This window comes from Bradyrhizobium tropiciagri (genome assembly GCF_001189845.1).
Classification (GTDB): domain Bacteria; phylum Pseudomonadota; class Alphaproteobacteria; order Rhizobiales; family Xanthobacteraceae; genus Bradyrhizobium; species Bradyrhizobium tropiciagri.
The window spans coordinates 1-115,343 of the sequence record NZ_LFLZ01000007.1; the positions used below are offsets into that span (position 1 = coordinate 1).

Consider the following 115,343-nt stretch of genomic DNA (forward strand, 5'->3'; position numbering starts at 1 on the left):
GCAGCACCACGGCCGCCGCCAAAGCCACCACCGCCGCCGACGTGGCCACCGCCACCGCCGCCGCCACCGCGGGCACCACCGCCACCGCCCATCGCGCCCATCTGCGCGGCTGACTGGGCGAACGAAACGGTCGGCGCCACAGCCAACGGCAGCGCAAGCGCCAGCGCCGCGGCGGTGCTCAAAACCTTCATATTGATCATTTTGGACTCCATCAAAACGGACAATGTCTAACCTTTTCTGCGGTTGGACGTTCCCGCTCGCGACATTGATTGTCCGTCATCTTTGTTTGGCCGGGGGCGCATGTATGGCAGGTGAACAAAACTCTCCGTGACCGCGTCATTTGGTCGCCAAACGGGCTCGTGATCGGGGCCCATGCCGGGAGTGCCGGGCTACCTTGGCGGCGGCTGGACATTTGCGGATTCAGGTGGCATCAGAGCCGGACAGCCTCGAACCCGTGACCGGCCACGCATGAAACAATTCCTGCTGAAATTCTTCACCTGGTGGAACGGCCAGACCTTTGGCACGCAATTGTGGACCTCGCGATTCGGCGAGCTGGTCGGCGAGGACGAGCAGGGCAACCGCTACTACCGCACCAAGGGCGGCGAGATCGACCCGACACTGCACTTCGAGCGCCGCTGGGTGGTTTATAACGGCTATGCCGAAGCCTCGCGGATCCCGGCCGGCTGGCACGGCTGGCTGCACCACACGGTCGACGTGCCCCCGACCGACGAGAAATACGTCGCCCGGGAGTGGGAAAAGCCGCATCTGCCGAACATGACCGGCACTGCCCAGGCTTACCGTCCGTCCGGCTCGACGCTGGCAAGCGGCCGCCGCCCGAAGGCGACCGGCGACTACCACGCCTGGACCCCCGGAAGCTGACCTTCGCGCGTCGCTGTCTTGAGCGTGCGCGCGCGTAACAACGCGCGTGCAGCGCACGCACGCCTGTGGACAACGGTAACAGCGGGGACAGGTCGGCCGTCGCCGATGCTGCCCGCTTGCGTTGCGGACGTCTTCGCGGCTCAATGAAGCCATCTTACGGAGATGGGAAACCATCGCGTCGGTTCGGGCTCCAGATCGCGACTGTCCCGATGAGCAGCGGCCTCCGAGTTGGATGCGGCCGGGAGATAGGCCCCCGGTACAGATGTCCTGAAATCGCCCGCAAATGTGAGGCTACCGTGAGACAGGAAGGGCCGCTCGGGAAACCGGGCGGCCTTTTTCTGATGCAAGGCAGGCGAGGCGTCGGGGCGCTACCTTGCCTGGGCCTTGCCCTGGGCCAGCGGCCTCGCAACCTCGCGAACGCAATCGGCAAACACCTGCGCCACCGGGCTCAGCATGCGGCCCTTCAGGGTGAAGATCGCCGTCGGCAGATGCCATCGCGGCAATGCCACGGGCAGCGCCTTGAGCAGGCCGCCCCGGGGCCGAACCGCAGCGCCGAGCCCGGAACGAGTGTGAGATAGCCACCGGTGGCGAGCAGGCTGATGCGCAGGTGGAGCGAGTTGCTGAAGATCGTTGCGGTGGGGACCGGCAGCTTCGCGATACGGAATGCTTCGACGAAAGGCGAGCCGGCTTCCGCTTCCAGCGTCGACAGGATCCACGGTGCGTCGACGAGGTCTGAAAGCGACAGCTTGCGGCGGCGCGACCAGGAGCTTTGTGGGCCGGCGACGACGGCCAGCGGCTCGTAGAACAGCGGCTGCATGTCGATGTCGGAGTCCGGGGTCTCGGTCAGCAGCCGCGAGATCACGATCTCGCATCGACGCTCCCGCAGCAGGTTGAACTGATGCTGCGCGGTGCCTTGCTCCAGCCTGACGCGCAGACGCGGCAGACGCTTCGACAGCCGCTCGATCGCTGCCGGCACGAGGCCGGCGGCCCACACTTCGGTGCAGGCGATGCGCAACTCGCCCGCCTTGGGATCGGCAAGATACGCGATCTCCTCGACGCTCTGTCGAAGTTCGTCGAACACCGCGGTGCCGCGCCTGAGCAGCGCCTTGCCGAACAGGGTCGGCGCGATGCCGCGCGCCGTGCGGTCGAGCAGCGTCACGCCGAGCATGTGCTCGAGATTGGCGATCGTGCGCGAGATCACCGGCCGCGAGATCGCCAGACGCTCGGCGGCCTTCGCCATGCTGCGCTCTTCGACCACCGTCATGAAGACGTGGAGGTCGCGAGGCTTGAGAAAACGCCCAACCCTATCAGCCCAGCGCATATGACGTACCTAAACGGCTACCGGCCTGTCGAATAATCGACCTTGTGGATACTCCTGTTCTGGCGCTGACTCCAGCTCCGGCTGAACTGTCGGCCTGGACCCGAGATGCAGGAGACGTCGATGAGGGGCATTCGCGTCGCGGTCGCGGCGCTTGTACTGGCGATGAGCGCGACGGCCGGCGGTGCGGCCGAGGTCACGGTTCTCAGCACGCCGACCATGAAAGGTGTCTTCAACGAGCTTGCGCCCGCGTTCGCACGCGCGACCGGCCATACGCTTGTCTTCACGTTCGAGGGCGTGCCGGTGCTCAAGCGGCAGATCGAGGCGGGCGAGAAGTTCGACGCCGCCGTCTTGCTGCCGGCGGCGGTCGATGATCTTGCGCGGCTCGGCAAGATAGCCGCGGGCTCTCGATCGGACGTCGCCCGCACGGCTGCTGGCGTCGCGATCCGCATGGGTGCACCGATGCCCAAGGTCGCCTCCAGCGAGGACCTGAAGCGAACGCTGCTGGCGGCGAGATCAATCTCCTATTCAAGCGAGAGCGTGAGCGGCAGCTATTTCCTTCATCTGCTCGATCGCCTCGGGATCGCGGCCGACGTGAAGCCGAAGCTCCTGGCCGTAGCAGGACGGAGCCCGGTGGAGGCCGTCGCGCGCGGCGAGGCGGAGCTGACGGTGATCACCGTGCCGAACATCATCGGCGTCGAGGGCGTCGCTCTCGCGGGCGTTCTTCCGGACGAATTGCAGAACTACACCACCTTCAGTGTCGGCATCAGCGCCAATGCCAGCGAGCCGAAGGCCGTCGCGCAATTGATCGCATTCCTGCACTCGCCGGCGGCCGCCGCTGCGATACGGAGCAAGGGACTGGAGCCGATTGCTCCCTGAAGCCCTGTCTTGGGCAACGGTGACAACGGCTGCAATCGTCGGGTGCGATCACGACGGCCCGCTTTGGGCGAGCCGCGCCGCCGCGCGGCCCATCAATTCGCCGCGGCGCGCGTGCGCCGGTCCCATCCGCTCCTTCATGAAGGCGAGGATCTCGGCCGGCGCGGTGTCGGGCGATCCGGCATTGAACGGCGGGGCCGGGTTGTATTCGAGCCTGAGCTGGATCGCTTCCGCGGTCTTGCGATCGACGAGCTCGGACACCAGCGTCAGCGCGAAGTCGATGCCGGCGGTGACGCCGCCTCCGGTGAAGCGATTGCGGTCGACGCAGACGCGGGTCTTGGTCGGGATGGCGCCGAAGCCGGCAAGGAAGTCGATCGCGCTCCAATGCGTGGTGGCGCGAAAGCCCTTGAGCAAGCCCGCTGCGCCGAGCACCAGCGAGCCCGTGCAGACCGACGTGACGTATTTCGCGCCCGCTGCCTGCTTGCGAAGGAAGCCGAGCATCTCCTCGTCACCGACCATGTCGTCGGTGCCGAAGCCGCCAGGCACGCAGATCACGTCGAGCTGCGGGCAATCGGCAAAGGTCGTGGTCGGCGTCAGCACCATCACGGAGTCGCTCGGAACCGGCTCGATCCGCTTCCAGATCAGATGCACCTTGGCGCCGGGCACCGACGAGAACACCTGCAGCGGACCGGTCAGGTCGAGCTGGGTCACCTTCGGGAAGACGAGCAATCCAATCTGCAGGGGTTCGGACATGGGGGCCTCCAAATAGCGCTTGACGGAACCAGGATGCCATGATGGCCTCCTGTCAAGAATGGCGTATTTCCCTCGTTTTCGGACGAGGCGCTTCCGCAAAGGATTTGGCGATGATCGGCATCCTGATCTTTCCCGACTTCCAGCTGCTCGACGCGGCCGGCCCGATCGCAGCGTTCGAGATCGCGGCGCGCTTCGCCAACAACCCGCCCGGTATAAAGACCATTGCGGTGAAGGCCGGACCGGTGCGCTCGTCGTCCGGCGTCGAGATGCTGGCGCGCGGCCTCAAGCCGTCGGCGGCGATCACGACGCTGATCATCGCGGGCGGCAACGGCGTGCGGACGCCTGCGAGCTGTCCCACCACGCTGTCCTTCGTGCGGCGGATGGCGGGCCGCGGCGTCCGCGTCGCCAGCGTCTGCTCCGGCGCCTACGTGCTGGCCGAGGCGGGCCTGCTCGACGGCCGCCGCGCGACCACGCATTGGCAGCGCACGCCGCATTTCGTGAAGAGCTACCCGAAGATCAAGCTCGAGCCGGACCAGATCTTCGTCCGCGACGGCAATATCTGGAGCTCGGCCGGCATCACCGCCGGCATCGATCTCGCGCTCGCCATGATCACCGAGGACTATGGCGACGAGGTTGCGCAGAACACCGCGCGGCAGCTCGTGCTGTATCACCGCCGCAGCGGCGGGCAGTCGCAGTTCTCCTCGCTCCTGGAATTGAAGACGCCGAACGGAAGGTTCGGCCCGCTGCTCGCCTGGGCGCGGGAAAATCTCGACGCGCCGCTGACCGTCGAGGATCTCGCCGACAAGGCCGGGATGAGCTCGCGGCATTTCACGCGCGCCTTCATCGCCGAGACCGGCACCACGCCGTCGAAAGCAGTCGAGCGGCTGAGGATCGAGGTGGCGCGGCAGCGCGTGCAGTCGTCGGGCGAGGCGATCGAGCGCGTCGCCGAGATCACCGGCTTCCGCGATCCCGAGCGGATGCGGCGCGCCTTCATCCGCGCCTTCGGCCAGCCGCCGCAATCGCTGCGCCGGGCCGCGCGGGTGGGGTAGGGCGTCGACTGCGGAAGCTCCGGCGACTTGTTGGATCGAAGGTCATTCCGGCGGCGAAGCGTACACCGCTGCCGGTGACGGCACCTTGAGTGGGACAAGATCGTTGTCCGATTGCACGCGATGCATGCCGTCTTGCGCTGATGAACCTCGCGCCGGTTCCCGTGACCCACGTTAAGTGGGCATTGGGGACCCGAGGAGGTTCTGAATGACAAAGCATCGAACGATTACCGGGTTCGTGGCCGTCGCCCTGCTGGCTGTCACCGCAACCGCCGCGACGGTCAAGTCGCACTTGCCCCGGACCGAGACCGTTGTCGCCTCCGGTGCGGACACGTTGCCGGCCAAGGATTTCAGCGATCGCTGGTCTCCGATATCCGCGTTGGCTCCGGCCGCGGACACAGCTGAGCGTGCACCTGACGCGCAGTAAGCCGGTCATGGATGGAGGCTCGGCTCCTTCGGGCTCGCGACAATACAAAGGCCCCGCCGAAGCGGGGCCGAGGTATTGGACGACATGATGTTGAGCGACCTGATCTCGAATAATCTAGTTTTGTATAGAACTAACGGTTCGGCCGCGCCGAATAGCGCAGTCATTCACCAATACAGGATCAGCCCACGATCGCAGAGATCAACGGATGAGCTGACCGTGAAACGCGCTTCAACCAAGAATCACTAGCTCAATGTATCGGTCGCGATTTTCTTCTTGAGTGCTTCGCAGGTGTCCCTGACCTCCATGGTCATCAACGAGACGGCTTCGATCTTCAGGAAGAAGCGCTTGCCCTGATCGCGGTAACCAGCGGCGAACTCCTTGATTTCGGCGATCATGTCATGAACGCCTGCGACCATGACCTCGCAGTTCTTGGCGGCCATTTGCAATTCCGATCCAAGCGCCTCGATCTCCTTCACCGCCGCTTCATATTCGCGCACGACCGCCTCGGCCGACAGCTTGCCGACTTCGTTGACCCCGTTGCGGTGCTCGACATAGTCCGGCATCGGTGAGAGAGGTCGGACGTTGCTGCGTGGCCGATGCGAGGTCGCCGTGTGGATCTCATCCCCTAACTGCTCCGATGGGGCGCGGGCGAGGACTTCTGCACTAACACTCATGCGAAATCTCCATAAGATGTTACGGCGAATGGAGTTTAGCAATGTCAACGGATTTGTCTCGCTTTTCCACAGTTTTGAAGCAATCGCGCTATTGTGCGCTGCAGCGTGGAAAATTCCGTAATTGCGTCAATGCGGTGCGTCGGGATGCCAGCCGAGCAGGGCAAGCATCACGAAGAAGCCGACCACATAGGCCACCGTGATCGGCCAGCCCTGGGTGATCCAGCGGACCACCGACTTGGCTTCCGGATACATGTTGGACACCGCGACGCCCGCAGACGAGCCGAACCAGACCATCGATCCGCCAAATCCGACCGCGTAGGCGAGAAAGCCCCAATCGTAGCCGCCTTGCTTCAGCGCCAGCGCGGTCAGCGGGATGTTGTCGAACACCGCCGAGACGAAGCCGAGCCCGAGCGCGGTCTGCCAGGATGCGGCCGGCAGCTTCTCCACCGGCATCATCGATGCCGCCGTCACCAGCGCGAGCAGGAACACGGTGCCCTTGAGCGTCTCGGGCATGACAGACCAGTCCGGCCGCCGCAGCAGCGCCGTGACGAGGATCGCGGCCCAGACCGCGAGCCCGAGCACCGGCAGCGCGTCAAGCAGCGCGGGGAATTTCAGATTGGCCGTGACGTTGGCGGTCAGCGCGGCGAGCAGGATCACCGCGACGATTGCGACCCGTGCCCAGTCGATGTCGAGGCCGGACGGGGCCTTCTTCACGATCGGTGAGAAGCGATGTTGCTGCAGCGAGGCCGGCACCGCGAACACCAGCATCGCAACGATGGCGGCGACATAGGCGTCGACGACGGTGAGCGGACTGACGCCGTCGATCCACATCATCGTCGTGGTGGTGTCGCCGACGACACTGCCGGCGCCGCCGGCATTCGATGCGGCGACGATGGCCGCGAGATAGCCGATATGGACGCGGCCGCGGAATACGTAACGCGCCACGGTCCCGCCGATCAGGGCGGCTGCGATGTTGTCGAGGAAGGCCGACAGCACGAACACGATCACCAGCAGGATCAGTCCGCCCTTCCAGTCATCGGGCAGCAGCGCCGGCATCTCGTCGGGAATCCGGCTCTCCTCGAAATGCCGCGACAGCAGCGCAAATCCCATCAACAGCAGGAACAGGTTCGCGAGCGTGACCCACTCATGCTCCATGTGGTGTACGAGACCGGGCAGGCCCGCGCCGAATTTCGCAAAGCCGGCGAAGAGCAGCTTGTAGGCGACGATCGCGGCAAGACCCGTCAACGCCACGGCGAGCGTATGGTGATGGAAGATCGCGACGCCGAGCAGCGTCAGCGCGAACAGGATGAAGTCGAACGGGATGCCGTAGACGAGGATGGGCGTGAGCAAGATGATCCTCGCAGGCTGGAGTGCTCGGCGGTCTGAAGCGCGTCCGGCCGCACTATCGCGCGGCGCGGAGAACTGCAAGGCGCGCTAACGCCGCAAGCTGCCTGCACCACGCGCTCCCGACCCTCGACCACGGGACGACGCCGCAAACGTCGTCCGTGATCGGATCGCTCAGCCCAGCGACTTCAGCCAAGTCCCTTCAACCACGTGCTGATCTCGGTCACCGCGACATTGGCCTGATTGAGCAGCTTGCCCATGGTGAAGAAGCCGTGGAACTGGCCGGGGAAATGCCGGTAGGTCACGGGCACGCCGGCGTCTTTCAGGAATTTCGCATACTCGTCGCCTTCGTCGCGCAAGGGATCGGCGCCGGCGGTCAGCACATAGGCCGGCGGCAATCCGGCAAAGCTTTTCGCGCGGGCGGGCGAAGCGCGCCAGTCGGTGCTGTCGGCGCCGCCGAGATAATGGTTTGCGAACCAGCCGATCACCGAATGCGTCAGCAGGATGCTGGTCTCGGGCTCGCGGTGCGAGGCATGCTTCCGCGAGAAATCTGTGCCGGGATAGATCAAGAGCTGGGCGGCGAGCTTCGGTCCGCCGTCGCGGGCGGTGAGCGCAACCACGGCCGCCAGATTGCCGCCGGCGCTGTCGCCGCCGACGATCAGCCGCGTCGCGTCGATGCCGAGATCCTTTGCGTTGGCCGCGACCCATCGGGTCGCGGTCACGGCGTCGTCGACCGCGGCAGGGAAGCGATGCTCGGGCGCAAGGCGGTAATCGATCGAGATCACGACCAGCTCGCCCTCATGGGCGAGCTTCTGGCACACCACCTCATGGGTATCGAGATCGCCGATCACCCAGCCGCCGCCGTGGAAGAACACCAGGCACGGCGCGAGCCCGTTCGTCTTGCGCAGCGTCTTCGGCGTGTAGATGCGCGCCGGGATGCTGCCGTGCGGCGCCGGGATCGCCAGCGCCTTGCTCGATTCAAGCGCGGGCGGCTCGGGATTGGAGACGATGCGGGCGGCGCGATAATATTCGCGGGCTTCCGGCGCGGTCAGCGTCTCGTAGGCGGGACGGCCGGCCTCCTGGAAGGCCTTGTAGACGGCGGCGGCATCGGGATCGAGAACGACGGGCATGGACGATAAACCTCTTTGTGATGCTGAACTGAAATATCAGGCGGCGGTGCGGCCGCCGTCGACGGTGTAGGCGGAGCCGGAGACGTAGCTCGCCTCGTCGGAGGCGAGGAACGCGACGATCGAGGCCACCTCGCTTGCAAGCCCGAGCCTGCGCGCCGGGATGCGGTCGACGATCTTCTCGACCGGCGGCGGCGCGTTGCCGCCGGAGCGGCCCTGCAGGATCGTGCTCAGCATCCGGCTCTCGATCATGCCGGGGCAGACGCAATTGACGCGCACGCCGGTGCCGGTGCATTCCCAGGCCGCGCTCTTGGTCAGTCCGATCACCGCATGCTTGCTGGCGCTGTAGACCGCGATCATCGGCGATCCCATCAGGCCCGCGATCGAGGCGGTGTTGATGATGCTGCCCTTGTTCTGCTTCAGCATGACAGGCAGCACATGCTTCATGCCGAGGAAGACGCCGACGACATTGACGTCGAGCACGCGGCGAAAGCTCTCCAGCGAATATTCCGGGATCGGCCTGATGTCGCCCTCGATGCCGGCGTTGTTGTAGAAGGCGTCGATGGTGCCGAAGCGGTCCACCGCGGCGCGGACGTAGTCCTTGACCTCGTCCTCATCGGTGACGTCGGCGGTGATCGACAGGGCCTCGGCCGAGGCGGGGAGGTCCTTGATGGCGGCGGCAAGATCGGCCCCCTTGCGGTCGACTGCGACAATCCGCGCACCGCGTTCGGCGAGCAGCTGGAGCGTGGCGGTTCCGATGACGCCGGCAGCCCCGGTGACGACGGCGACCCGGCCGTCGAGCCTGATGCGATCGGGCATGTTGGGTTTCCTCTGGCTGGTCCGGTTCGATCCGGATTTTCCTCGTTTTCACGCGTTGCCGCGCGCCTTCAGCGTGAGGACTATCACACGTGTTCCCAAGAGTAGCCAGTGAGTAGCCAGTGGGTGGCCAGAGGGCCGGGGAGAGGTGGCCGGGTGCCCTTTCCCCGCCGTATTCGGCGTGTTAACCGGTGGCCTGCGAGCGGCCGATATCAAGGTAGACTGTCGCGAGCCCGATTCGCCCTTTAAAGCCGCGCGAGATGCTTCGAACCGTTGCCCTGACTGGCTTTGCGGCCCTGATTGCCGCCTCAACCATCTCGCTTGCGCCGCCCGCGCGCGCGCAGATCGGAACGATTTTCTCCGATCCCGCGCCGCGTCCGCCCGGCTCGATCCCGCGTGGCCAGGTGGCGCCGCCCGGCGACGACGACGAGGAAGTGCCGGAATTGCCGCGCGGCCGCCTGTTGCCGACGCAGCCGCGGGCGTTGCCGCCCGGCCAGGCGGTGCCGCCGCCCGGCAGCGTGCAGTCGCAGCCCCTGGCGCCGCCACCGGGCGCGACGGTCGCTCCGCCCGGCGTCGCCGTGCAGCCGCCGCAGCCCGGCGGTCCCGCCGTTGCCAACACGCCGCCCGGCGCCAACCCGCTGCCGCCGGGGCAGCGTCCGAAGGGCGCGCCGCAGGGTGCACCCCAGGGCGCCCCGCAGCAGACGCCTGCGACATTGCAGCCGGGTGACGAGGTCGTGCAGGAGCCGCCCTCGACCAAGATCACCAACAAGAAGGCGAGCTTCTCCGGCCTCGACAAGATCACCGGCCGCATCATCAATTTCGACGAGGACATCGGCGAGACCGTGCAGTTCGGTGCGCTGCGGGTGAAGACCGATGCCTGCTACACCAGGCCGTCGACGGAAGCCGCCAACACCGACGCCTTTGTCGAGGTCGACGAGATCACCTTGCAGGGCGAGGTGAAGCGGATCTTCTCCGGCTGGATGTTCGCGGCGAGCCCCGGCCTGCACGGCGTCGAGCATCCGATCTACGACATCTGGCTGACCGACTGCAAAGGGCCGGACCAGACCATCGTGACCGCCGCGCCCGATCCGCCGAAGGCGCCGACGCCGCCTCCGCCGCCGGCCCAGAAGCGCGCGCCGCCGAAGCAGGCCGCACCGCGTCCGCCGCCGCAGCCGCTGCCGCAATACCAGCAGCAGCCGCCACCTCCGCCGCCCCAGCAGCAGCGGCCGGGCGGGTTGTTCGGCGGCTTGTTTGGAAACTGATCGCCACTGCGTAGCCCGGATGGAGCGTTAGCGAAATCCGGGTTACCTATCCGCGGATGGCTTGTCGCGGATTGCGCGGAGCCTGTCATCGGGCGCGCGTTCGCGCGACACGTTGGCTTCATCCGGGCTACTTCATCACCACGTTCAATTGCGCTTGGCGATGATCGCGAGCGCATCAGCGCCCCTAATCGGCTGCGTGGCGTCGAGCTTGCGGAATTCCGCCGGCGCGCCCGCGATCGCCTTGTCGAGCAGCGCGCGATAGCGGCGGCGCGAAATCTCGACCGCGCCGAACGTCTTCAGATGCTCGGTCACATATTGCGTGTCGAGCAGTTCGAACCCGCCGGCGATCAACCGCGCCACCAGATGCACCAGCGCGACCTTCGATGCGTCGCGCACGGTGTGAAACATGCTCTCACCGAAGAAGGCGCGGCCGAGGCTGACGCCATAGAGGCCGCCGACCAGATTGTCGTCTTGCCAGACCTCGACGCTGTGGCAATGGCCTGACGTGTACAGCCCGACATAGAGATCGCGGATGCGCTTGTTGATCCAGGTGTCGTCGCGGCCGGGCTGCGGCGCGGCGCAGCCGGCGATCACGGCCTTGAAGGCGGTATCGACGGTGACGGTGAACGCATCCGAACGCACGGTGCGGGCGAGGCGGGAGGCGATGCGGAAGCCGTCGAACGGAATCACGCCGCGCAATTCCGGCTCGACCCAGAACAGGGTCGGATCGTCGGCGCTCTCCGCCATCGGGAAGATGCCGCAGGCATAGGCGCGCAGCAGCACCTCGGGTGTGATCTCGGAGGAGGCGGAGTCGCGTGACGTCATGCCGCAGAGGATAGCAAAGCGCGGGCGAACTTGCGATGGGGCCTGCCATGAGGCCTGCCTTGGGGCCTGCCTTGGGGTCGCGACGTGTTGACGAAACGCGCCGGTTCCTCCACAAGCCGCGCCATTCGGCCGCAGTTTCCCGAGCGGACTGTGCGGCCGTGCTACATTGCCACAAAAAGACGGCGCCACCGCCCGGGGACTTGGCGGCTTGCGCGCCTGACAATCCACACAGGTGAGGGGGACGCTGCATGAAATTGTCTTGGCGGACATTTGCGCCGTTGCTGGTCTGGCTGGTGATCTATCTGGTGCCGGTGCCGTCGGGGCTGAACGCCAATCAGTGGCACTATTTTGCGGTGTTCGCCGCCGTCATCACCGGGCTGATCCTCGAATCGATGCCGGTCGGCGCGGTCGGCCTGATCGGTCTGACGGTCGCCGGCGTCGGCGGCTATGTCGAGCCCGATCCGAACAAGTCGCTGCGCTGGATGCTCGCAGGCTTTTCCGAGAGCACGGTGTGGCTGATCGTCGGCGCCTTCGTGTTCTCGATCGGCTACCGCAAGAGCGGGCTCGGCCGCCGGCTGGCGCTGCTGCTGGTGCGCGGGCTCGGCCGCCGCACCATCGGGCTCGGCTATGCGGTGGCGTTCTCCGACCTCGTGCTGGCGCCGGCGACGCCGTCCAACACTGCACGCTCGGGCGGCACCATCTATCCGATCGTCAGCAACATCCCGCGCATCTATGGCTCGGAGCCCGGTCCGACCGCGGGCAAGATCGGTACCTTCGTGATGTGGACCGCGTTCGCGACCACGGCCGTGACCAGCTCGCTGTTTCTGACCGCGCTGGCGCCGAACGCCGCCGCGCTGTCGATCGCCAAGAAGCTCGTCAATATCGAGGTTGGCTGGTCGCAATGGTTCATCGGCATCGCGCCGCTCGGTATCCTCTTGCTGCTGCTGGTGCCGTTGCTGAGCTATGTCGTCTGCCGGCCGGAGATCAAGGAAAGCCCGGAGATCGTGACCTGGAGCGAGGGCGAGCTCGCCAAGATGGGGCCGCCGTCGCGGCACGAATGGATCATGGCGGTGCTGGTGCTGCTCGCGATGTTCCTGTGGATCTGCGGCTCCAATCCCAATATCAGCGTGCCGCTGCTCGGCTCGAACTTCATCAACGCGACCACGGTGGTGTTCGTCGTAATCTCGCTGATGCTTCTCACCGGCGTGATCGCATTCGAGGACATCGTCGCGGAGAAGAGCGCCTGGGAGGTATTCTTCTATTTCACCTCGCTGCTCACGCTGTCGTCAGGCCTCAACGAGATCGGCTTCATCAAATGGGTGGCCGAGGGCTATGCCAAGCCGCTCGCCGGCACCTCGCCGCTTGTCGGGATGATCCTGCTCGTCACCTTCTTTTTCTGGATCCACTATTTCTTCTCGAGCATCACCTCGCATACCGCCGCCGTGCTGCCGGTGGTGCTCGCGGTCGGCTCCAGCATTCCCGGCCTGTCGGTGCAGACCCTGATGCTGCTGTGCGTCTATTCGCTCGGGCTGATGGGCGTGATCTCGCCCTATGCCACGGGACCGGCGCCGATGTATTACGGCAGCGGCTATATCGGCAAAGGCGACTTCTGGAAGTTCGGGCTGATCTTCGGCGTGATCTACTTTGCCGGATTGTTGCTGATCGTGTTGCCGTGGTTACAGTCGGTCGGGTAAAATAGCCACAATCCAGCGTGAAACAGCGCTCGACCGGGAAGGAGGGGCCATCCTTTCCGATTCTTAACGCGCTTTGTCAGAGGGAAGCGTTCAAAATGCTTCCTCGAATGTGGCGCGCGCGGATTTCAGGGGACACATAGAGCCGCGCGAGCTCGTTCGTGTTTCTTCGTGGGCAAGTTAATGGACCAGCATATCAAAGACCCGTCGATCATCGCACCTGGACCAGTCAGGCGAGCGTCGCGTTGGCCGGGGTTTCTGACGGGATGTGTGGTGCTGGCGATCCTGGCCGGCATCGTCTGGTGGACACGGCAGCAGGCCGCACCGCCGCAGGCCGGTGGCGGACGCAATGCCGGGCCGATGTCGATCGTGCCGGAGACAATCGGCAAGGGCGACATCGGCGTCAGCCTCAACGCCCTCGGCACCGTGACGTCGCTCGCGACCGTGACGATCAGGAGCCAGATCAGCGGCTACCTGATGAAGATCGATTTCAAGGAGGGCGACGAGGTCAAGAAGGGTGACCTGATCGCCGAGATCGATTCGCGTCCCTATGAGGCGACGCTGGCGCAGGCCAAGGGACAGCTCGCCCGCGACGAGGCGCAGCTGAAGGGCGCCCAGGTCGATCTCACCCGCTACCAGAACCTCGCCGCACAGAACGCCGTGCCGCATCAGCAGCTCGACACCCAGGTCGCGCTGGTCGCGCAGTATCAGGGCACGGTGGAAGCCGACCGCGCCTCGGTGAAATCAGCCGAAGTGAACTTGGCGTATTGCCACATCGTCTCGCCGATCAACGGGCGGGTCGGACTGCGCCAGGTCGACCTCGGCAACTACGTGACGCCGGGCGACACCAACGGCCTCGTCGTGATCACGCAGCTCGAGCCGATCAGCGTGCTGTTCACGCTGCCGGAGGACAACCTGCAAACAGTTGCGAAGCGGTTGAAGGAGGGCGCGGTGCTGCCGACGGCGGCCTATGACCGCAGCGGCGCCAACAAGCTCGCCGAGGGATCGCTGCAGACCTTCGACAGCCAGATCGACGCGACCACCGGCACGATCAAGCTGCGCGGCCAGTTCGAGAACGACAAGCGCACGCTGTATCCGAACCAGTTCGTCAACATCCGCCTGCTGCTCGACACCCACAAGGATGCCACCACGATGTCGACCGCCGGCATCCAGCGCGGCGTTCCCGGCACCTTCGTCTATCTCGTCAATGCCGACAGCACGGTCTCGGTGCGGCCGGTCAAGCTCGGCGTCACCGACGGCGACCGCGTCGAGGTGCTGTCGGGGCTTGCGGCCGGCGATCGCATCGTGATCGATGGCGCCGACAAGCTGCGCGAGGGCGCGAAGGTGGTGGTGCGCTCCGCTGCCGACGCCGCGAACCCGGCCGGTGCGGCCAAGGGCGCGGCAAACGGGGCTGCGAAGGGCGATAGCAAGGGAGACACCAAGAGCGGCGCCGATCCCGACAAGGCGGGAGGCGGCCCGCACAAGCGGTCCGAGGACGGGCAGACCAAATGAACCCGTCGCGGCCATTCATCCTGCGGCCGGTGGCGACGACCCTGATGATGATCGCCATCATGCTGTCAGGCATGCTGGCGTTCAGATTCCTGCCCGTCGCGGCGCTGCCGGAGGTCGACTATCCGACCATCCAGGTGCAGACCTTCTATCCCGGCGCCAGCCCCGACGTGATGACGTCGTCGGTGACGGCGCCGCTCGAGGTTCAGTTCGGCCAGATGCCGAACCTGAACCAGATGAGCTCGGTGAGCTCGGCCGGCTCGTCGGTGATCACGCTGCAGTTCGGGCTGTCGATCTCGCTCGACGTCGCCGAGCAGGAGGTGCAGGCCGCGATCAACGCCGCGGGCAATCTGTTGCCGTCGGACCTGCCGGCGCCGCCGATCTATGCCAAGGTCAATCCGGCTGACGCGCCGATCCTCACCCTCGGCCTGACCTCGAAGACGATGCCGCTGACCCAGGTGCAGGACTTCGTCGACACGCGGCTGGCGCAGAAGATCTCGCAGCTACCCGGCGTCGGCCTCGTCAGCATCAGCGGCGGCCAGCGGCCCGCAGTGCGCATCCAGGCCGACATCCGCAAGCTCGCGGCCTATGGCCTCAACATCGACGATCTCCGCACCACGCTCGGCAACGCCAACGTCAATACCCCGAAGGGCAATTTCGATGGCGCGATGCGCGCCTACACCATCAACGCCAACGACCAGATCCGCAATGCCAGCGACTACCGCTCGCTGATCATCGCCTACAAGAACGGCTCGCCGGTCCGCCTCAGCGACGTCGGCAACGTCGTCGACGGCGCGCAGAACGACAAGCTCGGCGCCTGGATGAACGAGACGCCGGCGATCATCCTCAACATCCAGCGCCAGCCCGGCGCCAACGTGATCTCGGTCGTGCAGGGCATCAAGGACCTGCTGCCGCAGCTGCAGGCCACGCTACCGGCGGCGATCGACCTCAACATCCTGACCGACCGCACCGTGACGATCCGGGCCTCGGTCCGCGACGTCGAATACGAGCTGTCGCTCGCCGTGGTCCTGGTCGTGCTCGTGATCTTCGTGTTCCTGCGCTCGACCCGCGCCACGCTGATCCCGAGCCTGTCAGTGCCGCTGTCGCTGGTCGGTACGCTCGGGGCGATGTATCTGTTCGGCTTCAGCCTGAACAATCTGTCGCTGATGGCGCTGACGATCGCGACCGGCTTCGTGGTCGACGACGCCATCGTCGTGATCGAGAACATCTCGCGCTACATCGAGGAGGGCGAATCTCCCCTCGAAGCGGCGCTGCGCGGCTCCGAGCAGATCGGCTTCACCATCATCTCGCTGACGGTGTCGCTGATCGCGGTGCTGATCCCGCTGCTGTTCATGGGCGACGTCGTCGGCCGCCTGTTCCGCGAGTTCGCCATCACACTGTCGGTCACGATCCTGATCTCCGCCGTGGTGTCGCTGACGCTGGTGCCGATGGCCTGCGCAAAGCTGCTGAAGTCGGAGGCCATGGCGCGCGAAAATACCTTCCAGCGGCTCAGCCGGGAAGGCTTCGACTATGTCATCGCGATCTATGCCCGGATGCTCAACTGGGTGCTGGATCGCCAGACGGTCGTTCTGCTGATCGCGCTCGCCACCTTCGGGCTGACGGCGCTGCTCTATGTCGTCATCCCCAAGGGCTTCTTTCCGGTGCAGGACACCGGCGTGATCCAGGCGATCTCGGAGGCGCCGCAATCGGTGTCCTATGCGGCGATGGCCGAGCGGCAGCAGCGGCTCGCCAGCGCGATCCTGAAAGACCCCGATGTCGAGAGCCTGTCGTCCTTCATCGGCGTCGACGGCACCAACACCACGCTCAACAGCGGCCGCATCCTGATCAATTTGAAGCCGCATGAGCAGCGCAAGGCCGGCGTCCTGACGATCATGGATCGGATCAAGGCCAGCACGGCTGATCTGACCGGCATCACGCTCTATATGCAGCCGGTCCAGGACCTCACCATCGAAGGCACGGTCAGCCGCACGCAGTACCAGTTCATCCTGCAGGACGCCGATCCGAACGAGCTTGCGGAATGGACGCCGAAGCTGATCGACAAGCTGAGGGGCTTGCCGCAACTGAGCGACGTCACCAGCGATATCTCCGCGCAGGGGCTGTCAGTGTTCGTGGACATCGACCGCGACCAGGCCGCGCGGTTCGGCATCACGCCGGCGACGATCGACAACGCGCTGTACGATTCCTACGGCCAGCGCATCGTCTCCACGGTGTTCACCAATTCGAACCAGTATCGCGTCATCCTCGAGGCCGATCCGTCGCTGCAAAACTCGCTGGACGCGCTGTCGTCGATCTATTTGCCGTCATCGGTCGGCTCGACCCCGGTGCCGCTGTCGGTCATGGCCAAGATGCGGGTGGAGACCGCGCCGCTGCAAGTCTCGCATCTCGGCCAGTTCCCGTCGGCGACCGTGTCGTTCAATCTCGCGCCCGGCGCCTCGCTCGGCAGTGCAGTCACGGCGATCAAGCAGGCGCAGGCCGACATCAACCAGCCGCTCGGCATGATCACGAGCTTCCAGGGCGCGGCGCTGGCGTTCCAGTCCTCGCTGTCCAACCAGCTGTTCCTGATCCTGGCCGCGATCATCACGGTCTATATCGTGCTCGGCGTGCTCTATGAAAGCTTCATCCACCCGCTGACCATCCTCTCGACGCTGCCGTCGGCCGGCATCGGCGCGCTGCTGGCGTTGATGATGGCCGGGCAGGACCTCACCATCATCGCGATCATCGGCATCATCCTCCTGATCGGCATCGTGAAGAAGAACGCGATCATGATGATCGACTTCGCACTCGATGCCGAGCGCAACGAGGGCAAGCCGCCGCGGGAGGCGATCCACCAGGCCTGCCTGCTGCGATTCCGGCCGATCATCATGACGACGATGGCGGCCGTGCTCGGCGCTCTGCCGCTGATGATCGGCAGCGGTGCGGGCTCCGAGCTGCGGCATCCGCTCGGCGTCTCCATCGTCGGCGGTTTGCTCGTCAGTCAGCTGCTGACGCTGTTCACGACGCCGGTGATCTATCTCTGGTTCGATCGCCTCGCGCTGCGGTTTGCCGGGCGGGCGGACGAGGTCGGCGAGGCGAGCGGGTCGCGTTGAGCCATGGATCCGTCAACGCCCTTCATCCGCCGGCCGGTCGCAACCACGCTGTTGACCTTCGGACTCGCGGCGGCCGGCATTGTCGCGTTCTTCAAATTGCCGGTGTCGCCACTGCCGCAGGTGGATTTTCCGACCATCTCGGTGCAGGCGACGCTGCCCGGCGCCAGCCCGCAGGACGTCGCGACCACGGTCGCCAGCCCGCTTGAACGGCATCTCGGCCAGATCGCCGATGTCACGGAGATGACGTCGTCGAGTTCGGTCGGCTCGACCCGGATCACGCTGCAGTTCGGCCTGAACCGCGACATCAACGGCGCGGCGCGGGACGTGCAGGCCGCGATCAACGCGGCGCGCGCCGATCTTCCGACCAGTCTGCGCAGCAACCCGACCTACCGCAAGGTCAACCCGGCCGACGCGCCGATCCTGATCCTGACGCTGACGTCGGATACGTTGACCCGCGGCGATCTCTACGATGCCGCCTCCACGGTGCTGGCGCAGAAGCTGTCGCAGGTCGAGGGTATCGGCGAGGTGGTGGTGGGCGGCAGCTCGCTGCCGGCCGTGCGCGTCGACCTGATCCCGCAGACGTTCTACAAATACGGCATCGGGCTGGAGGACATTCGCGCGGCGCTGTCGAGCGCCAACGCCCACAGTCCGAAGGGCGGCATCGATGTCGGCGACCAGCGCTACCAGGTCTATGCCAACGACCAGGCCAACAAGGCCGACGACTACAAGTCGCTGATCGTGGCCTACCGCGACGGCGCGCCGGTTCACCTCTCCGATGTCGGCGAGGTGACCGATGGCGTCGAGAATTTGCGCAATGCCGGGCTCGCCAACGGCAAGCCCGCGGTGCTGATCATCCTCTACCGGCAGCCGAACGCCAACATCATCTCGACCGTCGACCTTGTGAAGGGGCTGATGCCTCAATTGCAGGCGTCGGTGTCGCCGGCGATCGATATCGGCCTTGCGGTCGACCGCTCGACCACCATCCGCACCTCGCTGCACGACGTGGAACGCGCGCTGGTTCTGGCGGTGCTGCTGGTCATCATCGTGGTGTTCGCGTTCCTGCGCAATCTGCGCGCCACCTTCATTCCGGTGGTGGCGGTCTCGGTGTCGCTGGTCGCGACCTTCGGGGCGATGTACCTGTTCGGCTACAGCCTCGACAATTTGTCGCTGATGGCGCTGACGGTCGCGACCGGCTTCGTGGTCGACGACGCCATCGTCGTGCTGGAGAACGTCACCCGCTACATCGAGGACGGCCTGAGCCCGCTCGAGGCGGCGCTGAAGGGCGCCAACGAGGTCGGCTTCACCGTGCTGTCGATGAGCATCTCGCTGATCGCGGTGTTCATCCCGATCCTGCTGATGGCCGGCATCGTCGGCCGGCTGTTCCGCGAATTCGCGATGACGATCTCGATCTCGATCCTGATCTCGCTCGCGATCTCGCTGGCGACGACGCCGATGATGTGCGCCGTGCTGCTGAAGCCGGACACCGGCGGCCATGGCCGGCTCTATTGGGCGAGCGAGCGCTTCTTCGAGGCGATGCTGAATTTCTACCGCAGGACGCTGACCGCGGCGCTTCGGCATCCGCTGTCGGTGATGCTGATCCTGGCGGCGGTGTTCGGCCTCAACTTCTATCTCTACGACGTGATCCCGAAGGGCTTCTTCCCGCAGCAGGACACCGGGCGGTTGGTCGGCTCGATCCAGGCCGACCAGAGCGTGTCGTTCCAGCTGATGCAGCAGAAGCTCGCGCAGTTCGTCGGCATCATCAAGCGCGATCCGGCGGTCGAGACCGTGGTCGGCTTCACCGGCGGCGGCCAGACCAATTCCGGCTTCGTGTTCGTCTCGCTGCGTCCGCTCGACCAGCGCAAGATCGGCGCCGACGGCGTGATCGCGCGGCTGCGCCGGGAGATGTCGGTGGTGCCCGGCGCCAGCGTGTTCCTGCAGGCGGTGCAGGACATCAGGGTCGGGGGCAGGGCCTCGAACGCGCAGTATCAGTACACGCTGCAGGGATCGACGCTGGAGGAGCTCAATGACTGGACGCCGAAGATCGCGGCGGCCCTGCAGCCCGATCCGAACCTTGCCGACGTCAACAGCGACCAGCAGAACAAGGGTCTGGAATCCGACCTCGTGATCGACCGCGACGCCGCGGCGCGGCTCGGCATCACGGTGAGCCAGATCGACAACACGCTCTACGACGCGTTCGGCCAGCGTCAGGTGTCGACGATCTATGTCGCGCGCAACCAGTATCACGTCATCATGGAGGTCGCGCCGCGCTACTGGCAGAACCCGCAGACGCTGAAGGACGTCTACATCAGCACCTCGGGTGGATCGGTCGGCGGCTCGCAATCGACCAACGCGGTGGCGGGTACCGTGGTGGCGGCGGGAACCTCGAATGCGGCGAGTTCAGCCAACGCCCAGGCCGCGCGCAACCAGGCCACCAATTCGATCGGCGCGACCGGGAAGGGCGTGGCCTCGACCGGTTCGGCCGTCTCCACCAATAGCGAAACCATGATCCCGCTGTCGGCGGTGGCAGCGTTCAGGCAGGGCGCGACGCCGCTTGCGGTCAACCACCAGGGCCTTTTGGTCGCCAACACCATCTCGTTCAACCTGCCGCCCAACGTGTCGCTGAGCACCGCGGTCGCCAGCATCGAGGCGACCATGAACCGGATCGGCGTCCCCGCCACGATCCGCGGCACCTTCCAGGGTTCGGCGAAGGCGTTCCAGGATTCGCTCAGCAACCAGCCATTCCTGATCCTGGCGGCGATCGTCACGATCTACATCGTGCTCGGCGTGCTCTATGAGAGCTACGTCCATCCGCTGACCATCTTGTCCACACTGCCCTCGGCAGGTGTGGGCGCCTTGCTGGCGCTGATGGCATTCAAGACCGAGTTCAGTATCATGGCGCTGATCGGCGTCATCCTGCTGATCGGTATCGTGAAGAAGAACGCCATCATGATGATCGACTTTGCGCTGGAGGCGGAACGCAAGCGCGGGCTGGAGCCGCTCGAGGCGATCAGGGAGGCCTGCCTGCTGCGCTTCCGTCCCATCATGATGACGACGATGGCCGCGCTGCTCGGCGCGGTGCCGCTCGCGATCGGCATGGGCGACGGCGGCGAGCTGCGGCAGCCGCTCGGCATCGCCATCGTCGGCGGCCTGATCCTGAGCCAGGTCCTGACGCTCTACACGACGCCGGTCATCTACCTCTATCTCGACCGGTTCCGCCTGTGGGCTCAGCGTGTCCGCCACGGCGGCGCGATGCGGATGCCGGCCTCCTCACTTCAACCGGGCGAGTAAATGCCGACAGGTGCAGCGTTGCGAAATCTTGAGAAGTTGCGGAAGCCGGCCCGGTTTCTGCGCGCGGCGGCGCTCAGTGGCCTCAGCCTTGGTCTGTCCGGGTGCATCCCCGGGGTGGAGAAGCCCGAGCTCAGCCTTGAAGTGCCGGCGAGCTATCGCGCCGCCGCCAAGGGCGATGCGGACGCGGCCGTTCCGGCGCTGGCCTGGTGGCGCGGCTTCCGCTCGCCCGAACTGACCGGGCTGATGGAATCCGCGCAGCTCTACAATCTCGATATCGCGGTGGCGATCGCCCAGATCGTGCAGGCCGATGCGCAGGCCGGCGTCTCCGGCGCCGCGCTGCTGCCCTCGATCTCCGGTTCGGCGAATGCCGAGCGTCAAAAGGTGGCGACGGGATCGAATTCGTTGCTCGGCGGCAGCAGCGGGACGTTCTCGCAGTACAGCCTCGGACTGAGCGCGAGCTATATCGTCGATTTCTGGGGCAAGAACCGCGCGACACTGTCGGCGTCGGAGGAGAGCGCGACGGTCGCCCGCTATAATCGCGAGGTGGTCGCGCTGAGCACGATGGCGACGGTTGCCAACACCTATTTCCAGTTGCTGGCGGCGCAGGACCAGATCAAGGTCACCCGGCGCAATCTGGCGGCGGCCGAGCGCATCCTCGCGCTGATCAAGTCGCAATTCGCCGGCGGCACCGCCTCGCAGCTCGACCTGTCGCAGCAGGAGGCGCTGGTCGCGACGCAGCGCGCGGCGATCCCGCCGCTCGAGGTGACGGTTGGGCAGAACATGGCCGCGCTCGCCCTGCTGGTGGCGCGCGCGCCCGCCGATTTCAAGGTGCGCGGCGGCTCCACGACGCAGATCGCGGTGCCGCGCGTGACGCCCGGGATGCCGTCGGAATTGCTCTACCAGCGGCCTGACATTCGTCAGGCCGAGGCGCAGCTCGCATCCTCCAATTTCAGCGTCGATGCGGCGCGCGCGGCGTTCTTCCCGCAGATCCAGCTGACCGGCACCACGGGCTTCCAGAGCGCGGCGCTAGCTTCGCTGTTTGCGCCGGGCGCCTGGTACTACACGCTGGCCGCCGGGCTGACCCAGCCGCTGTTCGACGGCTTCCTGCTGGAGAGCCAGCTCAAGCTCGCCAAGGGCCAGCAATTGCAAAACCTGCAGGCCTATCGCAAGGCGGTGCTGTCGGCCTTCGCCGATGTCGAAAAGGCGCTGATCGCGCTGCAGAAGTATACGCTGCAGGAGCGCCTGCAGTCCGACGTCGTCGCCGCCTCGCGCAAGGCGTTCGAGGTCGCCGAGACGCAACTGCGCGGCGGCACGGTCAACCTCATCACGGTGCTGCAGGCGCAGCAGACGCTGTTCACGGCCGAAAACAATCTGGTCACGGTGCGGCTCAACAAGCTGCTGGCGGCGAGCAGCCTGTTCCAGGCGCTCGGCGGCGGCTGGACGCCGGCCGGCACGCTTGCGGCGGCAGTGCCATGAGGTCGAACATGCAGCGGTTCGTGACGTCATTCGTCGTTACCCTCATCGTCGCGCTGGGCGCTTCGGCCGGCATGGCCCGCGCGCAGCAACGGCCACCCAACAGCGTTCCGCTGGCGTTCGGCATGAGCGCCGATCAGGCCAGCCAGTCGCTCGGCGTTGCCCTGAACTACGTGCGCGGCACGCCGGGCAATGAATTGTTCGTCGCGCTGCCCAATGTCAGGGGCAGCGTGCTGTCACGGCGCAGCGACGGGCTCTATCTGCAATTCGGCAGGGGGCGCCTGATCGCCTGGAAGGGCGACTGGGGGACCAATCCGCCATGAGGATCTCGGCCATGACCGCCAGCAGGGCATTGATCGCCTGCGCCGCCATCGCGCTCAGCACGGCTGCCGCATCGGCCCAGGACTTCGCGCCGCAGCGGCCGCTGCGCTATGGCAGCACCGGCGGCGCGTATTTCGACGGCAGGAATGACGACCGCGATTTCCGCAGCAATGGGTCGTTTCCGGGCAGCTTCGCCGCCGATCCCTTCAGCGCAGGCTTCGGCGCGGCAGGGCTGTTCGGCTCGACGCCATATCACTCGGCGCGGCCGTATCCGTCGCAGGTGATCTTCGGTGCACCGTGCCGCGATTGCCGCCCGCATCATCAGCGGCGGCAGCGCGATCGGCCTGATTGAGCTGCTCGGGAAAGGCCTGCGCCGTTAGCCCTTGCGGAGGAGGTCTTCGATGATGCGCGGCTTCATCCAGCCGGCCTTGTCGATAATCTCCTGGCGCAGGGTGTCCTTTTCCGTCTCATAGTCCTCGCGCGAGATGTCGCGGCCGCCGCTGGCGGTCATGCCGAACGTCTCGAGCAGGGCGTCGTGCCGCGCCTTCCAGCCGATCACATGCTCGGTCATGGTTTGCGTCACCGCCGGGAGAAAGCCCGGATGGCCCGCCAGGCCGCATGTCTCCGTGGTCTGCGGATCTGACGCCAGCATGATCACGTTCCACTCGTCGTAGCCGGTCAGATCCATCTGCGCGTAGAGAAACGAGCCGTGCGGCCCATCCCAGATCTTGTGATCGATGACCAGGAACGGCACCGCGTTGCAGTGGCCGTGCCGCGCCTTCATGTCGCGATTGAAGGCTTCCGTGCGCTCCTGCAGCCGCTGGTTGGCTGCAGCGAATACGGCGAGGCGATTGTCGGCGGTCGGCGCGTTGCCGCGTTCGTCGTCCGGCGCGAAACCCGCATCGCGCAGCATCGATCCGATCCGCGGATCATCCCATTGCCTCTTGTGAAAAGTGGGTGCCGCGCCGTCGGCATCCGGTGCCGGGCGCGAGGCCTCCTTGAGCCCGCCCAAGGTCTCCTGCTTCTTTCCGAACTCCACCCTGCGCCCGAACATCGTGTGCCGTTCCTGACAAGCTGGGGGAAGAGCATGGCAAACAATGCCCAGATTTGTCTTAACCGGTCGGGGCTGCTTATCGCGATCGAACAAAAGGGTGACGCGGCCGTTAAGGCGAATGGGAAAAATCGATCGATCCGGCAGCGGCCGTCTGGTCTAGCTGGCGGCGGCGCTGGTCGATTTCGCCGGCGCTGTGCTGACGCGGGCGAACCGCACCACGAAGCGGGTGCCGTTGTGGTTTGGGTCGCGCTCGACGCTGGCGTCGAGCTTGGCGGCCATCGCCGCGACGATGCGCTGGCCCATGCCGGTGCCGCGCGGATCGGCCTTGTCGGAGAAGCCCACGCCTTCGTCGCTGATCGCTAGCTGCAGATCATTCCCCAGCGGCTTCAGCTCGACATGGATCGGCCCGGCGCCGTCGGGATAGGCGTATTTCACGGCGTTCATCACCAGCTCGTTGACGATGATGCCGATCGCGACCGCGCGGTCGGGATCGATCTCGACCGGGGCGGCCTTGAGCGTCAGCCGCGACATCTTGTTGCCCTCGGCCGAGCGCCTGAGATCCTCGAGCAGCGCTTCGAGATACTGGTTGAGCATCACGGTCTTGAAGTCGTGCGAGGTGTAGAGGCGGCGGTGCACCTGCGCGACTGCGGCGACGCGGCCCATCGCATTGGTAAGCGCCGCCTTGACGTCCTGCTGGCTTGCGGAATTGGCCTGCAGATGCAGCAGCGAGGCGATGATCTGCAGCGAATTGCCGACTCTGTGGTTGACCTCGCGCAGCAGAACCTCGCGCTCGGCCGCGAGCGCGGCATAGCGGTCGCGCGAGGCGTGCACCTCGGCCTCGGCCTCGTCGCGCGCTTTCTGGATCGCCGCCCGCCGCACCGCGCCGTTCACCGCGACCTGGAGCAGGGGGATGAACTCGCCCCTGACGTCCTTGACCAGATAATCCGCCGCGCCGGCCTTCAGCGCGGTGACGGCAATCGCCGAATCCTGCGAGGCGGTGACGAACACCACCGGCGGGGCGTCCGGTATCTTGAGGATCTGCTCCAGCGTCTCGAGCCCGTCGAAGCCGGGCATGTACTGGTCGAGCGCGACGACGTCGATGCCGCCCTGGGCGAGCCGGTCGAGGCCTTCCGGGCCGCTTGCGGCGTGCACGACCTTGTAGCCCGCGCGCGTCAGCCCGCGTTCGACCAGGCGCGCCAGCGCCGCGTCGTCGTCGATATAGAGCAGTGTCGGCGTTGCGCTGGTCATACGGAAGCTGGTGGCACCTGAATCACGGAGAAGAACAGGCCAAGCTGGCGAATGGCGTTGGCAAAGCTTTCGTAGTTCACCGGCTTGGTGATGTAGACGTTGCAACCGAGTTCGTAGCAACGCTTGATCTCCTGGGAGTCGTCGGTCGTGGTCAGCACGACCACCGGCGTCGACTTGATATACTTGTTCTCCTTGACCCGCTTCAGAATGTCGATGCCGGTCATGTCAGGCAGATTGAGATCAAGCAGGATGAGCAGGGCCTGGCCCTTGCGCTCGACCGCGCTGCCATCCTTGCCGAACAGGTAGTTCACGGCTTCTGTACCGTTGGTGAACGGGATGATCTCATTGTTGACACCTGAGCGCCGGATATTCCGCTCAATCAGGCGGGCGTGGCCCTCGTCGTCCTCGATCATGATGATGGTGACTGGATCGCTCATGATACTTTATCCCGGTTCTTGCCTAAGTTCTTGCCTGACCATTTGATAGGCAGCGTGATCGTGAACGTGCTGCCGTTGTGAAGTTCCGATGCTACCGACATGGTGCCACCCAGTCTGCGCACAAGTGCGCGGACGTGGGCAAGCCCGATGCCTTGACCCGGTTTGTCCTGGGTTCCGGCGCGGCGGAATAAATCGAAGATGCGCTGGTGGTCCTTCGGATCGATGCCGCGGCCGTTGTCCGTGACTTCGAAGATCGCAAAGCCCAGCTTGGTGCGGCCCTCGATCGCGATCTCGCCGGGGACGCCGTCCTTGAGGTACTTGAGTGCGTTGTCGATCAGGTTGGAGAAGATCTGTTCCAGCGCGAGGCGGTCGCTGACGATATTCGGCAACGCGCCGACCGTGACGGTCGCATTGGCGTCGGCGGCCTGGTGCGCGACCGTCTTGACGATGCCGTGGGTCAGCTGGCGCAGATCGATCCGCTCCGGCTTGAACTCGCGGCGGCCCTCGCGGGTGAGATTGAGGATCGCACTGATCAGGCGATCCATCTTGGCGATCGACGATTTGATGAAGCCGAGCGATTCGTTGAAGTCGTCGGACAGCTGCTTGTCGGAACCCTCGAGCTCGGGCTCGGCGACGTCCGTCGCATTTTCCGGCATCGCCGGCGCCAACGACGCGGTGCGATTGAGCGTGGCGATGCGCTTGAAGATGTCGCCGCGCAATTCCTCCAGCTCGCTGGTGAAGCCCATGATGTTGACCAGCGGCGAACGCAAATCGTGGCTGACGATGTAGGCGAAGCGCTGGATTTCCTCGTTGGCCTCGCGCAGGTCGGAGGTGCGTTCGTCGACGATGGTTTCGAGATTGACGTTGCTGTCGCGCAGCCTGGCCTCGGCCTCGTCACGCGCCCGCGACGATTGCCGTAGCAGCACCACCGAGAGGGCAGCGAGCGCCAGCACCATGCAGGAGCCGGCGATGGTGACCGAGGAGGCGAGCACCTGAGTCCGGTCCGCGGTCGCGGTGCGCGCCGCCAGCAGGCGATCCTCCTCGGTGCGCATGTCGCGGCCGATTCGGGCGATCGCCTCCAGCGCATCGGTCGATGTGGGCTTGCGCAGAACGTCGACGCTGGTTGCGGTGTCGTTATTCCGGACGCGCTCGATGCTGAGGGCGAACTCGGCCAGCCGCTGCTCGACAGCGGCCTTGAGCCTCGCGGCATTGGCGACCTGCACCGGATTATCGACGGTCATCATCTGGAGATGGCCGAGCGCGGCCGGGAGTCCCGCCGCAGCCGACTGGTACTCGGACAGGTATTGTGGTGCAGACGTCAGCAGATACGCCCTGGTGGCGCTTTCGGCGCGCCTGATGTCGACCAGCAGGCTGGCAACCTGGCTCTCGACCTCGACCGTGTGGACGACCAGGGCGTTGTCCTCGCGCGCCTTGTTGACCAGCAGGACGGACGCCATGCTGACCGAGACCAGCACGAAAAATCCCGCCGACAGCAGCAGGATCTGTAACGTGGATCGGCGTCGTGAAACTTGCGTCACGACGGTCTCTTTGCGGGAGTGGGATTCAATGCGTCCCCGTGGAAAGCCAATAACCCTTTAGTACGTTTGAACCGGGTCCTGGGTTCCACCAAGTTCCAAACTATTTCGGGACGTCGGTTGGCTGACCGGCGAGATACTGCTCCAGCCAGTGGATATGATAGTCGCCCTCGATGATGTCGGGCTCGCGCACCAGCGCGCGGAACAGCGGCAGCGTCGTCTCGATGCCGTCGACCACCATCTCGTCGAGTGCGCGACGTAGCCGCATCAGGCATTCGCCACGGGTCTTGCCGTGCACGATCAGCTTGCCGACCAGCGAGTCGTAATAGGGCGGTATCACGTAGCCTGATAGACCGCGGAATCGATCCGCACGCCGAGGCCGCCGGGCGGATGGAATTGCGTGATCCGTCCCGGCGAGGGCCGGAAGGTCTGCGGGTTTTCCGCATTGATGCGGCACTCGATGGCGTGGCCGATGATCGCGATGTCATTCTGCTTGGCCGGAAGGTCGCCGCCGGCGGCAATCCGGATCTGCTCCAGCACCAGATCGATGTCGGTGATGCTTTCGGTGACGGGATGCTCGACCTGGATGCGGGTGTTCATTTCGATGAAATAGAACTCGCCGTCCTCGTAGAGGAATTCGATGGTGCCGACGCCGAGATACTTCATGTCCCGCATCGCCTTGGCGCAGGTCTCGCCGATCCGGGCGCGAGCGGCGGCCGCGAGCACCGGCGAGGGGCCTTCCTCCCAGACCTTCTGGTGACGGCGCTGCAGCGAGCAGTCGCGCTCGCCGAGATGGATCGCGCCGCCGCGGCCGTCGCCGAGAATCTGGATCTCGATGTGGCGCGGCTTCTGCAGGTATTTCTCGAGATAGACCGAGGCATCGCCGAATGCCGACTTGGCCTCGTTCGCCGCGGTCGACAGCGCGAGCGCAAGATCAGCCTCGGTGTGGGCGACCTTCATGCCGCGGCCGCCGCCGCCGGCCGCCGCCTTGACCAGCACCGGGAAGCCGATCTCCTTGCCGATGGCCAGCGCATCGGCCTCCGAGGTCACCGCGCCGTCCGAGCCGGGCACCACCGGGATGCCGAGCCGCTTGGCGGTCTTCTTGGCTTCGATCTTGTCGCCCATCAGGCGGATGTGCTCGGCCTTCGGTCCGATGAAGCCGAGATTGTGATCGGCGAGGATCTCGGCGAACCGCGCATTCTCCGACAGGAAGCCGTAGCCGGGATGCACGGCGTCGGCGCCGGTGATCTCGCAGGCGGCGAGCAGCGCCGGTATGTTGAGGTAGGAATCCTTTGACGGCGGCGGGCCGATGCACACGCTCTCGTCGGCGAGCCGCACATGCATGGCGTCGGCATCGGCAGTGGAATGCACCGCGACGGTGGAGATGCCGAGCTCCTTGCAGGCGCGCAGCACGCGAAGCGCGATTTCGCCGCGATTGGCTATGAGGATCTTGTCGAACATCGCAGCGCCTGCCGTTGACGGAAGCTATTCAATGATGACGAGCGGCTCGCCGAATTCGACGGGCTGGCCGTCCTCGACGAGGATCTGCGTCACGGTGCCCGCGCGCGGCGACGGGATCTGGTTCATCGTCTTCATCGCCTCGATGATCAGAAGCGTCTGGCCGGTCGTGACCTTGGTGCCGACTTCAATGAACGGCTTGGCGCCCGGCTCGGGCGCCCAATAGGCGGTGCCGACCATCGGCGAGGGAACAGCGCCCGGGTGCTTTGCCAGGTCGGTCGCAGCCGCAACGGCGGCAGCCGGCGCGGCGACAACGGCCGGCGCGGCAACCGCGTGCACGGCAGCGGGCACCGATGCCGCGATGCTGATGTTGCGCGCGACACGGACGCGCAGGCCGGCGCGCTCGATCTCGATCTCGGTAAGGTTGGTCTCAGCAAGCAGCAGCGCGAGTTCGCGGATGAGGACGCTGTCGTCGTTCTTGGACTCGTTCTTGGACTCGCTCTTGGACTTTACGGCTGATTTGTCGTCTGGCTGGCGCGCCATGTTGTTTGATCCGAAATCTCTGTCTGGTGACGGGGAACGTCAGGATTGACGATTAAGTCTTTGCCTTTGCATCGATCTTGGCACCGATTTTGGTGGCAAGGCCGATGATCGCAAGCCGGTAGCCGTCGATGCCGAAGCCGCAAAGTGACGCGAAGGCGGCTTTAGCAGTGAACGAGTGGTCCCGGAAGCTCTCGCGGGCGTGGATGTTGCTGACATGAACCTCGACGGCAGGAATCCTGACCGCAACCAGCGCGTCATGCAGCGCGATCGAGGTATGGGAGTAACCGCCGGCATTGATGATGATGCCGACCGCCTTCTTGGCGTGGGCCTCATGGATGAAGTCGATCAGTTCGCCCTCGCGATTGGACTGCCGGCAGTCCGCGGTCAGGGCGAACTGGCGTGCGGTGTCCACGCACAGCTTCTCGACATCGGCGAGGGTGGCGTGGCCATAGGTCTCCGGCTCGCGCGTCCCCAACAGGTTGAGGTTCGGGCCGTTCAGCACATAGATCGTTCCGGCAGCAGCCATTCCAGAGGTTCCGGCGAAGGGGAAAGTGGGCCGGGTTATAGGTAACAACCGGCCGCAGGGGAAGCCTTTAGGTGAAATCGGAGGGTCTTCAACTGCCTCCCTCGGCCTGTTAGATAGCTGCTGTAACCCACGGAAATTGCTGGTTAACCAAATCTCGTGGAAGGTGCTCCCCGGCTGTGCTCCGGCCAGCCATCCACCGGCGACTGCGGGTTGCGCGGATGCAAAACCCCGCCCCTGGAGGGGCGGGGTTGAGAGTGCGGCGAGGGTCCGTCGTGGCACCCCCGCGTCGAGGCCGGCTTAGCCCTCGATGATGTAGACGATCTCGTGGGTCTCCGGCTGCACGATGATGTAGCGGCCCTTGACCAGGATGAAGTCATAGCCGCGCCACTGCGGATAGATCGTCACGACCCGTTCCGGCAGCGGATAGAAGTGCACGTCAGCCGGCACGCGGGTGCCCACGGCAACGTTGAAGTTTACGTTGGTGGTTTCGGTGACGTGCTCCGACTTGATCGCGGTCGAGATCTCAGTGCGCTTCTCGGCCGGCGGAGCCGCGGTGGCCGACGTCGCCGCATTGCCGGTCGTGGTCTGGGTGCGGCTGGAGTCGTTGGTCTGGGCGCGGTTGGTGTCGGACGGGCTCTTGGTCTGAGCGTTCTGGTTGGTTGTGGCACCGCTCTTGTCGCGGCTCTCGGCGGCGTTGTTGCGCTCGCGGCCCTCACGGCTTTCCGCGTTCATCTTGCCGCTCTTGTCATGCTCCTCGGCCTTCATGTTGCCGCTCTTGTCGCGGCCCTCGGCCTTCATGTCCTTGGAGCCCTCCTTGGAGCCCTTGGTGGACTCGTTCTCGGAGCTCATGCCCTTCGACTTTTGGGTATTGTCCTGCGCACCCTTGGTGGCCGTGCCCGACTTCTCGGACTCCGCACCCTTGGTGCTCGAGGATTCACCCGTCGTCGAATGCTCGGAACCCTTCATGCCGCCCGGTTCGCGCTGCATCGTGCCCGATGACGCGCCACCTGACGGTGCAGAGTGCTGCGTGGTCGCCCCACCGCCGGCGCCGGTTTCCTTGTTGGCGCCGCCTGCGCCCTGTGCATTCGCGAAGCCGGTACCGGCGATCAGGGCCGCAGCAGCGACCGAAATCAGAAAGCGTTTAGACATAGAAATTCCTCCTCGTCTTTTCAGCATTGCCCGCGCCGACAACGGGAGAGGATGTGCGATGTTCCTGTTGATTTGCGGTTCCCCGCGCTTTGTTTCCTGTGTGAATGCGCGATGAACAATCCGCGTTTCAACCGCAGGCCCAGTCGAACTCCATGCTCGCAAGATCGAGCTGGCCGTTGCCGCCGCCGAAATTGAAGCCGCCGAAATGCTCTTCGATCTCGAGATAGGTCGCGCTGTATTTCGGCGTCCATTGATTGGGAAACATCGTGCCGCCGAGATGGTTACGACCGTGCAACCGGTCGAGGCCTCGCGCAGTGCCGACCTCGCTATAGGGCGCGATGTAGTCGCCGAGCTCGCCCTTGTGCAGCAGATGATCGCGCGGCGGTTTGCCGACATTGGGATCGTCGTCGCGCGGCGCGAGCGCGATGCCGTAGGCATGGTGCCCGTTCGCGGGCACGTGGCCGAACAGCCGGTACCAGTATGTCTTCTCCAGCTCGTCGGTGCGACTGGTGCGGCCGACGTTGACGTCGAACGCCGTGCGCGCGGCGCCCTTCAAGAGCCAGCGCGGAGGCGAATTGGTTTCCAGCAACGGATTGCCGGCAAGCTCCGGCGGCTGGCAGAGCGGCCCTGAGAACTCGGCCTCGGTCAGCCAGATCGCCGCGAAATTGTGGTCAATGATGTCCTTCATCCGGAATTCCATCGGATGACGGTGCTGTCGATATGCGAAGTACGGCAGCAGATTCGGATCGGACGGACGCGCGATGGTCTCTGCCGCGAGATATTGCGCGACGGCGTCGATCTCGACGGGTTCGTCATATTGCTGATCGGCGAACATCGCGAGCGCGACATAGGCATCGCCCTTGGCGCGATACTCCGCCGGGACGCGCAGCGTGAAGCAGTGCTGCATCGGAAAGCCGTCATGGGGACTGAGCGGCCATTGTTCGCTGCGAATGCCGGGCGGCAGGCCGTAGCACCAGCCGTGATCATGGTCGGAGCCGCGTTGCGGCGCCGTCTTCAGCAGCGTGAGGTCGTAGCCAAGGGTTGGCGGGGCCAGGGGCATCGCGGGCGGCTTCCATTGTTGGTGTCGGCCCTTGGTTGCGGCCAGCGCGGACGTGGTTCGGTGCTGCAACAAAAAAATCCGGCTGCCTTGCAGCCGGATTTCGCTGAAAGAACGAGCTCTCGAAGGACGATCAGCAGGTCGCCTTGCCGCAGCGGGCAATGCCGATCTTCTCCTTGAGACCTTCGACGCCAACCGCGCCGATCACCACCTGCTTGCCGATCACGTAGCTCGGCGTGCCGTTCATGCCCATGGATTCGGCGAGGCGGAAGTTCTCCTCGATGGTCGCCTTGACCTCGGGGCTCGCCATGTCCTTCTCGATCTTGGTCATGTCGAGACCGACTTCCTTGGCGACCGCAAGGGCGCGCGCCTTGTCGGCGGCGCCGCGGCCGCCCAAGAGCTTCTGGTGAAACTCGAGATACTTCTTGCCGGTCGGATCCTGCATGCGCACGGCGACCGCGACCTGCGCGGCCTCGACCGAGCCCTGGCTCAACACCGGGAATTCCTTCAGCACCACCTTCAGCTTCGGATCCGACTTCATCAGGTCGAGCATGTCGGACATTGCGCGCTTGCAGTAGCCGCAATTGTAATCGAAGAACTCGACGAAGGTGACGTCGCCGTCCTTGTTGCCGACCATGACGCCACGCGGCGAATTGAAGATCGCGTCGGCGTTCTTGGCGACGCTCTGCTCATGCTTCTCGGCCTCGGCGGCGGCCTGCCGCTTGCTGAGCTCGTTCATCGCCTCTTCGAGCACCTCGGGATGCGCGATCAGGTAGTTGCGCACGATGGTCTCGATGTCGCCGCGCTGGGTGTCGTTGAAGCTCTGCGCGGACGCCGTCAGCGGCGCGGCGCAAATGCCGAGCGCGAGCAGGGCAGGGGCAAGAAAACGAAGCGCTGGCATGGACAAAATCCTTGTTCGAGGTGGCCCGAGATACGGCATCGCCGTGGGCCGGTTTCGGTGATCGTTGTATGGAACTACGGTTTATTTCTAGTTGTTTTTCTGACCCGGCATCGGCTTGGCGCTCACAATGTCGTCAGCTTTGACCCAGCCGGGCGTGCCGATCGCGAACCGCGTCTTGGCGCGCGACGCCAGCTCGCGGGCGGTCTTGGCGTCGCCACGGAGATAGGCGGCCTGTGCGGAGGCGAGGTCGGCCTGGGCATAGTCGCCCTTGCGGCCATAGGCCATCGCAAGCTGGGTGTAGCCGAGCGGCGCCTCGGGCTCGCGCGCCACCGCGGCGCGCAGCATGTTGATCGCCTCGTCGGTGGTGGCCTTGTTGTCGGAGGCGACCAGCGCCTGGCCGAGCAGCATCTCGATCAGCGGTGAACTATTGGAGAGCTGCACCGCGCGGCGCAGCGGCGCGATGGCGTCCGCTGGCCGGCCGCCTTCGAGCAGGGCCTGGCCGCGCAGCTCGTAGAAATAGGGATTGTTGGGCTGGACCTGGATCAAGCCGTCGATCTGCGCGATCGCCGAGCGCAAATCGCCGTGCAGGTAGGTGGTGATCGCGCGCGCATAGCGCGCCGGCAGGCTGGTGTTGGACAGCGGATAGCGGCGGTAGACCGTGTCCTGCCGTTCCATGAAGCCCGAGATCTTGGCGCGCATCATGTCGTGACGCAGCTGCAGCGCCGGGTCGTCCTTCTTGTCCCAATAGGGGCTCGAGCGCGCCAGTTCCTCAAGCGCCGAGACGCGATCGACCGGCATCGGATGCGACTGCAGATAGGGGTCTGCGCCGCGCGCGGCGAACAGGCTCTCGTCGGTGAAGCGCTTGAACGTCTCGTACATGCCCCGGGCCGACTGTCCGGTCGCGTTGAGGAACTTGACGCCGGCGCGGTCGGCGTTCTCTTCCTGCTGGCGCTGGTAGGACAATAGCGTGCGCTGAATGACCGATTGCGGCGCCGAGATCGCTGCCGCGCCGGCGCTGGACAGGCCGCCGCCGGCGCCGCGGCCGCCGGCACCCGCGGCGAGCGCGCCGACGCCGAGCAGCATCGCGATGATCATCTGGGTCTGCGCCTGCGCCAATTGCTCGCGCATCTTGGCAAGATGGCCGCCGGCCAGATGGCCCGTCTCATGCGCCAGCACGCCGATGATCTGGTTCGGCGTCTCCGATTGCAGCAGCGCGCCGTAATTGACGAAGATGCGGCGGCCGTCGGCGACGAAGGCGTTGAACGAGCCGTCGTTGATGATCACGATCTGGATGTTCTGCTTCTCCAGACCGGCGGCGCGCAGGATCGGCCTTGTGTATTCGCGCAGCAGCTGCTCGGACTCGGTGTCGCGCAACACCGGCGGGCCGTTCTGCTGGGCCTGCGCAGGGACGACGGGTCCAACGGCGAGCGCAACCGCGGTCAGCAGAGCGGTCAGCCTGAAGGCAGTCAGCTTGATAGTCCTGGTGCGCAGCGTGAGGCGGAAAAGCATGGCGATCTATCGGCGATGACGGACCGCGCCGGTGCAAACGCGGGTTCCGGGGCCGACCGGATCGTGCGCGTGGCGCAGTCTGTTGTTTTTGCAGTTCTTCTTCACGCGAACCGGGTATTCACTTGGGGTATTCACCTGGCCTGAAAGCGGTATAAGGAGCCACCGAATGCGGCCAGTCTGGGGCGGTCGCAGATCACGGGAACCCAAATCCGGCCGCGGCCGTGCAATAGCAGAAATCCATGCTTGAAGCGACAGCGAGAGACCGTGTGAGCAGCCTTTTGACAGCGTCCGGGCGGAGCGATGTTCCGCCGTTCATGGTGATGGACGTGATGGCCGCCGCGGCGCGAATCGAGGCCGCGGGCGGCCATGTCATCCACATGGAGGTGGGGCAGCCCGCCGAGGGCGCGCCGAAGCAGGCGATCGCGGCCGCGCAGGCTGCGCTTGCCGGCGGGCGGATCGACTACACCTCGGCGCTCGGGATTCCCTCGCTGCGCGCGCGCATCGCCTGGCATTACCGCGACACGTATGGCTGCGTGGTCGATGCCGAGCGCATCATCGTCACGACCGGCTCGTCCGGCGGGTTCATCCTGGCGTTCCTTGCGATGTTCGAGCCGGGCGACCGGGTCGCGGTCACCGTGCCGGGCTATCCGCCGTACCGGCACATCCTGACTGCGCTCGGCTGCGAGCCGGTGCTGATCGAGACCTCAGGCGACACCCGCCATGCGCTGACCGGCGAGGCGCTGCTATCAGCCCATCGCAAGGCACCGCTGAAGGGCGTGCTGGTCGGCAGCCCCGCCAACCCGACCGGCACCATGATGTCGCGCGAGGCGCTGTCGAGCCTGATGGCGGCCGCCGACAGCGCGGGCATCCGCTTCATCTCCGACGAGATCTATCACGGCCTCGACTACGCATTCCCCGCGGTGACCGCGGCGGAGCTATCGCCGAACGCGCTCGTGATCAACTCGTTCTCGAAGTACTTCTGCATGACCGGCTGGCGCGTCGGCTGGATGGTGGTGCCCGACGTGCTGGTGCGGCCGATCGAGCGGCTGCAGCAGAACCTGTCGATCTCGGTGCCGACCCTGTCGCAGATCGCCGCCGAAGCGGCCTTCGACGGCCGCGAGGAGATGGAGGCGATCAAGCGCGGCTATCAGGAGAACCGCCGCATCCTGATCGAAGGCCTGCCGAAGGCCGGGCTGACCAAGTTCCTGCCGGCCGACGGCGCATTCTATCTCTATGCCGACGTCTCCGACTTCACCTCCGACAGCTTCGCCTTCGCCAGCGAGATGCTCGAGAAGGCGCAGGTCGCCGCGACCCCGGGCGTCGATTTCGATCCGATCCACGGCCGCGCCTTCATCCGATTTCCTATGCGCGCTCCGCGGCGGAGATGCAGGAAGCAGTTGCGCGGATCGCGCATTGGCTTAAATAGCCCGCAATCTTCAAGAGCCCTCCGCCTTGTCGGCTAGATTGGTTTCGCAAGCGCCAGGCCGTGTTTCGGCGGCGCGGGACGCGACAGATCGCCGCGGATAAACGGCAGGGCCCGCACAGTTCCATTTGACTTGAACGGCCAAGTTGATCTTGGCTATTTCCGCCATTTCTGAGGGGGAGTGACACATGGCAACGGTAACCGTTGCCACGGCTTCACCGGCGCCTGCCGGCAGCAAGCCGTGGTACAAAATTCTCTATGTCCAGGTCCTGATCGCGATCGTGCTCGGCGCGCTGGTTGGCGCGTTCTGGCCGCAGCTTGCCACCAACGACTGGATCAAGGCGCTCGGCGACGGCTTCATCAAATTGATCAAGATGGTGATCGCGCCGATCATCTTCTGCACGGTGGTCTCGGGCATCGCGCATATACAAGATGCCAAGAAGGTCGGCCGCATCGGCGTCAAGGCGCTGGTCTATTTCGAGGTGGTCTCGACCTTCGCGCTGGTGATCGGGTTGCTGATCGGCAATCTGGTGAAGCCGGGTGCGGGCTTCGGCAGCGCGGCGGCCAATGCGCAGGCGGTCGCCAATTATGCCAAGCAGGCGGAGGCGCAGAAGAGCGTCGACTTCGTGCTGCATATCATTCCGGACACCGTGGTCGGCGCCTTCGCGCAGGGCGAGATCCTGCAGGTGCTGCTGTTCTCGGTGCTGTTCGGCTTTGCGATCATGGGGCTGGGCGAGCGCGGCCACACCATCCGCTCGTTCATCGACGATGCCGCGCATGCGGTGTTCGGCGTGATCTCGATCGTGATGCGGGCGGCGCCGATCGGCGCATTCGGCGCGATGGCCTTCACCATCGGCAAGTTCGGCACCGGCGCGATCCTCAACCTCATGGGGTTGATCGCGACGTTCTACCTGACCGCCGCGCTGTTCGTGTTCGTGGTGCTCGGCATCATCGCGCGGATCGCCGGGTTCTCGATCTTCAAGTTCCTGGCCTACATCAAGGACGAGCTCCTGATCGTGCTCGGCACCTCGTCCTCCGAGAGCGCGCTGCCATCATTGATGGAGAAGCTCGAACGGCTCGGCTGCTCGAAATCCGTGGTCGGTCTCGTGGTGCCCACGGGCTACTCGTTCAACCTCGACGGCACCAACATCTACATGACGCTGGCGACGTTGTTCATCGCGCAGGCGCTGGGCTATGACCTCTCGTTCAGCCAGCAGCTCACGATCTTGGTCGTGGCGATGCTGACCTCGAAGGGCGCGTCCGGCATCACCGGCGCGGGCTTCATCACGCTGGCCGCGACGCTTGCGGTGGTCGATCCGCGGCTGGTGCCGGGCATGGCGATCGTGCTCGGCATCGACAAGTTCATGAGCGAGTGCCGCGCGCTGACCAATCTGTGCGGCAACGGCGTCGCCTGCGTGATCGTCGCCTGGTGGGAGGGCGAGCTCGACCGCGATAAGCTCAATGCCAATCTCTCAAGGCAGATCGATCCGACCGACATGGAGACCGCGCTGACGACGGATTGATCCGCGTCCGCGGCTAGAAGCGGTCTAACCGATACGGCGAGGTGTCCACCGAGGATGCCTCGCCGTTCATCGTTTCGGCCAGCACCCGCGCCGTTGCGGGGCCGAGCGTGAAGCCCTGATGGCCGTGACCGAAATTGACCCACAGTCCGCGATGGCGCGGCGCAGGCCCGAGCACCGGCAGCATGTCGGTGGTGCAGGGGCGGGTGCCGAACCACGGCTCGGGCTCGACCCGGCTGCCGATCTCGATCAGCTCGCGCGCGGCAGCTTCCGCGTAACCGAGCTGGATCGGCGTCGCCGGCGCATCGGGACTGGTCAGCTCCGCGCCGGTGGTGATGCGGATACCCTTGGCCATCGGCGCCATCGCGTATCCGTTCGCAGTGTCGACCAAGGGCAGGTCGAGCGAGCGGCCGCCCTGATAGTGCATATGGTAGCCGCGCTTGCGCACCAGCGGAATCCGGTAGCCGAACTTGCGCAGCAATTGTGGCGACCACGGCCCGAGCGTGACGACGACGTTGGCGGCATCGATCCGGCCGCCGGTGGTGTCGACCGACCAGCCGGACGTCGTCTGCGTCAGCGTCCGCGCATCGCCGTGCAGCAGCGTCCCGCCGAGACGCTCGAACAGGCCGGCATAGGCGGACACCAGCCCGCCGGGGTCCGACACGGTCCACGGCCCGAGCCAGTGAATGGCGCCGGGCAGGTCGTCACGCAGCAAGGGCTCCGCCTTGGCGAGCGCCTTGCCGTCAAGCACGCGAAACTGCACGCCGAAGTCACGCTGGTTCTCTTCGGCGACCGCGATCGCCTGCTCGAGCGCAACCGGATCGCGATGCAGCAGGCGATAGCCGGCGCGGCGGATCAGATTGTCGGCATGCGCATCGCGGATCAGCGTGTCGTGCTCCGCGGTGGCGTAGGCGATCAGGCGCGCCCAGGCGAGGGTGGCTTCGCGGTGCCGCTCGGGCGTCGAGTTCCACCAGTAGCGCAGCAGCGGACCGGCGTGCTGCGGCAGCGAGGCCAGGCGATAGCGCACGTCGTTGGTGCGTCCCATCGCGATCCTCGCGAGCGTCGCCGGATCGCGCGGCATCGGATAGGGCCGCACCGCCTCGCTCTGAATGATGCCGGCATTGCCGTAGCTGGTTTCGCGGCCCGGTTCCTTGCGGTCGACGAGCGTCACTGACCAGCCGCGGCGCTGCAGGTGCAGCGCCGTGCTGACGCCCACCATGCCGCCGCCAAGAACGATCGCGCTTTGCATTGCATCCGTCTCCGTCAGGCTCCGTGCGCCTGACGAACGGATTGCCTGTCCAATAAAAACGCCCGGCGTAAACCGGGCGTTTTGACTTGCGCGTTGCGCTAGTTGCCGCCGCCGAAGCGGCGCGACCACCAGCTTGCGGGCCGGCGCCTCGGCCGCAGCGGGCTCCGGCGCAGAAGCTGCAGGTTCAGGGGCGGGGGCAGTTTGCTCCGCCGGGCTCTGGACCAGCGCCGGTGCCTCGGGTTGCGGGCTCGACGCGAAGCTGACCTTTTCGCGCACCGTCGAACGGCGGCGCTGCGCGCGGTCGCTTTCGGCGGCCGTGTCCTCAGCGGCAGGCGCTGCCACGGTTTCCGGCTCCGGCACTGCGATCGCCTCGACGGGTGCGGCCTCGACCGGCTGCCATTCCGCCGGCTGCGCGACCAGTTCGGGCTGCGCGAGCGAGGGCGCCGGCTCCGTGTCATGGCTGTCGAAATCGGCGACCGCATCGCTGGCCTCGGGCGCTGCCGCCGGGCTCAGTTCGTCGGAGATCGATCCGGCAAGACCGTCATCCGGCCCGCCGCTGCCGCGCCGGCGGCGGCCGCCACGGCGTCCACGGCGGCGCGGACGGCGATCGCCGTTGGCGGCCTGGTCGTCGCGGGCTGCGCCCTGCGCTTCGTCGCCCTCATCTTCATCGCCTTCGGCATCCGAGGCGGCTACCGCCTCGGCGCCTTCGGGCAGGACATGCATCAGATCGCCGTCCTCGCGCGGCTGCTGAGCGCCGTCACGCGCCTCGCCACCGCGGCCGCGGCGCCGGCGGCGGCGCTTGCGGCGCTGGCCGTCGCCTTCACCCTCGGCGGCGCCTGATTCCTCGCCGGCCGCCCGGTCGTCGGCGAGCTTCGGTCTCGTCGGTCTCGACCTCGGCCTCGTATTCGAACAGTTCTTCCTCGTCATCGACCTCTTCGGCCTGCGACGGCGCGGCGGCCGCCTGCGCCGCAAGCAGCGCCTTGGCGGCTTCGAGCGTATGCACCTGCTCGCCGCGATCGATGACGTAGGATTGCTGGCCGTGCACCGTGGCGTCGGCGACGACCGACAGCGAGACGCGGAAGGAGTCTTCGAGGTCGCGCAGATGGCCGCGCTTGTGGTTGAGCACGTAGAGCGCGACGTCGGTGCGGGTGCGGACCACGAGATTGTGGGTCGCGCCCTTCATCAGGATTTCCTCGATGCCGCGCAGCAGTTGCAGCGCCACCGACGAGACCGAGCGGACGTGGCCGGACCCGCCGCATTGCGGGCAGGGCTCGGTCGAGTTCTCCAGCATGCTGGCGCGGATGCGCTGGCGCGACATTTCCAGGAGGCCGAAATGCGAGATGCGGCCGACCTGGATCCGCGCACGGTCCTGGCGCAGGCAGTCGGACAGCTTGCGCTCGACCGCACGGTTGTTGCGCTTCTCGTCCATGTCGATGAAGTCGATGACGATCAGGCCCGCGAGATCACGCAGGCGCAGCTGACGCGCGACTTCTTCCGCGGCCTCCAGATTGGTCTTGAGCGCGGTGTCCTCGATATGGTGCTCGCGTGTCGCTCGTCCCGAGTTGACGTCGATCGAGACCAGCGCCTCGGTCTGGTTGATCACGATGTAGCCGCCGGAGCGCAGCTGCACGGTCGGCGAGAACATCGCGTCGAGCTGGCTTTCGACGCCCATGCGCGAGAACAGCGGCTGGCCGTCGCGATACTGCTTCACCGCGCGCACATTGGCCGGCATCAGCATCTTCATGAAGTCGCGCGCTTCGCGGTAGCCGGCTTCGCCCGCCACCTGGATCTCGTCGATCTCCTTGTTGTAGAGGTCGCGCAGCGAACGCTTGATCAGCGAGCCTTCCTCGTAGACCAGGGTCGGCGCCTGCGACTTCAGCGTCAGGTCGCGCACCGTTTCCCACATCCGGATCAGGTACTCGAAGTCGCGCTTGATCTCCGGCTTGCTGCGCGAGGCGCCGGCGGTGCGCAGGATGATCCCCATGCCCTCGGGCACGTCGAGGTCCTGCACCACTTCCTTCAGGCGGGAGCGGTCCTGGGCCGAGGTGATCTTGCGGCTGATGCCGCCGCCACGCGCGGTGTTGGGCATCAGCACGGCGTAGCGGCCGGCGAGCGAGAGATAGGTGGTCAGCGCGGCGCCCTTGTTGCCGCGCTCTTCCTTGACGACCTGCACCAGCATCACCTGCCTGCGCTTGATCACTTCCTGGATCTTGTACTGGCGGCGGGGGCGGAACGGGCGCTCCGGAACCTCCTCGAGCACATCGTCGCCGCCGACGGACTCGACGACATCCTCTTCCTCGCCTTCTTCGCCGTCGTCCTCGTCGTCATCTTCGCCGGCCTCATCGCCAGGTACGGCCTCGGGCGCGGCCACTTCCGCGAACTGGGCGTATTCGGCGACCGCATGCTCATCGGCAGCGGCGTGGATTTCGTCGCCAGCCACATGCGGTGCGTCGTCGGCATGCGCGGCGTTTTCCTCGACCTGCTCCTCATGGGCCCGCTCGGGCTCATGATTGACCTCGGCGGGCTCGAAGGTCTCCGGCGCGGCTGACGCGATAGAGGCTTCGACCACCGCGACGACGGGGTCGGACGGGGCGTCGGCGGCTGGCGCCTCGTTCACGACCGGGTCGTGGTCGTGATCGTGCGCATGATCATGGTCATCATGGTCGTGATCGTGTTCGTCGTGGCCATGTTCATCGTGGCCACGATCGTCGTGGCCATGATCATGATCGTGGTGGTGCTCATGGTCCTCATGATGCGCATGCTCATGCGCCTCATGCTCGTGACCTTCGTGGGCGACCACGCCATGTTCGTGATGCTCGGCGTCGACCGGGTGCTCGTGGGCCTCGATCGCCGGCTGCGCCTGCGCGTCGCCGGCGCCTTCGATCACCTCGCTCTGGACACGGTCGCCGTGGCCGCGGCGGCGGGCATTGCGATGGCGCGACCGGCGGCGGTGGCCGCGGTTCTCATGCTCTTCCTCGGCCTCGCGATGGGCGCGCTCGTCGGCTTCGATCAGCGCCTGACGGTCGGCGACCGGGATCTGATAGTAGTCGGGATGGATTTCGCTGAAGGCCAGGAAGCCGTGCCGGTTGCCGCCATACTCGATGAAGGCAGCCTGCAGCGACGGCTCTACGCGCGTGACCTTGGCGAGGTAAATATTGCCGCGCAGTTGTTTGCGCTGGGCGGTCTCGAAATCAAACTCTTCGACACGATTGCCACGGACCACAACGACCCGGGTCTCTTCCGGGTGGGTGGCATCGATCAACATCTTGTTGGGCATTTTGGAGCTCTTGACGGCGGCGGGCGCGGATCATGGCGCGCGCAAACTGCGCCGCCCGGTGACGCGACGGTCCACCTGATTCGGGGGTGAGGGGAAGGCCAAAACGCGTCTCGCGGCGCAGCGCCGGACGGGAACTCACCGGGATGATGCGACGGGCGACGTTTTCACCTCGCGTCAGCGCGATCATTCGGGGGATCCTGGTCGGCAATACAGTCTGGCGCATTAAGCGTCGGCCCGTCTAAACATGTTGGCGGCGAAATTGACCGCCGTATCTTTTGCTGAAAGCCCCGTCCGGCGCCGAAGCGCCTGCCGGCCATCGCATATCGAGGCCCCAAGGGACCGGATAATCGGTTACGCCGTGTCTCAAACCGTCCCTCTGGCGAGGGAGTGTGTCTGGGACCGGACGCCGCTCGGGCTTGAATCCGCCACTCCGTGTCAGCCGCGCGCGGCGCTGGCTGGGGAGGGACCGGAAAAACACGGCGGGATCTTCGACTTGGAAGGTTCCACCGCTGCACCAAGAGGCTGAACGCGACACAACCGGGAGTACTAGCCGTCAGCACTCCGTACATACGTGGATTGCCCGTCGCGTGCAAGGGAAGCGTCACGCCGCCGCAACACTCGGTTCTTTTCGCCCTGGCGTCATTAGGGTGCGATTAACCGTGTGGTTCTAATGCGGTAAGAAGCAGCTGGGAGGCTTCGAATCGGGTGGAGAACCGCGCAAAACACCTTGTTTTTCTGGGATGCGGGCTGTTGTGCGCTGCAGCATCGGTGTTTGCCGTGGTCAGCGCCCCAAGCGCGGCTGAAGGACCGCAGGCTGGCCAGTCTGCGCCCGCCACAAGCGCCCCGGCCGCCACTTCCTCCGCAGCTGACGCCCCGAATTTCCCGGTCGCGTCCGGCGCCAGGCTCGCCGGCGACGACAAGCAGACCCGATTCATCCTCGATCTCGACCGCAAGATCGAGTTTCGCGCCTTCCCGCTCGCCGACCCGTACCGTGTGGTGGTCGATATCCCGCAGGTCAATTTCCAGCTCGCCGCCGGCACCGGCTCGGCGGCGCGGGGATTGGTGAAGGCGTTCCGCTATGGCCTCGTGATGCCCGGTGGCTCGCGGATCGTGTTCGACATGACCGGCCCGGTGAAGATCGCCAATTCCTATGTGCTCGATGCCGCCAACGGCCAGCCGCCGCGGCTGGTGCTGGATTTCGAGCAGGTCGATCGCACCAGCTTCGTGCAATCGCTCGCGCCCGAGAGCCGGCCGGAATTGAAGCCGGCGATTTCCGAATCGACCACAGCGACCATTCCGGCCGTCAACACCGCGGCGTTGCCGCCGCTTGCGACCACCGACGCGCGTCCGCTGATCGTGATCGATCCCGGTCACGGCGGCATCGACAACGGCACCCAGTCCGGCGAGCAGACGGAGAAGAACCTGGTGCTGGGCTTTGGCCTTGCGCTGCGCGACCGGATCGAGAAGTCGGGCAAATATCGCGTGGTCATGACCCGGTCCGACGACACCTTTATTCCGCTCAACGACCGGGTGAAGATCGCGCGCTCGCAATCCGCGGCGCTGTTTGTCTCGATCCATGCCGATGCTCTGCCGCGCCGCGAGGGCGATGCCCAGGGCGCCACGATCTACACGGTGTCGGACAAGGCCTCCGACGCCGAGGCCGAACGGCTGGCGGAAGCGGAGAACAAGGCCGACGCGATCGCCGGCGTGAACCTGACCGACGAGCCGACCGAGGTCGCCGACATCCTGATCGACCTCGCGCAGCGCGAAACCAAGACCTTCTCCAACCGCTTCGCCCGTCTGCTGATGGACGAGATGAAGACCACGGTGCGGATGCACAAGCATCCGCTCAAATCGGCCGGCTTCCGGGTGCTGAAGGCGCCCGATGTGCCGTCCGTGCTGGTCGAGATCGGCTACGTCTCCAACAAGGGCGACCTCGAGCACCTGGTGTCCGAGAACTGGCGGAATAAGGCCGTCGGATCGATGGTCCAGGCGATCGACACGTTCTTCGCCAAACGGCTGGCAACTGCCGGACCGGCAAAGTGAAATCGGCCGTCTGAAAAGCCCGGGCCGTTGCGCGGAAGCCCTAGTTTGGCCACAGCGGCGACGGTATAGACAATGGACCGCAGGTCCGCAGAATCGACCATATTGTCCGGCGGCTCTTGTTTATTCGCATGCGCAAGACGGCTCGCTGGGCCAGATCTTGTTGTGAGCCTTGATTGGTTGTGAGCCTTGGTTGTGTGAGGCTTCGCACTTTTGGACAGGCGCTTCTGACGACTGAGCGCCGGAGGGTAGGAACGGAACGTCGATAATGCGCCTGCTCGTGCGGTTTTTGGGTTTCCTGTTCGCCGCTGGAACCGTCGTGTTCCTGGTCGGTGTCGCCGCCGTCGCCGGCGCTATCTGGCATTTCTCCAAGGATCTGCCCGACTACTCGCAGCTCCAGGACTATGAGCCTCCGGTGATGACCCGCGTGCACGCCGCCGACGGCGCGCTGCTCGGTGAATATTCCAAGGAGCGCCGGCTCTATCTGCCGATCCAGGCGGTGCCGAAGCTCGTGATCAACGCGTTCCTCGCCGCCGAAGACAAGAACTTCTACGAGCATGGCGGCATCGACTACCAGGGCATGGCGCGCGCTGCGATCCTCTACGCGCAGAACTACGGCTCCAACCGCCGCCCGCAGGGCGCCTCGACCATCACCCAGCAGGTCGCCAAGAACTTCCTGCTGACCAACGAGGTCTCGTTCGCGCGCAAGATCAAGGAAGCCTTGCTGGCGATGCGCATCGAGCGCGCCTATTCCAAGGACCGCATCCTCGAGCTCTATCTCAACGAAATCTATCTTGGGCTCGGCGCCTACGGCATCGCGGCGGCGTCGCTGGTCTACTTCGACAAATCGGTCAACGAGCTGACGATCGCGGAAGCGTCCTATCTCGCCTCGCTGCCGAAGGCGCCGGCAGCGCTGCATCCGGTCCGCAACCGCGACCGTGCCATCGAGCGCCGCAACTACGTGATCGACCGCCTGCTGGAGAACGGCTGGATCAAGCAGGCCGACGCCGACAAGGCGCGCAAGGACCCGCTCAACGTCACCAGCCGCTCGAACGGCGCGCATATCTTCGCCGGCGAGTATTTCGCCGAGGAAGTCCGCCGCGACATTTTCGAGCGCTACGGCGAGAAGAAACTCTACGAGGGCGGCCTCTCGGTCCGCACCACGCTGGATCCCAAGATCCAGGTGATGGCGCGCAAGACCATGGTTGCAGGTCTCGTCAATTACGACGAGGCGCAGGGCTGGCGCGGCGCGCTGCACAAGCTCGACATTTCCGGCGACTGGGGCGTCAAGCTTGCCGACGTCAAATCGCTCTCCGACATCTCGCCGTGGCGGATGGCGGTGGTGCTGGAGACCAGCGATCAGTCGGCGCGGATCGGCTTCCAGCCGGGCCGCGAACTCGGCGGCGCGGTCAGCAAGGAACGGCAGACCGGCATCATCACGATCGATGGCGTGCGCTGGGCCAAGACCAAGGGCAAGGCGCCGACGGCGGTGTCGCAGGTGCTGCAGCCCGGCGACGTGATTTATGCCGATCCGCTGGTGACCAAGGACGGCACTGCGGTCGAGGGCCAGTATCGGCTGCGGCAATTGCCTGAGGTGTCCGGCGCGATGGTGGCGATGGATCCGTGGACCGGCCGCGTGCTCGCGATGGTCGGCGGCTTCTCGTTCGACCAGAGCCAGTTCAACCGCGCGACGCAGGCCTACCGGCAGCCCGGCTCGTCGTTCAAGCCGATCGTGTATTCGTCGGCGCTGGACAATGGCTATACGCCGTCGACCACGGTGATCGACGCGCCGATCGAGATCGATCAGGGGCAGGGCGCCGGCGTGTGGCGTCCGGAGAACTATTCGACCGGCAAGTATTATGGTCCGACCACGCTGCGCAACGCGTTGCAGCGCTCGCTCAACACCGTGACGGTGCGCCTCGCGCAGGACATCGGCATGCCGCTGGTCGGCGAGTATGCAAAACGCTTCGGCGTCTATGATGAGCTGCCGAACTACCTGTCGTATGCGCTGGGTGCCGGTGAAACCACCGTCATGCGCATGGTCACGGCCTATTCGATGTTCGCCAATGGCGGCCGCCGGGTGAAGCCGACCTTGATCGATCGCATCCAGGACCGCTACGGCCATACCATCTTCAAGCACGACACCCGCGAATGCCGCGGCTGCGACGCGCCCGGGGGCTGGAAGAGCCAGCCGGAGCCGCAGCTGGTCGACCGCCGCGAGCAGGTGCTCGATCCGATGACTGCCTACCAGATCACCGAGATGATGGAGGGCGTCGTCCAGCGCGGCACCGCGACCGTGGTGAAGGAGGTCGGCAAGCCGATCGCCGGCAAGACCGGCACCACCAACGACGAGAAGGACGTCTGGTTCGTCGGCTTCTCGCCGGATCTCGCGGTCGGCGTCTACATGGGCTACGACAAGCCGCGCAATCTCGGCCGCACCGCCACCGGTGGTCACGTTGCAGCGCCGATCGCCCGCGACTTCCTCAAGCTTGCGCTCGCCGACAAGCCGCCGACGCCGTTCAAGGTCCCGGCCGGGATCAAGCTGATCCGCGTCGATGCCAAGACCGGCATGCGTGCCGGCCCGGGCGACGGCGGCAACACCATCCTCGAAGCCTTCAAGCCGGGCACCGCCCCGCCGGAGAATTACTCGGTCATCGGGGTCGCCGATGCCGACGGCCGCGGCCCGGCGCCCGGCCCGCAGCCGTCGCAGAGCGGCGGCCAGCCGGATGGCGGCTTCTTCATGCGGCCGGGAACCGGGGGACTGTATTAGAGCGTTTTCGAGCGAAGTGGACACCGGTTCGCGTGAAGAAAACGCGTCAAAACAAAAACCTAGAGCCCCGTTCCGATGCAATCGGGGAAATGGCTCTAGCAGCCCACGAACCCAAATCGCCGGGATAGTGCGGCCAAGCCGATTGCGCTTTGCCGCGCCGGTCGCTACATCCCCCGGAACCTTTTTAGCCAACACCTGAAAGACCATGCGCGCGGAAATCGAACGCCTTGTTGAAGAGATCAAGCAGTCAGTCGGGCTGCTGAGGAGGCATCTTTGACGTCGAACAATCGACGGCACGCCTCGCTGAGCTGAACAAGCTCGCAGAAGATTCCAATCTCTGGAACGATCCCCAGAAGGCCCAGCGGCTGATGCAGGAGCGCACCTCATTGGAGGACGCGCTCTCTGGAATCGGCAAGGTCGAGCGCGAGCTCGAGGATCAGGTCGGCATGATCGAGCTCGGCGAGGCCGAGAATGATGCCGGCGTGGTTACTGAGGCCGAGAAGGCGCTCAAGGACCTCAAGAAGGAGGTCGCCCGGCGCGAGCTGGAAGCGCTGCTCTCGGGCGAGGCCGACAAGTTCGATTCCTATCTCGAAGTCCACGCCGCGCCGGCGGCACCGAAAGCCAGGACTGGGCGCAGATGCTGCTGCGCATGTACACGCGCTGGGCGGAGAAGCACGGCTTCAAGATCGAGTTTCTCGAAGAGTCCCAGGGTGAAGAGGCCGGCATCAAGTCCGCCACAATTCAGATCTCCGGCCACAATGCCTACGGCTGGCTGAAGACCGAGGCCGGCGTGCATCGCCTGGTGCGCATCTCGCCGTTCGACTCTAATGCGCGACGGCACACCTCGTTTTCGTCGGTGCAGATTTTCCCTGTGATCGACGACAGCATCAAGATCGAGATCAAGGAGTCCGACGTCCGCACCGATACGATGCGGTCGGGCGGCGCCGGCGGTCAGCACGTCAACAAGACCGAGTCGGCGGTGCGCCTGACGCACATTCCGACCGGCATCGCGGTGGTCTGCCAGGCGGGCCGCTCCCAGCACAAGAACCGGGCGCAGGCCTGGGACATGCTGCGCGCGCGGCTGTACGAGATCGAACTGAAGAAGCGCGAAGAGCAGGCGGCTGCCGACCAGGCCGCCAAGACCGATATCGGCTGGGGTCACCAGATCCGCTCATATGTCTTGCAGCCCTACCAGATGGTGAAGGACCTGCGCACCGGTGTGCAGACCTCCGACACCTCGGGCGTGCTCGACGGCGACCTCGATGAATTCATGGCGGCGACCTTGGCGCAGCGTGCGTTCGGCACCGGGCCCGGCTCCGTCGAGGATGTGGATTAGCCCATGCCGCGCGTCGCTTTCATCGGATTGGGACGCATGGGCCACGGGATGGCCGGCCGCTACCTCGACGCCGGCTTCACGGTCACGGTGTGGAACCGGAGCAAGGCCAAGGCCGCGGACCTGATCGCCCGCGGCGCGCAATGGGCGACCTCGCCGGAAGATGCCGCGATCGATGCCGATGCGGTCGTGACCATGGTCGCCGACGATGCGGCGTCGCGCGATGTCTGGCTGACCAAGGATGGCGCTGCGGCTACGATGAAGGCCGGCACGCTCGCGATCGAGTGCTCTACGGTCTCCTACCAGCACACGCTCGATATGGCGCGCGAGCTGCAGAGCCGCGGCCTGATCTACATCGATTGTCCCGTCACCGGGCTTCCCGAAGCGGCGGCCGCAGGCAAGCTGACGCTGCTGGTGGGCGCTGACAGCGCCGACCTCGACAAGGCGCGGCCGTTCCTAACGCCGATCGGCAGCACTATCCGCCATTTCGGCGCGGTCGGCACCGGCACCGTGTTCAAGCTGATCAACAATTTGATCGGCGCGGTGCAGATCGCGAGCCTCGCCGAGGGCGTCGCGATCGCCGAGCAGGCCGGTCTCGACATGCAGTTGGTGGCGGAGGCGCTGGGAACCGGCGCGATCGCCAGCCCGCAGGTGATCCGCCACTCGAGGCGGATGATCGACCGCAATTTCTCCGGCGCGTCGTTCACGGCGGCGCTGCGCCACAAGGATGCCGAATATGCCGTGCGGCTGGCCGAGACGCTGCTGCCCGGCGTGCCCGTGAGCAGCGCCGCGCTCGCCGCCTACGACAAGGCCAGGGCTCATGCCCCCGACGGCGACGAAGGTCAGATGATCGAGATCGTCTCGCGGCCGAAATAGGCGGGGCAGCCATTCACGGAAATCGGGTGGGAATATTCGCGGCGCCGCACTAGTCACCTGTGGCAGCGCTGACGAGAGCCCGATATGTCTTCCGCCGACAACAGGATCGATCGCCGCGACTGGGGCCTGCTTGGCCTGCTGTCGGTGCTCTGGGGCGGCTCGTTCTTCTTTAACGGCGTGATCCTGCGCGAATTGCCGCCGCTGACCCTGGTGTTGCTGCGCGTGGTGCTCGGCACGATCATCCTGCTGCCGCTGCTGCGCGCCGCGAAGATCGAATGGCCGCGCGGCGTCGCCGCCTGGGCGCCGTTCTTCGCGATGGGGCTGTTCAACAACGTGCTGCCGTTTTCGCTGATCGTGTTCGGGCAGACCTATATTCCGAGCGGGCTGGCTTCGATCCTCAACGCGATGACGCCGCTGTTCGCGGTGATCATCATGGCAGCGGCCGGCGAGGAGAGGTTGCAGGCGCGCCGTGTCGCGGGCGTGATGGTCGGGCTGATCGGGGTCGCGATCCTGCATGGCGATGCGCTCGGCTTCGAGAGCCGCCAGGGCATCGGCATCCTGCTGTGCCTCGCCGGCGCCTTCAGCTACGGCATCGCGGCGCTGGTCGGGCGGCGGCTGCCGCAGCGCGTGCCGCCGCTCGGCACGGCGACATTCCAGATGATGACATCGGCCTTGATGATGGCGCCGATCGCCGCCGTGGCCGATCAGCCCTGGCTGCTGCCGATGCCGCATCCGACCACGTGGCTCGCCGTGCTCGGGCTCGCGGCGCTGTCGACGGCGCTGGCCTACATCGTGTTCTTTCAGATCCTGCAGCGCTCCGGCGCGACCAATGTGATGCTGGTGACGCTGCTGATTCCGGTCACCGCGATGCTGCTCGGCTACCTCGTCCTCGGCGAGCCGATCGCGCTGCGCGAGGTGATCGGCGCGCTCGTGATATCAAGCGCGCTGCTGCTGATCGACGGGCGCGTGCTGGGCTGGTTCAGCCGCGCGCCTGCTTCCATGCCGCGTACCATCCGCTGAACCGTCCGCTGTCGCGCTCGCCGCCGTGCCAGGCGGCATAGGCGGTGCCGTCATCGGCGACCAGCACCACGGCATCGAGCCCCTTGGAGCGGCGCAGCGTGTCCATCGCCTGCATTGGGGTCTGCGCGATCGGGCCTGCGACGTTGAACGACGTGTTGACCGACATCTCGACGCCGATATGGCGGCCGAGCGCCTTCAGATAGGCGTAGGTGAGGGGATCGTCCGCCTCGCGTACGATCTGGATGCGGCCGGTGCCGTCGGCGTGCACCACGGCCGGAATCCTGGCACGCGCTTCCGGCTTCGAATGCGCCGTGAGCACCATGTAGTTGTAGGCGTTGTAGTCGCCGTCGGATGCGCCGTCTTCCAGCTCGAAATAGTCGCGTGCCGCCTCAAGCGTCGCCATCGGTGCCAGCGGCCGGATCGCCTCGCGGTACTTGACGCGTTCGTTGAGCCGCTCGCGCACCGCGGGGTCGCAGGGGTTGGCGAGGATCGAGCGATGGCCAAGCGCGCGCGGACCGGTCTCCGCCGCACCCTGGTAGATCGCGATCACGCCGCCTTGCGCCACCATGCTGGCCATCAGATCGGCCACCGCATCGCGCCCCCCTGACGTTGCGACATTGCCGATCGCGGTCGAGGCGATGTCGTCGACGTTGAGCGCCGTGGTGATGTCGGCGTTCGAGGGCGGCAGGCCGCAATAGAATGCGTGCGACAGCGCCGCGCCGCGCGGAGCGCCCGCCATATGGGCGAACAGCCAGGCCGCACCGATCGGCACGCCGGGATCGCCGGGCACCGGCGGCACCCACATATGCAGCCGCGTCTTGCGCTGCTGCGCGCGTTCGAACCACGCCTCGTCGAAATGCTCGAGCAGCCGCATATTGCCGAGCGCGTTCAGCGCCACGCCGCCGGTCAGCACCAGGCGGTCGGTGCCGGTGACGCGCAGCAGATGATCGATGACATGGATCATCGCGTCCTCGAACACCAGTTGCGTCGCGGCGGCCTTGTCGACGCGATCCTTGGTGTCGGGACGGTGATTGATGTGTTCGACGCGCAGCACGGCGTCGGGATTCCAGAGCTGGTCGGGCCGCAGCGGCGGGCCGAGAATGTCGATCAGCGGCTGCTTGTACGGATTGTCGGCGGGGTCGGCATACCAATTGGCCATCGCGCGATTGAGCTGCACGCTGCCATCCGGGCCGAGATGCAGCACCGCTTTGAGCCGCTGATAATAGGGATTGGTGGCGCGGTTCATGTCGCCCCAGGCGGCGGCGCCCATGTAACGGCCCTCGCTGGAGAGCCATGTCCAGCCGCCCTGGCTCGACGAGATCACGGTGTAGAAGGCACCGAGCGAATCGAACAGGCTGTCGTTGCAATAGAGCTGCTTCATCTCGCCATTTTCGGCGACGTAGAGCGAGATCGAGCCGACATCGCCGGTGCCGTCGAGCACCGCGATTGCGACGCGCTCGCGCAGATCGGCGAACGGCGAGGCGGTGAACGAGTACCAGGCGTGATTGTCGTGATGCGGCATGCAGATCAGCGGCAGCTGCTCGCCGAGCCCATACATCCTGCCGAGCCTGCGCGAGATGCGCCGCACCTGGTCCATCTGCCGCAGGTTGATCGCGGGCGCGATCGGCGCGCGCAGCAATTTGATGCTGGCCGGCGCTTCCTCGAGCGAGGTGCGGATCAGCATCGCCAGCAGTGCCGGATAGTCCCATGTCGTGACGAAGGCCGCGATGTCGCCGATGTCGCGGCCCATCCGCTGCAGCACCTTGCGCATGTCCTCGAGCGCGTGTTGCGGAAACTCGTTGGTATGTTTGTTTCCGGAAAAGCGCTCTTCCTCGTTGTTGACGATCAGGCGCGGGCCGTCCTTCTGGGTGACCTCGACCAGCGCGACGCCGGTGTTGTGCGTGCCGGGGCAGGCGAGGCCCGCGATATAGACGGTCTCGCCGCGCTGCAGCCTTGCGCGGATCGCGGCGATCGTGGCTTGCGCGAACGCGCCATTGGACTTGTGCAAGCCACGACCAGCCAGCGCACGTTCGCTGAGGCGGCGGGTGATTTCATAGCCCGCCGCCGCAATACGCGGATGCCGCGGACCGGTACGAATGTCCGGTTTACGCAATCAGAACGCCTCGACTCGTGATCCCCAGATCGACCTTCAATCATAAATAGCACCAGGCAACAATGCCGTTTCGCCCAACGGAAAAACCCGGCGCTTGCCAGCACATGCGTCTCTTGCGAGACTTGCGTCAAAACCACGACAAAAATCGGGAGAAAACGATGCCGGCTCGTTCTGGATATATTGGCGCAATCGTGGCGTTCGCAAGTGTCGCACTGCTCGCGACCTCGGCCCACGCCCAGAAGAAATACGATCCCGGCGCGACCGATAGCGAAATCAAGATCGGCAACATCATGCCGTATAGCGGCCCGGCGTCGTCCTATGGCGTGATCGGCAAGACCGAGGCCGCGTTCTTCAAGATGATCAACGAACAGGGCGGCATCAATGGCCGCAAGATCAACTTCATCAGCTACGACGATGCCTATTCGCCGCCCAAAGCAATCGAACAGGCGCGCAAGCTGGTCGAGAGCGACGAGGTGCTGCTGATCTTCCAGGCGCTCGGTACGCCGTCGAATTCGGCAATCATGAAATACATGAATGCCAAGAAGGTGCCGCAATTGTTCGTCGCCTCCGGCGGCACCAAGTTCGGCGACCCCAAGAACTTTCCCTGGACGATGGGCTTTCAGCCCAACTACCAGAGCGAGGGGCGAATCTATGCGAAACACATTCGCGACAAGTTTCCAAACAGCAAGATCGCGGTGTTCTGGCAAAACGACGACGCCGGCAAGGATCAGTTCAAGGGCTTGAAGGACGGGCTCGGCGACAAGGCGAACATGATCATCGCCGACAAGTCCTACGAGGTCTCCGATCCCTCGATCGATTCGCAGATCGTCGCGCTGCACGATTCCGGTGCCGACATCTTCTTCTCCTGGGCGGCGCCGAAGGGATCGGCGCAGGCGATCCGCAAGGTCGGCGAGCTCGGCTGGAAGCCGAAATTCTTTCTCGCCAACACCGCGACCTCGGTCGCCTCGGTCTTGAAGCCGGCGGGGCTCGAATATTCCAAGGACATCATCTCGACGGCCTATCTGAAGGACCCGACCGATCCGACCTGGGACAAGGATCCCGCGGTGCTGAGCTGGCGCGGCTTCATGGACAAGTATTATCCGGACGGCGACAAGGGCAATGCCAACAACCTCTATGGCTATGTGCAGGCCGAGGCCATGGTGCAGGTGCTGAAGCAGTGCGGTGACAATCTGACGCGCGAGAATGTGATGAAGCAGGCCGCCAATTTGAAGAACTTCCATTCCGACCTGATGCTGCCGGGCGTCATGGTCAATACCTCGCCGGACGATTACTTCCCGATCGAGCAGATGCAATTGATGCGGTTCAACGGCGAAGCGTGGGAGCTGTTCGGCGACGTCATCACCGGCGAGGTCGGGCATGAGGCGACGCGGTAGGGCCCGCGCTCAAGCCAACACACCGCCGTCGTCCCTGCGAAAGCGAAAGCAGGGACCCATAACCACAGACGCGTGTTGTTGAAGCGGGCTGGGGCTCCAGCGCGATGCAACAACAACCATTAGTGGTTATGGGTCCCGGGTCGCGCTTCGCTTGCCCGCGAATTTGTTGCACGGGCCGAGCGCCATGCCGCCGGCGACGCCGACGCCGATCACGTACATCCAGCCTTCGTGAAAATCGGACAAATGCGAGTTGAGCAGCGAGCTCGTAAAGATCGCGGCCCGCGAACAGCCTGGTATGGCTGGTCCACATCGCGCAGAGCAGCAGGATGCCGAGGAGCCCCCACTGGATCGCGACATTGAAGGTCTGGTTGTGCGGATTGTTGATCACCTCGGCCTGCAGGCCGGTCTGTCCTATCGCATCCAGCGTGAACATGTGCCTGATCGAGCCAGTGCCGTGCCCGAGCCATGGCGAGGCAGCGATGAACTTCATCGATTTCCGCCAATACGTCAGGCGCTACGCGGTGGAGGCGATGCCTGAGGTATCCTGCGCGCGATACTCGATGCCGATGTCGGCAATACGTTGCCGCAGATAAGGCGACGTGGTCCAGACCAGCAGGCTCGTCAGCGCAGCGGCGGCGAACAGCAGCCGCGTGGCGCGGCGGGACAAGTGCAGCGGTCCGTATCGATGGCGGCAGTGCCAGGGCCCTCTTGAACCCGCGCCCGCCAGGCGCGTCGGAGTGACCTTGTTTCCCAAAAGTGGGAAAATATCACACGTCAGGCGGAGTGGGATTGTGTCCCACGCAGTGGACGGCTAAAAGTTAGACATGAATGCCAAGGCCCCGAAGTGGAAGGTGGGATCGTCCGCGCCGATCGCCGCAGCGAAGCTGCATGCACCGCTGGCGCGGATGCTGCGCCCGCTGGTGCGGCTTTGTATCCGCGGCGGCATGACATTCCCGGCGCTGACCCAATTGCTGCGCGAGCTCTATGTCAACGTCGCCGAGCACGAGTTCGCGCTCGAGGGCAAGGAGCAGACTGACAGCCGCGTCAGCCTCCTGACCGGCATCCACCGCAAGGAGGTGGCGCGGCTGCGCGGCGCGGGCGCGCCGGTCAATGCGGTGCCGGCGACGCTGTCGCGCACCAGCGCGATCATCGCGCGCTGGCTGGCCGCCCCCGAGTTCACCGACGCGAAGGGCGATCCGTTGCCGCTGCGGCGCGCCGCCGATGGCGGCGCGCCGTCGTTCGAGACGCTGGTCGAATCGATCACCAAGGACGTGCGGCCGCGCGCGGTGCTGGACGAATGGCTCGACCGCAAGCTCGTCACCATCAATGACCGCGACGAGATCATGCTGGTCGAGCAGGCCTTCGTCCCGCATGGCGACGACGACCGCAAATGGCACTATCTCGGCCGCAATTTGCACGACCATGTCGCGGCCGCCGAGATGAATGTGTCGTCGGCGACACCGCGCTTCCTCGAACGTGCGGTGCATTACGATGGACTGTCGGCCAAGCTTGCCAAGCGGCTCGAAGGCCGCTCGTGCGAGCTCGCGATGGAGGCGCTGAAGGTCGCCAACCGCGAGGCCAACCGCGCCTTGGCCAAGGACAAGGGCGGCGATTACCGCTGGAATTTCGGCATCTACATCTATCGCGAGGGCCCCAACGGTCCTGTCGATGACGATTCCGACGAAGGCGGTGCGGCATGAGCAGCCCCAGGCGGGCGCGGTGCGCCTGGTGGCGGCGGCCCGGGTGGCAGTCCGAGTGGCGGCCCTAGCGGGGGACCGTCCCGCGTGCTAGGCGGCGGCCCGTCAAGTAGTAGCGGCCCTGCGCCCGATTCTCTGAGTGGAGGAACGACCAGCCCCGGTCCGGGCGGCTTCGGCTCGTCCGGCGGACCGTTCGGTCCCGGCCGCGGATTCGGTGGCGGCGGGCCGGGCGGTGCATGGGCGGCGGTGGCGGTCGTCGCTGAGCCACAAACGAGATCGGCGCAAGCGAGACCGCTTGCGCCGATGTTCAGATCGATCGTTGTGAGGTGAGGCTTAACCTGCGCTGAGGCGGACGCCGGCGCGGAGGAATTTCTGCGGATCGACCGCTTCGCCGTCGATGCGGGTCTCATAGTGCAGATGCGGACCGGTGGAGCGGCCGGTCGAGCCGACGGCGCCGATCACTTGGCCGATCTTGACGTATTCGCCGACCTTGACGCCGATCTCCGAGAGATGGCCGTAGCGGGTCGACAGCCCATTGCCGTGATCGACCTCGACCATGCGGCCATAGCCGCCGGCCCAGCCCGCCGACACCACCTTGCCGTTGGCAGTGACGCGCACCGGATCGCCCTGCGCGGCGCGGAAGTCGAGGCCGGTGTGCATCGCCGGCCGGCCGAGGAAGGGATCACTGCGAACGCCGAAGCCGCTGGTGAATTCGACCTCGCCCACGACAGGTTTGCGGTAGGGCACCAGCGCCAGCGTCTGGTTCAAGCGCTGCATCTGCGCGCGGTTGATGTTGATGCGGTAGAGCTGGCGCTCGAAGGCGCCGGCGTCGGGCGTGAGCTTCACCGGCACATAGGGGCCGCCCATGCCGGAGCGCGGCACGGCTGCTTCGAGCTGCGACATGTTGAGGCCGAGATCGCTTATCACGCCGCGCATCCGGCGCACCCGCGATTCGATGCCGTCCTCGACCGAGGAGAGTGCGGCGACCTGGCGGCGCTCGACCTGATCGAGCGAGGTCTGCAGACGGACCAGGACATTGTCGACGCCCTGGGCCTTGGCGAACTGGTTCGGCTGCGCCTTGGCGATCAGCGGTGCGCGCGATTCCAGCCGCGCCTCGCGGTCCGGCGGCGCCACGAAGATCACGGTGTCGCTGATCGGGGAGGGCTTTGGCGTGCCGGAGGACGGCGCCGCCTCAGCGCGGCCCTGCGGCTTGATCGAACCGGTTGAGGTGGCATCGGGCATCGCGCCGAGGGCGGTGGCGCGCGATTCCAGCGTCGACTGCCGCTTCAGGATCTGGTCGAGCTTCTGGTCGAACTGCTCCTGGTCGAGCAACTGGCGGCTGGTGGTGCGGTCGACCTTGGCGCGCAGCTCGGAGATGCGGTCCTCATAGGCGTATTGCATCTCGGCCTGGCGCGCGATCAGCCGGGTCAGGACGTCGTCGCGGAACGCGAAGTAGGTCGCGGTCGCCGCCGACCACATGCCGAGCAGAACTACGGTGCCGACCGCGATCCAGAACACGACCGGCCCGAACCGGACCTGCTTGCCGGCATGGACCAGCGTATAGCCCTCGCCGGAGGCCGCCACCGCCGGTGCGGCGTGATGGGCAGCCGGGCGGCGCGCCGGTGCCCGGCCATGGTCCTGGTGATGATGGTGTTTCTGGTGATGACCGGACCGGCTCGACATCGGTACTCCCGCGGCCGGTCGGACCAAGCTCCGTACGGCTAATTTGCGGGGCCGATTTGAGCCCGCCATGGTTAATTTTCAGGAAACGGAACCCCCTCCGGTCAGAGCGTCCGGGCGGCCTCCAATACCGCTTCGGCATGGCCATCGACCTTCACATGGCGCCAGATCCGGGCGACTTTTCCACCGGAATCGACCAGAACCGTGGTACGAATAATTCCCATGAAGGTCCTGCCATACATGGATTTTTCGCCCCAGGCGCCATACGCCTCCAGCATTTGATGGGCGCCGTCCGAGACCAGCGGCACGGACAGCTGGTGTTTGTTTCGAAATGACTCCTGCGCCTTAACCGTATCGGCTGATATGCCGACCACCTCGGTGCCGGCAGCAGTGAACTCGCCCTTCAGCCGGGTGAAGTCGATCGCCTCCCTGGTGCAGCCGGGGGTGTCGGCGCGGGGATAGAAGAACAGCACCAGCTTCTTGCCGGCGAAATCCTTCAGCGACACGCTGCCCCCGCCGTCGCGCGGCAGGTCGAAGCCGGGTGCCGACGCGCCTTCGGCAAGTGTGACGGCGGACGACTTGGTCGCGGTCTTGGTCACGGTCGCGGCCGGCTCCCGCTTTAACGGTTTCGATGCAGCCTTGTGCGAGGCTGTGCCCTGAACTCCCGCTGCGGGTTTGGCCTTTGCTGTTTTGGCCGCAGGCTTTTTCGCAACCGTTGTGCGGGTTTTCGCCGCGGACTTCCCAGTGCTTGCGCTTGCGGCGCGCGCAACCTTTGTTGCGACCCGCTTTCCGGTTGTGTTGGAGGATTTCTTGCGCGTTTTCTTGGACATACGCCTTCCTTTCGTCGCTTTCCGAAGCTCAACCATTGGGGTATTGCGGGTCTTATTCGCGGCGGCCGGATTCGCATCGGCCGCTGGGCAAGTTTGATGGCCACGGAGTATGGTGACAAGGAATTCGACGCGTAACCCGTCCGCTTGCTGAATTGGCTTTTGATTGGTTGGTTTGGTCCGTTCTTTTGGTCCGATCTTGGGGCCATCGGCGAGTAACACGATTAGGCGAGGATAGGCGGCGATGCCGGCACGGGAGCGCTCGATACGAATCGACGGGCGTCCCGATGGCGGCGAGCAGCTTCGCCGTCAGCACCGAGAGGCAATGGCAAGGAAAACGTCGCCGCAGGGTCCAAATCCGCGCGCCGGGGCTGACTTCTCGCAATGGGAAGACGACGCCGCGTGGGACGAGCAGGATGAGGCGGCGGGCAACCGTGCGCGGCAATTGCTGTCGCGTTCCAACACCAACCTGCATCGCTTCACCGATTTCTGTTCCGGCATGCAGCGCTGGCTGCATGGCGAGCGCTGGATCCGTCGCATCGGATTGGTCCTCGTGGTGCTGGTCGTTCTGTTCGCGACCTGCTTCGGCGCATTGTGGTGGCGGCTCGGTGCAGGCCCGATCAATCTCGATCTGGCGACGCCGTGGCTGGCCGCGGCGATCGAAGAGAATATCGGCCACGGCAACACGGTCGAGGTCGGCGGAACCCAGATCGAGCGCGCCGGCCGGGTCAGGATCGCAGTGCGCATCCGCGACATCATCGTCCGCGACCGCGACCATGCGGTGGTTGCCAGCGCGCCGAAAGCCGAAGTGCGGTTGTCCGGAACGGCGCTGCTGATGGGACAGCTGCGGGCGGAGAGCCTCAATCTGGTCGATGCCGAACTGTCGGTGCGCATCACGCCCGACGGCAATGTGACCGTATCCGCCGGCGACACCGCAAAACCGCTGGCGACCGGCGTTGCGTCCAAGCGTGAAGCCGGCCTGCCGCCGACATTCCCGCGTCCGGCGCCCGCAGCGCCGCCGCCGGTGGCCGCGCCGCCGGTTGCGTCCGAGCCCTCGGCGGCCGCACCCGATTCGGCCCAGAGCGGGCTACTTGCCGGGCTCGACTGGCTCGACAGCCTCAGCATGACCGGCCTCGACGGTCAGAACCTCAACGAGATCGGCCTGAAGAACGGCAATCTCGTCGTCGACGACCAGCAGCGCGGCAACAAATGGAGCTTCGAGAATATCAGCCTGAGCCTGCGGCGCCCGAGCGGCGGCGGCGTGGCGCTCAGCTTCGGCGAGGAGGGCGCAAAGCCTGGTCGGTGCGCGTCCTGGTCGGCCCGCAGCAGAACGGCGTGCGCTCGGTCGACATCAAGGCCGACAAGGTGTCCACGCGGAACATCCTGCTCGCGATGCGGACCAAGGATCTCACCTACACCGCCGACCTTCCGCTGTCGGGCGAGATGAAGGGCGAGCTCGGCCGCGACGGCCTGCCGACCTATTTCCGCGGCAAGATCAATGTCGGCGCCGGCAACATCATCGACACCGACACGCCCGACTACCCGATGCCGATCGATTCGGCCGAGATGAGCGTCGAATGGGATTCGGGGCGGCGCGTGCTGCTGGCGCCGATCAAGATCGTCTCGGGCGCCAACCGCATCACGCTGCTCGGGCATCTTGAGCCGCCGAACGATAATGTCACCGACTGGCAGGCTGGACTGTCCGGCGGCACCATCGTGCTCGCCGGCGCCGACAAGAACGAACCGCCGCTGATCTTCAATCGCATCAACGTCGGTTTCCGGTTCGACACCGAGAAGAAGCGGTTGCTGCTGACCCAGGCCGACATCTCCAATGGCGAGATCGGCGTCGCCGGCACCGGCAGCGTCGACTATTCCGGCGAGCCGCGGCTGCAGCTCGGTTTTGCGGGCACGCCGATGTCGGCCTCCGCCCTGAAGCGGATGTGGCCGATCATCATCGTGCCGGAGGTGCGCGAATGGGTGCTCGAGCGGATCGACCGTGGCACGCTCCAGCGCATCGATGTCGGCGTCAATTCGCCGGTGCATAATCTGTCGCGCAAGGGCCCGCCGATCCCGGATGACGGTCTCTCGGTCAACATCGTCGCCTCGGGCGTCACGGTGCGCCCGGTCGATCAGATGCCGGCCGTGCATGATGCGGACCTGAAGGCCAGGGTGACCGGCCGCACCGCGACCGTGACCATCAACCAGGGCATCGCCGACACGCCGGCGGGCCGCAAGATCACGCTGTCGGATTTCACCTTCGAGGTGCCGGACATGGCGCCGAAGCCGTCGCCGTCGAAGGTCAAGTTCCGGGTCGACTGTCCCGTGCCGGCCGCCGCCGAAATCCTCGCGTCCGACCGGCTCAGCGATCTCTCCGGTCCGCCGATCGATCCCAACGCCAGCAAGGGCAATGTCACCGCGACGATCAATCTCGGCATGCCGGTGAAGGGCGAATTGACCAAGGCCGATACGATGTACTCGGTCGCCGCCGACATCACCGGCGTTGCCGTCGACAAACTGGTGATGAACCAGAAGCTCGAGGCCAACACGCTGAAGCTGATTGCTAGCAACGCCGGCTTCCAGGTCAAGGGTGACGTCAAGATCAACGGGCAGGCGGCCTCGCTCGACTATCGCAAGCCGACCGACGGCGATGCCGACGTCAAGCTGCAGGCAACGCTTGACGATGCGAGCCGCGCGCGCCTCGGACTCGATCTCGGTCCTGCCGTGTCGGGTGCGATCCCGATCAAGCTGAACGGTAAGATCGGCAGCGGCGACAATCCCACCACCAAGATGGGCGTCGAGGCCGACCTGACCCAGCTCAAGCTCGACAACATCCTGCCCGGTTGGGTCAAGACGCAGGGCAGGGCCGGCAAGGCGACCTTCAACGTGGTGCCGAAGGGACAATCGACGCGGTTCGAGGACATCTCGATCGAAGGCGCCGGCGTTTCGATCAAGGGCGCGCTCGAGGTCGATCAGAACGGCGATCTCATGAATGCGAACTTCCCGACCTATGCGCCGTCGGAAGGTGACAAGACATCGCTGCGCGCCGATCGCGGTCCGGACGGCGTCATCAAGGTGACGATGCGCGGCGACGTGTTCGATGGCCGCGGATTCCTGAAATCGGCGATCTCCGGCCGCGACAGCGATCCCAAGAGCAAGACCAAGACCACCGATTTCGATGTCGATCTGAAGCTCGGTGCGGTGGCCGGCTTCAACGGCGAGGCGCTGCGCAGCGTCGATGCCAAGATCTCGCGCCGCAACGGGTTCTTCAAGGCGTTCACGCTGAGCGGCAAGGTCGGCCGCGATACGCCCGTTGCTGTCGATATGCGCGGACGCCAGCAGGGCCGCGAGGTGATCTATTTGCAGACCGGCGACGCCGGCGCGTTCCTGCGCTTCATCGACACGTATTCGAAGGTGGTCGGCGGCCAGCTCACGCTCGCGATGGAGCCGCCGATCCCCGAACCGGGGCCCAGGGAAGGTCTCATCAACATCACCGGCTTCTCGGTGAAGGGCGAAACCCAACTCGACCGCGCCGTTGCCGGCGGGCCGGTCAGCACCCAAAACGGTATCGGGTTCGACGCGCTGCGCGCCGAGTTCACCCGCCAGAGCGGCCAGCTGTCGATCCGCAACGGCGTGGTCAAGGGACCGAGCATCGGCGCGACCATCGAAGGCAGCATCGATTATATCGGCAACCAGGTGCGGATGAACGGCACCTTCATTCCGATGTACGGGTTGAACAACATGTTCGGCCAGATCCCGTTCTTCGGGATTTTCCTCGGCGCCGGCAGCAATGAAGGCCTGATCGGCGTGACCTATGAAGTGGTGGGAACACCGAGCGCGCCGGTGCTGCGCGTCAACCCGATCTCGGCGCTGGCGCCCGGCCTGACGCGCAAGATCTTCGAGTTCAAGCAATACGGCCCGAACGACCTGCCGACGACGAACAATTAAGGTCGCGGTCCCGGCGGAGGCGGCAGCGCTCCGATCTGGTGAAGCAGCGCAAACCGGTCGGGCACGCCCCAGTGTTCGACCAGCTTGCCGTCGGCAAATCGACAGATGTCGATGACATCGATGGCGACCGGTTTTCCCGAACGAGGATCAACGCCGGTTGCCTTGCTCCGCGCCCACACCGTATCGCCGGCTTCCACGATTGCCTCGATCGAGAGCTTCAAGTCCCTGATGCTGCGCCGCGCATCCTCGATCTGCGCTTTCAGGATCTGCGGGCCTGGAATATCGGTTTTCGACAGATACTCATGTTCGATCAGCGTCTCGGCGCAGATTTCGTCCGCGACCGTGAGGTCGCCCTGGGAAAAGCCGCGCTCGACGATGGCTTTGAAGCGCTCAAGGTTGGTCGGCATGTTCATTGCTCCAGCTCTCGGGCCGGCGACGGCGATGCCAAGCGCAACGCCGCCGAGTTCGCGCCGCGTCATTCTCGCTGTCATGCTGGCCTCCCGCGAAAGGCGGACCTTGCGGGACGCGTGATCGAAAGCGCTTGTAAATTTTGGTCATCAGCCGGGGAAAAAGACGTTGTCCCAATCACCGGTGAGGCTGCTTGGCGGCAAGCCGGCGAAAGCGTGGCATTCGCGGATGAAATGGGCCTGATCGAAATAGCCGAGTTCGTGGACAATGTCGGTCCAGGAGCGGTTCGGCGCATCGCGGCGGGCGACCAGCGCCCGGTCGAAGCGGATCGTTCGCGCAAACAGTTTGGGCGTCATTCCGACCTGCGCCGCAAAACGACGCTGGAACTGGCTGGTGCTGAGGTCGGAATATGCAACGAGGTCCTCGATCCGCGTGCGTCCCTGGACGCTGATCATCCGGCGTGACGCGGCGGCGATTGCGCAGTCTGGGCCGCGCTTCTCCAGCATAGCCTCGGCCCAGCGTTCGGCCGCGGCGACGCGCAGGTCGAAATCAGGCGCCATGCGTACGGCATCGCCAAGCGACGTGGCGGATTTGCCGAGCACGTCGCAGGCTGCCGGGTCCTGATTGACCAGGGTGGTCATGTCGATCCCGACCAAGCGGTTCAAGCCGGTCGGTTGAAACAGGATGTTGAAGACATGCACCGAGCCCGACAGGCAAACATGCGCGCGGCGATAGGTTTGCGGTCCGACCACGCCCACGTCCGGCGTCGTGCAGGCCTCGCCGCCGTCGATGCGCACGCGATATGGCTCAGCTAGGTGGATATCCAGGATTTGATGCGGCCGTGCGGCGACCGGCCAGGCCAGCACGGCGCTCCCCAATTCGACGCGCCTTTCCTCGAACGAGCGCAGGACACCGCGAAGTTTCGGATGGGGTAACGCCCGTTTGATATCCATTGAGGACCTCGGCGGGTGGAAGCCTAGATCGAGCCGACACCCGCGACAATATCCGTCTCATCGGCACCCGGCGCAATTTGCTGCGTGCGCCCAGAACGGTGGACCTGCGCTCATCCGCAAATCTGCTTCCAAGGCAGGCGGAGATTGGGAGCCGTCATCGTCAGCTTTTGACCTTCCAGATGTCTCTGGTTCGGGAACTTGCAAGGCGGGTTTCTGTCCACAACCATCGGAGGCGGGCGCCCCAAGCCGTCCGCTGTCTGGATGACGTTCGCGCAGGAACCTTGCTCCATCTGGGATGTTGGAGAGCAATTCAACAACTCAGGAGGAGCTCTCATGAGGACACTGTTAATGGCTGGTGTGCTGGCGGTTGCTGGTTTCGCTATGGCGACGCCGATCTCCATTGCACCCGCATCAGCTCAGGTTGCCGTCGATACGCCGCTCGGCGGCGTAAGAGTGGGTCCGGAGCACCGTTACGATCGAGACTATGATCGACGCGCTTATCGCGCGTACGATTATGATCGCGGATATCGCGGATGCCGCACCGTCACGGTCGAGCGTGACGACGGTTCGGTCCGCAGGATCCGTCGTTGCGACTAATAGTACCGGACTAGAGGATCGGCTCTCGCAACCAAGCAATTGGCAGCCGTCCACTCAAGACCGCTTCAGTTAGCGGCCTCTTCATTTCGCGAATGCCGCCTGCCCAAGGCCGACATGCATTCATGTCGGCCTTTGCGCCGCCGCCGCCTTCCTCGGGCAGCGGACGCACTCGTCCGAGCTCAGCGCCGCAGCGCCGGCACCACCAGGAACGGGATCAGGCCGAGCACGACATTGACCAGCGCGAAGGCGATCAGCGGATTGTAGCTGTGGGTCCAGTCATGGATCAGGCCGCCGCCCCAGGAGCCGAGCGCGGAGCCGAGGCCGCTGCCGATCATGATGGTGCCGTAGATCGTGCCGACGCGCTCGCCGCGGAAGATCTTCAGCGCGGTCGCGGTGATCAGCGGACCGCGCGAGCCGATCATGCTGCCGAAGCAGATCACGAAACCGGTGAGCAGCCAGTAGTTCGGGTACCATTGCAGCAGCCAGAGCAGGATGATGCCTGCTATCGAGACGCCGTAGCTGAACAGCACCGAGGGCCGGCGGCCGATGATGCCGTCGAGGGTGGAGACGCCGAGCATGCCGACGAACAGTGCGACGCCGGAGAAGCCCCAGGCGGTGGCGGCCTGCAGCGGCGGAAAGCCGACGTCGATCAAATAGGCGACGATCTGCGCCGTCAGCGCATACATCGCGATCGCGGTGAAGAAGAAGGTCGAGAACAGCGCCCAGAAGGCGTGATGGCGCATCGCGGCAAGCAGCGTCCAGCCTTCGTCGATCAGGCCGGTCTCGACCTTCTTGACGATGTGCGGCGATCCGCCGGCGAGCGTGCGCCACGGCAGAAAGACCAGCGGAACGAGGAGGCCGAGCGCACTGACGCCGAACACCTGATAGGCCTCGCGCCAACCGATCCGGTCGATCAGCACCTGTGACAGCGGCAGCAGCACCAAGAGGCCGGCGCCGGTCGCCGAATACATCACGGCCATCGCGGTCGGCAATCGCGGCCCGAACCAGCGGCCGAGCAGGATCGAGTTCGAAACATTGCCGATCAGCGCGGTGCCGAAGCCGACGCAGAGGCCGACGCTGAGCTGGAATTGCCAGAGCTGCTGCGCGCGCGACGCGATCAGGAATGCGCAGCCGAGCAGCGCCAGACCCAGCGCATAGACCACGCGCGGACCCGAGCGGTCGAACAGCCGCCCGACCAGCGGCGCGGTCAGGCCGCTGGCGAGCCAGGTCAGCGAATAGACCGACACCACAGAGGCGCGGTCCCAGCCGAAATTTTCCGAGATCGGTTTGAGGAACACCGTGAAGCTGTCGCTGAGGCCGCGTCCGAGCACCGAGAGCACGAAGCAGAGCGCGAGCACGTTCAGCGCGAAGCGCGACTGTTTCGCCGGCGCGGAAAGCGTGTCGTTCGGAGACGTGGTCTGCTGATCCATCGGAAAGCAGGGAGCGCGCTTTCGGCACTCCCTACAACCGACAAAAGCGAATGCGCCTATGCAGGCTTCAGCAGGACATGCCGCTTCTTGCCGAGCGACAACTTCACCACGCCTTCCGGCGTGAGATTGGCTGGCGTCAGCAGCATCTTCTCGTCGGTGACGGCAGCGTCGTTGACGCGCAGTCCGCCGCCCTTGATCTGCCGCCGCGCTTCGCCGTTGGAGGCGACGAGCTCGGCCTTGACGAAGGCGACGAGCACGCCGACGCCGGCTTCGAACTCGCCGCGCGGAATTTCCACCGTCGGCAAGGTTTCGGCCAGCGCGCCTTCCTCGAAGGTGCGGCGCGCGGTCTCGGCAGCCTCATTGGCCGCGTCGCGGCCGTGGAGTAGGGCAGTCGCTTCGGTTGCCAGCACCTTCTTGGCTTCGTTGATCTCGCCGCCCGCCAGCGCCGCGAGCTTGTTGATCTCGCTGATCGGCAGGATGGTGAACAGCTTGAGGAACTTGACGACGTCGGCGTCCTCGACGTTGCGCCAGTACTGCCAGAAGTCATACGGCGAGAACTGGTCGGCGTTGAGCCACACCGCGCCCTTGGCGGTCTTGCCCATCTTGTCGCCGGAGGCGGTGGTCAGCAGCGGCGTGGTCAGCGCGAATAGTTGCGGCGTGCCCATGCGGCGGCCGAGATCGACGCCGTTGACGATGTTGCCCCACTGGTCGGAGCCGCCCATCTGCAGCCGGCAGCCGGCGCGGCGCGAGAGCTCGACGAAGTCGTAGGCCTGGCAGACCATGTAGTTGAACTCGATGAAGCTCATCTCCTGCTCGCGCTCGAGCCGGAGCCGCACCGAATCCATCGTCAGCATGCGGTTGACCGAGAAGTGCCGGCCGATGTCGCGTAGCATCTCGATCCAGTTCAATTTCGTCAGCCACTCGGCGTTGTCGAGCATGATGCGTCGGATTGCCCGTCGCCATAGCGCAGCACCTTGGCGAACACGCCGCGGATCGAGGCCTTGTTGGCTTCGATCTCCGCGACCGTGCGCATCGCGCGCGTCTCGTCCTTGCCGGAGGGGTCGCCGACCATCGTGGTACCGCCGCCCATCAGCGTGATCGGCTTGTTGCCGCTCTGCTGCAGCCAGTACAGCATCATCATGGTGAGGAAGTTGCCGATGTGCAGCGACGGTGCGGTGCAGTCGTAGCCTACATAGGCGGTAGCCTCGCCCTTCGCGGCCAGCGCGTCGAGGCCCTCGAAATCGGAGCACTGGTGAACGAAGCCGCGTTCCTGTAGAGTATTCAGGAAATCCGATTTAAATGCAGTCATTTGTCGGCGAGCCAGATCATTCTTGTTTTACGGTTTTTGCATCTATTTGCGGAACCCTGATGCTTGAGGCTGCCGCAGGCGGACGCGCAGTGGCATTATAGGATGTACTTGTTTGAGACAAGCCGGGGGTTCCCGGCTGGGGCGCTTCCAAGATGATGTTAACGGCACTCGGTCTGATGAGCGGGACCTCGCTCGATGGGGTCGACGTGGCACTGATCGAGACCGATGGCCGCCAGATCAAGGCCTTTGGGCCGTCCGGCTATCGTCCCTATACCGACGGCGAGCGCAGCCTGCTGCGCCAGGCGCTGACCGAGGCCGTTCATCTGTCGCAGCGCGACGCCCGGCCGGGGATTTTGCGACAGGCCGAGCAGGCCGTGACCAGGGCCCATGCCGAGGCGGTCGCCAGCTTTTCGGCGCAGCACCGGATTTCTCCCCAGGAGATCGACATCGTCGGGTTCCATGGCCAGACCGTGCTGCATCGCCCCGAGCGGAAGCTGACGGTGCAGATCGGCGATGCCCTGGCGCTCGCCAAGGCGATCCACATTCCCGTGATGCATGATTTCCGCGCCGCCGATGTCGAGGCAGGCGGGCAGGGCGCGCCGTTCGTGCCGGTCTACCACCGCGCGCTGGCGCAATCGCTGAACCGCGAGGGCCCGATCGTCGTGGTCAATATCGGCGGTGTTTCCAACATTACATATATCGATGGCCTGGACACGTTGATCGCCTGCGACACCGGGCCGGGCAATGCGCTGCTTGACGACTTCATGTTCCGCCAGATGCATCAGCCGTTCGATACCGCCGGCAAGTTCGCGGCGCTCGGCAAGCCGGACGAAGCCTGGATCGCGCAGGCGCTCAAGCTGCCGTTCTTCTCGGTTCCACCGCCGAAATCGCTCGACCGCAACGACTTTGCCGGCCTGAAGCTCGGCGCCGTGGCGCCGGCCGATGGCGCTGCGACGTTGACCGCATTCACCGCGGCCGCGATCGCCCGCGTCGTGCCGCTGCTGCCGAAGCGGCCGAAGAGCTGGATCATCTGCGGCGGCGGCGCCTCCAACCTGACAATGCTGCGGATGCTGCGCGACCGCCTGGCGCCGGCGACCGTCGAGCCCGCCGAAGCGCTCGGCTGGGCGGCGGACGCGATCGAGGCGCAGGCGTTCGGCTTCCTCGCCGCACGCGGCATGAAGGGGCTGCCGCTGAGCTACCCCGCCACCACGGGGGTGCCGATCCCGATGACCGGGGGCATCATCGCGCGACCGTGATTTAGATGCAAATGCATCTACCTTGACAGTTCCATGCTGTTGCATTTAATTCGATGCAGTTGCATTGAACGCGAGGTTTGTCATGGCCGCCCTGAAGCTGATCAGCCACAAGCTCTGTCCCTATGTGCAACGCGCGGTGATCGCGCTGCAGGAGAAGGGCGTGCCGTTCGAGCGGATCGACATCGATCTCGCCAACAAGCCCGACTGGTTCCTGAAGATCTCGCCGCTCGGCAAGGTGCCGGTGCTGGTGGTGACCGGTGACGACGGCAAGGAGGTCGCGCTGTTCGAGAGCAACGTGATCTGCGAGTACATCGAGGAGACGCAAGCCGGCGCGAAGCTGCATCCGCAGGATGCGCTCACCCGCGCCGAGCATCGCGCCTGGATGGAGTTCGGCTCGGCCATTCTCGGCGACCTCTGGGGGCTCGAGACCGCAACTGATGCGGCGGCCTTCGAGGGCAAGCGGCAGGCGGTCGCCGCGAAATTCGCGCGCGTGGAGGCTGCGCTTGGCGCCGGGCCGTTCTTCGCCGGTGAGCGCTTCAGCCTAGTCGATGCGGTGTTCGCGCCGATCTTCCGCTACTTCGATCTGTTCGACCAACTGACCGATCTCGCTGTCTTTACGCATACGCCGAAGCTGCGCGCCTGGCGTAGCGCGCTGGCGCAGCGGCCGAGCGTGCACAGCGCGGTGTCGCCGGACTACCCGGCACTGCTGCACGCGTTCCTGGTCGGCCACCGCGCGCACATGCTGAAGCTGGCCGCGTAAGCGCCATGTCGCACTCGGTTGCCTGGATCGCGCTCGTCGTCGCCGGTCTGCTGGATGTCGGCTGGGCGATTTCGATGAAATATGCCGAAGGCTACACACGGCTCGGCTGGAGCCTGGTCTCGCTGGTGCTGCTCGCGGCCTTCGTGTTCCTGCTCGGCCGCGCGCTGCAGGTGCTCGGTGTCGGCGTCGCCTATACGGTATGGACGGGCATCGGCGCGGCGGGCACGCTGACCATGGGCGTGCTGCTGTTCAGCGAGGCGCTGAACCCAATGAAAGTCGTGGGAATCGCGTTCGTGCTGATCGGGATCGCCGCGCTGAAGCTGGCGCCGGAGTAGGGATGCGTAGCCCGGATGAAGCGAAGCGCAATCCGGGGCTCTTGCTATCAGCGGTGAGAGTGGTCCCGGATTTCGCTGCGCTCCATGCGGGCTACAAAATCGGCGCCCAGTGTGAGCCCTACTTCGTAGGATGGGTGGAGCGAAGCGATACCCATCAACTTGCTGCCGCGTAGCGCGACTATGGGTATCGCTTCGCTCCACCTATCCTACAAGAGCGTCAGCGCACGTTGGCGAGACGCATGTCGAGATAGCCGGTCACCGTCTCCATCAGCGGCTCGAGCTTGCCGTCGAAGAAGTGGTTGGCTCCGGGGATGACCTGCTGGTCGATCACGATGCCCTTCTGCGTCTTCAGCTTCTCGACCAGCGTGTTGACGTCCTTGGGCGGCACCACCGCATCCTTGTCGCCGTGCACGATCAGGCCCGACGACGGGCAGGGCGCGAGGAACGAGAAGTCGTAGAGATTGGCGGGCGGCGCGATCGAGATGAAGCCCTCGACCTCCGGCCGGCGCATCAGGAGCTGCATGCCGATCCATGCGCCGAACGAGAAGCCCGCGACCCAGCAGGCGCGCGCCTCGGGATTGATCGCCTGCGCCCAGTCGAGCGCGCTCGCGGCATCGGACAATTCGCCGGTGCCGTGATCGAACGAGCCCTGGCTGCGGCCGACGCCACGGAAGTTGAAGCGCAGCACCGAGAAGCCGCGATGCGCAAACGCGTAATAGCACTGGTAGACGATCTGGTGATTCATCGTGCCGTGGAACTGCGGATGCGGATGCAGGATCATCGCAATCGGCGCGTTCTTCTGCTTGGCCGGATGATAGCGGCCTTCGAGACGGCCAGCAGGGCCGGTGAAAATGACTTCAGGCATTGTGTTCCCTTGATTGACGCGTTCCCTTGATTGACGTCGATCAATCAACCGGTTGGAGCCATCTTCAGCGACGGGGCGCGAACAGGGCGGCTCATGATGAAATCGGCACAGGCGCCGCCGGGCGGCACGCTGGAGGGCCTTCTAGCATGACGCAAGGGGCAAAAATCAAGGAAATTGTGCCGCTTGGCCGGCGTGAATCCGCGCGGCGCCGCGCGATCCGGATCAACACGCCGAATTGTTCTTTGGCTACCTGAAGTTTTGGTTTGTCACATTGCTATCGCGCTCGCCGCAAACGGATGTCTTGCCTGGCAACACAGGTGAGGTTTCGGTGCGCGTGAAAAATCTCTCGCACCACACACTCTGATCTGGTCTCGCTGCCCGACTGTCGTTATGTCGCATTGGAAGGTCGCAACCACGGTGGTTGCGGCGGACAAGCCCGATGACCGATCGCGTCTATCTCGACTGGAATGCCACGACGCCGCTTCGCCAGGAAGCGAAAGCGGCGATGGCTGCGGCGTGGGAGTTGAGCGGCAACCCGTCCTCGGTGCACAGCGAGGGACGCCGTGCGCGCCGGCTGGTCGAGGATGCCCGCAATGCGGTGGCGAAGGCGGTCGGCGGCCGGCCGCAAGACGTCGTATTTGTCTCCGGCGGGACCGAGGCCAATGCGCTTGCCTTGACGCCGGGAATGCGCCGCGCTGCGGGTGCGCCGGTCGCGCGGCTCCTGGTGTCCGCGATCGAGCATGCGTCCGTCCTCGCGGGCGGGCGGTTTTCGCGTGAAGCGATCGGCACCGTCAATGTCACGCGCGCCGGGGTGATCGATCTCGATCATCTGCGCGCGCTGCTGGCGGATGGCCCGCCCGCGCTGGTCTCGGTGATGCTGGCTAACAACGAGACTGGCGCCATCCAGCCGGTGGCCGATGTCGCCGCGATCGTGCACGCGGCCGGCGGCCTGCTGCACGTCGATGCGATCCAGGCGTTCGGCAAGATCCCGTTCGACGTCGCTTCAACCCGGGCCGATCTCGTGACGCTGTCGGCGCACAAGATCGGCGGACCGAAGGGCACCGGCGCACTGGCGCTTGCCGAAGGCATCGAAGGACTGGAAGCGTCGCTGCGCGGCGGCGGGCAGGAGCTCGGGCGACGGGCAGGGACCGAGAACGTCGCGGGGATCGCGGGCTTTGGAGCGGCCGTGAAGGCCGCGATGGCGGCGTTGAAGGCCGACGCCGCCCGCGTCAGGGGGCTGCGCGACCGGCTCGAGCACGGGCTGCGGCAGACGCCTGATGTGCTGGTGTTCTCCGATGACGTCAAGCGGTTGCCGAATACCGTTCTTTTCGCCGCGCCGGGGATGAAGGCCGAAACGGCCGTGATCGGGTTCGACCTCGGGGGGGTAGCGGTGTCCTCCGGTTCCGCCTGTTCGTCGGGCAAGGTCCAGCCGTCCCATGTCCTGGAGGCAATGGGATACCGTTCGGAGGTGTCCCAAGGAGCGGTGCGGCTCAGTCTTGGCTGGTCTACCACGGAGACAGACGTGGATTTGACCCTCAAGGCTTGGCGAAAGCTCGCCGATACCTTAGTTAAGGGGGAACGACGAAACACAGCTTGAACTGTTCTAAGCTGATTTCGTCCTCAAAGCATCGTAAGAGATTTTCGGAACTGAGATCCACCGCGGTCCTTGAAACCGCGAGCGGAGGATATGAATGCCTGCTGTACAAGAGACGGTCGAGCGCGTCCGGCGCATCGACGTCGACCAGTATCGATATGGGTTTGAGACGCAGATCGAGTCCGACAAGGCCCCGAAGGGACTGTCGGAAGACACCGTCCGCTTCATCTCAGCAAAGAAGAATGAACCGGCCTGGATGCTGGAATGGCGCCTGGAGGCGTATCGCCGCTGGCTGACCATGACGGAGCCGACCTGGGCGCGCGTCGACTATCCGAAGATCGACTACCAGGACATCTACTATTACGCGGCGCCGAAGCCGAAGAAGACGCTGTCCTCGATCGACGAGATCGATCCGGAAATCCTCAAGACCTATGAGAAACTCGGCATCCCGCTGCGCGAGGTCGCGATCCTCGAGGGCGTCGAGCCCCCGCCGGGCGGACCGCCGTCTGCCAACCGCAAGATCGCGGTCGATGCCGTGTTCGATTCGGTCTCGGTTGCGACCACCTTCCAGAAGGAGCTGAAGGCGGCCGGCGTAATCTTCATGCCGATCTCGGAGGCGATCCGCGAGCATCCCGAGTTGGTGCAAAAGTATCTCGGCACTGTCGTGCCGACCTCGGACAACTACTTCGCGACGCTGAATTCGGCAGTGTTCTCGGACGGCTCGTTCGTCTACGTGCCGCCGGGCGTGCGCTGCCCGATGGAGCTGTCGACCTATTTCCGCATCAACGAGCGCAACACCGGCCAGTTCGAGCGCACGCTGATCATCGCCGACAAGGGCTCCTACGTCTCCTACCTCGAAGGCTGCACCGCGCCGCAGCGCGATGAGAACCAGCTGCACGCAGCCGTGGTCGAACTCGTCACGCTCGATGACGCCGAGATCAAGTATTCGACGGTGCAGAACTGGTACCCCGGCAATTCCGAAGGCAAGGGCGGCATCTACAATTTCGTCACCAAGCGTGGCGACTGCCGCGGCAAGAATTCCAAGATCTCCTGGACCCAGGTCGAGACCGGTTCGGCGATCACCTGGAAGTATCCGAGCTGCATCCTGCGCGGCGACAATTCGAGCGGCGAGTTCTACTCGATCGCGATCTCGAACGGTTTCCAGCAGGTCGATAGCGGCACCAAGATGATCCACCTCGGCAAGAACACGTCGAGCCGGATCATCTCCAAGGGCATCGCCGCCGGCAAGTCGCAGAACACCTATCGCGGCCTCGTCAGCGCCCATCGCAAGGCGACCGGCGCGCGCAACTACACCGCCTGCGACTCGCTTCTGATCGGTGACAAATGCGGCGCTCACACCGTGCCCTATGTCGAGGCCAAGAATTCCTCGGCGACGTTCGAGCATGAAGCGACGACGTCGAAGATTTCCGAGGACGTGCTGTTCTACTGCATCCAGCGCGGGCTCTCGCAGGAGGAAGCCGTCGGCCTCGTCGTCAACGGCTTCGTGAAGGACGTGCTGCAGCAACTGCCGATGGAGTTCGCGGTGGAAGCGCAAAAGCTGATCTCGATCAGCCTTGAAGGTTCGGTTGGCTAATCCATCCCGCTTGCGGGCGCGGCCGACGCGCCCTCGCGGATGATGCTCAGGAAAAATCAGATGTCTTTGCTGGAAGTGAAAGATCTGCAGGTTCGTGTCGAGGAGCGTGAGATCCTCCACGGGCTGTCGCTCACGGTGAACCCGGGCGAGGTGCACGCGATCATGGGGCCGAACGGCTCCGGCAAATCGACGCTGTCGCACGTCATCGCCGGCAAGCCGGGCTATGAAGTCACCGGCGGCCAGATCCTGTTCAGGGGCGAGGACCTCCTGGAGATGGAGCCGAACGAGCGCGCCGCCAAGGGCGTGTTCCTGGCGTTCCAGTATCCGGTCGAGATCCCCGGCGTGACCACCTGGAACTTCCTGCACGCGGCGCTCAACGCCCAGCGCAAGGCGCGCGGCGAGGACGAGATCTCGTCGCCGGCCTTCCTCAAGAAGGTCCGCGAAGTCGCCAAGTCGCTGAACATTCCGCAGGACATGCTGAAGCGCGGCGTTAATGTCGGCTTCTCCGGCGGCGAGAAGAAGCGCAACGAGATACTGCAGATGGCGCTGTTCGAGCCGGCCGTCTGCATCCTCGACGAAATGGATTCCGGCCTCGACATCGACGCGCTGCGGATCGCGGCCGACGGCGTCAACGCGCTGCGCTCGCCGGAGCGCGCGATGGTCGTGATCACCCACTACCAGCGGCTGCTCAACTACATCGTGCCTGATTTCGTGCACGTGATGTCGAAGGGCCGGGTGGTGAAGAGCGGCGGCAAGGAACTGGCGCTGGAGCTGGAAGAGTCCGGCTACGCGCAGTTCGAAGACGCCGCCTGACAAATACGGGTTTTCAAATGAACGTTGTCGCAAAGACCGAGACCGGGCGCGCGCTGGGCGATGCATTCGCCGTCGCGCGCGACCGTCTGCCGGGCAAGGGCAAGATCGCCGATCAGCGCCGCCAGGCGTTCGAGGCCTATGAGCGCTCGGGCCTGCCGCATCGCCGGATCGAGGATTGGAAATACACCGATTTGCGCGCGCTGATGCGCGAGGTGCTGCCGCTGGCACCTGCGCCGGATGCAGCGGCGCTGGGGCGCGCTGCTGCCGCCGCCAAGCTGCGGGCGATCGACGGCGTACGCCGCCTGGTGCTGGTCGATGGCGCGTTTGCGCCCCATCTGTCCGATCTCGGCAGCCTCGAGAAGGGGCTCGGCATCCGCTCGCTGCGCGAGGTGCTCGACGCCGGCGACGGCGCGCTCTCGGCGCAGGCCTTTGCCACTGACGTCTCCAATCCGATGATCGCGCTGAACGGCGCGATGGCGACCGATGGCGTCGTCATCGAGATCGCCGACGGCACGGTGCTGGCGCAGCCGCTGCACATCGTCCATGTCGCATCGGGTACGGCGCCGGCCTCGATCTTCACGCGCTCGCTGCTGCGGCTCGGCCGCGATACCAATGTCACGCTGGTGGAGAGCTATCTCGCCGGCGAGGGCGCCAAGGCCTATCAGGCGCATGACGCGCTGATCGTCGCGATCGGCGACAATGCGCGGTTCGATCACGTGCGCCTGGTCGAAGACAGCATCGATGCCTTCAACATTTCCTCGGCGACGATTTCGCTCGGCGCGCACGCCCACCTGAACACGTTCGGCCTGACCTCGGGCGGTCATGTCAGCCGCTATCAGCTGACGGTAGCCTGCGCCGGCGAGGGCTCGAAGGTCGAGACCAACGGCGTCAATCTGATCAACGGCACGCAGCACGCCGACACCACGCTGTTCATGGACCACGCGGTGCCGCATTGCGCCAGCCGCGAGATATTCCGTGCCGTCGTCGACGACCGTGCCCATAGCGTGTTCCAGGGCCGTATCATCGTGCGTCCGGACGCCCAGAAGACCGACGCCAAGATGATGACCCGCGCGCTGCTGCTGTCCGACGACGCGGAAGCCGATAACAAGCCGGAGCTCGAGATTTTCGCCGACGACGTCACCTGCGGTCACGGTGCGACCACCGGTGCGCTCGACGAGAGCCTGTTGTTCTACATGCGCGCCCGCGGGCTGCCCGAGAAGGAAGCGCAGGCGCTGCTGATCCAGGCCTTCGTCGGCGAGGCGATCGAGAGCATCGCCAGCGACGCGTTGCGCGAGGTCGCAATTGCCACCGCGCAGCGCTGGCTGGAAGCGAGGGCGTGAGCATGCACAAGGCGGTCGCCAACGGTTCTTACGACGTCGCGCTGGTGCGGCAGGATTTCCCGGCGCTCGCCATGCAGATTTACGGCAAGCCGCTGGTCTATCTCGACAACGCGGCCTCGGCGCAGAAGCCGAATGCGGTGCTCGACCGCATGACCGAGGCCTACAAGAGCGAATACGCCAACGTGCATCGCGGCCTGCATTACCTCGCCAATGCCGCGACCGAGGCCTATGAGGGCGCCCGCGGCAAGGTCGCGCAGTTCATCAACGCGCGCCGCAATGAGGAGATCATCTTCACCCGCAACGTCACCGAGGCGATCAATTTGGTGGCCTCGTCCTGGGGCGGAGAGAAAATCAAGGAGGGCGACGAGATCGTCCTCTCGATCATGGAGCACCACTCCAACATCGTGCCGTGGCACTTCCTCAGGGAGCGTCAGGGTGCCGTGATCAAATGGGCGCCGGTCGACGACGAAGGCAACTTCCTGATCGAGGAGTTCGAGAAGCTCCTCACCCCGCGCACCAAGATCGTCGCCATCACCCAGATGTCGAATGCGCTCGGCACGCTGGTTCCGGTCAAGGAGGTGGTGCGGCTCGCCCATGCCCGCAGCATTCCGGTGCTGGTCGACGGCGCGCAGGGCGCGGTGCATCTGCCGATCGACGTCCAGGACCTCGATTGCGATTTCTACGCCTTCACCGGCCACAAGGTATACGGGCCGACCGGCATCGGCGCGCTCTACGCCAAGCACGATCTCCTGGTGGCGATGCGGCCGTTCAACGGCGGTGGCGAGATGATCCGTGAAGTGGCCAAGGACTGGGTCACCTATGGCGATCCGCCGCACAAGTTCGAGGCCGGGACGCCGCCGATCGTCGAGGCGATCGGGCTCGGCGCCGCGATCGACTACGTCAATTCGATCGGCAAGGAGCGGATCGCCGCGCATGAGCACGAGCTGCTCACCTATGCGCAGGAGCGCCTGCGCGAGATCAACTCGCTGCGCGTGATCGGCTCGGCCCGCAACAAGGGCCCGGTGATCTCGTTCGAGATGAAGGGCGCGCATCCCCACGATGTCGCGACCGTGATCGACCGCCAGGGCATCGCGGTGCGCGCCGGGACCCATTGCGTGATGCCGCTTTTAGAGCGGTTCAACGTCACGGCCACCTGCCGCGCATCCTTCGGGATGTATAATACAAGGGAAGAAGTCGACCATCTGGCGCAGGCGCTGATCAAGGCGCGGGAATTGTTCGCATGACCGATACAGCCGAAGTCAAGACGGCCACCATGGAAACCACCTCGGCACTGCCGGCGGAGGAGACCGAGCGCATGAGCGGCGAGATCGTCGCGGCGCTGAAGACGGTGTTCGACCCGGAAATCCCGGCCGACATCTACGAGCTCGGCCTGATCTACAAGGTCGATCTCAAGGATGATCGCTCGGTCGACATCCTGATGACCCTGACCACGCCGAACTGCCCGGCCGCCGGCGAACTGCCGACCATGGTCGAGAACGCGGTCGCCAGCGTTCCCGGCGTCGGCGTCGTCAACGTCAATCTGGTTTGGGATCCGGCCTGGACGCCTGACCGGATGTCGGACGAGGCGCGCCTCGTCCTCAATATGTGGTGATGCGTTAGGGGAATAGACTTAGGCTCAAGAAGACCGGCAATTGATTTGCCGCTGGGACTGACCACATGAGTGACATGACGCAAGTTTCACCAACCCCAGCCAAGCCGAAGCGGCCGCGCCCGCAGGTCATGAAGCTGACCGATGCCGCGGCGGAACGGATTTCCGAGCTGACCAAGCGCTCCGATTCGGAGATTGTCGGCCTGCGCGTCGGCATCAAGAATGGCGGCTGCGCCGGACAGTCCTACACCGTCGAATACGCCCACGAGATCCGCCCGACCGACGAAGTGGTCGAGGACAAGGGCGTCAAGATCCTGGTCGATCCGAAGGCCGTGCTGTTCCTGCTCGGCACCGAGATGGACTATGTGGCCGACAAGATGCAGGCCCAGTTCGTGTTCAACAACCCGAACCAGGTTTCCGCCTGCGGCTGCGGCGAATCGGTGCAGCTCAAGCCGGCCACGGTCTAGAAGATCACGGGAGCGCCGGTCGCTGCGGCGCGCCCACCAATTCCATCCGGCGTCATTGCGAGGAGCGATAGCGACGAAGCAATCCATTGGCCCGCATACCCGGTTGGATGGATTGCTTCGCGGAGCCTGTCATCGGGCCCGCGTTCGCGCGACCCGTCGGCTCGCAATAACGTGGATGGAGACGCGCTCATCCCCTGAGCGCGCAAAGCGGGGCGATGGGCACATGGACCGCGAATTCCTGAGCGACCTGTTCGCCGATTTCGGCCCGGTCACGCTGCGCCGGATGTTTTCCGGCTACGGCATTTCGGCTGACGGTATCAACTTCGCGCTCGCGCTGCGCGCCGGGCTCTACTTCCGCGCCGACGAGGAGACCATCCCGCAATTCGAGGCGGAAGGCTGCGGACCATTCCAGTACCAGACGCGCGCCAAGACGGTGACGGTGAACTCGTACTGGCAACTGCCGGCGCGCTTGTTCGATGATTCCGAGGAGCTCGCGGTCTGGGCGCGCTCGGCGCTCGGCGCCGCCCAGCGCGCCGCGCTGCGCAAGCGGCCACGTGCGAGCAAGGTGAAGGCGCCGGTGAAGAAGGCTGCTGCAAAGAAAACTGGCGCCAAGAAAGCTGCGGTGAAGAAGTCTGCTGCGAAGCCGCGTTCCACTCAGAAGAAACGCGTCAAGTGGAAAAGGTCTTCATCCTGAAAGGAGGCCTTATCCACGTCATTGCGAGGAGCGATAGCGACGAAGCAATCCATGGAGCCGCATATGCGGTTGCATGGATTGCTTCGCTTCGCTCGCAATGACGACGGCGGAAGTTAAGCGAAGATCACGCCACGCGCGTTTGCGTCTCGGCGCTGAATTCCGGATCGGCTTCGCAGATCACGCGGTTGCGGCCGGCGCGCTTGGCGGCGTAGAGGCAGGCATCGGCGCGCTCGATCAGCGAATCCGTGTCGTCGGCCGGTTTCAGCATGGAGACGCCGACCGAGATCGTGACGCGGCCGAGGATCTCGCCGGTCGACTTCTTCTTCAGCTCCTTGGCCATCACGGCCCGGCGGATATGGTCGGCGACCGTCAGCGCCTGGCGCAGCGCGGTGTTGGGCAGCACGACAGCGAATTCCTCGCCGCCGTAGCGCGCCGTGATGTCCTGGCCCTTGATGGTCTGCTTCAGCGACTGCGCCACCAGCCGCAGCACCTGATCGCCGGTGAGATGGCCGTAGGAATCGTTGAACGACTTGAAGTGGTCGATGTCGAACATCAGGAGCGACAGCGGCTCGCCGCTGGCCAGCGCGGCCTGCACCGCCATGTCCATCGAGCGGTCGAAGTATTTCCGGTTGCCGAGGCCGGTGAGCGGATCGGTCAGGCTCTCGGCGCGGATCGCCTCGAGGCTGTGTTGCAGCTCGTTGATCTCGGACTTGGACAGTGCGAGCCGGTTCTCCAGCGCCTGATTGGTCTCGCGCATCTCACGGGTCGATTTGGTGAGCCCCTCGACGATGGTCCTGATCTGGTCGCGGGTCGTCGCGGTCGAGAGGCGGTCGCTGGCGCCGACGAGGCTGGCGTCGTAGGTCGCGGACACACCGAGCGCATCGGTGATCAGCTCCATGACGGCATCGATCTCGCCGATGACGCGGGCGCGACCTTGTCGATGCGGTCGGAGGTCTTGATGTGCGAAAGATAGGTTTCGTAGATCTGCTCGAGATCGGATTCAGAGAGCTTGCCGCTGCGCGCCAGCGTCTCGTTGATGACCTTGTTGAGCGGCGCGTTGTACCCGGTCGCGTAGACGTACCAGATCTCATAGTTGCGGGGGACGGCGGTCTGGCGGAGCGAGCGGATCTGACCAAGGGCGACTTCGGCAAAAGCAACGTACGTTCGTGTTCGTCCAGCAGTTTGACCATTGTTACGTCCTCAATGCACCAATGCCGGTCCTGCCCAGCGGCAATGACTAAATTATTGGGGCGAGGGTACGGGACGAGAGTGAAGGCAAGGTAAACAGTAGAACTACGGGATGGCGGCCGCGACTATCGTTCAATGCGCCTGACGCCGTCGCGTTCGCGCGCGGCTTCGGAAGGTTTTCGCTAGCGCGTCAACGCGATGCGAAAACGGTGCGCATTTGTTTCAAACGCGGGAGATCAGCTTGTGCGGCGACGGCCGGCGGCAACATCAACTGTCCGGAGTACCGCCGCTGGCGCGGCGGCACCAGAGCAAGCCTTAGGCGCGAGCGCGCACCGGTCGCAGCAAGAAGGCGGGCAGGTGCGAATGGTCGGCGGGCTCGTGGTCGACCTCGCGCTGCGGCCGCCGCGGCTCGGCACGTCCGATCGACGGCACGTGCGAGGGGGCTGCCTGGGGCGAAGAGCCGCGGCCGTGGCGCGGCTCGCGCTCCGGCTTGGCTGCACGCTCCTGGCGGGGCTCCTGGTCGTGACGCGGCTCGCGTTCGCCGTGACGCGCTTCGCGCTCACGGCGCGGCTTGCGGCCGCCACGGGCGCCATCGCGCGAACCTTCGCGGCTACGCGAGCGGCGGGGCGCGGCGTCCTCATCGGAGGCCTCGTTGTGAACGGTGAAGTCGCCCTCAGCGCGCGGGATCGGCTGGCCGATCAGCTTCTCGATCGCAGTCATCGACTTGCTGTCGAGCGAGGTGACGATGGAGATCGCGGTACCGGTCCGTCCGGCGCGGCCGGTACGGCCAATGCGGTGGACGTAATCATCGGGGTGGTGCGGCACGTCGAAATTGAAGACGTGGCTCACCGCGGGAATGTCGAGACCTCGGGCGGCGACGTCGGAGGCGACGAGCAGTGGAATTTCGCCCTTGCGGAATTGATCGAGGGCCGCGGTGCGGGCGGACTGATCCATGTCGCCGTGCAGGGCGCCGACACTGAAGCCGTGCTTCTGGAGTGACTTGTGAAGGACGGCGACTTCGCGCTTGCGATTGCAGAAGATAATCGCGTTGTTGAGATCCTTGGCGTCGCGCAGCAGGCGGCGGAGGATCTCGCGCTTGTCATGCGCTTCGCGACCGGCGGGGACCTGCAATTGCGTCACGGTGACGGCGGTGGTTGCGGGTTTGGAGACTTCGATCCGCGCAGGATTGTGCAGGAAGGCCTCGGTGATGCGGCTGATCTCCGGAGGCATCGTCGCGGTGAAGAACAGGGTCTGCCGCGTGAAGGGGACGAGCTTGCAGATGCGTTCGATGTCGGGAATGAAACCCATGTCGAGCATGCGGTCGGCTTCGTCGATCACCAGCAGCTCGACGCCGGTGAGCAGCAATCCGCCGCGTTCAGTGTGGTCGAGCAGGCGGCCGGGCGTTGCGATCAGGACGTCGACGCCGCGCATCAGCTTGGAGTCCTGGTCGCCGAACGAGACGCCGCCGATCAGGAGCGCCACGTTCAATTTCTGACCGGCGCCGTATTTGTCGAACTGCTCCTTCACCTGCGCGGCAAGCTCGCGGGTGGGCTCGAGGATCAGGGTGCGCGGCATCCGTGCCCGGGCGCGGCCTTTCTCGAGGAGGGTGAGCATCGGGAGAACGAAGGCAGCGGTCTTGCCGGTGCCGGTCTGGGCAATGCCGAGGACGTCGCGCCGGGCGAGAACGTGCGGGATTGCCTGTTCCTGGATGGGGGTGGGGGTGGTGTAACCGGTGGCCGCAACTGCGGCGAGGACCTTATCGGACAGGCCTAGATTGGAAAAAGACATTGAGCCTCTGGTCGAAACCGCCGTTCGGCATCGCAGGTATAAGGCTGTCGCGTTCGGCCCCGAAACGGCTCGCTTTTCTATAAAGCTCGGGGGCTCTGACTAACGCTGACGGACGGCAAACCTGACGAATCGCGTTTCGATCCGAGGGCCGCGTTGCCCGCAACATAGGGGCGAACCCGGTAAAGTCAATCTTGGAACCGGGCGGATAGCCGAAAAAGCTTAACGTTTTCGCCAAAATAACCGTCATTTCCGTCATTTGGCGGTCAAATGAATCACCGCTTCCAGATCCGATGGCGAGGCCGCGGCGGGGCCCGCGTCGCCTTTGCAGGGGAGGCACGTTGCCGAAATATCGAAAACAACCCCATGCAAAGGAGTGGCGGTGGCCGGCGTTCGACCAGGCCAGTTGACACGTCGGGCAACTCACGGATACATTTCTAATATTCAGAAATCACGCAGACGCACGCTCGCCGCAGGGTGCATTACCAGGCATAGCGGACCACGCCCTTGCCGGCGTAGGAGCGGGTCACGTTGGAGAATTCGCCCTCAAAGCTTGCGAGCGCCGACCAGCCATTTGCCCATTTCAGCTCGGCGGAGGCGGTGGTGAGGGCGGAGTCGGAGGCCTGCGCCGCGCCGCTCACGACGAAGCTCGCGCCAGGCAGGGTCTTGAATGTCGCGGCGATGCTGCGGTCGGGGTTGAAATCATGCGCCCAGGCAGCCCGGCCGCGCAGCGTCAGCACCGCATCCGACAGCGCGAAGGATTTGTCGGCGCGCAGGCCGAGCTCGCTGCGGCTGTCGGTGACGCTCTTCGCATTGTAAGCGAGCGCAAAGGTGTTGGCGCCGACGATGGCCTGCTCGGCGTAGCCCGGAAGCTGGAACGTCGTGAACTGGCCGGCGGCGTAGGGCGTCAGACCAATGCTGCCGATCCACGGTGCGACGAGACGGTAGCCGCCTTCAGCGCGGCCCGACCAGGCATTGGCCTTGAACTCGGCGCGCAGCCGATCGACGCTCCCGACCGTCACGGTGCGGTCTGACGTGACGTCCTGCCAGCCATAGGCCAGCGCACCGGCAAGGTACGCCGCGCCGACATTGTGCCTGATGAAGGCGCCGGCCTGGAACAGGTCGGAGCGGCTGCCTCCGCTGTTGGCGACGCTGAAATTGGTGCCGCCGCCGGCGAGCGCGAAGCCGGCGATGGTGTTCGGCGAAATGCGATAGTCGGCGCCGATGGCGGTGCCGAACACCTGGCTGGTGGTGTTGTTCGAGCCGAGCGCTGTGTTGCCGTCGGTGGATTGCGAGCCGCCGTAAGCCGCGGCCCACACGCTCCAGCGCGGATCATAGGCTTGGGCAACCGGCGCCTTGCGATAGATCGCGGCGGTGGCGTCGCTGGTCGGATGCTTTGCCGCATAGGCCAGGGAATCGTCGTCGGCGTAAACCGCTGACCCGGCCGGCATCGCGGTCGCGCCGCGGCCGTCGATGAAGGGATCGAGCATCGTGCCCATGAACTGGTTCATCGCGTTGAACGTGGTCTGCTGCGAACCGGCCGCGCTCTCGCCGGAGAGCTGGGTCAGGCCGTTCAGGAGATTGTCGCCCGACAGGTTGAAGATCGCGCTGAAGGCGTTGGAGAGATTGCCGCCGCCGAGCAGGCTGTTGTCGATCGCGCCTGCGACGCTCCTGTGGTTGCCGCCGGCGTTGGCCGGCAGGATCGGCGAGAGCAGGCCGGGATCGACCGACAGCAGCACGTCGTTGCCGACATAGCTCAACACCGGATTGCGCGCGAGGTTGTTGGCGAGCAACAGGCTTGCCGAGCCGAAGGTACCGCTCAGCGTTCCCGCATTGACGATCGTGTAGGTGGTCTTCCTGGTGATCCGTTCGAGCGGCTGCACAATGACGTTGCCGGCAATGTTGGCCGCGCCGGTCACGATCGCCTTGTCGCTGATCGTGTTGGTGACCTGCACCAGATAGGTCGCCGCCGCCGTCATGGTCAGGCTCGCCATTGTGATTGTCCCCGGCGAATTGCCGGGCGACAGCGTGCCGCTGATGATGGTGTTGCCGATGCTGCCGTTGCCGCCGAGCGTGCCGTTCAGGCCGACGGTGACGCTGGCATTCGGCATCGCGCCGTTGAGGATGAACATGCTGTCGACGTTGACGGACCCGGCAAAGTTCGAGTTGCCGGTGAAGCTCCAGTTCGAGCCGGCAAGAACCCCGAAAGTGGAAAAGCCGCTGCCGAGTTTCGACAGGTCGAAACTCGACGCGGTTGTGCCGCCGAACTGCACGATGCTGGTCCCGCTGCCGACGATGTTGCCGTTGAACACGGCGCCGGACTGGACTTGCAGCACATCGTTGGTGCCGCCGAACTGGACCGCGGTGCCGCCGGTGCCGGTGATGATGCCGTTGGCGATCAGCGTGGTGGTGCCGCCCGACGTCACGATGCCGGTGGTGCCGGTGACTGATGTCCCGGTCGTGATGAAGATGTTGCCCGGTGTCGAGCGCGATGCGGCGATGCCGATGCCGGTGCTCTGCACGCCGGCCAGCGCGTCGATCCTGATGTCGCCGAGACCGTCGCGCCGCGCGAAGATACCATAGCTTCCGGCGGCCGTGCCGCTCGCAATCACGTTGCCCTCAGCGCGCAGCGCCAGCGTTGCGGAATTGTCGGCGCCATTGACGATGACGCCGCTGATGCCGATCGCCGCCGCGCTTGCCGAGGAGGCGCTCACGGTCCCCTTGGTGTCGAGATCGATGCCGCCGAGCCCCGCGGTCAGGGCAGCGAATCTGGTGCTGCCACGGCTCAGCGTGATGCCGGTCGCGGCGCCGTCCGACGTCGCGCTCACATCGCCATTGGCGTGAACGGTGAGCGTGCCGGTGTTGATGTTGCTCGGAGCGAAGCTGCTTCCTGAGGCCGTGATTCCCGTGGCCGATACTGCCAGTGCCGATTGCGGTGGCCGTCACGGCGCCGTCGGCGGTCAACTGGACCGTGCTCAGATTGTTTTGCACCACGCTGATGCCGACGACTTTCGACGCAGTGTCGCTGATCGATGTTGCCGTCACGGTGCCGTGCAGGTTGAAGTCGACCGGGACCACGCCGGAGGCCGACAGGGACGCTCCGGTCACATTTGCGACGTAGCCGGACCTTGTCATGCCGGTGACCGTGATCGATCCGTTGGCACTCAGTGTCGCCGATCCGTTGCTGGATGTACTGCCCAGCGCGGCCGCGAGGCCGACGACGGTGCCACCGGCCGAAGCGGAGGTCGAAGCCCTGGTGTCGAAGGTTCCGGAAAGATCGCCGTTGAAGGTCGCGGTGTTGGTGCCGCTGGCGGCAGAGAAAGCTACGGACGCCAGGGCACCGTAGTAGGCCGTATCGGGGCCGCTTCCCCTGGCAATATTGCCGTCCACGACAAGGCTGTTGTTAGCGCCACCGCCGGCGGACACGGAAAGCGTCCCGCCCGTGATGCCGTGCGTTTGGACCGTCGTGGTGCCAGTGCCGTAGTTTTGCAAGCTCACGGAGCCGTTGACATCCTGATTGAGCTTCACCGTGAACGCACTGGTGTTGACCGAATTGTTGCCCTCGACGTTTATGTTGCCCGAGACGCTCGCATTGGTGGTGAGGTCGACTGTACCGACGCCGCCGTTCTGGAGATAGATGCCGCCGGTGATCGCGCCGTTGGTGGTGACGGAAAGATTGCGCGCAGTATGGAGGCTCTGTCCCATCCGGGCGAAGATCGCGCTGCCGCGTATGGCCGCTGTGCCGGTGACTGCGTCTGTCGCGATCGTGACGTCGGATTGGCTGCCGTCGGTCAGAACGTAGATTCCCAGACCCGCCACGATCTGGCTTCCAACCGTGTTGATGTTGACGCTGGCATTCGGTCCGCTGCCCACGGCCTGGATGCCGGTGCCGCCCCTGATCGTGCCGGCGCTCTGCGTAATGGAGGTCAGACCGTTGCCGATCCCGGCCGTGATCGCGTACCCGTCGGCGGTGACGTCGGCCGATCCCGTGTAGGTGATCGTGCCGAGGGCGGAGAGCCCGATGCCGTTGTACGGCTGGAATGCCGTGATGCCGGCGGGGTCGTTGTGATTGAAAGTGAGGTTGCCGCTGCTGCTCGCCGTGGCGCCGCGGGTCGTGATCCCGGCGCCGGCGTTGATGTTGACCGTGAGATCACCATTGAAGCCCGTGTTGAGCCCGCCGTCAGACGGGTGGGCGGCGTCGCAGAGCACGTTGGCGGTGCCGACACCCGTGCAGTAGACCGCAGCCTCTGCCGTGGAGCTCAGCGCGATCAACGACGCCGAGCCGAGCAGCGCGCCGCGCCACATCGTCAGCCTGCCGCCGATGCCGATCATGACCTTGCCCCCAAGCCCGGATGTATCTGTGTGTTTCTGGCGTAACGGTCGTGCGCTGTCTTCTCAGTGCGCGCATCCCGTCGATCCAAAGCGCGCCTGCCGCGAAAATACAGTCAGGTGTGGCCGTATGGCCTCATCGGGCTGCCGTCGCGGCTGGAGCATGATGAGTTTTGGTCGAATCGGCTTGGCGCGGTCGGGGTTCACCTCTCCCCGCCGGGGAGAGGTCGGATTGCGAAGCAATCCGGGTGAGGGCACTTGCTCTCTCGATAGACCGTAGCCCCTCACCCGATTTGCTGCGCAAATCGACCTCTCCCAAGGGAGAGGTGAACCTTCGGCGCCGATCCAGCTCACCCCAATCTCATCGCGCTTTAGGGCCCCGCGGCGCGGTACTCGCCGGGCGTCAGGCCTTCGGATGCGCTGAAGATCCGGTAGAACGTCGCCAGGCTGCCGAACCCGCAGGTGAGGGCGACGTCGGCGATCGGCCGCGGCGGCTTTTCGCACAGCAGCCTGCGGCTTTCGCTCAGGCGCTGGGCGGTGACGGTCTGCGAGAAGCTCGCCCCGGTCGCTTCGAACAGGACGTGCAGGTAGCGGATCGAGACGCCGAGCATCTCGGCGACCATCCCCGGCGACAGCGCCGGCTTCGCGAGGTGGCGCGCGATCAGACGGCGCGCGAGGCTGAGCCGGCCGACGCGCAGCGCCTGTTGCGCGCGGCGGCTGCCCGGCCTGATCGCGCCGCGCTCGATCAGCGCAAGGTCGGCGATGATCTTGACCAGCACAGGAATGCTCGCGGTGTCACCGGCCTCCGTCGCCTCCTTGAAGTCGGCAAGGCAGGCGTCGAGCAGCGGTGCCCAGCCGCGATTGCTGGTCGTCGGAGCGCCCTGGCGGGCGAACTCGATCGCTGCGGCCTGGTCCAAGGCATCGCCGGCACGCGTGTGCGGGCTGTCCTCAAGCTTTGTGCGCATCGTGCATGACCTCTCGCTCTGCGTCAGAGCGCGCCTCGCCGATAACGAAATTGGCAGTGCCGGGTCCGGGCGAAGCGCCAGCGCGGTTCTGGCGAAATCGACGGAAATTATCTTCTCAATGCGCGCAGGCTGATCACATCGGTCCAGAGAATGCCGCATCGCGCGACGGTCGGCAGGATCGTCCGTTTGCCCCATGTCAGCCATTCGAGACTCTCCAAAGGTCTTGCGATGCAATATCGTATATTTCACATAGTCATGTAAAATATGAAATGGCTAACACGTGTCGAAACTTGTTGGCGAGCCGGGAAACGGTCCGGCCGGCGCCTGATGGTCGATTGTCGGAGGGATTTGTGGATCAGCGCCGGCTGCACGCGCCGGCGGTCGCGCGGACTACTTCCGCTTCGGCTTCACGGCGCAGCCGTAGAGCACCATGGCGCACATCTGGCGATAACGGGCCGAGAAGTCGTCGCGCGCGATCGGCGGCAGTGCCTGGTTGACGGCGCGGGCGCCGTCGGCCAGCGCCTGTGCGATCTGCTCCGGCGTGAACTCGCCGTTCAGCTTCAGCAGCCGTGCGGCCTGCAAGGCGATCACCAGTTTTTCCAGATCAGCCTGGAACGAGACGGCGGATTTGATCATCAGATCGCGGCAGCGCTTGAACGCCTCGGCATTGAGCTCGACGGTGTGCGGCGAACTGGTGAGGCGGCGCCGCGTCTCGCCGTAGCGGACGTCGAGAATCGTCGCGAAGATATCCAGCGCGCCGCCGCCCTTTGCCCGCACCGATCGGCCGGCCTCCAGCGCGAGCGCGACGTCCTCGACATGGCGATGCGCAATGACGGCGCGAAACGCTTCTTCCTTGTTGCTGAAGTAGTAGTACAGCGCGCGCTGCGTGAAACCGCAGGCCTTGGCCAGTCCGACCATCGACAGCCCGCTATAGCCGTAGTCGAGAAAAGCCTGATTGACCTGCGTCAGCAGGTCGGGTCCAGGCTTGATCATCTTCTTCGACATCAGGTGTCCGGGGACGACGAGGAACGGCGCGCGACGCCGGGAATCCCGATTACGGGCATCAACGCGCTTTAGCAACCCGCAAGAGCCCGGTGCGCCTGCCGTCCGGGTGGACGCTCAGGCCAGGCGGGCCCGGTAGTCGCCCGGCGTCATCGATTCTGAAGCATTGAAGAGGCGGTAGAACGTCGCGAGGCTCTCGAAGCCGCAGGCAAAGGCGACCTCGGCGATGGTCTGCCCGGGCTGCTCGCGGAGCAGGCGGCGGCTTTGTGCGAGCCGAAGCGCGGTGACGGTCTCCGAGAAGCTCTTCTCCGTCTCCTCGAACAGGATGTGCAGGTGACGGACCGAGATGCCGAGCAGGCCGGCAATCAGGGTGGGTGTCAGCGCAGCATTGGGCAGATGCCGCCGGATAAGACGGCGGGCCAGCGACAGATGGGCAGTTCGCAGCGCCTGCTGCGCGAGCCGGCTCTTGGGCCGCATGACACCGCGCTCGATCAGCGCGATATGGGCCAGCGCCTGCACCATCGGGGCCGGGTCCGCCGCCATGGCGCCGTTGCCTTCGACGAGGTCGCGGAAGCAGGATTCCAGCAGCGGCTGCAGCGCGGCCTCATCCTGCACGGGGCTGGGGACGAGCTCGCCGAGCTCGGCGCCCCGCGGGACGATGTCGGTCACCGGGATCTTGATGATGCGCAAATGGAAGCCGTCGTCGTGCAGCGGGACGGTGCGATAGGGCAGGTCCGAATAGCTGGTCGCGAACATGCCGTCGCGCACCGCGAATTCATCGAGCCGCGCGCCGCCGAACCAGCCGCCGCCGCCGAGCTGCTGGTAGATGCACAGGCTGTCGCTGCGTGCGTCGGCGATGTCGCCCGCGCCCCGCTCGACGCGGTAGGGCGAGGCCCGCAGCTCGACCAGGCCGGCATCACCGAGCTTGCGCAGCGAGAATTCGCCGAAGAAGTTGCGGCGGTGCTCGGGTTCGAGTTCCGCGGTGACGCCGAACAACCCCTTGGCGCGCACCTCGCGCCAATAGTCGAAGCGATCCCGGGGATCGACCTGCTCAGTGGACCATGTGTACACGGAAAAGCGCCTGGAAAACCCTTGGGGACCTGCGGAGAGCTCGCGCCGGAGTGAGGAGCCCGAATCTATCACGCGGGCCGTAAAAAGAAACTTGACCTAGGACGGACGGGACGCCCCATGGTCGCTACGGAATGGCCCGCATGACGGCCATCCGCCGCAGGCCTTGAACCGGCCAAACGGCTGATCCGACTACTAAAGCGCGAAGAGATCAGTTTGGATCGTCATCGCGCTTTAGGTCTTTGTTTGAGCATGATCTTTTCGGAAAACCGCTTCGCACTTTTCCGGCTCATGCTCTAGGCGGCGGTCGCACGCGCGGCGCAGGCGGGAATTGGGATGAAGAGCTGGCTTTCGAGACTTTCGGCGACCCTGTTGGCGGTCGCATTCGTCGCATCCGCGGCGCCCGCCCAGGCCGAAAAGCGCGTCGCGCTGGTGATCGGCAACAATGACTACAGGAATGTGCCCAAGCTGCAGAAGGCGGTCAACGACGCCCGCACCATGGGCGACACGCTGAAGCAGCTCGGTTTCAACGTCATGGTGGCCGAGAATTTGAACCGGCAGGCGTTCTCCGAGACGCTGCTCGCCTTCGACCGCGCCGTGGAACCTGGCGATACCGCGTTCTTCTTCTACGCCGGTCACGGCTTCGAGATCGCGGGCCAGAACTTCCTGCTGCCGACCGACGTACCGGCGGCGACCGAAGGGCAGGAGGAGCTGGTGCGCGACGCCTCGGTTCTCGCCGACCGCATCATCGAACGGTTGCAGAACAAGAAGGCGCGCACCTCGATCCTGGTGTTCGATGCCTGCCGCAACAATCCGTTCGAGCGGGCCGGCACGCGCGCCGTTGCCGGCGGTGGTGGCCTCGCGCCGATGACGCAGCTGCCCGAAGGCGTGTTCTCGGTGTTTTCGGCGGGGCCGCGCCAGACCGCGCTCGACCGGTTGTCGAACGACGATGCCAATCCCAATTCGGTGTTCACACGAACCTTTGCCAAGGAGTTGCTGCAGCCCGGCGAGAACCTCGTGCAGGTCGCCCAGCGCACGCGGCGCCTGGTCAGCGAGATGGCCGAGACCGTGAAGCACAAGCAGATCCCGGTCTATTTCGACCAGATGGTCGATGACGTCTTCCTGAACGGGGCCGCGAAGGCGCAGGCCGAGGCGGCCAAGCCGTCCGCTCCGCCGCAGCAGGTGGCCGCGTTGCCGCCGGTCTCGGTGCCGAAGCTGCCGAAGGAGGATACCGTCAACGCGCCGATCGCGAGCTTCTCGCGGCACAATGGCGGCTGGACCGTCGTGTTCTCGATCGCCGATCCGACGCTCGGCATTTCCTGGCGGATCGGCGATAGCGGCGACTTCCGCGAAACCGGCTTCATGGACACGCTCGATCCGCGCACACGCAAGCGGATGCCCAATCCATCGATCGAGCTGCCGGCGGATGCGCCGGCCGCCACGATCGAGCTGCGCTATGTCGACACCCAGGGCGAGATGCAGGGACCGTTCCCGATCAAGTTCGATCCCGACGCCGCGCTGATCCGCGACCAGCGCAAGATCCTCGACATGACTGCGACGAGCTGGCTGTCGTTCCGCGAGTTCAACGGGCTGCTGGTCTACTACACCCACCTGATGTCGTATCGCTGCGCGATCCGCGAGGTGCGGATCGGCATCGACAGTGCGGTGCCGGACAAGGTGCTGAAGATGCCGCCCTGCAATTCGCGCGATCCCAGCGCGATCCCGTCCGATGCGCAGCCCTATCTGAAGCTTGCGCCGCAGACCAAATCGGTCTCGGTGGAGCTGACCTATCGCGACGGCAGCGTGTCGGAAATCAAGACCTTCCGGCGATAGCTTGCATCCTTGTCGTCCGCCCCGCGTTACAAGGGGAGCGGCGAGACAACCGTAAGGACGGCGTCATGGATGCGGGCAATCCGGCAGGATCGAACACACGTCAGATGAAGGTGCGCTGCTGCGTGGTCGGCGGCGGGCCGGCCGGCATGATGCTCGGCTATCTGCTCGGACGCGCCGGCATCGACGTCGTGGTGCTGGAGAAGCACGCCGACTTCTTCCGCGACTTTCGCGGCGACACCGTGCATCCCTCGACCCTGCAGGTGATGGACGAACTCGGTCTGATCGACGGCTTCCTGAAGCTGCCGCACCAGGACATCCAGAAGCTCGACGGCATGTTCGGCCGCACCTCGGTGCGGATCGCCGACCTCAGCCGTCTCAGCGTCAAATATCCTTTCATCGCGATGATGCCGCAGTGGGACTTTCTCAATTTCCTGCGCGAGAGCGGCAGGCGTTTCCCCTCGCTGAAGGTGCTGATGAATGCAGAGGCGACCGACCTGATCCGGCGCGGCGACGCAGTTGCCGGCGTCCGCGTGAACACGCCTGATGGTCCCGTCGAGATCGAGGCGGATCTTGTGATCGGCTGCGACGGCCGCCATTCGATCGTGCGCGAGCGCGCCGGTCTCAAGGTCGAGGAGATCGGCGCGCCGATGGATGTCTTGTGGTTTCGCGTCGGGCGGCGTCCGGACGAGACCGAGAATTTGTTCGCCCGCATCGACAACGGCAAGATGATGGTGACGTTCGATCGCGGCGACTATTGGCAATGCGCCTATGTGATCGCCAAGGGACAATACGAGGCCGTGAAGGCGCGGGGATTGCCGGCGCTGCTCGACGACGTGCTGCGGCTAGCGCCGATCCTCAAGGCCGGCATCGCCGATGTGAAGAGCTTCGACGACGTCAAGCTGCTCACGGTCGCGATCAACCGGCTGACGCGCTGGACCCTTCCGGGCCTGCTCTGCATCGGCGACGCGGCGCACGCGATGTCGCCGATCGGCGGCGTCGGCGTCAACCTCGCGGTGCAGGATGCGGTCGCGACCGCCAACATCCTGGCGGCAAAGCTCGCGCAAGGCTGTCCGTCGGAGGACGAGCTCGATGCGGTGCGGCGTCGCCGCGAATTTCCTGTACGGGTCACGCAGCGCATGCAGGTGATCGCACAGGACAACCTCATCAGCACCGCGCTGAAGGGGGGCGATCAACCGGTACCGTTCGCGTTGCGGTTGATCACGGCGATGCCCTGGCTGCAGGGGCTGACGGCGCGTCTCGTCGCGGTTGGGGTGCGGCCGGAGCACGTGCACTCGCCGGCCGCGAGCTGACGCGCGGTCGCGCGTGTGGAAGGAATTTATCAAGGATAACAGCCGCTTAATTTCGCTGTTGGAAGTTGCGCGGTTGCAACAGAGGGACATGATTCGAAACCGGCGGACACGGATTCTGCGCTGCCGGTTCCCGCGGTTTTCTTTTGGTAAGGGTCTCTCTGGGAAAGCTGGTGCCCATCGGACAACCTGGGGGTGCCACCGTGTTTCGTGCCAAATTCATTGCCGTGTTGACTGCAACCACCACGCTCGGCCTCAGTGCCGCCGCGGCCGCCGATCTCGCTGCGCGTCCCTACACCAAGGCGCCGGCCTATGTCGAAACGCTCTACAACTGGTCCGGCTTCTATGTCGGCGGCCATCTCGGCGGCGCCTGGACCAACGAGCAGTGGGTCAGCAGCGCGAACACGACGGTGTTCGGCGATCTCGCGCCTGGCCAGGGCTTTCGGCAGCGCGGCTCGGGCTTCATGGGCGGCGGCCAGATCGGCTACAACTGGCAGGCCAACAACTTCGTGTTCGGTGTCGAGGGCACGATCTCCGGGCTCGACAATTCCGGCCGCGTCACCAACACGGTGTTCGGCGTCGGCCGCGACGATCAATTCAGCTGGCGCTCGAATGCGATGGCGACGATCGTCGGCCGTGCCGGCTACGCGATCCAGAACAATCTGCTCTATTTCAAGGGCGGCTATGCCGGCGTGAACAACCGCCTGTCCGTCGTCGACAACGTTCCGCCGTCGACCGGCTCCGGCAGCCAGACCCATTGGGCCAGCGGCTGGACCATCGGTGCAGGCTGGGAATACGGCATCACCCGCAATTGGACCATCGGCGTCGAATACAATTACGCAGCGTTCGAGCGTCAGACCTATCAGCTCGCCGGCACCGCGGCGGGCACCTATACGTTCGACGCCAAGCCGCGCGATATCCAGTGGGCGGTGGTGCGCGTGAACTACAAGTTCGACGCGCCGGTCATCGCGCGCTACTGAACCAAGACTGAGGCGAACAGGATGCAGGAGCCCCGGCGGTTGCCGGGGCTCCTGTGTTTCGGGCGTGTATCTTTCAGGCCATGACCGAATAGCCGCCGTCGACGGGGATCGCGGTGCCGGTGACGAAATCCGACGCCGGCGATGCCAGGAAAACGGCGATGCCGGCGAAGTCGTCGATGGCTCCCCAGCGCGCCGCCGGCGTGCGCGCGAGCACACGTTCGTGCAGCCCGGCAACCTGCTGGCGCGCGCCCTTGGTCAGATCGGTGTCGATCCAGCCGGGAAGAATGGCGTTGACCTGGATGTTGTCGGCCGCCCAGGCGTTGGCGCAGGCGCGGGTGTACTGCACGATGCCGCCCTTGCTCGCGGCATAGGCCGCAGCGAAGCTCGCGCCGAAGATCGACATCATCGAGCCGATATTGATGATCTTGCCGTGGCCCGATGCCTTGAGCGCAGGGTAGGCCGCCTTCGAGCACAGGAAGGCGCTGGTGAGGTTGGTGTCGATCACCTTGCTCCACTCGTCGAGCTCGAGCTCGTGCGGCGGCTTGCGGATGCTCATGCCGGCGTTGTTGACGAGGATGTCGATCCGGCCGAGCTCATCATTGACCCGCTTGACCATGGCCGCGACGGCGGCCTTGTCGGTCACGTCGGTGGCCACCGCGATCGCCTTGACGCCGCGCTTAACCAGATCCTCGACGGCGGCCTTCGATTTCGTCTCGTTGCGGCCGACCACGGCGACCGCCGCGCCGGCATCCGCCAGGCCGCGCGCCATCCCGAGCCCGATGCCGCCATTGCCGCCGGTGACGATCGCGACCCGGCCCGAGAGATCAAACTGTCCGTTTCTCATTGTTGTTGTCCGCTGTGGTTTGAATCTGGTCGCGAGAGTGCCTGATCGTCGGAACGCTGACCAGATCGGGAGCGGCCGGTCGGCCCTGCGCCAAGGACGTGCGAAGGCCAAGGACGTGCGGAGAACGTGAGCGCGCGCGGTTGTTCCCGAAGTCGTCAGGACAACAAAAAAGCCCCGGACAATGCCGGGGCTTTTCGTCTGCTAGATCAGCAGGGATCAGTAAGTAGCTCAGTACTTGGCAACAACCGGACCGGTCCAGTTGAAGCGATAGACCAGCGAGGTGCTGATGGTCTGGACGAACGGCTTGAAGGTGATGTCGCGGCCGTTCGAGATGTTGGTGACGTCGGCGAGTTCCGAGATGTTCTTGTTGTCGTAGTAGGCAGCGCGGTACTCGGTCTTCATGAACCAACCCGGCGCGGTGATGCCGAAGATGTTCAGGTTGTTCTCGACGCCGCCGCCGACGAACCAGCCGCTGCGGTCGAAGCCGTTGGTGTGACCACCGACCGGAAGAGCGGTCGCGGTGTTGAACAGGGTGGTGCCCTTCCAGTGCGAGCTGGAGTAACCGGCGTTGACGTAGGACAGAACGTTCGGAGCGACCAGGTAGCCGAGGCGCGCACCGGCGGCCCAGCTGTAGTCGTTCTTGATGTTGCCGGCGATGCCGAGGCCCTGATCCTGGATGGTGCCCTTCAGGCTGCCGAACTGACCGTCGGCGAACACGCCGATGACCCAGCTGTTGGCGGTCTGCCAGTCGTAACCGGCACCGACGGTGCCGAACCAGCCGTCGCCGCCCTGGCGCTGGTTGAAGCCGAGGATCGGCGCGCCCGTGACGGTCGACTGGACGCCGGTGTCAGCGTCCCAGACGCCGCCGCCGCCGCCGCCGAAGATGTAGAAGCCGGTCCAGCTCGGCGCCACTGCGATCGGGGCCGGAGCCTTGGTGTAGGGGCGGGCAGCCAGATCGGCGGCCGATGCGGAACCCGTCATCGCAGCAACCGCGGTCAGAGCGAGCAAAATCTTCTTCATATCCAAATCCTCGACTAGCGTTCGATCGGGTCGCTGACGGGGGTGCGCTGGCACCGATTCCCGAAACTCATGTTGGGGACTATACGTGGTTCCGCCGGAAATGCTGTTGCGGGTGAGACACAACCGCTCGAAAACGAAACCAACGGTGCTCTCCGGAAAGGCGAATGAAAACGGCCGCCCCGAGCTCGAGGCGGCCGGAAAATCGTTTTTAATCAGTTGGTTGGGGCCTAAACGTCGAGCAGATCGTCGCTGGCGAATTCGGCCTTGTCGGAGATGAAGGCAAAGCGGGCTTCCGCCTTGGTTCCCATCAGCCGCTCGACCGAGTCGGCGGTGCCTTCGCGATCGTCGGCCAGCAGCACCACGCGCAGCAGTGTGCGCTTGGCCGGATCCATCGTGGTCTCCTTGAGCTGCGCCGGCATCATTTCGCCGAGGCCTTTGAAGCGATTCACCTCGACCTTGGCGTTGGCGTTGAACTCGCTCTTGAGCAGCTCTTCCTTGTGCGCGTCGTCACGGGCGTAGATCGACTTGGTGCCGTGCTTGAGTTTGTAGAGCGGGGGCACCGCCAGGTAGAGATGCCCCTCGTCGATCAGCCGCGGCATCTGCCGGTAGAAGAAGGTGATCAACAGCGATGCGATATGCGCGCCGTCGACGTCGGCGTCGGTCATGATGATGATGCGCTGATAGCGCAGATCCTCTTCGCGATAGTGCGCGAGCGTGCCGCAGCCGATCGCCTGCACCAGATCGGAGAGCTGCGCGTTGGCGGTCAGCTTGTCCTTGCCGGCGGATGCGACGTTGAGAATCTTGCCGCGCAGCGGCAGCACGGCCTGGGTCTTGCGATCGCGCGCCTGCTTGGCGCTGCCGCCGGCCGAGTCACCTTCGACGATGAAGAGTTCGGAGCCTTCGGTGCCGGCATCGGAGCAATCGGCGAGCTTGCCGGGAAGACGCAACTTCTTGCCGGCGGTCTTGCGCGCGGTTTCCTTTTCCTGGCGGCGGCGCAGCCGTTCCTCGGCGCGATCGATCACGAAGTCGAGCAGCCGGTTGGCCTGGTTGGGATTGCCGGACAGCCAGTGGTCGAACGGATCCTTCATCGCCTGTTCGACGATGCGCTGCGCTTCGGCCGTGGCGAGGCGGTCTTTCGTTTGACCCTGGAATTCAGGCTCGCGCACGAACACCGAGAGCATGACGGCCGCACCAACCATCACGTCTTCCGAGGTGATGGCGGCTGCGCGTTTGCCTTGGCCGGCGCGTTCGGCGTGATCCTTCAGGCCGCGCAGCAGCGCGCTGCGCAGGCCGGATTCATGCGTGCCGCCGTCGGGCGTCGGCACCGTGTTGGTGTAGGACGACAGGAAGCCGTCGGCATCGGCCGTCCACGCCACCGCCCATTCGCACGCGCCATGCGCGCCGCTGCGGCCGGACTTGCCGGAGAAGATATCCTGATGCACCAGCGTGTCGGCATGGATCGCCGCGGCGAGATAATCCTTCAAGCCGCCGGGGAAGTGGAATTTGGCTTCGGCCGGGACGTCCTCGACGCCCTTCAGCAGTTCCTGATCGCAGTGCCAGCGAATCTCGACGCCGCCGAACAGATACGCCTTCGAGCGCGTCATCTTGAACAGGCGTTGCGGCTTGAACGCCGCCTTGGCGCCGAAAATGTCGGTATCAGGCTTGAAGCGGATCCGCGTGCCGCGGCGGTTGTTGACCTTGCCGAGGTCTTCGAGCTTGCCCTTGGGATGGCCGCGCTCGAAGGTCATGCGATGCAGTTGCCCGCTGCGCGCGACCTCGACCTCGAGCCGCGAGGAAAGGGCGTTGACCACGGAGACGCCGACGCCGTGCAGGCCGCCCGAGGTCTCGTAGACCTTGGAGTCGAACTTGCCGCCCGAGTGCAGCGTGCACATGATGACTTCGAGTGCCGACTTCTTTGGGAATTTCGGATGCGGGTCGACCGGAATGCCGCGGCCATTGTCGGTCACGGTCAGGAAGCCGTCGGCGGTCAGCTCGACGTCGATGAAGGTGGCGTGACCGGCCAGCGCCTCGTCCATGCAGTTGTCGATCACCTCGGCGAACAGGTGGTGCAGCGCCTTCTCGTCGGTGCCGCCGATATACATGCCGGGCCGCCGCCGGACCGGTTCCAGCCCCTCCAGGACCTCGATGTCAGCCGCGGTATAGCCGGCTTCGGCGCCTCCTGCGGGCCGGGATGCGGCCTTCGCAGGGGCGCGTGCCTTCGGTTCCGAGGCTCCGAACAGATCGTCAGCAGATTTGCTTTTGGCGTTCGACTTCAATGATTTGGCCATGTTTCTTCAAGTGGCGCGCCAGTCCTGGCGCGGCGAATCGGTTGCTCTGACTATGCCACGGATGGGCTGCCAATGGGGACGGCCGCGCCCTGGGGCCCAGCCGTCCCTGTAGATAGCGCCTGCGATTACGCCTGCGAGGTGCGGAATACAACGACCGTGAACAGGGCCATGGCGACAACCACGATAAGCGATCCCATGATCGGTGCCGCCTCGAACGCGGGACCCTTCAACAGCACGGCGGCCACGCCGGCCGGAAACAGCACGCCGCCGACGATATGCAGCCAGCCCTGGATTTTGGCCAGCAACATGCTGCCGGCTGCTGGCACCAGCCGGCAGTAGAGGCCGAACAGGAACAGCAGCACGCCGCCAACGAGATTGAGATGCGCGTGCGCCGGCCCCAACGTGAAGTCGTGCTGGATACCCATGGCGATGCCCGCGAGCATTCCGAACAGCAAGACGAGAACGCTCACGCACATCATCAATGACCCGATCATCCCGTGATTCCTTTTTTGTAAGGGAGATGCCAGCCAGCCTGGACCGCAGGGGCCTTGCCGGAGATCACGTTTGATCCCCGCCTTTGTGACTTGATGTCACGCAATGGGCTGGCTTACCTGTTCTTAGGCTGCGTGCCGTTAGAAAGGTTCATTCGAGGTCCAACGGAGCGGAAGGCACACGACGAGATGGAAGACTTTGCGCGGGCCCTGGCCGAATTCGTCCGCCATCACCAGGCCTGGGCCGCTCCGATCGTCATGTTGCTGGCGTTCGCTGAATCACTCGCCTTCATCTCATTGCTGGTGCCTGCCTGGGGCGCGCTGGTTGCGATCGGCGCGTTGATCGGCGTCAGCGGGATCAATTTCTGGCCGATCTGGATCGCCGGCGGCATTGGCGCTGCGCTCGGCGACTGGGTCTCCTACTGGTTCGGCTATCGCTACAAGGAGCAGGTCGCGCAGATGTGGCCGCTGTCGCGCTATCCGGAGATCCTGCCGCGCGGCGAGGCCTTCGTGAAGACCTGGGGCGTGCCCAGCATCTTCATCGGCCGCTTCTTCGGCCCGCTGCGCGCCTCGGTGCCGCTTGCGGCCGGCATTTTCGAGATGTCGTACTGGCAATTCCAGATCGCTAATTTCGTCTCCGCGCTGGTCTGGTCGGCGGCGCTGCTGTTGTTCGGCGACGTCATCGGCCAGGTCGTCGAGTGGATGTGGCGGGTGGTGTAGCGAGAGCCGGAATAAGCCTGCGGTGCAGGGGATTAGGCGGGTGAGGGCAGACCATGCGCGGCCGTCATCGCGCGCGCATCGAAACGCTGATACAACCTCGCTCACCAAGCACGGATTATCGGGCGCCGCTTCACTGGGAAGGACAACACATGGAATTGACACGACGTCACGCTCTTGCCGGCGCCGCTGGCATCGCCGCCGCACCGTTGTTGCCGGCGCTCCAGGCCAATGCCGCTTCGCCCGCGGCCGACAAGCAGGCGCCGAGCTTCTATCGCTACAAGGTCGGAGACATCATGGTCACCGCGGTGTCCGACGGCAAGACCGTCTTCAAGCTGGAAGACTCCTTCATTCCGAATGCGAAGCGGGACGATGTCAACGCGGCGCTGGACAAGGCGTTCATGCCGCGCGACATGGTGACGATCTGGTACGCGCCGCTGGTGCTCAATACCGGCGGCAAGTTGGTCGTGATCGACACCGGCAATGGCGCGCTGGCCAAGGCCAGCTCCAAGGGCGCCAACGGTCTGTTCGCCGACAATTTGGTCGCCGCCGGATTCGATCCCAAGAATGTCGACATGGTCGTGATCTCGCACTTCCACGGCGATCACGTGAACGGCCTGCTGACGGCCGAAGGCACGCCGGCATTCCCGAACGCCGAAGTGCTGGTGCCGGCGACCGAATGGAAGTTCTGGATGGACGATGGCGAAATGAGCCGTGCGCCCGCCGGCCGCATGCAGGGCCTGTTCAAGAACAACCGCAACATCTTCGAGGCTGCCCTCAAGAAGAAGGTCACGCCCTATGAATGGGGCAAGGAGATCGCGCCGGGCCTCACCTCGGTCGAGACCGTCGGCCATACGCCGGGCCATACCTCCTACGTGCTGGCCTCGGGCTCGGAGAAGGTCTTCATCCAGTCCGACGTCACCAACAATCCGCATCTGTTCGCGACCAATCCCGGCTGGCACGCGTTCTTCGACCAGGACGCCGACGTCGCCGAGAAGACCCGCCGCCGCGTCTACGACATGATCGTCGCGGAGCGGCTCCAGGTGCAGGGCTTCCACTATCCGTTCCCGGGCCTCGGCAATGTGGTGAAGGACGGCAGCGGCTACCGTGTCGTGCCGGCGCCGTGGAATCCGGTGATCTGACGGTTTTCCTTGACGCAAAAGGAGCGCGGCCTTATAGCCGCGCCCATGATCAACGCCGCGACCATCATCATCGCCCGCCGCCGCCGCATTCTTGCGGTATGGGCGGTCGCTCGCGTTTAAGACCATCGCCTCTGCCGCCGGACCTGATCCCGCGGCGCTCTCCTCAAAAAGACACGCGGTTTCGATCTGGCGGCTCCTTCGTCAAGCAGGAGTGTTCGATCATGTATACGCCGCAGCCTTTCAAGCCAGACCGCGCCGCAAGCCTCGCCTTCGCGGAGGCGCGCGGCTTTGGCCTTGCCTGTGCGTGGGACGGCGGCAAGCCGATCGCGTCCGCGCTGCCGTTCTATCTGACCTATGCCGACGACGGCACGCCGCGGGCGCTGTTTCATGTTGCCCGTCACAATCCGCTGGTAAAGCTGGCGGGCGGAGCCCCCTGGCTGCTGGCCGTCACCGGCGCCGACGCTTATGTTTCGCCGGACTGGTACGTGTCACCCGATCAGGTGCCGACCTGGCTCTATCAGGCGGTGCATCTAACCGGGCCGGTGCGGACCCTGTCGGGTGAGGAACTCGCGGTTCAAATCGATGTGCTGACGGGCAAGTTCGAGGACTGGCTGTTGCCGAAAAGACCGTGGACGTCAGCCAAGATGACGGCCGCGCGGTTGGAAGCAATGAAGCAGGCCATCGTGGGCCTCCAGATGACGGTGGAAGAGGTGGAGGGCAGCTTCAAGCTGAATCAGCACAAGTCCGAGACCGACTTTGCGGCGGTCGGTAACGCGCTCGCTTTGCAGGCCGAAGCTGGTGCCCGGCAGATCGCCGCTTTGATGCGCGAGGTGCGCCCGGAGGCTTTCGCAACGACACAAACCGAAATGACGACGCTTCAAGGGGGCGTGTGATGACGAAGAAGAAAATCGGCATCTTGGGCGCGTCCGGCTACACCGGCGCCGACGCGGTGCGTCTGCTGGCGCGGCACCCGAATGCCGATATCACAGCGCTTACCGCCAACACCCATGCCGGCAAGACGATGAGCGAAGTGTTTCCTCACTTCTTTATGCTCGACCTGCCAAAACTCGTGGAATGGGAAAAGGTCGACTGGACGCGGCTCGATGCCGTGTTCTGCGGACTGCCGCACGGGACGACGCAGGAGATCATCGCTGCGGTGCTCAAGGCCAATCCCGGAATCAAGATCCTCGATATGTCCGCGGATTTCCGGCTCCGCGACAAGGACAGCTACGCGCAGTGGTACGGCCATGAGCACCGGGCGTTCGAATTGCAGGGCGAGGCCGTCTATGGGCTGACCGAACTCTACCGGGAGCAGATCACGGCCGCGCGACTGGTGGCCTGCCCCGGCTGCTATCCGACCGCAGTGCTGCTGGCACTTGTTCCGCTGGCGAAGGCAAAGCTGATCGACGTCGACGATATCATCATCGACGCAAAGTCGGGCGTCACAGGCGCCGGACGCGGACTGAAGCAGAACACGCTGTTCAGCGAGGCCGGCGAAGGGTTGTCGCCCTATTCGATCGGAAGCCATCGACACTCGGCGGAGATCGAGCAGGAGATCGGCGTAGCCGCGGGCTCGGCCGTGACCGTGAACTTCACCCCGCATCTCATTCCGATGGCGCGTGGTGAGTTCTGCACATCCTATGTCAAGCTCAACGGGGCTACGCCGGACGATTTGCGCGCCGAGCTGGAAAGGGCTTACGCCAACGAGCCGTTCGTATATGTGACGAAGAAGGGCGTGCTGCCACAGACGCAGAACGTGCGCGGTTCGAATTACGTTCAGATCGGCGTCGTTGCCGACCGGATCAAGAACCGCGCCATTGTGCTCTCGACGCTCGACAATCTTGTGAAGGGTTCGGCCGGACAGGCGATCCAGAACATGAACCTGATGTTCGGCTTGCCCGAAACCACCGGACTGGAGCAGATCGCACTGTTTCCATAGTGGGGGTGTTTGTCGTGAACGAGAATATGCTCGATCCAACGATAATTGCCCATCCTCGGATTGGCGGCGCAGCGCGGCCAGATGTGTTAGCAAACGAAACGAACGAGCTCGAAAGGAACGTGCCATGACCCTCACCGACACCCACCAGCCGAAAACCAAGAGCGGTGCGACCAAGGCCGTGTTCGTCGATGGCGCGTCCGGCACCACCGGTCTCGGCATCCAGGAGCGGCTGCATTCCATCGGCGACGTCGCGGTCAAGCACATCGCCGAGGACAAGCGGAAGGACGCCGGCGCCAAGCGCGCGCTGATGGAGGAGGTGGATCTCGTGATCCTCTGCCTGCCTGATGAGGCCGCCAAGGAGACCGTCGCGCTGATCGACACGATGGGCAATTCAGCACCGAAGGTGCTCGACGCATCGACCGCCTATCGGGTCGCGCCCGACTGGGCCTATGGCTTCGCCGAGCTCGCGCCCGACCAGGCCGACAAGATCCGTACCGCGCCGAAGGTCTCCAACCCGGGCTGCTATCCGACCGGCGCGATCGCGCTGCTGCGGCCGATCGTCGATGCCGGGCTGCTGCCCGCCGATTATCCCGTCACCATCAACGCGGTGAGCGGCTATTCGGGCGGCGGCAAGTCGATGATCTCAAGCTTCGAGGACGGCTCGGCGCCGGCCTTCCACCTCTACGGCCTCGGCTTCGAGCACAAGCACGTGCCGGAGATGCAGCTCTACTCGCATCTGACGCGGCGGCCGCTGTTCATTCCGTCGGTCGGCAACTTCCGGCAAGGCATGCTGGTGTCGGTGCCACTGCAGCTCGACGCGCTGCCGGGCAAGCCTGATGGAGCCGATCTGCAGGCGGTGCTGGCGAAGTGGTACGCCGGCAGCAAATACGTCTCGGCGATGCCGCTGCAGAACGAGGCGGCCGCGGCCGGGAAGATCGAACCGGAAGCGCTCAACGAGACCAACCAGCTCGAGCTCTATGTGTTCGCCAGCGACAAGCATCGCCAGGCGGTACTGGTCGCCCGGCTCGACAATCTGGGCAAGGGCGCCTCGGGTGCCGCCGTGCAGAACATGCGGCTGATGCTCGGGCTCTCCGACATCTGACGGCACGCATCGTGGACGACGCCACGCTGCAATTCTACCGGCACAATGCCGAGGCCTATGCCGGGTGGGCGAAAGCACCGTCCACTCGGTTGATCGGCTTTCTCAAGCTGTTGCCGCCGGGCGGCGCGATCCTCGAGCTCGGCTGCGGCGCCGGCAATCATGCCGCCGTCATGCTCGCGGAAGGCTTTGTGCTGCGCGCGACCGATGACTCGCCGGAGATGGCTCAGGTCGCTTCGCGCCGCATCAACCATCCCGTCGAGGCGATGCTGTTCGATGAGCTAAGGGATCGCGAGGCCTATGACGGCGTCTGGGCGAGCGCCTGCTTGCTGCACGTGCCGCGCGACGAACTCGCGGGCATCCTCGGCCGCATCCATCGCGCGCTGAAACCGGGCGGCGTCTTCTACGCGAGCTACAAGATCGGCCATGGCGATGGCCGCGACAGCATCGGCCGCTACTACAATTATCCGGAGGCCGATTGGCTGGCGGCGACCTACGCAGCGTCAGGGGCATGGACGCAGGTCTCGTCCGACACCAGCGAGATCAAGAGCTTTGACGAAGCGCCCGCGACGATGCTGCATATCGTCGTGCGCAAGGACGAGGAATAGCGCCGGCGCGGCCGTCACCGGCCGGCGCGAATCCGTTGCTCAGACGATCTTGAAGATCGCGAGTGCCAGCACCGCCTGGGCGAGGAAGCCGACCGTGAAGGCCAGGGTGCGGAACACCGGCAGGCCGAGCGTGTAGACGATCAGGTGGGCGACGCGGGCCCAGAAATAGACGGCGCAGGCGAGCACGGTCCATTTGGTGGAGTAGTCGGCGGCGTTGAGGATCAGGACCAGCGGCGCGAAGATCACGAGATTCTCCACCGCGTTGTCATGCGCGAACATCAGCCGGTTGGCCCATTCGGCATGCGGCTTGTCGCCGCGCGAGGGATTGCCCATGGCGCCGGAGAGGCCGCGTACCTGGCAGCGGTTGATGATGTAGGGGATCCACAACAGCCCGGTCAGGATCACCGTCAGCGACAGCCAGAACAGTTCGCGCGTCATCGTCTCCCCCTCACGTCAATTCGATTCCCGACCGCCGGGATCGTCCGTTTATAGCTGAGCGGAAGAGTTGGCGCTACGCGCGGACGCGGACATAGCTGCCCGGAGCATCCTCGAGCACCTGCGCCCCATTCGAGCCCACGATGCGCGCCGGCACCGTCTCCGGATCATGGCCCTCCAGCCAGCTGCGCCAGTCGGGCCACCACGATCCCTTGTGCTCCTCGGCGCCCTTCAGCCAATCGGCGAGCTTGATGTCCTTAATGTTGTCGTTGGTCCAGTATTGATACTTCTTCGACGCAGGCGGATTGACCACGCCGGCGATATGGCCGGAGCCGGCCAGCACATACTTCACCGGTCCGCCGAAGAACTGCGAACCGTACAGCACCGATTCCGCCGGAGCGATGTGATCCTCGCGTGCGGCGAGGTTGTAGACCGGTACCTTCACCTTCGACAGATCGAGCAGCGTGTTGTCGAGCACCATGGTGCCGGTCGAGAGCCGGTTCTCCAGATAGCAGTTGCGCAGATAGTAGGAGTGGTTCGACGACGGCATCCGCGTCGCATCCGAATTCCAGTGCAGCAGGTCGAACGAGGAGGGCGGCTGGCCCTTCAGATAATTGTTCACGACATACGACCAGATCAGGTCGTTGGAGCGCAGCATGTTGAAGGCCATCGCCATCTTGCTGCCTTCGAGCACGCCGGATTCCTGCATGTCGCGTTCCAGCGCCGAGATCTGGTCCTCGTCGACGAACACCAGCAGGTCGCCGGCGTGGGTGAAGTCGACCTGCGCGGCAAAGAACGTCGCCGACGTCACGCGCTGGCGGCGCTTCTCGGCGAGATAGGCGAGCGTCGAGGCGAGCATGGTGCCGCCGACGCAATAGCCGGCGGTGTGCACCTTCATCTCGCCGGTGACCTTCTCGATCACGTCCATCGCCGTGAGCGGGCCTTCGGTCATGTAGTCGGCCCAGGTCTTCTTGCCGAGCTCCTTGTCCGGATTGACCCAGGAGATCACGAACACCGTGATGCCCTGGTCGACGCACCATTTGATGTAGGATTTCTCAGGGCGCAGATCGAGGATGTAGAACTTGTTGATCCATGGCGGCACGATCAGGAGCGGCGTGCGCAGCACGTTCTCCGTTGCCGGCGAATACTGGATGAGCTGCATCAGCTCGTTCTGGTAGATCACCTTGCCCGGCGTCGTCGCCATGTTGACGCCGACCTCGAGATTGCTCGAATCGGACTGGCGGATCTTCAGCGTGCCGTGGCCGGCCTCGATATCCTCGGCGAGCATCTTCATGCCGCGCACCAGATTGTCGCCGTTGGTCTCGACCGTGGCGCGCAGCACTTCCGGATTGGTCAAGACGAAGTTCGACGGCGCCAGCGCGTTGGTGATCTGCTGGACGTAGAATTCGGCCTTCTTGCGGGTGTGCGGGTCGATGCCGTCGGCGTCGTTCACCAGCTGCTGCGCCCATTTCGAGGTCAGCAGATAAAGCTGGAGGATGAAGTCGAAGAACTGATTCGACTTCCACTCCGGATCCTGGAAGCGCTTGTCGCGCGCGGCCGGCGCGATCGCGGGCTTGGCATCGGCTTCGCCGGCCATGCGGCGCACGGCCGAGCCCCAGAGATCGAGGTAATCCTTGCCGAGCTGCATTTGCAGCGAGGAGGCGCGCTCCTTGTCGGACAGCCAGTATTCGGCGATCACGCTGAAGGTCTTGATGACCTCACCAAGCTCGTTCGGCGGATTGTCGCGGACTTCTCCGGTCTGGCGCGGCTTGAGATAGGCTGCCAGCGCCTGGCCGCTGCTCTCCATCGCCCGCGCGATGTTCATGGCGAAGGCTTCGGCGTTGAATTTCGGGGTGGCTTGGGTGTCGGTGCTGACGTTGCTCATCTGAAGGACAATATCGCGTCGTTTGGGGGGCGTCATCGCGCGGTGCGGCAACGAAAATCAGTGAAAATCCGATGTTTCGCTGTGTTGCGGTGCGACAAAAAATCTTTGTTCCGTCATATTGAAGCCTCAGGGGTCGCTTTTGTTGTTCACGCTTTAAGCGTTTCGGGCGACAATGGTTTGAAACGACTAAAGCTGGGATTAACGCAGCGGAGACGCTGCAAGGCTCGTACCAGTGCGACCCGTGTCGGCAACCGTGCGACGTGCGCGCTAGCTTGTTGGGGACAATTCGGCGCATGCCGATCGATATGAAGAACAGGGGGCTCGCGGCCGCGGTGCTGCTCGCGTCATTGCTGGCGCTGGGCGGGTGCTCGAGCACGATCGCCGATATGGCAATGCCGGCCGACGCGCCGGCGCGTCAAAAGGATGCCAACGGCTACCTCCCGGTCCATGACCTGCCGCCCGACCGCGCCGATCCGACGATCAAGCCGGCGGATCAGGCCAAGATCGAGCAGGAGCTGATCGCCGCGCGCGCGCGCCAGGCCTCGACGGCGGCCCAGGCCGGCAAGTGAGGCCGCAGCGAGCGGCCGATCAGCGCTGGCGCCGCCCGGTGTCCGTGCTAAAAGAAATCCAATTCAACCGCAGATCCGGCCGCAGCCCCCAGATCGTGCCCCTGAATTTGCTCTAAGTCATTGACTTGGTGTGATTTCTGGAAGAGGCCGTTAAGGCTTCCGTAAACCCAGCAAAGGGGGCGATTCTGGCATCGCGGTTGTCGGAGCAAGGGTCCCATGGAAGATTTTTACCGCATTCGCCGTCTGCCGCCTTACGTGTTTGAAAAGGTCAACCAGGCCAAGGCGACCGCGCGCAACGCCGGGGCCGATATCATCGACATGGGCATGGGCAATCCGGACCTGCCGACCCCGCCGCACGTCATCGAGAAGCTCAAGGAGACGCTGGGCAAGCCGCGGACCGACCGCTACTCGGCCTCCCGCGGCATCAATGGCCTGCGCAAGGCGCAGGCCGCCTATTACGCGCGCCGCTTCGGCGTCAAGCTCAACCCCGATACCCAGGTCGTTGCGACACTCGGCTCGAAGGAGGGGTTTGCCAACGTGGCGCAGGCGATCACCGCGCCCGGCGACGTCGTGCTGTGCCCGAACCCGAGCTACCCGATCCATGCATTCGGCTTCCTGATGGCAGGCGGCGTGATCCGCTCGGTGCCCTCGGAGCCGACGCCGCAATTCTTCGAGGCGGTCGAGCGGGCGATCGTCCATTCGATCCCGAAGCCGATCGCGCTGATCGTCTGCTATCCGTCGAACCCGACCGCCTATGTCGCCGACCTCGACTTCTACAAGGATCTCGTCGCATTCGCGAAGAAACACGACATCTTCATCCTGTCCGATCTTGCCTACGCAGAAGTCTATTTCGACGAGGACAAGCCGCCGCCGTCGGTGCTGCAGGTGCCCGGCGCGATCGACGTCACCGTCGAATTCACCTCGATGTCGAAGACGTTCTCGATGGCCGGCTGGCGCATGGGCTTTGCGGTCGGCAATGAGCGCATCATCGCAGCGCTGGCGCGAGTCAAATCCTATCTCGATTACGGCGCCTTCACGCCGGTCCAGGTGGCGGCGACCGCGGCGTTGAACGGTCCCGACGACTGTATCCGCGAGATGCGCGACACCTACCGCAAGCGGCGCGATGCGCTGGTTGAGTCATTTGGCCGCGCCGGCTGGGACATTCCGCCGCCGCAGGCCTCGATGTTCGCCTGGGCGCCGCTGCCCAAGGAGTTCGAGGCGGTCGGCAGCATGCAGTTCGCAACCCTGATGGTGGAGAATCCGGCGTCGTGGTGTCGCCGGGCGTCGCATTCGGCGAGCACGGCGAGGGCTATGTCCGCATCGCATGGTGGAGAACGAGCAGCGCATCCGGCAGGCCGCGCGCGGCGTGCGCCGCTTCCTTGAAAGCGGCATCGAAACGTTGCACAACGTCGTTCCTCTCGCCAACCGACGCTAATCCTTCCAGGTTGCTTAATCTCCAGGTCCCTTAAATCCATGGTCGCACCCCTGAACGTGGGCATAGCGGGGCTCGGCACCGTCGGTGCCGATGTCGTCCGCCTCATCGAAACGCAAGGACGGGCGCTGGCCGAGCGCAGCGGCCGGTCCGTTCGCGTCGTCGCCGTCACGGCGCGCTCGAAAGCCAAGAAGCGCGGCCTCGACCTGCGCGACATCGCCTGGGCGAAGAGTCCCGAGGCGCTGGCCGAAGATCCCAACATCGACTGCTTTGTCGAACTGATGGGCGGCGCCGGCGATCCCGCGCTGTCCGCGATCGAGACCGCACTGAAGGCGGGCAAGTCGGTCGTCACCGCCAACAAGGCGCTGATCGCCAAGCATGGACTGCGTCTTGCCGCAGCCGCCGAGAAGCACGGCGGCGCGCTGAATTTCGAGGCGGCGGTCGGCGCGGCGATCCCGGTCATCAAGACGCTGCGCGAGGGTCTCGCCGGCACCAGCGTCAACCGCGTCTATGGTATCTTGAACGGCACCTGCAATTACATCCTGACCCGGATGGAGCAGGAGGGGTTGTCGTTCGAGGAATGCCTGAAGGACGCCCAGCGCCTCGGCTATGCCGAAGCCAATCCGTCGTTCGACGTCGATGGTCACGACACCGCGCAGAAGCTTGCGATCCTGGCGAGCCTCGCCTTCGGAACCAAGGTCGCGGAAAGCGCTGTCTATGTCGAAGGCATCTCCTCGATCACGCCGGAAGACCTCAAGGCGGCTGCGGAACTCGGCTACCGGGTCAAGCTGCTCGGCGTTGCGTGCGCACGGCAAAGGGCATTGAGCAGCGCGTGCACCCGACCATGGTGCCGAAATCATCCTCGATCGCGCAGGTGATGGGTGTCACCAATGCGGTCGCGATCGACGGCGAGGGCATTCCGCCGATCACACTGGTGGGCCCGGGCGCCGGCGGCGGCGCGACCGCCTCGGCCGTGGTCGCCGACATCGCCGACGTCGCGCGTGGCATCCGCGCCAAGCCGTTCGGCCGCCCGGTGGAGCGGTTGCGCGACACCACCAAGGCGCCGATGGAACGCCATGAGGGCGGCTATTATATCCGCCTGATGGCGCGCGATCTTGCAGGCACTGCCGCAACAATCGCCACCCGGCTGGCGGAACAGAAGATATCTCTGGAATCCATCGTGCAGCGGCATCCGGATGGCGTCGATGTGAACGGTGCGGCCAAAAAACCTTCACCGGTTCCGGTCATTCTGATTACCTATGCGACCAGCGAGGATGCGGTGCATCGTGCGCTGGCCGCAGTGCAGCGCGATAAGGTCATCAGCGGCAGGCCGCAGGTGATCCGGATCGAGAAAAACTAACGCATGGCCTGAACGGGTCGGGCGTGAGACGATTGATGCGGGCAGGCTGGCCTGTCCCCGAGGCTTAAGGAGTACGCCGATGTCGACCCATATTTCCGTTCCGCCGCAGATGCTGCTCGAGCGCATCCTGACGCTCGAAATCGTGCGCGTGACGGAGCGCGCTGCGGTGTCGGCCGCGCGGCTGCGCGGCCACGGCCAGGAGAAGGCCGCCGACAAGGCCGCGGTCGACGCGATGCGGCGCGAGCTCAACAAGCTGCCGATCGAGGGGACGGTCGTGATCGGCGAGGGCGAGCGCGACGAGGCGCCGATGCTGTTCATCGGCGAGAAGGTCGGCCTCAATGCCGGTCCCAAGGTCGACATCGCGGTCGACCCGCTCGAAGGCACGACGCTGTGCGCCAAGAACATGCCGGGCTCGATCGCCACCATGGCGATGGCCGACGGCGGTACGCTGCTGCACGCGCCCGACGTCTACATGCAGAAGATCGCGATCGGCCCGGGCTACGCCAAGAATGTGATCGAGCTCGACGCGCCGCCGGCCGACAACGTGCGACGGCTCGCCAAGGCCAAGGGCGTCGACCCGACCGCCATCAACGTGCTGGTGCTCGACCGTCCGCGCCATGCCGACATCATCAATAGCGTGCGCTCGACCGGCGCTGCCGTGCAGCTGATCACTGACGGCGACGTCGCCGGCGTCATTCACTGCGCCAAGCCCGATGAGACCGGCGTCGACATGTATATCGGCACCGGCGGCGCTCCCGAGGGCGTGCTGGCCGCAGTCGCACTGCGCTGCATCGGCGGCCAGATGCAGTGCCGCCTGATCCTCGACACCGAGGAGAAGCGCGAGCGCGCGCACAAGATGGGCGTCACCGATCCGAAGATGATCTACGGCATCGAGGACATGGCGAAGGGCGACTGCCTGTTCGCCGCCACCGGCGTCACGACAGGCTCGCTGCTGACCGGCGTCAAGTTCAAGAAGGACGTGATCGAGACCGAGACAGTCGTGATGCGCTCGGTCACCGGCACCGTGCGCTACATCAAGGCCGAGCACCGCCAGCTCGAGAAGTTCCACCTCGATTGAGGCGGACTCTAGGAGAGTTTGGTCATGCTCTGCTTCGGCAGGAACATGAATACGCGGCCCTGCGACAGCCCGAGTTTCAGGGCGCCCTGCAGCTTGGTGATCTCTCCGGCAAAGGGAAGCAGTGCTTCCCTTGCCGCGCCGGTTTCACCTCGCGCGAGCGCGTCGCGCGCCCTCTGGTCGGCAGCGACATAGGCGTCGCTGATCAAGATCCGCGATAACACGCCGTTGATGCCCTGATCGTAGGCGTCGAGTCGGATCTCCGATTCATAGCTGGCGGGTTGCAGCTCGACGTGGTTGTCGGGGCTGCTCGCATCGAAAAGTCCAGCGCGTGTCAGCAGGGCCAGGAGCGGATGATCCCTTACCGTAGCTGGCGAGATGATCGGATAGCGCTTGGCTGGACTGCGGGGCGTTACGGCGCCGATTCTCAATACCGGCACGCCGTTGAAGCGGGAAACGGCATGGCGCAGCGTGAAGCGCTCAGTGGCGGACACCGCGAACACCTCGCCATCCTTGACCTCTTGACTGCGCGCGATGATCTGGCAGGCGATCAACGCGACCTTGCCGACCAGGTCGGGCAGCGCCATGCCTGGAAGGTCGCACTCGATGTCACGGCCGATGTACGAAAATAGCCCCACAGTCAGCGCGCCGGTCGACTCGACCGACTTGAACGGAAGGATGTCGATCCAAAGCAGGAACGGGTAGCCTGGTGCAGGCGCGAACGATTGTTCGGAGTCCTTCAGCCATCTCTGAGGCTCGCGGCCAAGCAGGTCTCTCCAGATGACGGCGCAGGCCTCGGGCAGCGTTGCGAGCAGACCGCCGACGACGGCGGTTGCGATCCTCGCGCGTTCAAGTTCGCCAGCATTGGCGTCCGTTGCTGAGACCACGACATGGGCATTGTGGCGGTCGACGAGCTGACGCCCGTCTCGCCAGAGGAGCCCGGCGCGCTCCCAAAGCGCATCATCCTTCGGTTTCGGCGCCTCGACGAGAGCAAGAGAAATGATGTGATCGCCGCCTTGGATGGATGCGGCGGCGGTGTCGACTTTCCAGGGACGATCCGGATGGCGTCGTCGCAGTACATCAGCCAGTTGCTGCAGATCGACGGGCCTCGCGCTTTGCAGGAGAACGGATGCGATCGGTTGGCTCGTGGTCGGTTGGCTCATGGGTCGACTAGCCCCTGATTGGGTTAGCGCACGGGAACGTTCGCCAACTCTTGCGGACGGAAGGGCCGAGCGATCCACCTATGTTGTCGTGCAATGGATATTCACGTCAAGCAACGCTATATGGGGACGTTCGGCGCGTCCGGCCGGGCCAAGAACGATTATGCAAATTGGAGCAATGAAATATGACATCCGATCTTGCGGGAGTGAAGGCCCTGGTGTTCGACGTGTTCGGCACCGTGGTCGATTGGCGCACCAGCCTGATCAACGATTTCACCACATGGGGCGAGACGCGCGGCATCAAGGCCGACTGGACCGCGCTGGTCGACGGCTGGCGCGCGGTTTACACGGCCTCGATGGACGAGGTGCGCAAGAACCCGCAGAACGGTTACGTGATCCTCGACGTCTTGCACCGCCGTTCGCTGGAAAAGCTGGTCGCGCAGCTCGGCATCAAGGATCTGACCGAGGTCGATTTGCAGCACCTGACGAAGGGCTGGCATCGCCTGCATGGGTGGCCCGACAGCGTCGCCGGCCTGACCCGGCTGAAGACCAAATACATCATCTCGCCGCTCTCCAACGGCAACGTCGCACTGCTCACCAACATGGCGAAGTTCGCAGGGCTCCCGTGGGACCTCGTGATGTCGGCCGAGCTGTTCGAGCACTACAAGCCCGATCCGGAAACCTATCTCGGCGCCGCGAAACTGCTGTGCCTGCCGCCGGAGCAGGTGATGATGGTCGCCGCCCACAATTACGACCTGAAGCACGCGCAGAAGCACGGCCTGAAGACCGCCTTCGTGGCGCGGCCGACCGAATACGGTCCGCTGCAGAAGGTCGATTTCGAGGCCACCGGGGCGTGGGACATCGTGGCCAAGGATTTCGGGGAAATCGCCAGCCGGATGGGCTGCTAGAACTGGCCTGCGATTCATTGAAGGGCTACGATTCCTTCCGGACGCATCGGCCCTGATTGGATCAGGACCGATGTTCCGGATTTTTGTTTGACGCGTTTTCTTCACGCGAACCGGTGCCCACCTCGCTCGAAAACGCTCTGGTTCGGAAGGGATCATGACACTTCACGCATCGGCACTGCCCATCGAGACGCCACAGGCGTTCCTTGGCGTGACGCGGTCGCTGACCGGAAAGCTCTGGCGCGACCGGCTGGATGCGCGCGGCGCGGCGCGGGCGCTCGCGATCGTGCAGCGCTATCAATTGCCGGAAATGCTGGCGCGGGTGCTGGCGGGGCGCGACGTCGCGATCGACGAGGTCGCCGACTTCCTCGACCCGACCATCCGCAAGCTGATGCCGGACCCGCACACGGTGACCGAGATGGAGCACGCGGCCAGGCGCATCGCGGATGCAGCTGTTCGTGGCGAAAAGGTCGCGATCTTCGGCGACTATGATGTCGACGGCGCGACCTCGGCGGCGCTGCTGACCTGGCATTTGCGCCATTGCGGACTGGACCCGCTGATCCACATTCCCGACCGCATCTTCGAAGGCTATGGGCCGAACGTCGACGCTGTCCGTGCGCTGGCGGCCAAGGGCGCGACGCTGCTGGTCACGGTCGATTGCGGCACCACCAGCATCGAGCCGCTGGCGGAAGCCAGGAAGCTCGGCATGTCGGTGGTCGTGATCGATCATCACCAGACCGGCGATGAATTACCCGAGGTCGACGCGCTGGTGAATCCGAACCGGCCCGACGATCTCTCCGGGCTCGGTCATCTCGCCGCCGTCGGCCTGGTGTTCGTCACGCTGGTCGCCGTCAATCGCGAGCTGCGCCAGCGCGGGTTCTGGACCCGCGAGATGCCGGAGCCGGACCTGCTCAGCGTGCTGCATCACGTCGCGCTCGGCACCGTCGCCGACGTCGCGCCGCTGATCGGGCTCAACCGGGCCTTCGTTGCAAAAGGCCTGATCGCGATGCGCCGCCGCGACCATGTCGGCCACACCGCGCTGATGGATGTGGCGCGGCTCAACGGCCCGCCGGAGGCTGGCATCTCGGCTTCATGCTGGGGCCGCGCATCAATGCCGGCGGCCGCATCGGGCGTGCCGATCTCGGCGTGCGGCTGCTGCTCGAAGGCGATGTCTCGGAGGCCGCGCGGATCGCGGCCGAGCTCGATCGTCTCAACAACGAACGGCGCGTGATCGAGCAGGCGGCTGAAGCACAGGCCGAAGCGGAGGCATTGGCTTCGCTCGGGCTCGAGGACAAAGGCGCGGTCATCGTCACTGCGGCGGAAGGATGGCACCCCGGCGTGGTCGGGCTGGTCGCGGCACGCCTGAAGGAGAAGTTCGCGCGTCCGGCGTTTGCGATCGCGCTCGAGCCGGGTGGCATCGGCACCGGATCGGGCCGCTCGATCGGCGGCGTCGATCTCGGCAAGGCGGTGCGGCAGGCGGTGCGTGACGGCCTGCTGATGAAGGGCGGCGGGCACGCGATGGCGGCCGGCGTCACGCTGCGCAAGGAGAAGCTCGCCGAATTCCGCGCCTTCATGGAGAGCGCGCTGGCGGCCGACGTCGCCAACTCGCGTCACGAGAACGAGCTGTTCATCGACGGCGCCGTGGCCGCGCGCGCGGTGACGCCGGAATTCGCCGCGACGCTCAATCGCGCGGGGCCGTTCGGCAGCGCCAATCCGGAGCCGGTGATCGCGCTGCCGTCGCATCAACTGGTCTACGCCGACGAGGTCGGACAGGCGCACTTGCGGCTGCGCTTCAAGTCCGGCGACGGTTCCATCGTCAACGGTATCGCATTCCGCTCCGTCGGACAGAAGCTCGGCAGCGCCTTGACGCAAAATCGCGGTCAGCAATTGCACGTGGCGGGCTCTCTTGCGGTCGACCGTTGGCAAGGCAGCGAACGTGTGCAATTCCGTGTCCTCGACGTCGCGGCACCGGATCAGGGCCCGGCGGTGATCCGATAAGAAACGTTGGGAGAGGACATGGCAGGACAGGTTGAAGGCAAGGTCGCGCTGGTGACCGGCGGCGCGTCGGGTATTGGCGAAGCGATCGTCGAATTGTTGGCACAGGAAGGCGCGACGGTCGTTGCGACCGATATCGACGAGTTGAGGGGACCCGAGCTCGCAGCGCGGCTCACCAAGGCCGGGCGCAAGGTGAGCTTCCTGCCGCAGGATGTCACCAGCGAGGAGCGCTGGATCGAGGTCGTCGCTGACATCGGCAAGCGCCATGGCCGCCTGGATATCATGGTCTCCAACGCCGGCATCGGCATCGGCGCGCCGTCGATTGTCGAGATGTCGCTCGCGGATTGGCGCCGGCAGACCGCCATCAATATCGATGGCGTGTTCCTGTCGGTGAAGCATTCGCTGCCGCTGATGCGCAAGCATGGCGGCGGCTCGATCATCATGATGTCGTCGCTGGCCGGCCTGCGTGGTGCGGCAACGCTCTCCGGCTACAGCGCCACCAAGGGCGCGGTCCGGCTGTTCGCCAAATCGATCGCGATGGAATGCGCGCAGATCGGCGACGGCATCCGCGTCAACTCCGTGCATCCCGGCATCATCGACACGCCGATCTGGGGCAAGATCCCGACCGGCGCGACGGGCGCCGGCCAGAATGCACCGATCGATCCGGAGGAGCGCGCAAGGTTCGCGACGCCGCTCGGCCGCGCCGGCCAGGCGATCGAGATCGCCCAAGGCGTGCTCTACCTCGCCTCGGATGCATCGCGCTATGTCACCGGCAGCGAGCTCGTCATCGACGGCGGCATGAATGCCGGCGGGGTGGTGCGGCAGCCAAACTGATCTCCGTCATTGCGAGCGAAGCGAAGCAATCCATCGATCCACGCATGCGGTGGCATGGATTGCTTCGTCGCTTCGCTCCTCGCAATGACGGCAGTCAGCCGCCTTGCCGCAGCCGTGCCAGCACCTTGAGCCCGCCGTAGCCATCGGCGGGCAGCAGGCCGGCCTTGATCTGAAAGTCCTTGATCGCCTTCATGGTGTCGTTGCCGACGCGGCCGTCGGTGCCGCCGGTGTCGAAGCCGGCCTTGGTCAGCCGCGTCTGCATTTCCTGCACCTCGGCGAGCGTGAGCGCGCGCTCCGAGCCGGGGAAGGGCTGGATGAAGGGTGGGCCGCCGAGACAGCGGTCGCCGAGATGGCAGATCGCGAGCGCATAGTTCATCGAGGGATTGTAGCTCTTCACCGAATTGAAGTTCGGGCCGAGCAGGAACGCGGGACCGCCGGCGACCGGGATCCAGAGCTGCGCCGACGCGTTCGGCTGCGGAAACGGCTGGCCGTCGGCTCTGACGACGCCGGCGCTGGCCCAGGCCGCATAGGTGCGGCTGCCGCTGGCGCCGCCGGACGCGCGGACCTCGTAGCCCCAGTGCTCGCCGCGGTGCCACTTGCCGCGATTGACGAGATATTTCGCGGTCGAGCCGAGCGCATCGTCGGGCCGGCCGAACGGCGAGACCTTGCCGTCGCCGTCATAGTCGAAGCCGACATTGAGCCAGACTTCCGGCATCCACTGCGAGTGGCCCATCGCACCGGCCCAGGAGCCGTTCATCTCCTGCGGCGTGCTCCAGCCGCGCTGCACGATCTTCATCGCGTTGATCAGCTCGGTCTCCCAATAGGCCTTGCGGCGCGGCTCGTTCCAGGCGAGCGCCGCGAGCGAGGGAAACACCGGCGTCATGTGGTTCTGCTGCACCAGCGGATCGCCATAGGCGGACTCGACACCCCACAGTGCGAGCAGCGTGCCGCGCTCGACGCCGAAGTCACGCTCGATCCGGGCGAACAGCGCCTCGTTCTTCTTGAGCGCCTCGCGGCCGTGGATGATGCGCCAGTCGGAGACGCGGCGGTTGATGTACTGCCAGATCTGCTCGTGGAATTCCGGCTGGTTGCGCATCTGCTTGAACACACTCATGTCGGGTTCGACCCGCGCCATGCAGCGATTCCAGGTCGCCTCCGAAATGCCTTTTGCCAGCGCGCGGGCGCGGAAATTGTCGCGCCACTGGTCGAAGCCCGGAGGCGCGGCGGCCAGCGCGCCGAACGGATTGATGAGCATCACGCCGGCAGCGAGCCCGGCCGTCAAGACGGCACGGCGCGCAGGGGAATTCGGAGAATCAGGCTGTTTCATGCATCCAGTCTAGCGGCGCCTTCCGGACGGACCAAAGTCATGACGCCGCAAGAACTAGCTATCCTGCAAATCTGTGGCGATTTTTGACAACCATTGCCGGACCACCTGTTCCGACTTGGCATCGAGGCCGGCGGCGAGCCGGCGCTCCTGGGCCTGGGCGATGTGGCGGCATTTCTCCAGCAGCGCGGTTCCATGGCTGGTCAGGCTCCATTGCAGCACCCGGCCGTGGACCGGATGCGGCGTCTTGCGGATCGCGCCGTCGCGCTCGAGGTTGCGGATGATCACGCTGACCGTCTGCGGCGTCAGCAGCGCCACCCGGGCCAGATCGGCGCCTGAGAGACCCGGATAGGCTTTCAGCATGGTCAGCACCACGAATTGCGGCGAGGTGACGCCGAGGCGTCCCAGCTGGCGTTCCAT

General features: G+C 65.1%; 85 protein-coding genes and 11 pseudogenes (1 of these 96 running past the window's edge). 50 read left to right on the forward strand and 46 right to left on the reverse strand.

Annotated elements, in window-relative coordinates; genetic code table 11:
* A pseudogene (locus AKN84_RS47210) lies at positions 1–200 on the reverse strand (BA14K family protein); the annotation flags it as partial.
* Positions 201–468: 268 nt separating this feature from the next.
* Here AKN84_RS47210 and AKN84_RS07955 point away from each other — a divergent pair.
* Positions 469–879: an NADH:ubiquinone oxidoreductase subunit NDUFA12 gene (locus tag AKN84_RS07955; protein WP_050420199.1), complete on the forward strand. Its 411-nt coding sequence runs from the start codon at positions 469–471 to the stop codon at positions 877–879.
* A 463-nt stretch (positions 880–1,342) separates the two neighbouring features.
* On the opposite strand, the gene AKN84_RS07960 is transcribed toward AKN84_RS07955, so the two are convergent.
* On the reverse strand, positions 1,343–2,200 hold the full coding sequence (locus AKN84_RS07960) for a LysR family transcriptional regulator (RefSeq protein WP_128970538.1): 858 nt from the start codon (positions 2,198–2,200) through the stop codon (positions 1,343–1,345).
* A gap of 120 nt (positions 2,201–2,320) precedes the next feature.
* Between AKN84_RS07960 and AKN84_RS07965 the strand changes: the two genes are divergently transcribed.
* Positions 2,321–3,076, forward strand: coding sequence for a molybdate ABC transporter substrate-binding protein (locus AKN84_RS07965; RefSeq protein ID WP_157863261.1), 756 nt, complete (start codon positions 2,321–2,323; stop codon positions 3,074–3,076).
* Positions 3,077–3,124: 48 nt separating this feature from the next.
* Here AKN84_RS07965 and AKN84_RS07970 read toward each other — a convergent pair whose 3' ends face one another.
* A complete protein-coding gene (locus tag AKN84_RS07970; RefSeq protein ID WP_050420202.1) occupies positions 3,125–3,826 on the reverse strand; it encodes a DJ-1/PfpI family protein in 702 nt (233 codons plus the stop codon).
* Positions 3,827–3,936: 110 nt separating this feature from the next.
* Between AKN84_RS07970 and AKN84_RS07975 the strand changes: the two genes are divergently transcribed.
* Entirely contained in the window at positions 3,937–4,875 is a 939-nt protein-coding gene (locus tag AKN84_RS07975; RefSeq protein WP_050420203.1) for a GlxA family transcriptional regulator, read from the forward strand.
* A 205-nt stretch (positions 4,876–5,080) separates the two neighbouring features.
* Entirely contained in the window at positions 5,081–5,299 is a 219-nt protein-coding gene (locus AKN84_RS07980) for a hypothetical protein (RefSeq protein WP_050420204.1), read from the forward strand.
* A gap of 242 nt (positions 5,300–5,541) precedes the next feature.
* Here AKN84_RS07980 and AKN84_RS07985 read toward each other — a convergent pair whose 3' ends face one another.
* The 4 genes from AKN84_RS07985 to AKN84_RS08000 all read right to left on the reverse strand — a co-directional run bounded on the left by AKN84_RS07985 (position 5,542) and on the right by AKN84_RS08000 (position 9,263).
* On the reverse strand, positions 5,542–6,021 hold the full coding sequence (locus tag AKN84_RS07985) for a hypothetical protein (RefSeq protein WP_244484984.1): 480 nt from the start codon (positions 6,019–6,021) through the stop codon (positions 5,542–5,544).
* A 78-nt stretch (positions 6,022–6,099) separates the two neighbouring features.
* A complete protein-coding gene (locus AKN84_RS07990; RefSeq protein ID WP_050420206.1) occupies positions 6,100–7,323 on the reverse strand; it encodes an SLC13 family permease in 1,224 nt (407 codons plus the stop codon).
* A gap of 182 nt (positions 7,324–7,505) precedes the next feature.
* Positions 7,506–8,447, reverse strand: a complete 942-nt coding sequence (locus tag AKN84_RS07995; protein WP_050420207.1) for an alpha/beta hydrolase — start codon at positions 8,445–8,447, stop codon at positions 7,506–7,508.
* A 36-nt stretch (positions 8,448–8,483) separates the two neighbouring features.
* The gene (locus AKN84_RS08000; protein ID WP_050420208.1) at positions 8,484–9,263 is read right to left on the reverse strand and encodes an SDR family NAD(P)-dependent oxidoreductase; all 780 of its coding nucleotides are present in this window, start codon (positions 9,261–9,263) and stop codon (positions 8,484–8,486) included.
* A 257-nt stretch (positions 9,264–9,520) separates the two neighbouring features.
* On the opposite strand from AKN84_RS08000, the gene AKN84_RS08005 reads away from it, so the two are divergent.
* Positions 9,521–10,522: a DUF2155 domain-containing protein gene (locus tag AKN84_RS08005; protein WP_050420209.1), complete on the forward strand. Its 1,002-nt coding sequence runs from the start codon at positions 9,521–9,523 to the stop codon at positions 10,520–10,522.
* 144 nt (positions 10,523–10,666) lie between these two features.
* Here the strand turns inward: AKN84_RS08005 and aat are convergent, their stop codons facing one another.
* A complete protein-coding gene (aat, locus tag AKN84_RS08010) occupies positions 10,667–11,347 on the reverse strand; it encodes a leucyl/phenylalanyl-tRNA--protein transferase (protein ID WP_050420211.1) in 681 nt (226 codons plus the stop codon).
* A gap of 248 nt (positions 11,348–11,595) precedes the next feature.
* Here aat and AKN84_RS08015 point away from each other — a divergent pair, with 248 nt between their 5' ends.
* From AKN84_RS08015 to AKN84_RS08045, 7 genes are all read left to right on the forward strand, one after another.
* Complete coding sequence (locus AKN84_RS08015; RefSeq protein WP_050420212.1) at positions 11,596–13,041, forward strand: DASS family sodium-coupled anion symporter; 1,446 nt, start codon at positions 11,596–11,598, stop codon at positions 13,039–13,041.
* A gap of 270 nt (positions 13,042–13,311) precedes the next feature.
* Positions 13,312–14,550, forward strand: a complete 1,239-nt coding sequence (locus AKN84_RS08020; RefSeq protein ID WP_244484985.1) for an MdtA/MuxA family multidrug efflux RND transporter periplasmic adaptor subunit — start codon at positions 13,312–13,314, stop codon at positions 14,548–14,550.
* Entirely contained in the window at positions 14,547–17,654 is a 3,108-nt protein-coding gene (locus AKN84_RS08025) for an MdtB/MuxB family multidrug efflux RND transporter permease subunit (protein WP_050420213.1), read from the forward strand. Before AKN84_RS08020 ends, AKN84_RS08025 begins: the two co-directional genes overlap by 4 nt.
* Positions 17,655–17,657: 3 nt before the next feature.
* Positions 17,658–20,942, forward strand: a complete 3,285-nt coding sequence (locus AKN84_RS08030) for an efflux RND transporter permease subunit (RefSeq protein WP_050420214.1) — start codon at positions 17,658–17,660, stop codon at positions 20,940–20,942.
* Complete coding sequence (locus tag AKN84_RS08035; RefSeq protein WP_050420215.1) at positions 20,943–22,418, forward strand: efflux transporter outer membrane subunit; 1,476 nt, start codon at positions 20,943–20,945, stop codon at positions 22,416–22,418.
* Positions 22,419–22,426: 8 nt separating this feature from the next.
* A complete protein-coding gene (locus tag AKN84_RS08040) occupies positions 22,427–22,738 on the forward strand; it encodes a hypothetical protein (RefSeq protein ID WP_050420216.1) in 312 nt (103 codons plus the stop codon).
* 11 nt (positions 22,739–22,749) lie between these two features.
* Positions 22,750–23,088: a BA14K family protein gene (locus AKN84_RS08045; RefSeq protein WP_244484986.1), complete on the forward strand. Its 339-nt coding sequence runs from the start codon at positions 22,750–22,752 to the stop codon at positions 23,086–23,088.
* 24 nt (positions 23,089–23,112) lie between these two features.
* Here the strand turns inward: AKN84_RS08045 and AKN84_RS08050 are convergent, their stop codons facing one another.
* From AKN84_RS08050 to AKN84_RS08100, 11 genes and pseudogenes are all read right to left on the reverse strand, one after another.
* Complete coding sequence (locus AKN84_RS08050) at positions 23,113–23,790, reverse strand: hypothetical protein (protein WP_050420218.1); 678 nt, start codon at positions 23,788–23,790, stop codon at positions 23,113–23,115.
* A 156-nt stretch (positions 23,791–23,946) separates the two neighbouring features.
* The gene (locus AKN84_RS08055) at positions 23,947–25,038 is read right to left on the reverse strand and encodes a sensor histidine kinase (RefSeq protein ID WP_050420219.1); all 1,092 of its coding nucleotides are present in this window, start codon (positions 25,036–25,038) and stop codon (positions 23,947–23,949) included.
* Positions 25,035–25,475, reverse strand: a complete 441-nt coding sequence (locus tag AKN84_RS08060) for a response regulator (protein ID WP_050420220.1) — start codon at positions 25,473–25,475, stop codon at positions 25,035–25,037. Before AKN84_RS08060 ends, AKN84_RS08055 begins: the two co-directional genes overlap by 4 nt.
* Positions 25,472–26,950: a sensor histidine kinase gene (locus AKN84_RS08065; RefSeq protein WP_128970560.1), complete on the reverse strand. Its 1,479-nt coding sequence runs from the start codon at positions 26,948–26,950 to the stop codon at positions 25,472–25,474. Before AKN84_RS08065 ends, AKN84_RS08060 begins: the two co-directional genes overlap by 4 nt.
* A 163-nt stretch (positions 26,951–27,113) precedes the next feature.
* Positions 27,114–28,471: pseudogene (accC, locus tag AKN84_RS08070) on the reverse strand (acetyl-CoA carboxylase biotin carboxylase subunit).
* Positions 28,472–28,495: 24 nt separating this feature from the next.
* Positions 28,496–29,011 (reverse strand): acetyl-CoA carboxylase biotin carboxyl carrier protein, encoded by a 516-nt coding sequence (accB, locus tag AKN84_RS08075; protein WP_050420222.1) that lies wholly within the window; start codon positions 29,009–29,011, stop codon positions 28,496–28,498.
* Positions 29,012–29,063: 52 nt separating this feature from the next.
* Entirely contained in the window at positions 29,064–29,537 is a 474-nt protein-coding gene (gene aroQ, locus AKN84_RS08080) for a type II 3-dehydroquinate dehydratase (RefSeq protein WP_050420223.1), read from the reverse strand.
* Positions 29,538–29,834: 297 nt separating this feature from the next.
* Entirely contained in the window at positions 29,835–30,686 is an 852-nt protein-coding gene (locus AKN84_RS08085; RefSeq protein WP_050420224.1) for a DUF1236 domain-containing protein, read from the reverse strand.
* Between the two features lie 127 nt (positions 30,687–30,813).
* The gene (locus AKN84_RS08090; RefSeq protein WP_128970539.1) at positions 30,814–31,746 is read right to left on the reverse strand and encodes a hypothetical protein; all 933 of its coding nucleotides are present in this window, start codon (positions 31,744–31,746) and stop codon (positions 30,814–30,816) included.
* A gap of 130 nt (positions 31,747–31,876) precedes the next feature.
* Entirely contained in the window at positions 31,877–32,644 is a 768-nt protein-coding gene (locus AKN84_RS08095) for a DsbA family protein (RefSeq protein ID WP_050420226.1), read from the reverse strand.
* Positions 32,645–32,731: 87 nt separating this feature from the next.
* Positions 32,732–34,153, reverse strand: a complete 1,422-nt coding sequence (locus tag AKN84_RS08100) for a M48 family metalloprotease (RefSeq protein WP_050420227.1) — start codon at positions 34,151–34,153, stop codon at positions 32,732–32,734.
* Between the two features lie 239 nt (positions 34,154–34,392).
* Between AKN84_RS08100 and AKN84_RS08105 the strand changes: the two are divergent.
* Positions 34,393–35,579 (forward strand): annotated as a pseudogene (locus tag AKN84_RS08105) (pyridoxal phosphate-dependent aminotransferase).
* A gap of 185 nt (positions 35,580–35,764) precedes the next feature.
* On the forward strand, positions 35,765–37,099 hold the full coding sequence (locus AKN84_RS08110; protein ID WP_050420229.1) for a dicarboxylate/amino acid:cation symporter: 1,335 nt from the start codon (positions 35,765–35,767) through the stop codon (positions 37,097–37,099).
* Positions 37,100–37,112: 13 nt separating this feature from the next.
* Here the strand turns inward: AKN84_RS08110 and AKN84_RS08115 are convergent, their stop codons facing one another.
* The gene (locus AKN84_RS08115) at positions 37,113–38,345 is read right to left on the reverse strand and encodes an NAD(P)/FAD-dependent oxidoreductase (RefSeq protein WP_050420230.1); all 1,233 of its coding nucleotides are present in this window, start codon (positions 38,343–38,345) and stop codon (positions 37,113–37,115) included.
* 98 nt (positions 38,346–38,443) lie between these two features.
* Positions 38,444–41,622: pseudogene (locus AKN84_RS08120) on the reverse strand (Rne/Rng family ribonuclease).
* A 705-nt stretch (positions 41,623–42,327) separates the two neighbouring features.
* Between AKN84_RS08120 and AKN84_RS08125 the strand changes: the two are divergent.
* The 5 genes and pseudogenes from AKN84_RS08125 to AKN84_RS08145 all read left to right on the forward strand — a co-directional run bounded on the left by AKN84_RS08125 (position 42,328) and on the right by AKN84_RS08145 (position 49,664).
* Positions 42,328–43,668, forward strand: a complete 1,341-nt coding sequence (locus AKN84_RS08125; protein WP_050420231.1) for an N-acetylmuramoyl-L-alanine amidase — start codon at positions 42,328–42,330, stop codon at positions 43,666–43,668.
* A 265-nt stretch (positions 43,669–43,933) separates the two neighbouring features.
* Positions 43,934–46,435, forward strand: a complete 2,502-nt coding sequence (locus tag AKN84_RS08130) for a penicillin-binding protein 1A (RefSeq protein ID WP_050420232.1) — start codon at positions 43,934–43,936, stop codon at positions 46,433–46,435.
* Between the two features lie 205 nt (positions 46,436–46,640).
* Positions 46,641–47,771 (forward strand): annotated as a pseudogene (prfB, locus tag AKN84_RS08135) (peptide chain release factor 2).
* Between the two features lie 3 nt (positions 47,772–47,774).
* Positions 47,775–48,644, forward strand: coding sequence for an NAD(P)-dependent oxidoreductase (locus AKN84_RS08140; protein ID WP_050420233.1), 870 nt, complete (start codon positions 47,775–47,777; stop codon positions 48,642–48,644).
* Between the two features lie 84 nt (positions 48,645–48,728).
* Positions 48,729–49,664, forward strand: coding sequence for a DMT family transporter (locus AKN84_RS08145; RefSeq protein ID WP_050420235.1), 936 nt, complete (start codon positions 48,729–48,731; stop codon positions 49,662–49,664).
* On the opposite strand, the gene AKN84_RS08150 is transcribed toward AKN84_RS08145, so the two are convergent.
* Positions 49,624–51,777: a carbamoyltransferase C-terminal domain-containing protein gene (locus tag AKN84_RS08150; RefSeq protein WP_050420236.1), complete on the reverse strand. Its 2,154-nt coding sequence runs from the start codon at positions 51,775–51,777 to the stop codon at positions 49,624–49,626. The two genes, AKN84_RS08145 and AKN84_RS08150, sit on opposite strands and share 41 nt — an antisense overlap.
* A gap of 158 nt (positions 51,778–51,935) precedes the next feature.
* On the opposite strand from AKN84_RS08150, the gene AKN84_RS08155 reads away from it, so the two are divergent.
* Positions 51,936–53,171, forward strand: a complete 1,236-nt coding sequence (locus tag AKN84_RS08155; RefSeq protein ID WP_050420237.1) for an ABC transporter substrate-binding protein — start codon at positions 51,936–51,938, stop codon at positions 53,169–53,171.
* On the opposite strand, the gene AKN84_RS44720 is transcribed toward AKN84_RS08155, so the two are convergent.
* Together AKN84_RS44720 and AKN84_RS50605 are read right to left on the reverse strand one after the other, a co-directional pair.
* Complete coding sequence (locus AKN84_RS44720) at positions 53,137–53,661, reverse strand: hypothetical protein (RefSeq protein ID WP_430649894.1); 525 nt, start codon at positions 53,659–53,661, stop codon at positions 53,137–53,139. The genes AKN84_RS08155 and AKN84_RS44720 overlap by 35 nt on opposite strands.
* Positions 53,662–53,685: 24 nt before the next feature.
* A complete protein-coding gene (locus AKN84_RS50605) occupies positions 53,686–53,838 on the reverse strand; it encodes a hypothetical protein (RefSeq protein WP_430649895.1) in 153 nt (50 codons plus the stop codon).
* Positions 53,839–53,995: 157 nt separating this feature from the next.
* On the opposite strand from AKN84_RS50605, the gene AKN84_RS08160 reads away from it, so the two are divergent.
* On the forward strand, positions 53,996–54,871 hold the full coding sequence (locus AKN84_RS08160; protein WP_050420238.1) for a DUF6502 family protein: 876 nt from the start codon (positions 53,996–53,998) through the stop codon (positions 54,869–54,871).
* 330 nt (positions 54,872–55,201) lie between these two features.
* Here AKN84_RS08160 and AKN84_RS08165 read toward each other — a convergent pair whose 3' ends face one another.
* Together AKN84_RS08165 and AKN84_RS08170 are read right to left on the reverse strand one after the other, a co-directional pair.
* Positions 55,202–56,551 (reverse strand): M23 family metallopeptidase, encoded by a 1,350-nt coding sequence (locus AKN84_RS08165; protein WP_050420239.1) that lies wholly within the window; start codon positions 56,549–56,551, stop codon positions 55,202–55,204.
* Between the two features lie 101 nt (positions 56,552–56,652).
* The gene (locus AKN84_RS08170; RefSeq protein ID WP_347337308.1) at positions 56,653–57,597 is read right to left on the reverse strand and encodes a peroxiredoxin; all 945 of its coding nucleotides are present in this window, start codon (positions 57,595–57,597) and stop codon (positions 56,653–56,655) included.
* Positions 57,598–57,619: 22 nt separating this feature from the next.
* Here AKN84_RS08170 and AKN84_RS08180 point away from each other — a divergent pair.
* Positions 57,620–61,320, forward strand: a pseudogene (locus AKN84_RS08180) (YhdP family protein).
* On the opposite strand, the gene AKN84_RS08185 reads toward AKN84_RS08180, so the two are convergent.
* Together AKN84_RS08185 and AKN84_RS08190 are read right to left on the reverse strand one after the other, a co-directional pair.
* Complete coding sequence (locus tag AKN84_RS08185) at positions 61,317–61,811, reverse strand: ester cyclase (protein ID WP_128970540.1); 495 nt, start codon at positions 61,809–61,811, stop codon at positions 61,317–61,319. The pseudogene AKN84_RS08180 and the gene AKN84_RS08185 overlap by 4 nt on opposite strands.
* Positions 61,812–61,877: 66 nt before the next feature.
* On the reverse strand, positions 61,878–62,681 hold the full coding sequence (locus AKN84_RS08190; protein ID WP_050420243.1) for a helix-turn-helix domain-containing protein: 804 nt from the start codon (positions 62,679–62,681) through the stop codon (positions 61,878–61,880).
* 333 nt (positions 62,682–63,014) lie between these two features.
* Between AKN84_RS08190 and AKN84_RS44730 the strand changes: the two genes are divergently transcribed.
* Positions 63,015–63,278, forward strand: a complete 264-nt coding sequence (locus tag AKN84_RS44730) for a hypothetical protein (RefSeq protein ID WP_128970541.1) — start codon at positions 63,015–63,017, stop codon at positions 63,276–63,278.
* A 179-nt stretch (positions 63,279–63,457) separates the two neighbouring features.
* On the opposite strand, the gene AKN84_RS08195 is transcribed toward AKN84_RS44730, so the two are convergent.
* Both AKN84_RS08195 and tyrS read right to left on the reverse strand, forming a co-directional pair.
* Positions 63,458–64,708 (reverse strand): MFS transporter, encoded by a 1,251-nt coding sequence (locus AKN84_RS08195; protein ID WP_050420244.1) that lies wholly within the window; start codon positions 64,706–64,708, stop codon positions 63,458–63,460.
* 56 nt (positions 64,709–64,764) lie between these two features.
* A pseudogene (tyrS, locus tag AKN84_RS08200) lies at positions 64,765–66,017 on the reverse strand (tyrosine--tRNA ligase).
* Positions 66,018–66,169: 152 nt separating this feature from the next.
* On the opposite strand from tyrS, the gene AKN84_RS08205 reads away from it, so the two are divergent.
* The 3 genes from AKN84_RS08205 to AKN84_RS08215 all read left to right on the forward strand — a co-directional run bounded on the left by AKN84_RS08205 (position 66,170) and on the right by AKN84_RS08215 (position 68,368).
* Positions 66,170–67,273 (forward strand): anhydro-N-acetylmuramic acid kinase, encoded by a 1,104-nt coding sequence (locus tag AKN84_RS08205; protein WP_050420245.1) that lies wholly within the window; start codon positions 66,170–66,172, stop codon positions 67,271–67,273.
* An 82-nt stretch (positions 67,274–67,355) separates the two neighbouring features.
* A complete protein-coding gene (locus AKN84_RS08210; protein WP_050420246.1) occupies positions 67,356–68,033 on the forward strand; it encodes a glutathione S-transferase family protein in 678 nt (225 codons plus the stop codon).
* Positions 68,034–68,038: 5 nt separating this feature from the next.
* Positions 68,039–68,368 (forward strand): DMT family transporter, encoded by a 330-nt coding sequence (locus AKN84_RS08215; protein ID WP_050420247.1) that lies wholly within the window; start codon positions 68,039–68,041, stop codon positions 68,366–68,368.
* A gap of 217 nt (positions 68,369–68,585) precedes the next feature.
* On the opposite strand, the gene AKN84_RS08220 is transcribed toward AKN84_RS08215, so the two are convergent.
* Positions 68,586–69,233 (reverse strand): alpha/beta hydrolase, encoded by a 648-nt coding sequence (locus AKN84_RS08220; RefSeq protein ID WP_016843213.1) that lies wholly within the window; start codon positions 69,231–69,233, stop codon positions 68,586–68,588.
* Between the two features lie 439 nt (positions 69,234–69,672).
* Between AKN84_RS08220 and AKN84_RS08225 the strand changes: the two genes are divergently transcribed.
* From AKN84_RS08225 to AKN84_RS08260, 8 genes are all read left to right on the forward strand, one after another.
* A complete protein-coding gene (locus AKN84_RS08225; protein WP_050420248.1) occupies positions 69,673–70,830 on the forward strand; it encodes a cysteine desulfurase family protein in 1,158 nt (385 codons plus the stop codon).
* Positions 70,831–70,924: 94 nt separating this feature from the next.
* Positions 70,925–72,421: a Fe-S cluster assembly protein SufB gene (gene sufB / locus AKN84_RS08230; protein ID WP_050420250.1), complete on the forward strand. Its 1,497-nt coding sequence runs from the start codon at positions 70,925–70,927 to the stop codon at positions 72,419–72,421.
* Positions 72,422–72,481: 60 nt separating this feature from the next.
* Positions 72,482–73,234 (forward strand): Fe-S cluster assembly ATPase SufC, encoded by a 753-nt coding sequence (sufC, locus tag AKN84_RS08235; RefSeq protein ID WP_028332213.1) that lies wholly within the window; start codon positions 72,482–72,484, stop codon positions 73,232–73,234.
* A 17-nt stretch (positions 73,235–73,251) separates the two neighbouring features.
* Positions 73,252–74,574: a Fe-S cluster assembly protein SufD gene (sufD, locus tag AKN84_RS08240; protein ID WP_050420251.1), complete on the forward strand. Its 1,323-nt coding sequence runs from the start codon at positions 73,252–73,254 to the stop codon at positions 74,572–74,574.
* Positions 74,571–75,818 carry a cysteine desulfurase gene (locus AKN84_RS08245; RefSeq protein WP_128970542.1) on the forward strand — a complete coding sequence of 416 codons (1,248 nt, stop codon included), beginning with the start codon at positions 74,571–74,573 and terminating at the stop codon, positions 75,816–75,818. Before sufD ends, AKN84_RS08245 begins: the two co-directional genes overlap by 4 nt.
* On the forward strand, positions 75,815–76,186 hold the full coding sequence (locus tag AKN84_RS08250) for an SUF system Fe-S cluster assembly protein (RefSeq protein WP_021081118.1): 372 nt from the start codon (positions 75,815–75,817) through the stop codon (positions 76,184–76,186). The genes AKN84_RS08245 and AKN84_RS08250 overlap by 4 nt, the downstream gene beginning before the upstream one ends.
* A gap of 74 nt (positions 76,187–76,260) precedes the next feature.
* Positions 76,261–76,650, forward strand: coding sequence for a HesB/IscA family protein (locus AKN84_RS08255; RefSeq protein WP_050420252.1), 390 nt, complete (start codon positions 76,261–76,263; stop codon positions 76,648–76,650).
* A 223-nt stretch (positions 76,651–76,873) separates the two neighbouring features.
* Positions 76,874–77,344, forward strand: a complete 471-nt coding sequence (locus AKN84_RS08260) for a TfoX/Sxy family protein (RefSeq protein WP_050420253.1) — start codon at positions 76,874–76,876, stop codon at positions 77,342–77,344.
* A gap of 124 nt (positions 77,345–77,468) precedes the next feature.
* On the opposite strand, the pseudogene AKN84_RS08265 reads toward AKN84_RS08260, so the two are convergent.
* The 6 genes and pseudogenes from AKN84_RS08265 to AKN84_RS08290 all read right to left on the reverse strand — a co-directional run bounded on the left by AKN84_RS08265 (position 77,469) and on the right by AKN84_RS08290 (position 87,684).
* Positions 77,469–78,534 (reverse strand): annotated as a pseudogene (locus AKN84_RS08265) (GGDEF domain-containing protein).
* Between the two features lie 313 nt (positions 78,535–78,847).
* On the reverse strand, positions 78,848–80,320 hold the full coding sequence (locus tag AKN84_RS08270) for a DEAD/DEAH box helicase (RefSeq protein WP_050420254.1): 1,473 nt from the start codon (positions 80,318–80,320) through the stop codon (positions 78,848–78,850).
* A gap of 479 nt (positions 80,321–80,799) precedes the next feature.
* On the reverse strand, positions 80,800–83,145 hold the full coding sequence (locus AKN84_RS50305) for an autotransporter outer membrane beta-barrel domain-containing protein (RefSeq protein ID WP_050420255.1): 2,346 nt from the start codon (positions 83,143–83,145) through the stop codon (positions 80,800–80,802).
* A gap of 1,872 nt (positions 83,146–85,017) precedes the next feature.
* Entirely contained in the window at positions 85,018–85,611 is a 594-nt protein-coding gene (locus AKN84_RS48810; protein WP_050420256.1) for a helix-turn-helix domain-containing protein, read from the reverse strand.
* Positions 85,612–86,001: 390 nt separating this feature from the next.
* The gene (locus AKN84_RS08285) at positions 86,002–86,616 is read right to left on the reverse strand and encodes a TetR/AcrR family transcriptional regulator (RefSeq protein WP_050420257.1); all 615 of its coding nucleotides are present in this window, start codon (positions 86,614–86,616) and stop codon (positions 86,002–86,004) included.
* A gap of 114 nt (positions 86,617–86,730) precedes the next feature.
* Positions 86,731–87,684, reverse strand: a complete 954-nt coding sequence (locus AKN84_RS08290; RefSeq protein ID WP_050420258.1) for a helix-turn-helix transcriptional regulator — start codon at positions 87,682–87,684, stop codon at positions 86,731–86,733.
* Positions 87,685–88,017: 333 nt separating this feature from the next.
* On the opposite strand from AKN84_RS08290, the gene AKN84_RS08295 reads away from it, so the two are divergent.
* The 3 genes from AKN84_RS08295 to AKN84_RS08305 all read left to right on the forward strand — a co-directional run bounded on the left by AKN84_RS08295 (position 88,018) and on the right by AKN84_RS08305 (position 91,801).
* Complete coding sequence (locus AKN84_RS08295) at positions 88,018–89,514, forward strand: caspase family protein (protein WP_050420259.1); 1,497 nt, start codon at positions 88,018–88,020, stop codon at positions 89,512–89,514.
* A 65-nt stretch (positions 89,515–89,579) separates the two neighbouring features.
* On the forward strand, positions 89,580–90,824 hold the full coding sequence (locus AKN84_RS08300; protein WP_193399635.1) for an FAD-dependent oxidoreductase: 1,245 nt from the start codon (positions 89,580–89,582) through the stop codon (positions 90,822–90,824).
* Between the two features lie 200 nt (positions 90,825–91,024).
* Positions 91,025–91,801 carry an outer membrane protein gene (locus tag AKN84_RS08305; protein ID WP_050420260.1) on the forward strand — a complete coding sequence of 259 codons (777 nt, stop codon included), beginning with the start codon at positions 91,025–91,027 and terminating at the stop codon, positions 91,799–91,801.
* A gap of 73 nt (positions 91,802–91,874) precedes the next feature.
* Here the strand turns inward: AKN84_RS08305 and AKN84_RS08310 are convergent, their stop codons facing one another.
* From AKN84_RS08310 to AKN84_RS08325, 4 genes are all read right to left on the reverse strand, one after another.
* On the reverse strand, positions 91,875–92,645 hold the full coding sequence (locus AKN84_RS08310; protein WP_050420261.1) for a glucose 1-dehydrogenase: 771 nt from the start codon (positions 92,643–92,645) through the stop codon (positions 91,875–91,877).
* Between the two features lie 228 nt (positions 92,646–92,873).
* Positions 92,874–93,665, reverse strand: a complete 792-nt coding sequence (locus tag AKN84_RS08315; protein ID WP_050420262.1) for an outer membrane protein — start codon at positions 93,663–93,665, stop codon at positions 92,874–92,876.
* Between the two features lie 227 nt (positions 93,666–93,892).
* Complete coding sequence (gene parE / locus AKN84_RS08320) at positions 93,893–95,953, reverse strand: DNA topoisomerase IV subunit B (RefSeq protein ID WP_050420263.1); 2,061 nt, start codon at positions 95,951–95,953, stop codon at positions 93,893–93,895.
* A 125-nt stretch (positions 95,954–96,078) separates the two neighbouring features.
* Positions 96,079–96,429 (reverse strand): hypothetical protein, encoded by a 351-nt coding sequence (locus AKN84_RS08325; RefSeq protein WP_244484992.1) that lies wholly within the window; start codon positions 96,427–96,429, stop codon positions 96,079–96,081.
* A 204-nt stretch (positions 96,430–96,633) separates the two neighbouring features.
* On the opposite strand from AKN84_RS08325, the gene AKN84_RS08330 reads away from it, so the two are divergent.
* The 6 genes from AKN84_RS08330 to AKN84_RS08355 all read left to right on the forward strand — a co-directional run bounded on the left by AKN84_RS08330 (position 96,634) and on the right by AKN84_RS08355 (position 101,949).
* Positions 96,634–97,164, forward strand: coding sequence for a DedA family protein (locus AKN84_RS08330; RefSeq protein WP_050420265.1), 531 nt, complete (start codon positions 96,634–96,636; stop codon positions 97,162–97,164).
* Between the two features lie 149 nt (positions 97,165–97,313).
* The gene (locus tag AKN84_RS08335) at positions 97,314–98,303 is read left to right on the forward strand and encodes an MBL fold metallo-hydrolase (protein ID WP_050420266.1); all 990 of its coding nucleotides are present in this window, start codon (positions 97,314–97,316) and stop codon (positions 98,301–98,303) included.
* A 221-nt stretch (positions 98,304–98,524) separates the two neighbouring features.
* Entirely contained in the window at positions 98,525–99,196 is a 672-nt protein-coding gene (locus AKN84_RS08340) for an FMN-binding negative transcriptional regulator (RefSeq protein WP_050420267.1), read from the forward strand.
* On the forward strand, positions 99,196–100,242 hold the full coding sequence (gene argC, locus AKN84_RS08345) for an N-acetyl-gamma-glutamyl-phosphate reductase (RefSeq protein WP_050420268.1): 1,047 nt from the start codon (positions 99,196–99,198) through the stop codon (positions 100,240–100,242). Before AKN84_RS08340 ends, argC (AKN84_RS08345) begins: the two co-directional genes overlap by 1 nt.
* 124 nt (positions 100,243–100,366) lie before the next feature.
* Positions 100,367–101,344, forward strand: coding sequence for an N-acetyl-gamma-glutamyl-phosphate reductase (argC, locus tag AKN84_RS08350; protein ID WP_050420269.1), 978 nt, complete (start codon positions 100,367–100,369; stop codon positions 101,342–101,344).
* 11 nt (positions 101,345–101,355) lie between these two features.
* A complete protein-coding gene (locus AKN84_RS08355) occupies positions 101,356–101,949 on the forward strand; it encodes a class I SAM-dependent methyltransferase (RefSeq protein WP_050420270.1) in 594 nt (197 codons plus the stop codon).
* A 39-nt stretch (positions 101,950–101,988) separates the two neighbouring features.
* Here AKN84_RS08355 and AKN84_RS08360 read toward each other — a convergent pair whose 3' ends face one another.
* Together AKN84_RS08360 and AKN84_RS08365 are read right to left on the reverse strand one after the other, a co-directional pair.
* Positions 101,989–102,387 carry an MAPEG family protein gene (locus tag AKN84_RS08360; protein ID WP_050420271.1) on the reverse strand — a complete coding sequence of 133 codons (399 nt, stop codon included), beginning with the start codon at positions 102,385–102,387 and terminating at the stop codon, positions 101,989–101,991.
* A gap of 73 nt (positions 102,388–102,460) precedes the next feature.
* The gene (locus tag AKN84_RS08365) at positions 102,461–104,269 is read right to left on the reverse strand and encodes a PHA/PHB synthase family protein (protein WP_050420272.1); all 1,809 of its coding nucleotides are present in this window, start codon (positions 104,267–104,269) and stop codon (positions 102,461–102,463) included.
* 293 nt (positions 104,270–104,562) lie between these two features.
* Here AKN84_RS08365 and AKN84_RS08370 point away from each other — a divergent pair, with 293 nt between their 5' ends.
* From AKN84_RS08370 to glpX, 4 genes and pseudogenes are all read left to right on the forward strand, one after another.
* Positions 104,563–104,838 (forward strand): hypothetical protein, encoded by a 276-nt coding sequence (locus AKN84_RS08370; protein WP_050420273.1) that lies wholly within the window; start codon positions 104,563–104,565, stop codon positions 104,836–104,838.
* A 216-nt stretch (positions 104,839–105,054) separates the two neighbouring features.
* Positions 105,055–106,273, forward strand: a pseudogene (locus AKN84_RS08375) (LL-diaminopimelate aminotransferase).
* Positions 106,274–106,311: 38 nt separating this feature from the next.
* A pseudogene (locus tag AKN84_RS08380) lies at positions 106,312–107,630 on the forward strand (homoserine dehydrogenase).
* Between the two features lie 79 nt (positions 107,631–107,709).
* Complete coding sequence (gene glpX, locus AKN84_RS08385; protein ID WP_050420275.1) at positions 107,710–108,708, forward strand: class II fructose-bisphosphatase; 999 nt, start codon at positions 107,710–107,712, stop codon at positions 108,706–108,708.
* Between the two features lie 8 nt (positions 108,709–108,716).
* On the opposite strand, the gene AKN84_RS08390 is transcribed toward glpX, so the two are convergent.
* Positions 108,717–109,868 (reverse strand): hypothetical protein, encoded by a 1,152-nt coding sequence (locus AKN84_RS08390; RefSeq protein WP_128970545.1) that lies wholly within the window; start codon positions 109,866–109,868, stop codon positions 108,717–108,719.
* A gap of 182 nt (positions 109,869–110,050) precedes the next feature.
* On the opposite strand from AKN84_RS08390, the gene AKN84_RS08400 reads away from it, so the two are divergent.
* The 3 genes and pseudogenes from AKN84_RS08400 to AKN84_RS08410 all read left to right on the forward strand — a co-directional run bounded on the left by AKN84_RS08400 (position 110,051) and on the right by AKN84_RS08410 (position 113,599).
* Positions 110,051–110,773, forward strand: coding sequence for a haloacid dehalogenase type II (locus tag AKN84_RS08400; RefSeq protein ID WP_050420278.1), 723 nt, complete (start codon positions 110,051–110,053; stop codon positions 110,771–110,773).
* Between the two features lie 154 nt (positions 110,774–110,927).
* A pseudogene (gene recJ / locus AKN84_RS08405) lies at positions 110,928–112,768 on the forward strand (single-stranded-DNA-specific exonuclease RecJ).
* An 18-nt stretch (positions 112,769–112,786) separates the two neighbouring features.
* Positions 112,787–113,599, forward strand: coding sequence for an SDR family NAD(P)-dependent oxidoreductase (locus AKN84_RS08410; RefSeq protein ID WP_050420279.1), 813 nt, complete (start codon positions 112,787–112,789; stop codon positions 113,597–113,599).
* 94 nt (positions 113,600–113,693) lie between these two features.
* On the opposite strand, the gene AKN84_RS08415 is transcribed toward AKN84_RS08410, so the two are convergent.
* Both AKN84_RS08415 and AKN84_RS08420 read right to left on the reverse strand, forming a co-directional pair.
* On the reverse strand, positions 113,694–114,926 hold the full coding sequence (locus AKN84_RS08415; protein WP_050420280.1) for a lytic murein transglycosylase: 1,233 nt from the start codon (positions 114,924–114,926) through the stop codon (positions 113,694–113,696).
* Positions 114,927–114,980: 54 nt separating this feature from the next.
* Positions 114,981–115,343: the 3' portion of a MarR family winged helix-turn-helix transcriptional regulator gene (locus tag AKN84_RS08420; protein ID WP_050420368.1), read on the reverse strand. 195 nt of this gene lie beyond the right edge of the window; the window shows 363 of its 558 coding nt (coding positions 196–558); its start codon lies off the right edge, out of view; the stop codon is at positions 114,981–114,983.

Excerpts from the sequence above, each read along its gene's own strand:
- AKN84_RS08335 (WP_050420266.1), top strand. The coding sequence starts at position 97,314 with ATGGAATTGACACGACGTCACGCTCTTGCCGGCGCCGCTGGCATCGCC.
- AKN84_RS08045 (WP_244484986.1), top strand. The coding sequence starts at position 22,750 with ATGACCGCCAGCAGGGCATTGATCGCCTGCGCCGCCATCGCGCTCAGC.
- AKN84_RS08035 (WP_050420215.1), top strand. The coding sequence starts at position 20,943 with ATGCCGACAGGTGCAGCGTTGCGAAATCTTGAGAAGTTGCGGAAGCCG.
- AKN84_RS08095 (WP_050420226.1), bottom strand. The coding sequence starts at position 32,644 with ATGCCAGCGCTTCGTTTTCTTGCCCCTGCCCTGCTCGCGCTCGGCATT.
- AKN84_RS08040 (WP_050420216.1), top strand. The coding sequence starts at position 22,427 with ATGCAGCGGTTCGTGACGTCATTCGTCGTTACCCTCATCGTCGCGCTG.
- sufB (WP_050420250.1), top strand. The coding sequence starts at position 70,925 with ATGCCTGCTGTACAAGAGACGGTCGAGCGCGTCCGGCGCATCGACGTC.
- AKN84_RS08185 (WP_128970540.1), bottom strand. The coding sequence starts at position 61,811 with ATGACAGCGAGAATGACGCGGCGCGAACTCGGCGGCGTTGCGCTTGGC.
- AKN84_RS08250 (WP_021081118.1), top strand. The coding sequence starts at position 75,815 with ATGACCGATACAGCCGAAGTCAAGACGGCCACCATGGAAACCACCTCG.
- glpX (WP_050420275.1), top strand. The coding sequence starts at position 107,710 with ATGTCGACCCATATTTCCGTTCCGCCGCAGATGCTGCTCGAGCGCATC.
- AKN84_RS07995 (WP_050420207.1), bottom strand. The coding sequence starts at position 8,447 with ATGCCCGTCGTTCTCGATCCCGATGCCGCCGCCGTCTACAAGGCCTTC.
- AKN84_RS08155 (WP_050420237.1), top strand. The coding sequence starts at position 51,936 with ATGCCGGCTCGTTCTGGATATATTGGCGCAATCGTGGCGTTCGCAAGT.
- AKN84_RS08030 (WP_050420214.1), top strand. The coding sequence starts at position 17,658 with ATGGATCCGTCAACGCCCTTCATCCGCCGGCCGGTCGCAACCACGCTG.
- AKN84_RS08325 (WP_244484992.1), bottom strand. The coding sequence starts at position 96,429 with ATGTGCGTGAGCGTTCTCGTCTTGCTGTTCGGAATGCTCGCGGGCATC.
- AKN84_RS08260 (WP_050420253.1), top strand. The coding sequence starts at position 76,874 with ATGGACCGCGAATTCCTGAGCGACCTGTTCGCCGATTTCGGCCCGGTC.
- AKN84_RS08195 (WP_050420244.1), bottom strand. The coding sequence starts at position 64,708 with ATGGATCAGCAGACCACGTCTCCGAACGACACGCTTTCCGCGCCGGCG.
- parE (WP_050420263.1), bottom strand. The coding sequence starts at position 95,953 with ATGGCCAAATCATTGAAGTCGAACGCCAAAAGCAAATCTGCTGACGAT.
- AKN84_RS08340 (WP_050420267.1), top strand. The coding sequence starts at position 98,525 with ATGTATACGCCGCAGCCTTTCAAGCCAGACCGCGCCGCAAGCCTCGCC.
- AKN84_RS08140 (WP_050420233.1), top strand. The coding sequence starts at position 47,775 with ATGCCGCGCGTCGCTTTCATCGGATTGGGACGCATGGGCCACGGGATG.
- AKN84_RS07970 (WP_050420202.1), bottom strand. The coding sequence starts at position 3,826 with ATGTCCGAACCCCTGCAGATTGGATTGCTCGTCTTCCCGAAGGTGACC.
- AKN84_RS08295 (WP_050420259.1), top strand. The coding sequence starts at position 88,018 with ATGAAGAGCTGGCTTTCGAGACTTTCGGCGACCCTGTTGGCGGTCGCA.
- aat (WP_050420211.1), bottom strand. The coding sequence starts at position 11,347 with ATGACGTCACGCGACTCCGCCTCCTCCGAGATCACACCCGAGGTGCTG.
- AKN84_RS08390 (WP_128970545.1), bottom strand. The coding sequence starts at position 109,868 with ATGAGCCAACCGACCACGAGCCAACCGATCGCATCCGTTCTCCTGCAA.
- AKN84_RS08310 (WP_050420261.1), bottom strand. The coding sequence starts at position 92,645 with ATGAGAAACGGACAGTTTGATCTCTCGGGCCGGGTCGCGATCGTCACC.
- AKN84_RS08255 (WP_050420252.1), top strand. The coding sequence starts at position 76,261 with ATGACGCAAGTTTCACCAACCCCAGCCAAGCCGAAGCGGCCGCGCCCG.
- AKN84_RS08300 (WP_193399635.1), top strand. The coding sequence starts at position 89,580 with ATGGATGCGGGCAATCCGGCAGGATCGAACACACGTCAGATGAAGGTG.
- AKN84_RS08400 (WP_050420278.1), top strand. The coding sequence starts at position 110,051 with ATGACATCCGATCTTGCGGGAGTGAAGGCCCTGGTGTTCGACGTGTTC.
- AKN84_RS08365 (WP_050420272.1), bottom strand. The coding sequence starts at position 104,269 with ATGAGCAACGTCAGCACCGACACCCAAGCCACCCCGAAATTCAACGCC.
- AKN84_RS08360 (WP_050420271.1), bottom strand. The coding sequence starts at position 102,387 with ATGACGCGCGAACTGTTCTGGCTGTCGCTGACGGTGATCCTGACCGGG.
- AKN84_RS08000 (WP_050420208.1), bottom strand. The coding sequence starts at position 9,263 with ATGCCCGATCGCATCAGGCTCGACGGCCGGGTCGCCGTCGTCACCGGG.
- accB (WP_050420222.1), bottom strand. The coding sequence starts at position 29,011 with ATGGCGCGCCAGCCAGACGACAAATCAGCCGTAAAGTCCAAGAGCGAG.
- AKN84_RS08090 (WP_128970539.1), bottom strand. The coding sequence starts at position 31,746 with ATGCCCCTGGCCCCGCCAACCCTTGGCTACGACCTCACGCTGCTGAAG.
- AKN84_RS08415 (WP_050420280.1), bottom strand. The coding sequence starts at position 114,926 with ATGAAACAGCCTGATTCTCCGAATTCCCCTGCGCGCCGTGCCGTCTTG.
- AKN84_RS08215 (WP_050420247.1), top strand. The coding sequence starts at position 68,039 with ATGTCGCACTCGGTTGCCTGGATCGCGCTCGTCGTCGCCGGTCTGCTG.
- AKN84_RS08005 (WP_050420209.1), top strand. The coding sequence starts at position 9,521 with ATGCTTCGAACCGTTGCCCTGACTGGCTTTGCGGCCCTGATTGCCGCC.
- AKN84_RS08115 (WP_050420230.1), bottom strand. The coding sequence starts at position 38,345 with ATGCAAAGCGCGATCGTTCTTGGCGGCGGCATGGTGGGCGTCAGCACG.
- AKN84_RS44730 (WP_128970541.1), top strand. The coding sequence starts at position 63,015 with ATGAGGACACTGTTAATGGCTGGTGTGCTGGCGGTTGCTGGTTTCGCT.
- AKN84_RS08100 (WP_050420227.1), bottom strand. The coding sequence starts at position 34,153 with ATGCTTTTCCGCCTCACGCTGCGCACCAGGACTATCAAGCTGACTGCC.
- AKN84_RS08370 (WP_050420273.1), top strand. The coding sequence starts at position 104,563 with ATGCCGATCGATATGAAGAACAGGGGGCTCGCGGCCGCGGTGCTGCTC.
- sufC (WP_028332213.1), top strand. The coding sequence starts at position 72,482 with ATGTCTTTGCTGGAAGTGAAAGATCTGCAGGTTCGTGTCGAGGAGCGT.
- AKN84_RS08205 (WP_050420245.1), top strand. The coding sequence starts at position 66,170 with ATGATGTTAACGGCACTCGGTCTGATGAGCGGGACCTCGCTCGATGGG.
- AKN84_RS07960 (WP_128970538.1), bottom strand. The coding sequence starts at position 2,200 with ATGCGCTGGGCTGATAGGGTTGGGCGTTTTCTCAAGCCTCGCGACCTC.
- AKN84_RS08055 (WP_050420219.1), bottom strand. The coding sequence starts at position 25,038 with ATGACCAGCGCAACGCCGACACTGCTCTATATCGACGACGACGCGGCG.
- AKN84_RS07975 (WP_050420203.1), top strand. The coding sequence starts at position 3,937 with ATGATCGGCATCCTGATCTTTCCCGACTTCCAGCTGCTCGACGCGGCC.
- AKN84_RS08110 (WP_050420229.1), top strand. The coding sequence starts at position 35,765 with ATGGCAACGGTAACCGTTGCCACGGCTTCACCGGCGCCTGCCGGCAGC.
- AKN84_RS08025 (WP_050420213.1), top strand. The coding sequence starts at position 14,547 with ATGAACCCGTCGCGGCCATTCATCCTGCGGCCGGTGGCGACGACCCTG.
- sufD (WP_050420251.1), top strand. The coding sequence starts at position 73,252 with ATGAACGTTGTCGCAAAGACCGAGACCGGGCGCGCGCTGGGCGATGCA.
- argC (WP_050420268.1), top strand. The coding sequence starts at position 99,196 with ATGACGAAGAAGAAAATCGGCATCTTGGGCGCGTCCGGCTACACCGGC.
- argC (WP_050420269.1), top strand. The coding sequence starts at position 100,367 with ATGACCCTCACCGACACCCACCAGCCGAAAACCAAGAGCGGTGCGACC.
- AKN84_RS08050 (WP_050420218.1), bottom strand. The coding sequence starts at position 23,790 with ATGTTCGGGCGCAGGGTGGAGTTCGGAAAGAAGCAGGAGACCTTGGGC.
- AKN84_RS07955 (WP_050420199.1), top strand. The coding sequence starts at position 469 with ATGAAACAATTCCTGCTGAAATTCTTCACCTGGTGGAACGGCCAGACC.
- AKN84_RS08315 (WP_050420262.1), bottom strand. The coding sequence starts at position 93,665 with ATGAAGAAGATTTTGCTCGCTCTGACCGCGGTTGCTGCGATGACGGGT.
- AKN84_RS08225 (WP_050420248.1), top strand. The coding sequence starts at position 69,673 with ATGACCGATCGCGTCTATCTCGACTGGAATGCCACGACGCCGCTTCGC.
- AKN84_RS08210 (WP_050420246.1), top strand. The coding sequence starts at position 67,356 with ATGGCCGCCCTGAAGCTGATCAGCCACAAGCTCTGTCCCTATGTGCAA.
- AKN84_RS08160 (WP_050420238.1), top strand. The coding sequence starts at position 53,996 with ATGAATGCCAAGGCCCCGAAGTGGAAGGTGGGATCGTCCGCGCCGATC.
- AKN84_RS08085 (WP_050420224.1), bottom strand. The coding sequence starts at position 30,686 with ATGTCTAAACGCTTTCTGATTTCGGTCGCTGCTGCGGCCCTGATCGCC.
- AKN84_RS08190 (WP_050420243.1), bottom strand. The coding sequence starts at position 62,681 with ATGGATATCAAACGGGCGTTACCCCATCCGAAACTTCGCGGTGTCCTG.
- AKN84_RS08410 (WP_050420279.1), top strand. The coding sequence starts at position 112,787 with ATGGCAGGACAGGTTGAAGGCAAGGTCGCGCTGGTGACCGGCGGCGCG.
- AKN84_RS08285 (WP_050420257.1), bottom strand. The coding sequence starts at position 86,616 with ATGTCGAAGAAGATGATCAAGCCTGGACCCGACCTGCTGACGCAGGTC.
- AKN84_RS07980 (WP_050420204.1), top strand. The coding sequence starts at position 5,081 with ATGACAAAGCATCGAACGATTACCGGGTTCGTGGCCGTCGCCCTGCTG.
- AKN84_RS44720 (WP_430649894.1), bottom strand. The coding sequence starts at position 53,661 with ATGAAGTTCATCGCTGCCTCGCCATGGCTCGGGCACGGCACTGGCTCG.
- AKN84_RS08270 (WP_050420254.1), bottom strand. The coding sequence starts at position 80,320 with ATGTCTTTTTCCAATCTAGGCCTGTCCGATAAGGTCCTCGCCGCAGTT.
- AKN84_RS08220 (WP_016843213.1), bottom strand. The coding sequence starts at position 69,233 with ATGCCTGAAGTCATTTTCACCGGCCCTGCTGGCCGTCTCGAAGGCCGC.
- AKN84_RS08165 (WP_050420239.1), bottom strand. The coding sequence starts at position 56,551 with ATGTCGAGCCGGTCCGGTCATCACCAGAAACACCATCATCACCAGGAC.
- AKN84_RS48810 (WP_050420256.1), bottom strand. The coding sequence starts at position 85,611 with ATGCGCACAAAGCTTGAGGACAGCCCGCACACGCGTGCCGGCGATGCC.
- aroQ (WP_050420223.1), bottom strand. The coding sequence starts at position 29,537 with ATGGCTGCTGCCGGAACGATCTATGTGCTGAACGGCCCGAACCTCAAC.
- AKN84_RS08015 (WP_050420212.1), top strand. The coding sequence starts at position 11,596 with ATGAAATTGTCTTGGCGGACATTTGCGCCGTTGCTGGTCTGGCTGGTG.
- AKN84_RS08330 (WP_050420265.1), top strand. The coding sequence starts at position 96,634 with ATGGAAGACTTTGCGCGGGCCCTGGCCGAATTCGTCCGCCATCACCAG.
- AKN84_RS07965 (WP_157863261.1), top strand. The coding sequence starts at position 2,321 with ATGAGGGGCATTCGCGTCGCGGTCGCGGCGCTTGTACTGGCGATGAGC.
- AKN84_RS08145 (WP_050420235.1), top strand. The coding sequence starts at position 48,729 with ATGTCTTCCGCCGACAACAGGATCGATCGCCGCGACTGGGGCCTGCTT.
- AKN84_RS08130 (WP_050420232.1), top strand. The coding sequence starts at position 43,934 with ATGCGCCTGCTCGTGCGGTTTTTGGGTTTCCTGTTCGCCGCTGGAACC.
- AKN84_RS08060 (WP_050420220.1), bottom strand. The coding sequence starts at position 25,475 with ATGAGCGATCCAGTCACCATCATCATGATCGAGGACGACGAGGGCCAC.